Origin of the sequence: Desulfacinum infernum DSM 9756, assembly GCF_900129305.1 — a bacterium.
In the GTDB taxonomy this organism is placed as follows: domain Bacteria; phylum Desulfobacterota; class Syntrophobacteria; order Syntrophobacterales; family DSM-9756; genus Desulfacinum; species Desulfacinum infernum.
This window is the reverse complement of the sequence record NZ_FQVB01000008.1, coordinates 1-115,343: the sequence shown is the minus strand read 5'-3', so window position 1 is coordinate 115,343 and position 115,343 is coordinate 1. Positions and strand designations below refer to the sequence as shown.

At 62.1% G+C, this 115,343-nt stretch carries 99 protein-coding genes (1 of these 99 running past the window's edge); 32 read left to right on the top strand and 67 right to left on the bottom strand.

All coding sequences use genetic code 11. The annotated features are described in order from the left end of the window. The 10 genes from trpB to BUB04_RS05030 all read right to left on the bottom strand — a co-directional run. Positions 1-303, bottom strand: the start of a protein-coding gene (trpB, locus tag BUB04_RS05075) for a tryptophan synthase subunit beta (RefSeq protein WP_245795128.1). It extends 897 nt beyond the left edge of the window; the window shows 303 of its 1,200 coding nt (coding positions 1-303); its start codon is at positions 301-303; the stop codon falls past the left edge of the window. Continuing rightward, positions 300-950 (bottom strand): phosphoribosylanthranilate isomerase, encoded by a 651-nt coding sequence (locus BUB04_RS05070; RefSeq protein ID WP_218588367.1) that lies wholly within the window; start codon positions 948-950, stop codon positions 300-302. Before BUB04_RS05070 ends, trpB begins: the two co-directional genes overlap by 4 nt. 352 nt (positions 951-1,302) lie before the next feature. Continuing rightward, positions 1,303-2,106 carry an indole-3-glycerol phosphate synthase TrpC gene (gene trpC, locus BUB04_RS05065; protein WP_073037578.1) on the bottom strand — a complete coding sequence of 268 codons (804 nt, stop codon included), beginning with the start codon at positions 2,104-2,106 and terminating at the stop codon, positions 1,303-1,305. Between the two features lie 245 nt (positions 2,107-2,351). After that, a complete protein-coding gene (trpD, locus tag BUB04_RS05060; RefSeq protein ID WP_073037576.1) occupies positions 2,352-3,365 on the bottom strand; it encodes an anthranilate phosphoribosyltransferase in 1,014 nt (337 codons plus the stop codon). 195 nt (positions 3,366-3,560) lie between these two features. After that, positions 3,561-4,163, bottom strand: a complete 603-nt coding sequence (locus tag BUB04_RS05055; RefSeq protein WP_073037574.1) for an anthranilate synthase component II — start codon at positions 4,161-4,163, stop codon at positions 3,561-3,563. Then, positions 4,160-5,671, bottom strand: coding sequence for an anthranilate synthase component I family protein (locus BUB04_RS05050; RefSeq protein ID WP_073037573.1), 1,512 nt, complete (start codon positions 5,669-5,671; stop codon positions 4,160-4,162). Before BUB04_RS05050 ends, BUB04_RS05055 begins: the two co-directional genes overlap by 4 nt. A gap of 37 nt (positions 5,672-5,708) precedes the next feature. Then, positions 5,709-6,761: a 3-deoxy-7-phosphoheptulonate synthase gene (gene aroF / locus BUB04_RS05045; protein ID WP_073037571.1), complete on the bottom strand. Its 1,053-nt coding sequence runs from the start codon at positions 6,759-6,761 to the stop codon at positions 5,709-5,711. A 301-nt stretch (positions 6,762-7,062) separates the two neighbouring features. Next, positions 7,063-7,392 carry a type II toxin-antitoxin system RelE/ParE family toxin gene (locus tag BUB04_RS05040; RefSeq protein WP_073037569.1) on the bottom strand — a complete coding sequence of 110 codons (330 nt, stop codon included), beginning with the start codon at positions 7,390-7,392 and terminating at the stop codon, positions 7,063-7,065. Beyond that, positions 7,389-7,613 carry an addiction module protein gene (locus BUB04_RS05035; RefSeq protein WP_073037651.1) on the bottom strand — a complete coding sequence of 75 codons (225 nt, stop codon included), beginning with the start codon at positions 7,611-7,613 and terminating at the stop codon, positions 7,389-7,391. The genes BUB04_RS05040 and BUB04_RS05035 overlap by 4 nt, the downstream gene beginning before the upstream one ends. Positions 7,614-7,701: 88 nt before the next feature. Then, entirely contained in the window at positions 7,702-7,938 is a 237-nt protein-coding gene (locus BUB04_RS05030) for a hypothetical protein (protein ID WP_073037568.1), read from the bottom strand. Between the two features lie 92 nt (positions 7,939-8,030). Here BUB04_RS05030 and recD2 point away from each other — a divergent pair, with 92 nt between their 5' ends. The 3 genes from recD2 (at position 8,031) to BUB04_RS05015 (ending at position 12,830) form a co-directional block, all read left to right on the top strand. Then, on the top strand, positions 8,031-10,232 hold the full coding sequence (gene recD2 / locus BUB04_RS05025; RefSeq protein ID WP_073037566.1) for an SF1B family DNA helicase RecD2: 2,202 nt from the start codon (positions 8,031-8,033) through the stop codon (positions 10,230-10,232). Positions 10,233-10,652: 420 nt separating this feature from the next. Beyond that, entirely contained in the window at positions 10,653-11,051 is a 399-nt protein-coding gene (gene tsaA / locus BUB04_RS05020) for a tRNA (N6-threonylcarbamoyladenosine(37)-N6)-methyltransferase TrmO (RefSeq protein WP_073037564.1), read from the top strand. Positions 11,052-11,321: 270 nt separating this feature from the next. Then, a complete protein-coding gene (locus BUB04_RS05015) occupies positions 11,322-12,830 on the top strand; it encodes a hypothetical protein (protein ID WP_073037562.1) in 1,509 nt (502 codons plus the stop codon). On the opposite strand, the gene BUB04_RS05010 is transcribed toward BUB04_RS05015, so the two are convergent. Genes BUB04_RS05010 through BUB04_RS05000 form a run of 3 tightly spaced genes read right to left on the bottom strand, consistent with a single transcriptional unit; the run spans position 12,790 to position 16,622 of the window. Beyond that, a complete protein-coding gene (locus BUB04_RS05010; RefSeq protein WP_073037561.1) occupies positions 12,790-14,157 on the bottom strand; it encodes a glycosyltransferase family protein in 1,368 nt (455 codons plus the stop codon). The genes BUB04_RS05015 and BUB04_RS05010 overlap by 41 nt on opposite strands. A 33-nt stretch (positions 14,158-14,190) precedes the next feature. Then, on the bottom strand, positions 14,191-15,033 hold the full coding sequence (locus BUB04_RS05005; RefSeq protein WP_073037559.1) for an HAD family hydrolase: 843 nt from the start codon (positions 15,031-15,033) through the stop codon (positions 14,191-14,193). Next, the gene (locus tag BUB04_RS05000; RefSeq protein WP_073037557.1) at positions 15,030-16,622 is read right to left on the bottom strand and encodes a glycosyltransferase family protein; all 1,593 of its coding nucleotides are present in this window, start codon (positions 16,620-16,622) and stop codon (positions 15,030-15,032) included. Before BUB04_RS05000 ends, BUB04_RS05005 begins: the two co-directional genes overlap by 4 nt. Positions 16,623-16,986: 364 nt before the next feature. Here BUB04_RS05000 and BUB04_RS04995 point away from each other — a divergent pair, with 364 nt between their 5' ends. The 7 genes from BUB04_RS04995 (at position 16,987) to BUB04_RS04970 (ending at position 22,377) form a co-directional block, all read left to right on the top strand. Then, positions 16,987-18,249, top strand: coding sequence for a glycosyltransferase family 4 protein (locus tag BUB04_RS04995; RefSeq protein WP_073037555.1), 1,263 nt, complete (start codon positions 16,987-16,989; stop codon positions 18,247-18,249). Further along, positions 18,250-19,008 (top strand): orotidine-5'-phosphate decarboxylase, encoded by a 759-nt coding sequence (pyrF, locus tag BUB04_RS04990; RefSeq protein ID WP_073037554.1) that lies wholly within the window; start codon positions 18,250-18,252, stop codon positions 19,006-19,008. A gap of 54 nt (positions 19,009-19,062) precedes the next feature. Continuing rightward, on the top strand, positions 19,063-19,431 hold the full coding sequence (locus BUB04_RS04985; protein WP_073037552.1) for a four helix bundle protein: 369 nt from the start codon (positions 19,063-19,065) through the stop codon (positions 19,429-19,431). A gap of 116 nt (positions 19,432-19,547) precedes the next feature. Next, positions 19,548-20,027, top strand: coding sequence for a YbaK/EbsC family protein (locus tag BUB04_RS04980; protein ID WP_073037550.1), 480 nt, complete (start codon positions 19,548-19,550; stop codon positions 20,025-20,027). Between the two features lie 287 nt (positions 20,028-20,314). After that, on the top strand, positions 20,315-20,545 hold the full coding sequence (locus BUB04_RS18955) for a hypothetical protein (RefSeq protein ID WP_143156357.1): 231 nt from the start codon (positions 20,315-20,317) through the stop codon (positions 20,543-20,545). Continuing rightward, positions 20,535-21,686, top strand: coding sequence for a sulfite exporter TauE/SafE family protein (locus BUB04_RS04975; protein ID WP_073037649.1), 1,152 nt, complete (start codon positions 20,535-20,537; stop codon positions 21,684-21,686). Before BUB04_RS18955 ends, BUB04_RS04975 begins: the two co-directional genes overlap by 11 nt. Before the next feature lie 175 nt (positions 21,687-21,861). Further along, complete coding sequence (locus tag BUB04_RS04970; RefSeq protein WP_073037548.1) at positions 21,862-22,377, top strand: hypothetical protein; 516 nt, start codon at positions 21,862-21,864, stop codon at positions 22,375-22,377. Positions 22,378-22,600: 223 nt separating this feature from the next. On the opposite strand, the gene BUB04_RS04965 is transcribed toward BUB04_RS04970, so the two are convergent. The 10 genes from BUB04_RS04965 to BUB04_RS04920 form a co-directional block, all read right to left on the bottom strand. Then, the gene (locus BUB04_RS04965; RefSeq protein ID WP_073037647.1) at positions 22,601-24,928 is read right to left on the bottom strand and encodes an FAD-dependent oxidoreductase; all 2,328 of its coding nucleotides are present in this window, start codon (positions 24,926-24,928) and stop codon (positions 22,601-22,603) included. Between the two features lie 38 nt (positions 24,929-24,966). Further along, positions 24,967-26,601 (bottom strand): glutamate synthase-related protein, encoded by a 1,635-nt coding sequence (locus BUB04_RS04960; protein ID WP_073037546.1) that lies wholly within the window; start codon positions 26,599-26,601, stop codon positions 24,967-24,969. Next, positions 26,565-27,695 (bottom strand): class II glutamine amidotransferase domain-containing protein, encoded by a 1,131-nt coding sequence (locus BUB04_RS04955; RefSeq protein ID WP_073037544.1) that lies wholly within the window; start codon positions 27,693-27,695, stop codon positions 26,565-26,567. Before BUB04_RS04955 ends, BUB04_RS04960 begins: the two co-directional genes overlap by 37 nt. A 194-nt stretch (positions 27,696-27,889) precedes the next feature. Then, positions 27,890-30,625, bottom strand: a complete 2,736-nt coding sequence (gene glnE, locus BUB04_RS04950; RefSeq protein ID WP_073037542.1) for a bifunctional [glutamate--ammonia ligase]-adenylyl-L-tyrosine phosphorylase/[glutamate--ammonia-ligase] adenylyltransferase — start codon at positions 30,623-30,625, stop codon at positions 27,890-27,892. Between the two features lie 440 nt (positions 30,626-31,065). Next, positions 31,066-32,478: a type I glutamate--ammonia ligase gene (gene glnA, locus BUB04_RS04945; RefSeq protein WP_073037526.1), complete on the bottom strand. Its 1,413-nt coding sequence runs from the start codon at positions 32,476-32,478 to the stop codon at positions 31,066-31,068. Positions 32,479-32,950: 472 nt separating this feature from the next. Continuing rightward, positions 32,951-35,551, bottom strand: coding sequence for a [protein-PII] uridylyltransferase (gene glnD, locus BUB04_RS04940; RefSeq protein ID WP_073037525.1), 2,601 nt, complete (start codon positions 35,549-35,551; stop codon positions 32,951-32,953). Between the two features lie 256 nt (positions 35,552-35,807). After that, on the bottom strand, positions 35,808-36,146 hold the full coding sequence (locus BUB04_RS04935; RefSeq protein ID WP_073037524.1) for a P-II family nitrogen regulator: 339 nt from the start codon (positions 36,144-36,146) through the stop codon (positions 35,808-35,810). Positions 36,147-36,150: 4 nt separating this feature from the next. Further along, complete coding sequence (locus BUB04_RS04930; RefSeq protein WP_073037523.1) at positions 36,151-37,791, bottom strand: NAD+ synthase; 1,641 nt, start codon at positions 37,789-37,791, stop codon at positions 36,151-36,153. A gap of 13 nt (positions 37,792-37,804) precedes the next feature. Then, on the bottom strand, positions 37,805-39,328 hold the full coding sequence (locus BUB04_RS04925; protein WP_073037522.1) for a sigma-54-dependent Fis family transcriptional regulator: 1,524 nt from the start codon (positions 39,326-39,328) through the stop codon (positions 37,805-37,807). A gap of 26 nt (positions 39,329-39,354) precedes the next feature. Then, positions 39,355-40,929 carry a DUF4301 family protein gene (locus BUB04_RS04920; protein ID WP_073037521.1) on the bottom strand — a complete coding sequence of 525 codons (1,575 nt, stop codon included), beginning with the start codon at positions 40,927-40,929 and terminating at the stop codon, positions 39,355-39,357. Between the two features lie 189 nt (positions 40,930-41,118). Between BUB04_RS04920 and BUB04_RS04915 the strand changes: the two genes are divergently transcribed. Genes BUB04_RS04915 through BUB04_RS04905 form a run of 3 tightly spaced genes read left to right on the top strand, consistent with a single transcriptional unit; the run spans position 41,119 to position 43,124 of the window. After that, positions 41,119-41,889 (top strand): MlaA family lipoprotein, encoded by a 771-nt coding sequence (locus BUB04_RS04915; protein WP_073037520.1) that lies wholly within the window; start codon positions 41,119-41,121, stop codon positions 41,887-41,889. A gap of 22 nt (positions 41,890-41,911) precedes the next feature. Next, positions 41,912-42,880, top strand: coding sequence for a calcium/sodium antiporter (locus tag BUB04_RS04910; protein WP_073037519.1), 969 nt, complete (start codon positions 41,912-41,914; stop codon positions 42,878-42,880). A 25-nt stretch (positions 42,881-42,905) separates the two neighbouring features. After that, positions 42,906-43,124: a PGPGW domain-containing protein gene (locus BUB04_RS04905; RefSeq protein WP_073037517.1), complete on the top strand. Its 219-nt coding sequence runs from the start codon at positions 42,906-42,908 to the stop codon at positions 43,122-43,124. Positions 43,125-43,191: 67 nt separating this feature from the next. Here the strand turns inward: BUB04_RS04905 and BUB04_RS04900 are convergent, their stop codons facing one another. The 8 genes from BUB04_RS04900 to BUB04_RS04865 all read right to left on the bottom strand — a co-directional run bounded on the left by BUB04_RS04900 (position 43,192) and on the right by BUB04_RS04865 (position 51,708). Then, a complete protein-coding gene (locus BUB04_RS04900) occupies positions 43,192-44,469 on the bottom strand; it encodes a glycosyltransferase (protein ID WP_073037515.1) in 1,278 nt (425 codons plus the stop codon). Between the two features lie 491 nt (positions 44,470-44,960). Continuing rightward, positions 44,961-46,478, bottom strand: coding sequence for a uroporphyrinogen-III C-methyltransferase (gene cobA, locus BUB04_RS04895; protein WP_084076209.1), 1,518 nt, complete (start codon positions 46,476-46,478; stop codon positions 44,961-44,963). Positions 46,479-46,491: 13 nt separating this feature from the next. Next, positions 46,492-47,424, bottom strand: coding sequence for a hydroxymethylbilane synthase (hemC, locus tag BUB04_RS04890; RefSeq protein WP_073037512.1), 933 nt, complete (start codon positions 47,422-47,424; stop codon positions 46,492-46,494). 466 nt (positions 47,425-47,890) lie between these two features. After that, positions 47,891-48,124 (bottom strand): FmdB family zinc ribbon protein, encoded by a 234-nt coding sequence (locus tag BUB04_RS04885; protein ID WP_073037511.1) that lies wholly within the window; start codon positions 48,122-48,124, stop codon positions 47,891-47,893. 56 nt (positions 48,125-48,180) lie between these two features. Then, the gene (locus tag BUB04_RS04880) at positions 48,181-48,558 is read right to left on the bottom strand and encodes a cyclophilin-like fold protein (RefSeq protein ID WP_073037509.1); all 378 of its coding nucleotides are present in this window, start codon (positions 48,556-48,558) and stop codon (positions 48,181-48,183) included. Between the two features lie 9 nt (positions 48,559-48,567). After that, positions 48,568-49,563, bottom strand: a complete 996-nt coding sequence (locus BUB04_RS04875) for a GSU2086 family protein (RefSeq protein ID WP_073037507.1) — start codon at positions 49,561-49,563, stop codon at positions 48,568-48,570. Between the two features lie 27 nt (positions 49,564-49,590). After that, positions 49,591-50,223: a D-sedoheptulose-7-phosphate isomerase gene (locus BUB04_RS04870; protein ID WP_073037645.1), complete on the bottom strand. Its 633-nt coding sequence runs from the start codon at positions 50,221-50,223 to the stop codon at positions 49,591-49,593. Between the two features lie 489 nt (positions 50,224-50,712). Next, on the bottom strand, positions 50,713-51,708 hold the full coding sequence (locus BUB04_RS04865) for an aminotransferase class IV (protein ID WP_073037506.1): 996 nt from the start codon (positions 51,706-51,708) through the stop codon (positions 50,713-50,715). Between the two features lie 195 nt (positions 51,709-51,903). On the opposite strand from BUB04_RS04865, the gene BUB04_RS04860 reads away from it, so the two are divergent. Both BUB04_RS04860 and BUB04_RS04855 read left to right on the top strand, forming a co-directional pair. Beyond that, complete coding sequence (locus tag BUB04_RS04860; RefSeq protein WP_073037505.1) at positions 51,904-52,575, top strand: HAD family hydrolase; 672 nt, start codon at positions 51,904-51,906, stop codon at positions 52,573-52,575. A 184-nt stretch (positions 52,576-52,759) separates the two neighbouring features. Continuing rightward, on the top strand, positions 52,760-53,620 hold the full coding sequence (locus BUB04_RS04855) for a PAC2 family protein (protein ID WP_073037504.1): 861 nt from the start codon (positions 52,760-52,762) through the stop codon (positions 53,618-53,620). Between the two features lie 230 nt (positions 53,621-53,850). Here the strand turns inward: BUB04_RS04855 and thiD are convergent, their stop codons facing one another. The 8 genes from thiD to BUB04_RS04815 form a co-directional block, all read right to left on the bottom strand. Then, on the bottom strand, positions 53,851-54,663 hold the full coding sequence (thiD, locus tag BUB04_RS04850) for a bifunctional hydroxymethylpyrimidine kinase/phosphomethylpyrimidine kinase (protein WP_073037503.1): 813 nt from the start codon (positions 54,661-54,663) through the stop codon (positions 53,851-53,853). Positions 54,664-55,154: 491 nt separating this feature from the next. After that, positions 55,155-56,240 carry a thiamine-phosphate kinase gene (thiL, locus tag BUB04_RS04845; protein WP_178371908.1) on the bottom strand — a complete coding sequence of 362 codons (1,086 nt, stop codon included), beginning with the start codon at positions 56,238-56,240 and terminating at the stop codon, positions 55,155-55,157. Continuing rightward, positions 56,237-56,896, bottom strand: coding sequence for a thiamine phosphate synthase (gene thiE, locus BUB04_RS04840; RefSeq protein ID WP_073037501.1), 660 nt, complete (start codon positions 56,894-56,896; stop codon positions 56,237-56,239). Before thiE ends, thiL begins: the two co-directional genes overlap by 4 nt. A 185-nt stretch (positions 56,897-57,081) precedes the next feature. Beyond that, the gene (locus BUB04_RS04835; protein ID WP_073037499.1) at positions 57,082-58,251 is read right to left on the bottom strand and encodes a type IV pilus twitching motility protein PilT; all 1,170 of its coding nucleotides are present in this window, start codon (positions 58,249-58,251) and stop codon (positions 57,082-57,084) included. Positions 58,252-58,449: 198 nt separating this feature from the next. Continuing rightward, complete coding sequence (locus BUB04_RS04830) at positions 58,450-59,532, bottom strand: type IV pilus twitching motility protein PilT (protein WP_073037497.1); 1,083 nt, start codon at positions 59,530-59,532, stop codon at positions 58,450-58,452. Between the two features lie 19 nt (positions 59,533-59,551). Next, on the bottom strand, positions 59,552-60,178 hold the full coding sequence (locus tag BUB04_RS04825) for a metallophosphoesterase family protein (protein ID WP_073037495.1): 627 nt from the start codon (positions 60,176-60,178) through the stop codon (positions 59,552-59,554). Between the two features lie 167 nt (positions 60,179-60,345). Then, on the bottom strand, positions 60,346-61,278 hold the full coding sequence (locus BUB04_RS04820) for a radical SAM protein (protein ID WP_073037493.1): 933 nt from the start codon (positions 61,276-61,278) through the stop codon (positions 60,346-60,348). Between the two features lie 477 nt (positions 61,279-61,755). Next, positions 61,756-62,388, bottom strand: a complete 633-nt coding sequence (locus tag BUB04_RS04815) for an MBL fold metallo-hydrolase (RefSeq protein WP_073037491.1) — start codon at positions 62,386-62,388, stop codon at positions 61,756-61,758. A 173-nt stretch (positions 62,389-62,561) separates the two neighbouring features. Here BUB04_RS04815 and BUB04_RS04810 point away from each other — a divergent pair, with 173 nt between their 5' ends. Together BUB04_RS04810 and BUB04_RS04800 are read left to right on the top strand one after the other, a co-directional pair. Further along, positions 62,562-65,465 carry a DEAD/DEAH box helicase gene (locus BUB04_RS04810; RefSeq protein ID WP_073037486.1) on the top strand — a complete coding sequence of 968 codons (2,904 nt, stop codon included), beginning with the start codon at positions 62,562-62,564 and terminating at the stop codon, positions 65,463-65,465. Positions 65,466-66,112: 647 nt separating this feature from the next. After that, positions 66,113-66,724, top strand: a complete 612-nt coding sequence (locus BUB04_RS04800) for a UpxY family transcription antiterminator (protein ID WP_073037485.1) — start codon at positions 66,113-66,115, stop codon at positions 66,722-66,724. Between the two features lie 53 nt (positions 66,725-66,777). Here the strand turns inward: BUB04_RS04800 and BUB04_RS04795 are convergent, their stop codons facing one another. Continuing rightward, complete coding sequence (locus BUB04_RS04795) at positions 66,778-68,022, bottom strand: molybdopterin molybdotransferase MoeA (protein ID WP_084076195.1); 1,245 nt, start codon at positions 68,020-68,022, stop codon at positions 66,778-66,780. 124 nt (positions 68,023-68,146) lie between these two features. Here BUB04_RS04795 and BUB04_RS04790 point away from each other — a divergent pair, with 124 nt between their 5' ends. Next, positions 68,147-68,530 (top strand): winged helix-turn-helix domain-containing protein, encoded by a 384-nt coding sequence (locus BUB04_RS04790; RefSeq protein ID WP_073037483.1) that lies wholly within the window; start codon positions 68,147-68,149, stop codon positions 68,528-68,530. Between the two features lie 189 nt (positions 68,531-68,719). On the opposite strand, the gene sucD is transcribed toward BUB04_RS04790, so the two are convergent. Together sucD and sucC are read right to left on the bottom strand one after the other, a co-directional pair. Beyond that, on the bottom strand, positions 68,720-69,592 hold the full coding sequence (gene sucD, locus BUB04_RS04785; RefSeq protein ID WP_073037481.1) for a succinate--CoA ligase subunit alpha: 873 nt from the start codon (positions 69,590-69,592) through the stop codon (positions 68,720-68,722). Positions 69,593-69,604: 12 nt separating this feature from the next. Then, positions 69,605-70,768 (bottom strand): ADP-forming succinate--CoA ligase subunit beta, encoded by a 1,164-nt coding sequence (gene sucC / locus BUB04_RS04780; RefSeq protein WP_073037479.1) that lies wholly within the window; start codon positions 70,766-70,768, stop codon positions 69,605-69,607. 312 nt (positions 70,769-71,080) lie between these two features. Between sucC and gatB the strand changes: the two genes are divergently transcribed. Together gatB and mtnA are read left to right on the top strand one after the other, a co-directional pair. Continuing rightward, positions 71,081-72,511, top strand: a complete 1,431-nt coding sequence (gatB, locus tag BUB04_RS04775; protein ID WP_073037639.1) for an Asp-tRNA(Asn)/Glu-tRNA(Gln) amidotransferase subunit GatB — start codon at positions 71,081-71,083, stop codon at positions 72,509-72,511. 42 nt (positions 72,512-72,553) lie between these two features. Next, positions 72,554-73,606, top strand: coding sequence for an S-methyl-5-thioribose-1-phosphate isomerase (mtnA, locus tag BUB04_RS04770; protein WP_073037477.1), 1,053 nt, complete (start codon positions 72,554-72,556; stop codon positions 73,604-73,606). 133 nt (positions 73,607-73,739) lie between these two features. Here mtnA and radA read toward each other — a convergent pair whose 3' ends face one another. Next, positions 73,740-75,101 (bottom strand): DNA repair protein RadA, encoded by a 1,362-nt coding sequence (radA, locus tag BUB04_RS04765; protein ID WP_073037476.1) that lies wholly within the window; start codon positions 75,099-75,101, stop codon positions 73,740-73,742. Positions 75,102-75,397: 296 nt separating this feature from the next. On the opposite strand from radA, the gene trxA reads away from it, so the two are divergent. From trxA to rho, 4 genes are all read left to right on the top strand, one after another. Beyond that, on the top strand, positions 75,398-75,730 hold the full coding sequence (gene trxA, locus BUB04_RS04760; RefSeq protein ID WP_073037473.1) for a thioredoxin: 333 nt from the start codon (positions 75,398-75,400) through the stop codon (positions 75,728-75,730). A 78-nt stretch (positions 75,731-75,808) separates the two neighbouring features. Next, positions 75,809-76,747, top strand: coding sequence for a thioredoxin-disulfide reductase (trxB, locus tag BUB04_RS04755; RefSeq protein WP_073037472.1), 939 nt, complete (start codon positions 75,809-75,811; stop codon positions 76,745-76,747). 40 nt (positions 76,748-76,787) lie between these two features. Continuing rightward, positions 76,788-77,552, top strand: coding sequence for an outer membrane protein assembly factor BamD (locus tag BUB04_RS04750; RefSeq protein WP_073037470.1), 765 nt, complete (start codon positions 76,788-76,790; stop codon positions 77,550-77,552). Positions 77,553-77,885: 333 nt separating this feature from the next. After that, a complete protein-coding gene (rho, locus tag BUB04_RS04745) occupies positions 77,886-79,136 on the top strand; it encodes a transcription termination factor Rho (RefSeq protein WP_084076208.1) in 1,251 nt (416 codons plus the stop codon). 277 nt (positions 79,137-79,413) lie between these two features. Here rho and BUB04_RS04740 read toward each other — a convergent pair whose 3' ends face one another. Further along, entirely contained in the window at positions 79,414-80,262 is an 849-nt protein-coding gene (locus BUB04_RS04740; RefSeq protein ID WP_073037468.1) for an ATP-grasp domain-containing protein, read from the bottom strand. A 66-nt stretch (positions 80,263-80,328) separates the two neighbouring features. Between BUB04_RS04740 and rpmE the strand changes: the two genes are divergently transcribed. From rpmE to BUB04_RS04710, 7 genes are all read left to right on the top strand, one after another. Then, positions 80,329-80,556 carry a 50S ribosomal protein L31 gene (gene rpmE / locus BUB04_RS04735; RefSeq protein ID WP_073037466.1) on the top strand — a complete coding sequence of 76 codons (228 nt, stop codon included), beginning with the start codon at positions 80,329-80,331 and terminating at the stop codon, positions 80,554-80,556. A gap of 161 nt (positions 80,557-80,717) precedes the next feature. Next, complete coding sequence (prfA, locus tag BUB04_RS04730) at positions 80,718-81,785, top strand: peptide chain release factor 1 (RefSeq protein WP_073037465.1); 1,068 nt, start codon at positions 80,718-80,720, stop codon at positions 81,783-81,785. A gap of 173 nt (positions 81,786-81,958) precedes the next feature. After that, positions 81,959-82,828: a peptide chain release factor N(5)-glutamine methyltransferase gene (prmC, locus tag BUB04_RS04725; protein ID WP_073037463.1), complete on the top strand. Its 870-nt coding sequence runs from the start codon at positions 81,959-81,961 to the stop codon at positions 82,826-82,828. Between the two features lie 86 nt (positions 82,829-82,914). After that, positions 82,915-84,171 (top strand): UDP-N-acetylglucosamine 1-carboxyvinyltransferase, encoded by a 1,257-nt coding sequence (murA, locus tag BUB04_RS04720; protein WP_073037462.1) that lies wholly within the window; start codon positions 82,915-82,917, stop codon positions 84,169-84,171. Then, entirely contained in the window at positions 84,110-87,352 is a 3,243-nt protein-coding gene (locus BUB04_RS04715) for a ComEC/Rec2 family competence protein (protein ID WP_084076193.1), read from the top strand. The genes murA and BUB04_RS04715 overlap by 62 nt, the downstream gene beginning before the upstream one ends. 291 nt (positions 87,353-87,643) lie before the next feature. Further along, entirely contained in the window at positions 87,644-88,009 is a 366-nt protein-coding gene (locus BUB04_RS18670; protein WP_084076192.1) for a response regulator, read from the top strand. A gap of 88 nt (positions 88,010-88,097) precedes the next feature. Beyond that, a complete protein-coding gene (locus BUB04_RS04710) occupies positions 88,098-89,129 on the top strand; it encodes a sigma-54 interaction domain-containing protein (protein ID WP_084076191.1) in 1,032 nt (343 codons plus the stop codon). 90 nt (positions 89,130-89,219) lie between these two features. Here the strand turns inward: BUB04_RS04710 and BUB04_RS04705 are convergent, their stop codons facing one another. Next, positions 89,220-90,461 (bottom strand): TIGR03790 family protein, encoded by a 1,242-nt coding sequence (locus tag BUB04_RS04705; RefSeq protein WP_073037460.1) that lies wholly within the window; start codon positions 90,459-90,461, stop codon positions 89,220-89,222. A gap of 132 nt (positions 90,462-90,593) precedes the next feature. Between BUB04_RS04705 and BUB04_RS04700 the strand changes: the two genes are divergently transcribed. Next, positions 90,594-91,028: a hypothetical protein gene (locus tag BUB04_RS04700; protein WP_073037459.1), complete on the top strand. Its 435-nt coding sequence runs from the start codon at positions 90,594-90,596 to the stop codon at positions 91,026-91,028. On the opposite strand, the gene BUB04_RS04695 is transcribed toward BUB04_RS04700, so the two are convergent. The 22 genes from BUB04_RS04695 to BUB04_RS04590 form a co-directional block, all read right to left on the bottom strand. After that, entirely contained in the window at positions 90,976-91,941 is a 966-nt protein-coding gene (locus BUB04_RS04695) for a hypothetical protein (RefSeq protein WP_073037458.1), read from the bottom strand. The two genes, BUB04_RS04700 and BUB04_RS04695, sit on opposite strands and share 53 nt — an antisense overlap. Then, positions 91,938-93,290 (bottom strand): VanZ family protein, encoded by a 1,353-nt coding sequence (locus BUB04_RS04690; protein ID WP_073037456.1) that lies wholly within the window; start codon positions 93,288-93,290, stop codon positions 91,938-91,940. Before BUB04_RS04690 ends, BUB04_RS04695 begins: the two co-directional genes overlap by 4 nt. A gap of 200 nt (positions 93,291-93,490) precedes the next feature. Then, entirely contained in the window at positions 93,491-94,138 is a 648-nt protein-coding gene (locus BUB04_RS04685) for an exosortase C-terminal domain/associated protein EpsI (RefSeq protein WP_073037454.1), read from the bottom strand. Next, positions 94,135-94,962, bottom strand: a complete 828-nt coding sequence (locus BUB04_RS04680) for an exosortase/archaeosortase family protein (protein WP_073037452.1) — start codon at positions 94,960-94,962, stop codon at positions 94,135-94,137. Before BUB04_RS04680 ends, BUB04_RS04685 begins: the two co-directional genes overlap by 4 nt. After that, positions 94,959-95,492 carry a PssE/Cps14G family polysaccharide biosynthesis glycosyltransferase gene (gene pssE, locus BUB04_RS04675; protein ID WP_073037451.1) on the bottom strand — a complete coding sequence of 178 codons (534 nt, stop codon included), beginning with the start codon at positions 95,490-95,492 and terminating at the stop codon, positions 94,959-94,961. Before pssE ends, BUB04_RS04680 begins: the two co-directional genes overlap by 4 nt. Further along, on the bottom strand, positions 95,489-96,001 hold the full coding sequence (locus tag BUB04_RS04670) for a glycosyltransferase family protein (RefSeq protein ID WP_073037449.1): 513 nt from the start codon (positions 95,999-96,001) through the stop codon (positions 95,489-95,491). Before BUB04_RS04670 ends, pssE begins: the two co-directional genes overlap by 4 nt. Beyond that, entirely contained in the window at positions 95,988-97,100 is a 1,113-nt protein-coding gene (locus BUB04_RS04665) for a glycosyltransferase (protein WP_073037448.1), read from the bottom strand. Before BUB04_RS04665 ends, BUB04_RS04670 begins: the two co-directional genes overlap by 14 nt. 40 nt (positions 97,101-97,140) lie before the next feature. After that, positions 97,141-99,141 carry a CRTAC1 family protein gene (locus BUB04_RS04660; RefSeq protein ID WP_178371906.1) on the bottom strand — a complete coding sequence of 667 codons (2,001 nt, stop codon included), beginning with the start codon at positions 99,139-99,141 and terminating at the stop codon, positions 97,141-97,143. Positions 99,142-99,192: 51 nt separating this feature from the next. Further along, positions 99,193-100,188, bottom strand: coding sequence for a glycosyltransferase family 2 protein (locus BUB04_RS04655; RefSeq protein WP_073037445.1), 996 nt, complete (start codon positions 100,186-100,188; stop codon positions 99,193-99,195). 59 nt (positions 100,189-100,247) lie between these two features. Next, a complete protein-coding gene (locus BUB04_RS04650; protein ID WP_084076185.1) occupies positions 100,248-101,105 on the bottom strand; it encodes a carbohydrate deacetylase in 858 nt (285 codons plus the stop codon). Beyond that, the gene (locus tag BUB04_RS04645) at positions 101,059-102,357 is read right to left on the bottom strand and encodes an SDR family NAD(P)-dependent oxidoreductase (protein WP_073037441.1); all 1,299 of its coding nucleotides are present in this window, start codon (positions 102,355-102,357) and stop codon (positions 101,059-101,061) included. The genes BUB04_RS04650 and BUB04_RS04645 overlap by 47 nt, the downstream gene beginning before the upstream one ends. Positions 102,358-102,388: 31 nt before the next feature. Next, on the bottom strand, positions 102,389-103,942 hold the full coding sequence (locus BUB04_RS04640; protein ID WP_178371905.1) for a GMC oxidoreductase: 1,554 nt from the start codon (positions 103,940-103,942) through the stop codon (positions 102,389-102,391). 222 nt (positions 103,943-104,164) lie between these two features. Continuing rightward, the gene (locus BUB04_RS04635; protein ID WP_143156354.1) at positions 104,165-104,566 is read right to left on the bottom strand and encodes a DMT family transporter; all 402 of its coding nucleotides are present in this window, start codon (positions 104,564-104,566) and stop codon (positions 104,165-104,167) included. Beyond that, positions 104,547-106,103 carry a glucosyltransferase domain-containing protein gene (locus BUB04_RS04630; RefSeq protein ID WP_073037436.1) on the bottom strand — a complete coding sequence of 519 codons (1,557 nt, stop codon included), beginning with the start codon at positions 106,101-106,103 and terminating at the stop codon, positions 104,547-104,549. The genes BUB04_RS04635 and BUB04_RS04630 overlap by 20 nt, the downstream gene beginning before the upstream one ends. A 22-nt stretch (positions 106,104-106,125) precedes the next feature. Then, entirely contained in the window at positions 106,126-106,812 is a 687-nt protein-coding gene (locus BUB04_RS04625; protein ID WP_073037435.1) for a sulfotransferase family 2 domain-containing protein, read from the bottom strand. Positions 106,813-106,832: 20 nt separating this feature from the next. Further along, on the bottom strand, positions 106,833-108,908 hold the full coding sequence (asnB, locus tag BUB04_RS04620) for an asparagine synthase (glutamine-hydrolyzing) (protein WP_073037434.1): 2,076 nt from the start codon (positions 108,906-108,908) through the stop codon (positions 106,833-106,835). Further along, on the bottom strand, positions 108,908-110,164 hold the full coding sequence (locus tag BUB04_RS04615; RefSeq protein ID WP_143156353.1) for a glycosyltransferase family 4 protein: 1,257 nt from the start codon (positions 110,162-110,164) through the stop codon (positions 108,908-108,910). Before BUB04_RS04615 ends, asnB begins: the two co-directional genes overlap by 1 nt. After that, entirely contained in the window at positions 110,161-111,378 is a 1,218-nt protein-coding gene (locus BUB04_RS04610; protein ID WP_143156352.1) for a hypothetical protein, read from the bottom strand. The genes BUB04_RS04615 and BUB04_RS04610 overlap by 4 nt, the downstream gene beginning before the upstream one ends. A gap of 128 nt (positions 111,379-111,506) precedes the next feature. Next, entirely contained in the window at positions 111,507-112,421 is a 915-nt protein-coding gene (locus BUB04_RS04605) for a sulfotransferase family protein (RefSeq protein WP_073037431.1), read from the bottom strand. Beyond that, positions 112,418-113,584 (bottom strand): glycosyltransferase family 4 protein, encoded by a 1,167-nt coding sequence (locus BUB04_RS04600; RefSeq protein ID WP_073037429.1) that lies wholly within the window; start codon positions 113,582-113,584, stop codon positions 112,418-112,420. Before BUB04_RS04600 ends, BUB04_RS04605 begins: the two co-directional genes overlap by 4 nt. Before the next feature lie 138 nt (positions 113,585-113,722). Next, positions 113,723-114,517 (bottom strand): class I SAM-dependent methyltransferase, encoded by a 795-nt coding sequence (locus BUB04_RS04595; protein WP_073037428.1) that lies wholly within the window; start codon positions 114,515-114,517, stop codon positions 113,723-113,725. A gap of 586 nt (positions 114,518-115,103) precedes the next feature. Next, a partial coding sequence (locus BUB04_RS04590; protein ID WP_178371904.1) for an ATP-binding protein occupies positions 115,104-115,343 on the bottom strand: 240 nt, incomplete at its 5' end.

Genomic DNA, 115,343 nt, shown 5'->3' with positions numbered 1-115,343 from the left:
CAGGGTGTTGTTGATCTTGTGGGCTCCCGTGTGGGCCAAGTCTTCCCGCTTCAAATAGATCCGGGCCCCGCCGCAGGCCTCGCTCAGACGGCGGGCATGGAAGAGCGGCGTGGGACGGCCGGCGTATTCCGTCAAGAGCGCATGGAATTCCTCCTGGAAAGATTTCTGGGTGCGGGCCTCCCCGTAGGCGGCCTCCAGCTCCAGCAGAGCCGGCATGAGGGTTTCCGCCACGTAGCGGCCGCCGAACGGACCGAAGTGGCCGCGGGGATCGGGCATGGGCTGGCTTGCCGTGTGCATCGTCATGAAAAGATCCTCCCTTCCACCGCCGGCGGACTCAACCGCCGGACCGCGTTCACGAATGCTTCCATTTTTTGGGCATCCTTTTCACCGGGGCGTCTTTCCACCCCGGAACTCACATCCACCGCCGCGGGCTCGGCCGCCCGCACCGCCCGGGCCACGTTGTGGGGATCCAGTCCCCCGGCGAGAATCATGGGGCGGTGCCGCACGCGATCCTTCGCCGAGGCCCAATCCCAGGCCAGAGCGTTTCCGCCGGGAAGGCTCACCCCCGCGCACTCCACCAGGAAGGCCGTGGGGCGGTAACGATCCTGGACATCCAGCCCCGGAGCGCGGTTGACGAAAAGGGCCTTGACGACCCGGAGCCCTTGGGCTTCCAGGGCGGCCACCTCTTCCGGGGTCTCTTGGCCGTGGAGTTGCACATGGGTGAGACCGCAAAAACGGGCGGTTTCCAAAACCCGATCCACGGTCTCGTCCACAAAGACGCCCACCCTGGCCACCGATTCCGGAAGCGCCGCCGCCAGATCCCGGGCCGTTTCCCGACTCACGTGGCGGGGACTTTTGGGATAAAAGACGAATCCCACGGCATCCACGCCAAGGGACGCGGCGATCCGGGCGTCTTCCCGCCGGGTGATGCCGCAGATCTTGATTTCCATGGTCATTCCTTTCGTCCGGGAGCCTGTCCCAGAAGGGGTTCCCATCATCCGCCGTCCAGGGATCCATCTTCTTTCGGAGCCGCGGGGCTTCAGCCCCGCGGAGAGGGGCCGTCATGACCCAATGAAGTGACAGGCAATACCCGACGGCCCCTCCGACGTCCGGAGATTCCTCCGCAGCCCTAAAGGGCTGCGCTACGAGAAAGGCGGGCATCCATAGCCTTTTCAGACAGGCTCCTTGTATCGTCCCGGCTGCGGGTTCCCACCCTCCGGGAAATGACGGTTTGGGGCGGGCTCGAACGAATCCCGACGGGCGGGCATGAAGCCCGCCCCTACTTCCGGATCCCATACACCGTCAGAAACGCGACCCGGCGGCGGTGCCCAGCAGGCTTCGGAGCGCCGTTTCGGGGTCCGGAGCCCGCACCAGGCTTTCCCCCACCAGGAAGTTGAAGATTCCCGCATCCAGCAGCCTTTCCACGTCTTCCCGGCCGCCGATGCCGCTTTCCGCCACCATGGGCATACCGGCAGGGAGCTGTTTTCTCAGGCGGATGGATGTTTCGATATCGGTCCGGAACGTGGTGAGATCCCTGTTGTTGACGCCGATAAGAGGAGCGCCGCGCGCAAGGGCGGTTTCCATCTCCCGCTCGTCATGCACTTCCACCAGGGCTCCCAGGCCGAGCTCCCGGCAAAGCGACAACGCATCTCGGAGAAAATCCGGCGGAACCGCTCGAACGATCAACAGCACGGCATCGGCCCCCACGGCCCGAGCCTCGTAAATCTGGTATTCGTCGATGGTGAAGTCCTTCCGAAGCACAGGGACTTCCACCGCCTCCCGGGCCACCTGCAGATCCCGGAAAGACCCCTGAAAAAAGCGCTCGTCCGTCAGGACGGAAAGGGCCGCGGCCCCCGCCCGCTGGTAGGCCCGGGCGTACGCCCTCGGGTCCAGGCCCGCACGGATCGTCCCCTTGGAAGGCGAAGCCCGCTTGATCTCGGCGATCACATTGACGCCTTCGGGACCCGGCGCGGAAAGGCTTTCCAGGAAGGGCCTCGTGGGCGGAGACTCCTCCGCCCGGCGCCTCACCGCGGAAAGCGGCTCCCGGCGCTTGGCCTCTTCCACCTCCTGAGCTTTGACCTCCAGAATCTTTCTTAGAATGTCCATGGATCTCCAAACGGGAGCTGTCAGCTTTCAGCTCTCAGCTGTCAGCTGTCAGCTCTCAGCTCTCAGTTGTCGGTTTTCAGCTATCGGGCAATCCCCCCCTTTTGAAAAAGGGGGGAGAAAAGTTCCGCCCCGCCGCCCCATCACTCATCACTCATCACTCATCACTCATCACTCATCACTCATCACGATTCACGATTCACGATTCACGATTCACGATTCACGATTCACGATTCACGATTCACGATTCACGATTCCTGGCTGAAGCGGATCAGAGCGTCCAGCTTGGCCTTGGCGGCGCCGCTGTCGATGGCTTCCTCCGCCTTTTTCACCCCTTGCGGAAAGTCTTGGGCCACGCCGGCGGCCACGAGAGCCGCCGCGGCGTTCAGGACCACCACGTCCCGGCGTGGGCTCTTCTCGCCTTCCAGGATCGCCCGAGTGATTCGGGCGTTGTCATCGGCCGATCCTCCCGCCAGGTCGTCGGGATCGGCCGTGCGTCCCAGGATCATCTCGGGGTCCAGGTCGTAGGTGCGGATGAGGCCGTCGTTCAGTTCGGTCACCCGGGTGGGAGCGCACACGGTGATCTCGTCCAGTCCGTCGTGGCCGTGGACCACGAAGGCGCGGCGGGCTCCCAGCAGTTTCAGGGCCTGGGCGAACATCTCCGTGAGCTCGGGCGCGTAGACGCCCAGCACCTGGCAGTTGGCTCCGGCCGGGTTGGTGAGCGGCCCCAGCATGTTGAAGATGGAGCGGATGCCCAGCTCTCTGCGGGGCTTCGCGGCATACTTCATGGCTCCGTGGTAGAGGGGCGCGAAGAGGAACCCGATGCCGATTTCTCCGATGCCCTCTTCCACGATCTCCGGGTCCACGTCCAGGCGCACCCCCAGGGCCTCCAGCACGTCGGCGCTGCCGCATCGGCTGGAAACGGACCGGTTTCCGTGCTTGGCCACGGTCACTCCGCATCCGGCCACCACGAAGGCCGCCGTGGTGGAGATGTTGAAGGTGTGGGCCCCGTCGCCCCCCGTCCCGCAGGTGTCCACGACCGTGGGAGACGACACCTGGATGCGGTGGGCCTTGCGGCGCATGGTCCGGGCGGCTCCGGCCAGTTCCGCGAAGGTTTCGCCCTTGGTGGCCAGGGCGGCCATGAAGGCCCCGATCTGGGCTTCGGTCAATTCGCCCGACATGAGCGCCTCCATGACCACGCTCGTCTCCTCTTCCGCAAGATCCACCCGGGAGGTGAGCTTTTTCAGGCTTTCCTGGAACACGGCGTCTTCCTCCTTTTCTCTTGCCTAAACCAAGCGCATTTTCATCGGCAGTCTCTAGCAGCGCACGGTCAGCGGGCGGGGATAAACCCCGCCCCTACCCAAAGGGTCAATGGGTTTTGGCAGGGATCGGTCTTACGCCCGCCCTCCCCTGACGCCCCCTAAGAAAGAATCGTCCAATGTAGAGTTTCGACTCCTTCAGGCCGCTCCCGATGCGGCCCGGGTCTCGTTCGGAGCGAATCCGTTCACGAAATTTCTGAGCAGCCTTTTCCCCACGGGGGTCATGATGGATTCGGGGTGAAACTGGATACCTTCGCACGGACGGTGCTTGTGGCGGATTCCCATGATTTCTCCGTCGTCGGCCCGAGCGCTCACTTCCAGGCACGACGGAAGGTGGGCCGGATCCACCGCCAGGGAGTGGTAGCGCATGGCCTGGAACGCCCCCTTGACGCCGCGGTAGATCCCGCGGCCGTCCGGGGTCACCATGGAGGTCTTTCCGTGCATGAGAGAGCGAGCGGGCCCCACCCGTCCCCCGAAAGCCACGGCGATGGCCTGGTGTCCCAGGCACACGCCCAGGATGGGCACGGTCGGCCCCGCGGCCCGTATGAGGTCCACCGAGATGCCCGCATCTTCCGGCCTGCCGGGACCCGGGGAGATGACGATCCCGTCGGGCTCCCAGGACAGGACCTCGTCCACCGAGACCGCGTCGTTTCGAACCACCCGCACTTCGGTTCCCAGCATGCGCAGGTACTGAACCAGGTTGTAGGTAAAGGAGTCGTAATTGTCGATCATGACGATCATAGCGTTCCTCCGTTCCGGCCGGCGGCACCGTGGAGCAGCTCCACGGCCCTTTGGAGCGCCTTGGCCTTGTTCACCGTCTCCTGGTATTCCCGCTCCGGCACGGAATCGGCCACGATCCCGGCTCCCGCCTGCACCGTCATCCGTCCGTTTTCCAGGCAGGCCGTGCGGATGGTGATGGCCAGATCCATGTTGCCCGTAAAGGAGACGTAGCCCACCGCGCCCCCGTAGGCGCCGCGGGGCGCCTCTTCCAGTTCGGCGATGATCTCCATGGCCCGGATCTTGGGGGCCCCGGTCAAAGTCCCGGCGGGGAAGGTGGCCCGAAGAAGGTCCCAGGCGTCGGCGTCCCGCACCAGATCGCAGGTGATGTTGGACACCAGGTGCATCACGTGGGAATAGCGTTCCACCACCATGAGGTCGGTCACCTGCACGGTGCCCACTTCCGCCACACGGCCAAGGTCGTTTCGGCCCAGGTCCACGAGCATCAGGTGTTCGGCCCGCTCCTTGGGGTCCTGGAGCAGCTCGTCGGCCAGTTTCCTGTCTTCCTGTTCCGAGGCGCCCCGGGGTCTCGTGCCGGCGATGGGCCTCAAGGTGGCCACGCCGTTTTCGAGCCGCACCATGGTTTCCGGCGAAGATCCCACGAGGATCCGTTCGTCCAGCTCCAGGAAGAACATGTAGGGGGACGGGTTCACGTAGCGCTGGGCGCGGTAGAGGAACCACGGGTCGGGCGCCGGCTCCATGACGAAGGGCTGGGACAACACCGTTTGGATCACGTCCCCGGCCGTGATGTATCGCTTGATCCGCTCCACCTTCTCCAAGAAGGCGGCTTCCGGGATCACGGCCTGAAAAGACCGGGGCACGAGGGCAAAATCCACCGGGGCCCTCCCTTGGGCCGAAGGCGCCTCCAGCAGATCGATCAGGGACTCCAAACGGGATCGGGCCTGGTCGTAGAGGACAGAAGCCTGTGCGGGTCCGTCCGGACAATAGACCGGCACCACGAGGGTCAGGGTGTGGCGGACGTTGTCGAAGATGAGCAGTTCGTCGGTTTCGATCAACTGCACCAGGGGCCTTTCAGGGGAAACGGTGTGGGGGATCTTCTCAAAAAAGGAAACCGTTTCGTAATCGAAAACCCCCACCAGTCCGCCCCAGAAACGGGGAAGCCGGGCGACGGACACGGGACGGTAGCGGGCCATGAAGTCACGAAGGACCCGGAACGGATCCCCGCCGTGGGGAATTCGTTGCAGATCTTCGCCCTTCTCGATCTCCACGTGATCGCGGGTGATGCGGATGCGCCGGCCGGCGGAAGCCCCCAGGAAGCTGTACCGCCCCCAGCGCTCGCCCCCTTCCACGCTTTCCAGGAGGAAGGCCGGGCGGCCGGATTTTCGAATCTTGGCCAGAGCCGACACGGGTGTTTCCGTATCAGCCAGGATTTCACAACAGACGGGGACCAGATTCCCCCGGGTCATCAGGGAGGTGAATTCTTCCTTTTCGGGAAAGTAGTGCAATCGCATGGCGGCTCATTCCTCTCCAAGGCGCTCTCGCCGGATGCTACAGGCGTGACGAACTTCGTTCGGCGGCAAAGGAGCCGTCCGGGGCTCCCGAGTAGAGTCCTATGAGCGGCTCGATTTCGCGGCATAACCGCCGGAACTGTTCCGGGTAAAGGGACTGGGCGCCGTCGCTCAAGGCCTCGTCCGGCTTGTGGTGCACCTCCACCATGAGGCCGTTGGCTCCCACCGCCACAGCGGCGCGGCTCAGCGGGATGACCTGGTTTCTGCGCCCGCAGGCGTGGCTGGGATCCACGATGATGGGCAGATGGCTTTCCTTGCGCACCACCGGCACGGCGGAAAGGTCCAGGGTGTTTCGGCTGTGGTGGGCGAAGGTGCGGATGCCCCGTTCGCAGAGGATCACGTGGGGATTGCCCCCTTCCAGGATGTACTCGGCAGCCATGAGCCACTCATCCAGGGTGGCGGACATGCCGCGCTTGAGCAGCACGGGCTTTCGGGATTGGCCGGCTCGGCGGAGCAGGCTGAAGTTTTGCATGTTGCGGGCGCCGATCTGGACGATGTCCGCGGCTTCCTCCACCAGGTCGTAAACGGTGTGGTCCAGGGCTTCCGTCACCACGGGCATCCCCGTTTCCTGGCGCACCTTCTTGAGAATTCGAAGGGCTTCCTCCCCCAACCCCTGGAAGGAATAGGGGGACGTGCGCGGCTTGAAGGCGCCGCCCCGGAAAAGTTGGGCGCCGGCTTCCTTGACGTGGCGGGCGATGGTGAGCGCCTGCTCCTCGCTTTCGATGGCGCACGGTCCCGCGATGAGCACCAGTCCGCCGTTTCCTATACTCACGTCGCCCACGCGGATCACCGTGTCTTCCGGGTGGAACTCCCGGCTCACCAGCTTGTAAGGGCGCGTCACCGGGATGGCTTCCTTCACGCCCGGAAGACCGAGAACCCAGTTGGGATCCACGGGCCCCCGGTTGTGCAGGATGCCGATGGCCACCCGCTCTCCGCCCGGGATGGGCCGGGCGCCGAGTCCCCGGGCTTCGATGGCCTGCACCACCTTCGCCACCTCTTCCTCTCCGGCTCCCTTGTGCATGACGATCAACATGTCCCTCTCTCCTTTGCTCCCCGATTCTCGAACCCAACAAAAAAGGCCGGGGGATATTTCCCACGGCCTCTGCTGCAATAAAAAAGACCGTGGGCCGGGTGGCCCACGGTCTTGGCATCTCCATCAGGCTGGTGGTCTAGCCCGATACGATCCCGTCGGCACACCCGTCAGGGTCGCACCACCACCAGCACCACCAAAAATTTCGGTTTTCCTGATTAATGTTTTTCATCTCAGTCTTTTCCGGATCTCTGGGCAGCTCCTTTTGATTTCCAGGAACGCTAAACGCAACCATCGATCCTTGTCAAGTGGTTTTTGGATCTCCTCTGACCTCATGGGTCGCCCGTTGCCGCCATCGATCAGGGTCCCGATGTCCATGCAAAACAGCCAAAACCGAGATCAACTCCTCCCGGATCACGTAGAAGATACCGTATGGGAATCTGCGAACAAGAAGACGCCTCACCCCTCGATACACAACAGGGTACATGTGAGGGCTTCTCATTATCTTGGAAAGCCCTTCTTCCACGCAGAGAAGAAAGTCTTCACCGAGGCCTTCCCTCCGCTTTTCGTACCAGAGATAGGCTTCCTGGATATCCCTCTCCGCCTCGGGACGAATCACAAGCCGGATGTTCATTTGGAGGACTTGACCCTCCGGTAGACCTCAGGCCATTCAGAACCTTCGCCTGGAGATGCGTCCCAACTGGATATTCGCTTGTCCAGTTCCGCCTTTTGAGATTCCAAAACAGATACATTGAGAGCATCGCCTGCTATACTATCCCAGAGATCCTGAACAAGCAGGATTTTTTCCGAAAGGCTCAGCTTGCCCATCTCTCCCCGCAAGTCGTCCTTTGTCATGATCGTATCCCCCATATACCTTTCACCCGGCCGACGGGTTTCCGCGGCATGTCGCGACATGGCGGCCGGCAATCCATGGCCCGCCGGATCACGTCCCCGTCCGCCGGTGCGGCGAACGGCCGCCGTGCTTTCTTCCGCGGGGCCGCCGACGCCGGCGGCGGGGCCTCACGAAATCCACGCGGATGAACTCCCGGCGATTGACGAAACTCACGAAGAGAGGGGCGATGTTGAGCTCCTGCTGCACCACGGCTCGCACCCGCTCCAGGTCCGACGTCTTGTTGATTCCGTATTTGCGGTAGTCTTCCGTCTTGATGTAGAGAGACATGTGCGCCCTCCTCTTCTGGAATGCGGCACGTTCCGGTGATATTCTAACAACCTGCCGGGTTTTGTCAAAAAATCGCTAGGGAGCCGCACCGGATGAACGATACGATACAAGGCCAGATCGAACGGGTGACGTTCACCAGCGAAGAAGACGGCTACAGTGTGTTGAAGCTCAAGGTGAAGGGCCGCCGGGACCTGGTGACGGTGGTGGGCTCCTTTGCGTCCGCAACCCCCGGGGAGATCCTCAGGCTTCGAGGATCCTGGGGCATGCATCCCAAGTACGGGGAGCGGTTCAAGGCGGAACACTACGAAACCCTGTCACCCGACACCGTGGAGGGCATCCGAAAATACCTGGGCTCGGGCCTCATCAAGGGGATCGGGCCGGTCATGGCCAAGCGGATCGTCAACGCCTTCGGCAAGGCCACCCTGGAGGTGATCGACCAGGATCCGGAACGCCTGCTGGAGGTGGAAGGGATCGGACCCAAACGCCTCCGGCAGATCCTCAAGGCCTGGGAGGACCAGAAAGAAATCCGGGAGGTGATGATCTTCCTTCGCTCCCACGGGGTGAGCGCGGCCTACGCCACGCGGATCTTCAAGCACTACGGCCGGGAATCCCTCCAGGTGCTCCGTGAAAACCCGTATCGCCTGGCCATGGACGTTCACGGCATCGGGTTCGTCACGGCGGACAAGATCGCCGCGAACCTGGGCTTCGACAAGGACTCGCCCCTTCGGGCCGAGGCCGGTCTCCACTACGTCCTCTTTCGCGCCACGGAAGACGGGCACGTGTGCCTGCCCAGGAACCTGTTGCTGGATCAGGGAAGAGAACTCCTGGAATGTTCCCGGGAGACTTTGGGAGAGGCGCTGGCCCGGCTGGCCGCCGACGGACGGGTCGTGATCCAGCCTTTGACCGGGGAAGCCGCCGAAAGTTTTCACGATTCCCAGGCGGTTTATCTGCGGGGCTACTACAGCGCGGAGACCCAGATCGCCCAGCGCCTGAAACACCTGGCGGCGGTTCCCAAGAGGATCAAGCCGGAAACGGCCCGGCAGGTGCTCACCCAGGTCCGGAGCTCCCTTCCCGTGGAACTGGCACCGCAGCAGGAAGAGGCGGTCCTTCAGGCGCTCACGGGAAAGGTGGTGGTCATCACGGGAGGGCCCGGGACAGGCAAAACCACCCTGGTTCAAGCCATCTGCGCCGCCTACCGAAGCTTGGGTGCAAGGCTGTGCCTGGCGGCTCCCACAGGCCGCGCCGCCAAGCGGCTTTCCGAAGCCACGGGACATCCGGCCGCCACCATTCACCGGCTTCTGGAATTCAGCCCGCAGGCGGGAGGCTTCCAGAGAAACGAACAAAAGCCGCTCAACGCCGACTGCATCATCGTGGATGAAGCCTCCATGCTGGATACCCTTCTCACCCACCACCTGCTCAAGGCCGTGCCGCCCAAGGCCACCCTGGTCCTGGTGGGCGACGTGGACCAGCTGCCTTCGGTGGGAGCCGGAAGTGTTCTGGAGGATCTCATCGGCTGCGGTGCCTTCCCCGTGGTGCGTCTCACGGAGATTTTCCGGCAGGCCAGAAAGAGTCTGATCGTGGTCAACGCCCATCGCATTCGAAGCGGAGAGTTCCCCTATCTTCACAGGGATCCCGATCGCCTGTCCGACTTCTACTTCATCGAAAAGGACGACCCGGAAGCGGTGGTGGAGATCCTGGTGCGCCTGTGCGCCGAAAGGATCCCGTCGCGGTTCCGACTCCATCCCATCGACGACATCCAGGTGCTGAGCCCCATGCACCGGGGTGCCGTGGGCGCCCAGCGCCTCAACCACGCTCTGCAGGAGGCGCTGAACCCCAAGGGCCGGGCCATGGAACGGGGCGGGCGCATCTACCGGGTGGGAGACAAGGTGATGCAGATCCGGAACAACTACGACAAGGAGGTCTTCAACGGAGACTTGGGCAGGATCGCCGCCGTGGACGAGGAAAACCAGGAAATCCGTGTGCGCATGGACGGGCGACTCATCAGCTACGACTTCTCGGAGCTGGACGAGCTGGTGCACGCCTACGTCATCAGCGTCCACAAGTCCCAGGGGAGCGAATATCCGGCCGTGGTGGTCCCGCTGCTCACCCAGCACTTCATGATGCTTCAGCGAAACCTGCTCTATACGGCGGTCACCCGCGGCAAAAGACTCGTCATTCTGGTGGGTTCCAAAAAGGCCTTGGCCATCGCCGTTCGAAACGACAAGACCCAGCAGCGCTACACCCTCCTGCGCCATCGACTCACAGGGGGAACACAGCCCCTCAGCGTGACTTGATTTCCAAACGGGGGGCTGTTTCCATTGTTTTTTGTCACCGCGAGCTTTCCGGGCGGGGATAAACCCCGCCCCTACCCGCTGTGTCAGAGATATCAGGCGAAACATGGCCTTGTGTACCGCCCCTGCTCGGCGAATCGTAGGGGCGAATGATTATTCGCCGGTACATCCCGGTTTTTCCAAGGGGTGTTTCATCTTTGGCTGTCCAGACTTTCGGGATGTTCGTTCATCCGCTTTCGATAGGGGCGGGCTTTACGCTCGCCCGTCAGGGCAGTACCATGAGCAAGGCATCCGGATTGAATGTGGTGGAAAACCGCGAATGAACGGAATAGACGCCAATGTAATATGGGTTTTTTCATCCATGAGGGGTCGAGCCCAGCCGTGATCGTTAGGGATGATCAGTTTGAAGCACGGGGGAGATTCATGGAAAATGACGCCATCGAACTGGAACCCATCGGGATCATACGAAGCCCCCTGAAGGATCCTTCCCAGGCCCCCAAGCAGGGAAGCGAAGGAGCGGTGGAAGGATGGCTGGAGGTGGACGACCATTACCGGGACGCGCTCCTCGGCCTGGAGCCGGGCCGAAAGGTTCTGATCCTCTACTGGTTGGACCGGGCGGATCGAAGCCGCCTGCAGGTGCATCCCAGGGGCGATACGAGTCGGCCTCTCCGGGGCGTTTTCGCCACCCGAAGCCCGCACCGCCCCAACCCCATTGCCGTGGAAACCGTGGAGATCCTCGAAATCCAAGGCACCCGGCTCCGCGTCCGCGGCCTGGACGCCCTGGACGGAACGCCCCTTCTCGATATCAAGATCGCCGCTTAGCCCGGCCCGTTCTACCGAAAACAGTACGAGCTCATTCGAGAATCGCTTTCCTGCTCAAGATGCCGGGGAGTTCCCGTTCCCTTTGTAGCCGCGGGGCTTCAGCCCCGCGGGAGACGGCCATCGCGACCCCATGAAGTGACGGGCAATAGCCGATGGCCCATCCGACGCCCGAAGGCCATCCGCAGCCCTGAAGGGCTGCGCTACGAGACAAGAGGTTATCCCACACGGTCTCAGGCAAGCTTTTAAAAGAACCTCAAGGGAGGAAAAGTCATGTCCATGGAACCGATCAGCGAGGGAATCTTTCGAGGCACCGGATCTCCGTCGGAGGGAGAGCTGGGAGGGGTTCTCGCCCGATTCGCCCCGGATGTCATCGTGGGACACCCCACCTTCCGAAACGCCGACAACATCGGCGAGGAACTCCAACGGGGCTTGGACGCGGCCGTCCAGGTCTACGGCGGTCGGAAGGTGGCTTTCGTCGTCTCCGACGGCACCTGGACCCGGGAAAACCCGGACACCTCCACCATCGACGCAGCCCTGGCGGGCGCCGAGAGGGCCCTGGCCGGGCTGTCTGCCGAAGCCCGTAGCCGGCTCCTCATCGCGGTCACCCCCTACGACGGCTACAAGGGAGACCGCACGCCGGGCAAGGGAAGCGCCCTCAAGCTCATCTTCGACGAGATGGCCCTGTGCCCGTCCGCTCGGAAACTGATCCTTCTGGACGGCGATCTTCGAAATGATTTTCTGCCTTGGTTTCGGGTCTTTTCCCGAGTGGAATCGGACCATGAAGCCAGGCGCCCGGGACGCCATTTCTTCATCACGGCCCGGTACGCCCGGCACTTCGTGGACGCATCGCTGACGCGTTTCATTGTGGGACCGCTCACCACCCTCATGGGCCAGTACGTTCCCGGCGGCATCTCCGGCGATATCGTTCTCTCGGCCGGGGCCGTCCAGCACGAGCGGGATGCCGCCTGGGACGACGCCCGCCGCCGCTACGGCACGGACATCGCCACCACCTTCGACAATATCGCCGACCCGCTTACGGACATCTACGAAGTCTATCTGGGCGCCAAGCTCCACGACATCACCGACGAGGCCAAGCTGTCGGTCATGCCCGGCGAAGTGATCGGGTCGGCTCTGGCGCGACTCCTCCACTACGAGGCTCTGGACGGAAGGGTTTCGCGCCTCCTGGAATCCGATCGACCCCTGGATCGACCCGAGACGTGGGGACCGGACAAGACGGGCATCGCCTTCATCGATCCGGGCTACACGGACGTCTTCGACGTGGACCTGAAGCGGCAAACCCTCCTTTCCAAGTTCGCCGTGTACGAAGAGGCCATGCGGGCCGTGCTTTTTCCCGAGACCTTCGCACGGCTTCGCGGGGAATGGGAGCGTCTCCAGAAGGCGGATACGGGGGACGAGGCGCCGGTGGTCTTCTTGAACCTCACCCGGGAACGATGGATCGGAATGCTTTACGAATGCCTGGCGCATCTTCTCAGCACCCGGGATGTGGACGCCGTCAAAGGCTGTTTGAACTACCTTTACACGGCGGCCTTCCTGGAATTCTGCCGGGAAAAGATCGCGCAATTGGGAGGGGTCACCTACGGGCAGGTTCGGAAGATGCAACAATCGCTGGGGGTGCCGCCCGAACAGGCGGAACCCTTCTACCGCGAACAGGTGGACCGAGTGGTGGAAAGGATGGCTCTCAGGTTCTTCGAAAACCGTCGAACCATCCTGGATCTCATCAGGCGCCGTACTTCTTCTTCTCCGCCTCCACCACGTTGATGATGTCGTAGATGATGTTGGGGACCTTGCGGATCACCCGATCCCAGGAGACCGTCTGGGGCGTTTCGAAGAGCTGGCTTTGGGCCTGCTGGGCGCACCGGTGGATGGTTTGAAGGAGCCCGTCGGCCACATAGGGCTGAAAGGCCTCGTGGCTTCCCACGAACGCGGCGAACCGGTCGGCCAAGCGGTAGGGAGCCAGCAGGATATCCCCCGCATAGAGGATGGCGTTCTTGAAGACCTCGTGCACCATCTCCTCTTCGTGGTTGGGCTCGTAGTCCAGCCCGGCAAAGGCCGCATTGTCCCCGTACATCTTGATGAGGGTGTCGGCCACGTTGAGGTAGGTCAGGGTGAGATCCCGGATGAAATGGTCGGAGATCTCCAGGCCTTCGTCGATGACCAGAGCACTGAGCAGCGTGGTGACGATGTCGATGCCCATCTTGTGCAGGCCCTGGGTGCGGTTGTGCGGGGAGACGGGCTGGTGCTTGTGATCGAAGGGCTCGTGAGAAATTTCCACCTGGGCGATGTTGTTGGCCTTGCGGTAGACCTCGATGAGCGTAAAGATCTCCACGCCCCAGTTCATGGCGAAGTGCATGCGCTTCAAGAGGCTCATGTCGAAGACCACTTCGCCCGAGAGCTGGTAGTTGAAATTGAGCAGAAAGTCCACCAGCCGCAGGACCTTTTCCTCCTTGGTCTCGGTGAACTTGCGCTTGAGGGCGATCAGCAGGGGATCCAGCAGCAGGCGTTTCACGCGGCCGTAGAGTTGACCGTTCTTGAGGCGGGCGTAGAACGCCTTGGAGAATTGATAGTTGAGGACCTGCACCGGATAGACGAGCCGGTCCAACTGCTCGCAGGTGAAGGTGCGGATGTCCGCATCCACCAGGGCCACGGTCTGAGCCCCCAGGGCCAGGGCGATCCCGAAGGAAAGGAACATGTTCCGGCCCTTTCCCCGTACGTCCAACCCGAAGCCCGCCTGGGAAAGCTGGTCGTAGATGGAAGAGAAACCCTTCCCGTCGTTGTGCTGGATGAGGCTGTTGTGGAGCTCGTAGCGCTTCACCAGGTCCCAGAGCAGACGGGCGTCGTCTTCCGTCGCGCCGTCCAAGCCGAAGATGATGTGGGAGATGTAAGGGGCTTTCTTCAGTTCCCTCAGGATGTTTTCGAAAACGGGGCGGTTTTCCGGGTCGGTGAATTCGGTCACCAGCAAGGGAACGACGAGCACCGCCTTCTTCCAGCGGGAATGGTGCAAAAGCTCCTCCTGCATCCGGGGATTGCCCCCCGTGAGGAGGTAGAAGGTGGTGATTTTGGTGTGCTTTTGCGCGAAATTGGACATCTTTCCTTCTCCCCTTTCCACGAAAGTGCGGCCCTATCCGGCCACGGCCTGCCACAGGGTCTGGAAATTGGCCACCCGAGGCACATCCTCGCCGACCTGCTTCACGGCGCCCGGCTCAAAAAGCACGGCCTGCAGGCCATGGGCCCGTGAAGCCGCCACGTCGTTTCCCGGATCGTTTCCCACCACCAGCACCTGCTCCGGCGTGAGACCGCTTCTCAGGGCCCGCGTCTTGGCCAGCCGGAAGAAATGGGGATCCGGCTTGGCAAAACCCAGCTCAAACGAAAAGAAGATCCACTGCGGGTCAAAAAGCTCCTCCAAGGTAACTCCCAGGCACGCCTCCAGCACCGGCACGGTGTAGAACTGGGCGTTGGACGCAAGGCCCAACACCACGCCCGATCGGCGAAGCCAGGTGAGCGCGTCGGCCGCTCCTTCGTAGACCGCCACCGGGTTGGCCTGCAGCTCCCTGTAGAGCGCCACGTCTTTTGGATCATGAACTTCCGGGCGGTAGCCGGGCGTGTCCCGAAGCAGCTTTTCCCACACCTTTTCGATCAGCACCTCTGCACGGAAAATCCCCAGGGCCCGACAGGAAGCGTGTTCCTCGTCGATGATCCGGTAGAAATCTTCGGCCCAGCGAAGCCCCGCCTCGTGGGAAAAGCCGAACTGCCGGGCCGTCGCCGTGAAGCTTTCCCGCCCAGCCCGGTTTCTTACCTGGGCCTCCAGGTCGCCGAGGGCGGGCGCCACCAGAGTTCCATACACATCAAACAAGACCACGGCAGGACGCGGGTCCAAGCTCGGCACCGCCCCCTCCGGGAAGGTGGATACGGGTGATTCGGGCATGGCCTCTCGGATCCAGGTCGTCCACTGCTCTTTGCTCATTCCCACCCTCCCAACAAAGGTCGTTGATAACGGGGATCCAGGAAGGCATCGGCCAGTCGGATTCCCAAAGGGATAGGGGCGGAAGGCTCGTCGAGGGAGCCCATGGGCCGCGGTTTGTCAAAAAGGGAGCCGAAGGCCTGTGCGAGGCGTCGAGCGTGGGCTTCGGGGCCCAGCAATGCATGGAGCGCCGACCTGGCCCGATCATCCAGCCGGCACGGCTTGAGCCTTTCCGCAAAGCTTTCCCCCGCTTTCATGGTCTCCAAGACGCGCTTTTGACCCTCCAGATCCAGCATGCCGAAATCCACGGTTTCTTTCCCGTACAGGTCTTCCAGGGCTGCAAGGAAGCGCTCTTCCGATTCCTCGGAAAGGCCCGGGCAGAGCGTCCGATACCGCCGGGCAAAGACTCGGCCGGCCTCCCGCAGGCGCCGCCTTTCGCCTTGGGCTACGAAGACCTCCAGGCTTTCGTAGAGCACTCCGGCCGGAAATCCCGCCTGTTCGAAATCGGATGTCACATCGGGGAGATTCCTCCCCAGCAAGGGCCGTCCCAGTAGGGGACCTTCCAGGAAGCCGAATCCGAACCCTTCCAGAAGCGACGTTGTGACGATGGCATCGCAGGCTCCCATGAGGTCCTTCAGGGAGAAGGCGGAGCCCACCAGTTCCAGTCCGAAGCCAATGACCACGGGATAACCGTGCCACCGGACCCAATCCTTGACCGCGTCGGCATAGGGCCGCTCCTGGTCCGAATTGGCATCCAGAGTGATCAGCACCTGAGCGGGGGGATCGTGGGCCGCCGCCAGCACCACGGCTTCCAGCACGTTCTTACGGCGGATCAACCGGATGGGAAGCAGCCACCAAGGTCGGTCCCGGTGAAAAGCATAGCCTTCCCGGTCCGCATAGGCCGCCAGGGCGTCCGCGATGCTCCGTCGCACATCCCGGGACGGTCGGAGCGGAGGAGACGGCTCCAGGAGGTTGGGAAGAAAGAAGATGGAATCGGGGGGAACGCCGGCCCGCTCCATCCTCGCCCGGTCGGCCCCGTTCAAGACCCCGTAGGCCGCCGGCAACGACGGATCCGGGTAGGGATCCGTCAGGCCTCCCGTGGTCCAGCAGCGCCGCAAGCGTGCCAGGTTCTCCATTCGGCCGCACTCCGGAAAATCATGGACATGGAACAAGAATCGGCAGGGAAGCCCTTTTCGTTCGGCCTCCTCCACGACGCCCCTCCACGCCGCGGTGACCGCGGCGTTCTTTCCCAGCGTGGGGTTGTGCACCCAGTAGAGGGTTTCGTCCTCGGTCAGATCAAGGATTCGCGACACCAGCGCGCCCACGTCCTGTCGAAAGGAAGATTCATCCGGCCAAGGCTCATCCCGGTAGTCCAGTCCCGAAACCACCTCCACCTGCACGTCTTTCCATCGCCCCTGCAGGGCTTCGCAGAAACTCCGCACGCCGGCATCACGCCCCACCAGGATCTTCAGACGACGGCCGGCGGCCCACCCGGAATCGCCCAGGCACCGCAGGCTGCGCTCCAGGGCCGAGCGCACTCCGCCCCGCAGCAGATGGTAGTGAAAAACCACCAGAGTCTTGGGGATCGGCATGCTCTTGTACCCCTTGATCAGACTTCGTTCTCATGCTGCGGCCCCGAAGGGCGGGCATAAAGCCAGCTCCTACAAAACCGCTTTGATTCCTTGGGTAGCGGCGCGGATTATCCCCACCCTCTAATCGCGCAGCGATAGAAAAGAAGCCCTAAAAAAATCGCTCAGTGTAGGAGACCCTCTTTCCAGCGGTGCCGTTGAACCGGTTCGGCCCGATATTGACGATCGGCACCGGGAATGCCGCCTGAAAAATGGTTCCATGCGCACGGCCGGGCTTTGACCTTGCAATTCTTATAGACTATGGGCACAATTTTCGCAATCCGCGTCGATTTCACTTGCAAAAGGGAAAAAATCGAGAGGAGTCCCCATGGGTGCCAACATAGGTTTCGTGTCCAGCCGTTTCGCCGGAACCGACGGCGTGACCCTGGAAGCCGGCAAGTGGGCGGAGGTCTTCCGTCAGAGCGGGCACGAACGCTACTGGTGGGGCGGTGAGGTGCAAAAGGATCCGGCGCGTTCCATGGTGGTTCCGGAGGCCCACTTCAACCACCCCAACAACGTGTGGATCAACCAGCGGGTCTTCGGCAAGGACAGGAGGACCACCGCCGTCACCGACATGATCCATGCCAGCCGAGCCCTGCTCAAGGGGAAGATCCTGGAATTCCTGGATCGATTCCACATCGACCTGCTGGTGGTGGAAAACGCCCTGGCCACCCCGGCCCACATCCCCCTGGGGCTGGCCCTGGCTGAGGTGATCTCGGAGCGGCAGATCCCCACCATCGCCCATCACCATGAATTCTATTGGGAGCAGTCCCGCTACACCCTGAACGCGGTGGGAGACTTCCTTTCCATGGCCTTCCCGCCCCACCTGCCCACCATCCAGCACGTGGTGATCAACTCCGCCGCCCAGGAAGAGCTGGCCCACCGCAGGGGCATCTCGGCGTTCATCATCCCCAATGTGTTGGACTTCGAACATCCGCCCTCCGTGGACCCGGAAAAGGGGAGGCTGCTGCGGGAAAAGATCGGTCTGGAGCCCGAAGACCGGATCATCCTGCAGCCGTCGCGCGTCATTCGCCGCAAGGGCATCGAACACGCCATCGAGGTGGTCCGGGAGCTGAGGGATCCCCGCTACAAGCTGGTCATCACCCATGAGGCGGGAGAGGAAGACCGGGACTACGCCCGTTGGTTGCAGCTCCAGGCCATGGAACACGGTGTGGACCTGCGGTACCTGGGAACCCACGTGGTGGACCCCTGGGCCGAGGTGGAGCCCCCCAACGACCATTTCAGCCTCTTCGACGTCTACCCCCATGCGGACTTGATCACGTATCCCAGCCTCTACGAAGGCTTCGGAAACGCCTTCCTGGAAGCCGTCTACTTTCGCAAACCCCTGGTAGTGAACCGTTATGCGACCTTCATACGGGATATCGAGCCCCTGGGTTTCGACCTGCTCATCATGGACGGCTATGTGAACCGTCGACTCATGGAAAGGGTCCGGGAAGTGCTTCAGTCGTCCGAAAGGAGGGACCGGATGGTGGAACACAACTACCGGACCGCCCTGCGCCACTTTTCCTACGCGGTGCTCCGTAAGCGGCTGAGCTTCCTCTTGTTGAACTTCTTTGGGATGGAGATTTGAATGGACACGATTCCCCTTTCCGAACGTCTCATCTTCGCCCTGGATCTGCCCTCTCCGGAGGATGCCAAGCGCTGGGTGGAGAGGCTGGAAGACCAGGTCCGCTTCTTCAAGGTGGGTTTTGAGCTTTTCCTGGCGGGCGGCTTTCCCGTGGTGGAATGGATCCAGTCCCGGGGAGCCAAGGTCTTTTTGGACCTCAAGTTCTTCGACGTGCCGGCCACGGTGGAGCGGGCGGTGGCGCAGGTGGCCCGGCGGGGAGTGACCTTCACGACCGTGCATGGGAACGACCGGATCCTGGAAGCCGCCGTCCGGGCCAAGGGGGCGGTGAAGATCCTGGCCGTGACGGCTCTCACCAGCCTGGACGAAGGAGATCTGAAAGATCTGGGCTTCCAGTGCTCGGTGGAGGACTTAGTGCTTTCCCGAGCCAGGAGGGCCATGGCCCTGGGCTGCGACGGCCTTATCTCTTCCGGACTGGAGGTGCCCCGCCTTCGCCGCGAACTGGGCTCGGGTTCCATCCTGGTGGCGCCGGGCATCCGGCCCGTGGCCAACGTGGACGACCAGAAGCGCACCGTGGATCCCCGCCAAGCCTTTGCGGCAGGCGCCGACCACATCGTGGTGGGCCGCCCCATCCGGGACGCCGCCGACCCGCAGGCCGCCGCCCAAAAAATCCTGGCACAGATCGAAGAAGGGCTGAGGGAGAGGCGAAAGGTTAAAGGCGAAAGGTTAAAGGCGAAAGGCGAAAGGTTAAAGGTTAAAGGTTAAAGGTTAAAGGTTAAAGGTTAAAGGAGAGAGGTTAAAGAGGAAGGGGGGGACCGGATGGTTGCACAAGTCTTCGAAGACTTGGATGTTTGGCGCAAGGCTATGGACCTGGCTGCCGAAATCTACGGTATCTGCCGTAAGGCTCCCCTTTCCAGGGATTATGGTTTCCGGGATCAGATACAGAGGGCCGCGGTTTCCATCCCCGCCAACATCGCCGAGGGCTACGAGCGGGATTCCGACAAGGAGTACATCCGTTACGTTTTCATTGCCAAGGGCTCCAGCGGGGAACTCCGATGCCTTCTCCGGTTGGCCCACCGCCTGGGTTACCTGCATCATCAGGAATGTGAAGATCTCGTGGAAAAAGCCCAGGAAATCTCCCGGATGCTCAACGGGCTCATCGCTTCCATCAAGCGACGGTTCCCATAACCCCAACCCACTTCGCCTCTCGCCTTTGCCCTTTAACCTTTCCCCTTTCGCCTTTAGCCTTTAACCTTTAACCTTTCTCCTTTTACCTTTTACCTTTCACCTCCAGAGGAGAACCCATGCCCACCATTGAAGACGTGAAGGCTTTCCTCCAAGAGAAGGGAATCGAGGTCTGGGAATTCGATCAGTGGACCCCCACCTCGGAATTGGCCGCACGGGCGGTGGGATGCTCGGTGGCGGAGATCGCCAAGAGCATCCTCTTCCTCGTGGGCGATCGGCCTGTGGTGGTGGTCACCTGCGGGGATGTGAAGGTCAAGGGATCCCTTTTGAAGAAAGCGGCGGGGCTCACGGGCAAGGTGCGACTGCCCAAGGAAGACGAGGTCCTCCGTCACACGGGATACGCCCCGGGAGGCGTCTGTCCCTTCCTGCTTCCCGATCATGTGACCGTGGTGGTCGACTCGTCCATGCGCCGCTTTCCCAGGGTGTACGCCGCGGCGGGAAACGATCGGTCCGCCGTGCCGGTCACCGTGGACCAGCTGCTGGAGATCACCGGGGGGCTGGAAGCCTCCGTGTGCCAAGACCATAACCATGGCCCCTGAGAGATTCCCGAGATCAAAACATGGATACCCCGATGCGCAACGCTTTCTCGCCGAAGCCAGCCCACAGATTTCCCTTGCTTGGAAAGGGATTTTGTCCAATACTCTAAGGTCCCGTGAGTGGCGATTTTCCGTACAATATTAACCTTTTGAGGGAGGTGATTAACAAATAGCGGATGGGGGCCCGAGGAAACCTCCGAGGGCTTGGTTCGCAAGCCCGAAACGGTTGATGCAGTCACCTTCGCGCCAGTGATTGAGTTACAGGACACCTTGGTACGGAAGCGGACTGCATGCTCAAGGGTGATGTTAGCGCACCATGTTTTGAACAATTCCAGCTCAGGAGGATGCTCAATGTACAAAAATCGATGGAAGGTCAATCTGGTATCACTGATGTTGCTGGCTTTTTTGGCTTTGGCCCCGGCAGCATGGAGTCAGCAGGACACAACCCAAGCGCCGGCGCCCGCAACCCAGGAAACTCCAACCGGCACGGCACCGCAGCAACAGCAAGGCATGAGTTCTGAAGCGCCGGCGCCCTCTGCCCAGCAGGAGGCTCAGGCCCCATCGGAAGAGCCGAAACTGGTCGGCGACACCCTGGGGCTGCCCGGAAAGATCGGACAGGAAGTGGCCAAGGCCCCGCTTGGCACTGAGAAGGGTCAGATCGACCCCAACGCCCCGCGCGGAGTCTTTGGAATCCCAGGAGCACCGAAGGTCAACTACATCATCGCCATATTGTGGTCTGTGTGGGTCGGCTGGATTTTCTCCACGGTGGGCGCCTTCGGCGGCATCATGGCGGGAGTCGGGCACATGACCGTGATGGGCATCGGCCCCTATGCCAAGTCTTTTGCCAAGACGGCCCCGGGCCTCAACAAGACCCTTACGGACAGCGTGCGCACCTCCAACCAATTCCTGGTGGGGCTCTCCGCCCTGATCAGCACCATCAACTACCTGCGCGCCAAGCGCCTGGCTTGGCCTGTGGGTATCGCGCTGGCGGCGGGCTCCATCGCCGGCGCTCTATTCATCCCATGGCTCACGGGAGGCAAGGTGTCTTTCAAGCAATACCAGGGCTGGTTCGGGCTTTTCGTTTTTGTCGTGGGAGCTTTTCTGTTCTATGAAACCACTCCCAAGGGGCAGGAATCGAAGAAGGCAGCGAAACAGGCCGCTCAAGCCTTCGAAAAGGCCATAAAGGAGAAAGGCGACTTGGCCGGCCAGGGCGTGGCTTTCAAATCTTTTTCCCCCACCCACGCCACCTTCACTTTCTTTGGAGCAGAGTTCAAGTTCAATCCCATCTTGGTCTTTTTCGGCGGTATTCTCATTGCGGCTATCTCCTCGTTCTTGGGGGTGGGTGGAGGCTTCCTGTACGTACCGTTCTTGACCACGGTCGTGGGAGCGCCCATGTACGTGGTGGCCGGGACGTCGGCCATGGCGGTCCTGCTCAGCATGATCACCAGCATTGCCGGCTACATCACCGTGGCCAAAGCGGGTATGGATTGGGGGCTCATCGGCGTCGAGCTGATCGGCATCTTCATCGGCTCCATGATCGGCCCGCGTACCCAGAAGTACATTCCCGACATCTGGCTGAAGCGCATCTTCGTCATCCTGGCCTTTTACGTGGGCCTGCGCTACTTCAGTCTCGGATTCTTCGGCAAGTCCTGGGTACCGTGATGATCGGGACAAGTAAAGGGAGCCCGATGACAACGTTCCTTTCGGGTCCCCGAGGGGAGTGGTGTCCCTAGCTTTGGTGCCGGGCCTTCGTGCCCGGCACCGGTTTTTCATTCCTCAACCGCGGCCTTTCGCCCGCGCCGAAGGAAAGCCACCCGGGCAAAGAAAGAACCTGGTCATGACCGACACATTGCCATCGGCATTATCGTACGGCCTTTACGTGTTCCACGCGGCCTCAGCCGCAGCCGTAGCCGTTGTGGTTGGAGAATGTACCCTGGCCCTTGCCTATTGGGTACAGCGCTCCCATCTGCTGAGCCTCAGAAAACAGGTGGCGGAGTTTGAACGTCTGTCCAAGGCCGCCGCCGACCAGGCGGACCCGGCCACCTACCGGGCCGTGAACCGGGAAGGGAACGAGGCCTACGGCAAGCTGTTCTTCTTTAAGGTATCCCTGTCGGCAGCCGCCCTATGGCCCATATTCTTCGCCCTACAATGGCTCCAGAAGCGCTATGCCGGGGTCGACCTGCCGCTGCCCGGCCTCGGATTCGGCCTCAATTATGTGGTCCTCTTCTTGCTCTCCTATATCCCGCTGCGCATCCTGTTCTCCAGGATCACCCCCAAACTCCCCGGCTTCAGGAAGGTCCACGAAATACTCCACCGCGACGCCGACGAGTTGGGCTCGGATCTGGCAAGGTGATGGGGACCGGGTGAGCACGACGTGTAGTTTCACCTTCCATCGGCTCGCCGCCCGGCATTTCCGGCTTGTGCCGAACCGAAGACAAGCGCATCCATTTCTTGCGTGCTCTCTCGGCCCGCGTGGAAGGAAATGGGGGCAATCGGGTTTGAGAAGCCTCGCGCGAGGGAAAGATTACAGAGGGCGGGGCGGCAGCCCCGCCCCGGGATCTCGCCGCATTTGAGGGTCACTCCAGCGGATCGCTTTCCACCAGGGCCCAGATGCCGCAGGGGCACGCCCCGGCGCAGAAACCGCACCCGATGCACCGGTCCGGGTCCACCACCAGCTCGAAGTCACCGTTGTCGCCGCCTACGCGGCGGATGGCCGCCTGGGGACAGATGGCCGCGCAGATGCCGCAGTCGCGGCAGGACCCACACGAAGCGCAGGCCTCGCCGCACTGGTCCAGGCCGTCGAAGGCCATGAGCCGGGGATCGAAATACTCCAGCTTGACCCGGCTCTTGTCGATCATGGTCTTGGCGTCCCCCCGGGGGCGCCTGCCGGAAAGGATGTCGTCGATCACTTGCGCGGCCCGCCTTCCAGCTCCGATGGCATCGGTCAGCAGCCCGGGGCGGACCGCATCGCCGACAGCGAAGATCCGGGGATCGGAGGTCTGGAAGTTCTCGTCCACCTTGATGAAGCCGCGGTCCGTTTCCACCGTTTCAGGCAGGAATTCCAGATCGGGCTGGTCCCCGATGGAGATGACCACCGTATCGGCGGGGATCACTTCCCCGGTGGTGAGTTCCACGCCCTTTTCCGTCACGGCCTTGGTAAAGACCGGCCATCGGAAGATGGCACCGACGGCTTCCGCCGCCCGACGTTCCTTTCCGAAGGAAGCCGGCTCCTGGATATCGATGAGCGTGATCTTTTCCGCGCCCAGCCGGTGGGCTTCCGTGGCCACGTCGCAGCCCACGTTGCCGGCCCCGATGACCACCACCTGCTTGCCCACCTGGATCTCGCCCTTGCGGCTCTTCCGGAGAAAGTCCAGGGCGGGGATGAGGCGCTCTTTCCCCGGAACGGGCAGGATTCGAGGTTTCTGGGCGCCCACGGCCACCACGATGAAGTCGTAGTCGGCCTTGAGGCGCTCCATGTCCTCCCGGGTAAGATCCTGCTGCAGATGGACGTGGGGGAGCGCCTCCCGGATCCGTTCCAGTTCCGCCTGCACCACCTCCTCGGGAATGCGCGTTCGGGGGATCACGTCGGTGATCTTGCCGCCCAGCATGGGGTTACGGTCGTAGATCACCGCCTCGTGGCCCTTTTGGCGCAACTGCCAGGCGATGGAGATGCCGGCGGGCCCCCCGCCGATGACGGCGATCTTTTTTCCGGAAAGGGGGGGCAGCTCCGGCAGTTTGGCCTTGAGGCTGGCCTTTCCCAGCCGGGTCACGTCCACGGGGGGCATCTTGACGCTCTGGCGCGTGCACGATTCCATGCACAGGTTGGGACACAGGTACCCGCAGACGGTGGCGGGGAAGGGCGTATAGGCCAGGGCCATGTCCACGGCCTCGTCCACCCGGCCTTCGCGCACCAGGCGCCAGCGCTCATGGACGGGAATCCCCGTGGGGCAGCCGGCCTCACAGGGAGGCGCGTACTTCTTGTTTTCCCACACGGGTACGTAACGGCGAAGCTCTCCCGTCACGATGAGCGGGATGGGGCTCCGGTCCAGATCGGTCAGGTCCCCGATGAGGCCCCCGCGGCCCAATTCCTTGTCCCACACCTCCGTCCGGAAGGCGCTCATGGACCGGCGGGGCGCCGAGGCCTTTTCCTGGGGGCTTCGAGCCGCCAGGAGCTGCCATTCCTTGCGGTCGGCAAACTGGGAGAAGAGCTGGGGTTTTCCGATCTTTTCCAGGAAGACTTGGAGATTCTTCACCAGCCAGTGCCAGTCGTCGTCGCTCAAGGGCACCAGCTTGGCGTCCGCCTGGCTGAAGCCGCCGTGGGGGCCACGGAAGAAGATCCTTCCGCCCACCATGCCCACGCACGGCCGGTATCCCAGCACGTTTTCCGGGTTCTGGGGTCTGTGGCCGCAGATGACGGCGATGCCGCCCGCCATGAACTCGGCGAAGTAGTCCCCCACTGAGCCCAGCACCCACAGTTCGGGCGGGTCGAACCGGGGGTTATGCTTGGTCATGGTCATGCCGCGGGCGCCGATGTTTCCCGCCACGTAGACCTTGCCTTGGGCCATGGCGTTGGCCACGCCGTTTCCCGCATGGCCGTGGACGATGATTTCGGCACCCGCATTCAGCCAACCCACGTCATCGGAAGCCGGCCCCAGGATCTCCACCGTGGTGTTGGGAAAGCCCATGGAGCCCACGCGCTGTCCCGGAGATCCGTGGACCTTGACCAGAACGCGGTCGTCTCCGGCCTTCCACAGCCGGCCCCCGATCCCGTGCTGGCCGAAGGCCTCCACCTCCAGCACCCGATGCCCCTGGGCCACCGCCCTCTGGATCCGCTCTTCCAGAATGCGGGATTCCAGACGGTGTCCCTGTTCCTTTCCGGATATCCAATAGGATTCTCGTGCCATGGTCTGTTGCATGGACGTGTCCCCTCGTCTGTTGTCCGTTAAACCACGTACTTGATCTGAAGTCGTTCGGCCGCCGCGGCGTCATCGATGCCCAGCGCGTCCGACATGCCGATGGGAAGCGATGTGGACCGTCCCAGTGGAGCCACGATCTTCTTGAGCTCCGTATCGAAGCTCAAAAAGACGTCCACCACCCGCTCGGCCACCTTCTCCGGATCCAGGCGCCGGTAGAGCCGGGGATCCTGGGAGGTGATGCCCTTGGGGCAGACCCCGATGTTGCACACGTTGCAGCGGTCCGATTCGGAGCCCAGGCATCCGGCCGCGGCCTGCATGATGTACTTTCCCGTCTGCACCCCGCTGGCACCCAGCATGATGAGTGCCGCGGCGTTGGCCGCCAGGTTTCCGTTCTTTCCGATACCGCCTCCGGCGAAAAGCGGAAGTTCGTTCTGCCTTCCCAGCTTGACCAGGTTCAGGTAACAGTCCCGGATGTTGGACGCGATGGGATGGCCCATGTGGTCCATGGACACGTTGTAGGCCGCTCCGGTGCCGCCGTCTTCGCCGTCGATGGCGAGCGCCGCCGCATAGGGGTTGCGGGTCAGGTTGTTCAGCACGGCCAGGGCCGTGGAGGTTCCCGATATCTTGGGATAGACCGGCACGCGGAATCCCCAGGCCATGTACATGGACTGGATCATCTTGGCCACGGCCTCTTCGATGGAATACTTGGTCTGGTGGGTGGGCGGGCTGGGAAGACTCACTCCGGGCGGCACGCCGCGGATGGCCGCGATGAGCTTGTTCACCTTGTACCACATGAGCAGCCCGCCGTCGCCGGGCTTGGCCCCCTGCCCGTACTTGATCTCCACGGCGCACGGATCTTCCTTCATGTCGGGAATGGCGTGGATGATCTCGTCCCAGCCGAAGTAGCCGCTGGCGATCTGGAGGATGACGTACTTGAGGAAGCGGGATCGCAGAAGGCGCGGCGGACAGCCGCCCTCGCCCGTGCACATGCGGACCGGCATGCCCAGCTCCTCGTTGAGGTAGGCCACGCCCATCTGGAGCCCTTCCCACATGTTGGGGGAAAGGGCCCCGAAGGACATGCCTCCGATGATGAGCGGATAGATTTCGCGAACCGGCGGGATCCAGCCCTGTTCTTTCAGAAGCCGCAGGTTTTCTTCCGGCGGGAGCACCCGGCCCAGGAGCGTTCGCAGCTCGAACTCATGGCGCCCGGCGTCCAGGGCCGGGTCGGTGAGCATGGAGATGCGGATGAACTTGATCCGGTCCAGGATGCCGCCCGGAGCGTTCCTTCTGCCGCCGCGACGCCGGGGCTGCCCCCCCCGGTTGATGTGAAACCGCAGCTTGTCCGCCTCATCAGTCCGGTAGGGCATGATGGCCCCGTTGGGGCAGACCAGGTTGCACATGCCGCAGCCGATGCAGGCGTAGGCCGGATCCGTCTTCTGGCGGATGCCGTAAAAGACCTTGAAGACGTTTCCGGGCTGGTTGACCAACCCCACAGGGGCCTCCACCATGCGCTTTCGAAAGACACCCAGCTCGATGGCGTGCACGGGGCAGACCGTGGTGCAACGCCCGCACAGGGTGCATTTGTCCAGACTCCAATGGATCTGCCAGGGCAGATCCCGCACGCTCAGCGAAGTGGGGGTAACGTATCCTTCTGAGAACATATCTGAACCTCCTGGCGATCCGGACCGATGATCACCGTATCCAGGTGCATGGGTTGAAAATCCGTGGTCTTGTCCCGATCGGGAATGATGGCATCCAGGCCGCAGATCTCGGAAGACAGCGCGAACAGGCCGGGTTTCCCGCCCACCACGCCCGGGCGAAGCTTCTTGCGGTCCTGGACCATGAAGACCCGCTTGTCGGGAAGGCATCCGATGACGCAGTTGGGCCCGTCGATGATGAGGCGCCGGCAGCTGTGTTTCAGGTGTTTCAGGAACTCCCCGTTGGGATGCCGTTCCAGGTCCTCATCCTGCAGCGGCGTGATGATGTGCTTGTAGTAGGGCACGTCCAGCCCCAGCATGTGGAGGGTGTAATGCATGATGTGTGTGAAGACCTCCGAGTCGGACTGATATCCCATGTAGCCGGGAAATCCCCTGGAGGACAGGAACTCGCGGATGGGCACGAACGCCGTGTTCTCCCCGTTGGTCATGGTGGCCACGCCCTGGATGAAGAACGGATGGCAGGCGTAGAGATTGATGGCGTAATTGGTGTTCTGACGCCCCTGGGCCAGAATGATGCGCGCCCGCAGCTCCTTCCGGTCCAGACGGAGGTACTCGGCCACGGTCATGGGATCGCCGATCTCCTTGATCATGATGCAGTCCGGCCAGAAGCTGAAGACGATCATGTCCTCGTTTTCCTGGCCCATCTGACGCAGCTGCAGCCGGATCTTCATGAGCCGAAAATCGATCTCCTCCCGGCTCAGGCTCTCCCACTCCTCCGGCAGTTCGTAGGCGCGGATCAGATAGATGTCGCGCTTGGGCACCCCCGGCGGAGGACTCTTGGGAACCTTGATGGACAGCTTGTACTTGGTCATGAAGCCGATATCCATCATGAACCGGTCCAGCCTCTTGAGACCTTCGTTGGAGAAGATGCCCGAAAGAATGGGCGCCCCTTCCAGTTCCTCCCACGGCCCGCCCAAGTCGCTCAGAAACAGGCCCACGCCGGAGCCGTCATGGCCTTCGCGCATGACGTCCAGCGCCTCGATGGCCGTCATGGGCGACTGGGGTTCCGTGCTCGTCAAAGCAAATAGGCGGCACATGATTGAGAACACTCCTCTTTTTGACGTCACCAAACCATTTTTGGCGATTCAAGGGAATCTGAGGGCAAAAAAGGCCCACCACCTGCCGTGATGGGCCTTTTCGAACGACATTGTTCGAGTTGGGGATCCAAACGCCGTTGTTTGGAGGGATTCTTTTTGTGACAGAAATGTGAAGGTCTGTCAAACACAAAGTCTCATTTTTGGCACACCGCCTCCCATTGGCGGCGGACGAAGCGCCTGAGAGCCAGAAGGTCCTCCCAGGTTTCCACCCTCAGGGGGAGCTGGGGCGGAGGCCACAACCCCAGTCGGACCAGGTTCTGAAACTGGATGCGGCTGATTCGCCCGCCTCCCAGGTGGGTCATGAGGTGCAGCCGGTGCTCCAGGGCCCGGAGCACGTGGAAAGCGGCCGTGAGTTTTTGCACCGCCTCCTCGTTTTCCAGAACCCGCCGAGCCGCCTCGGGAAGCGCCAATCGCACATTGCCGCAGCGCAGTTCTTCCCTCTCGTGACCGTAGAGCAACTGCACCCCTTGGACCAGGAACTCCACGTCCGCCATCCCGCCCGGACCCAGCTTGAGATCCACCGCATCATTCCTTTCCGAGGCCCTTTCCTCTTCCATGCGCCCCCGCAATTCCGCCAGGCGCGGCCAAACGGACTCCGCGCCTCGAGGCCGGTAGCAGAGCGCCGCGGCCCGCTCCATCATCTCCCTTTGGAGGCGCCCGGGCCCCGCCACGGCCCGAAGGCGCAGGAGCGCCTGGATTTCCCAGATATCCGAGCGGTTGGCGTAGTAGTCCTCCCAATTGGCCCGGGTGACCGCCAAGGGGCCGTAATTCCCCGTGGGCCGGAGGCGCGCGTCCACTTCGTAGCCCGGCCCCTCCTGGAGCGGGGTGCTGAGCATGCGCATGAACCGGTGCATGAGCCTCACCACGGGCATGGGGATCTGGTCCGGGGCCTCCCCTTCCAAAGGCTCGTAGACGAACATCAGGTCCAGGTCCGAAAGGTAGTCCATCTCCCGGCTGCCCAGCTTTCCCAGGGCCAGGACCACCAGGGGTGTCTGGTCGGAAAGCTCCACGGCGGCGCAAACGGTCTTGAGGGTCTCCTGGATCACGAAGTCGGCCAGATCCGACAGGGCCGCCTCCACCTGCGGGTGGGACCAGACTCCGGTCAGGTCGCCCAGAGCCGCCAAGAGAAGCCTTTCATTCTTGAAACGCCGAAGCCACTCGAAGGTTTCATCATAGGCGGTGGTGCGCACCAGGATGGAACGGGCGGAAGACTGCCAGTCCGAATGGGAGACGGCCGGATCGTCCCAGTGGGCCAAGGCCTCCACCAGGCCGGGCTGCCGTTCCAGCATGTCCGCCACCAGCTTGCAGCGGGCCACGGCCCCCATGATCACGGGAACCCAATCGGTCTGGGAGGCGAGAAACGTCCGGAGGCCCGGACGGCGGCAGACCTGGGCCAGGTATCGGTCCACCCGGGCCGCCATGGCCTGACGCAACTCGTCGTCCACGGCCTCCAGGTATGGCAGAACTCCATCCTCCACCCGGCGGACGAATGATCGGGGAAAGGCGGCCAGCGACGGCGCTCGCTGATCTAACCAAGAGGAAAGGTCGAGGGAGGCCGCCGCCTCGGACGACGGTTTCGCCGGCGAGGGGACCTCGGCTTGGGAGTCCGCCCGATCCGGCCCGGAAAAAAGAGCGCTGAAATGTTCGTGCACCACGCGGCAGTGAGAATGAAGGGTTTTCAGGAATCTTTCCCAGTTCCCTTCGAATCCCAAAGTCGTGGCCAGACGCCGCCGGGCCTCGGTCGATGCGGGAAGCTGCTGGGTCTGTCGGTTCTGGTCCAGCTGAACCCAGTGTTCCACCCGGCGAAGAAAAACGTAGGCGGCCTGAAGCTCCAGGGCCGCCTCGGACGGCAGCAGATCCAGCTCCTGCAACCTCCGCAGGGCCTTCAGAGTGTTGGGCTCCTCCAGTTGCGGGTGGCGCCCTCCGTAGATGAGCTGGAAGGACTGGACCAGGAACTCCACCTCCCGGATTCCTCCGGCGCCCAGCTTCACATCGAACTGTCTCTTGGACGTTCGGGTGGTGCTCTCAAAGAGGATCCTGTCCCGCATGGCCTTCAGTTCGTCCAGGGCCTGGAAGTCCAGGAAGCGCCGGAAGACGAATGGGCGGATTTCCTTGAGAAAGGATGCTCCCAGTCCCCGATCCCCCGCCACGGGGCGCGCCTTGAGGAGCATCTGTCGTTCCCATGCCCTTCCGGTAAGGAGGTAGTGATAAGCGGCCCCGCCGGCCGTGGGAACCAGCTCTCCGTCCTTTCCCTGGGGCCGCAGGCGAAGATCCACGTGGAAAACCCGGTCCCCTTCCACGGAATCGGCCAGCAGCCGAACGAGTTTCTGGCAGAGGAGCGCTGTGTATCGGTGCTGCTCGGGGGATTCCCCTTCATGGGAAGAAGAATCCTGGCGAAGGAAGAGCAGGTCCACATCGGAAACGTAATTGAGTTCCCGGCCCCCCAGCTTTCCCAGCCCGAGCACCACCACCGGCACCCGGCCCAGACAGGCCGCGACCTCATCACGTTCCGCCTCGGGCACCCAGGCCTCCGGATGAGCCTTGAGCCATTCCAGCCCCACCTGAAGGCAGACCTGGGCCAGGTCGGCCAATTGCCCTGTGGTCTCCTCCAAGTCCGCCCAGCCCAGGAGGTCCCGGCCTCCAATGCGAAGGAAATGCCTCTGCTTGAAGAAGCGAAAGCACCGCAACGCTTCCTGAAAGGAAGACACCCGAGCCGATTCCTGGGAGAGATCCCGGAAAAGTTCCGTCACACCGTACCGGCGCCACAGGTTCTTCCGGTCCCACAGCCATTCCCCGTAGTCTTCCCGGCGGCGAAGGAGGGTTGCGAGGTAGGACGAGGCCTGTTGAATCCGTTCCAGTTCTTTTTCCATAGGAGCCTATCCGAAAACGGGTTTCCTTCATCAACCGACAAGGGCCCCATCTTCTTTCGCAGCCGCGGGGTTTCCGCCCTGCGGAAAAGGGGCGATTCCAACTTTCATGGTTCCCTTGCGCCGCTCCCACACACCCGTCATTTCCATTTGCGCCCATATGCGTTCATCCGCGGTTCTCTTTCACAGTGACCCCCATCACGGGACGGCCCAAGCGCACTTTGGGGAAGCAGGCTCCTGTAGGGGCGAATGATGATTCGCCCCTACAGGCCGTGGGCGCGGGCCAAGGTTCCGTTCCACGAGAAAGGCGGCGGTGGCCGCGGCCTTGGGGCCTTTCAGCATACTCGGATGCCGGCCGGGTGGGAAAGGATTTCGGAGGGGCTCTGTGCCGTCGGAAGGAGGGTTGGCAGGGGCGGCACGGGCGGCCGCCCCTCGCTGGGTGGTTAAATGTCGTAGTAAAGCATGAACTCGTAGGGATGGGGCCGCAGGCGCACGGGATCCACTTCCCGGGAGCGCTTGTACTCGATCCAGGTCTCGATGACATCCTGGGTGAACACATCGCCCTTGAGCAGGAACTCGTGGTCCGCTTCCAGGGCCTTGAGGGCCTCTTCGAGGGATCCCGGCGTGGACGGCACATCGGCCAGCTCCTCGGGGGACAGCGAGTAGATGTCCTTGTCCAGAGGCTCCCCGGGGTCGATGCGGTTTTCGATCCCGTCAAGGGCCGCCATGAGCAAGGCGCTGAAGGCCAGGTATCCGTTGCAGGACGGATCCGGGAAGCGCACCTCGATCCGCTTGGCCTTGGGAGACGCAGAATACATGGGGATCCGGATGGAGGCGCTCCGGTTGCGGCTGGAATAGGCCAGGTTGACGGGTGCTTCGTAGCCGGGCACCAACCGCTTGTAGGAGTTGGTGGTGGGGTTGGTGATGGCGCACAAGGCCGCGGCGTGCTTCAGGATGCCGCCCACCGCATAGAGGGCCGTGTCGCTCAGGCCCGCGTACTTGTCGCCGGCAAAGAGCGGCTGGCCGTCCTTCCAGATGCTCAGGTGCGTGTGCATACCCGAACCGTTGTCCCCGTAGATGGGCTTGGGCATGAAGGTGACCGTTTTGCCGTGGTTTCGGGCCACATTCTTGATGATGTACTTGAACCACATGAGCTGGTCGCCCATCTTGACCAAGGGGGCGAAGCGCATGTCGATTTCCGCCTGGCCCGCCGTGGCCACCTCGTGGTGCTGGCACTCCACGGCAATGCCCACCTTCTGCATCATGAGCACCATCTCGGTACGCAGGTCCTGCTGGGAATCGGTGGGCGGAACCGGGAAGTAACCTTCCTTGTGGCGCGGCTTGTAGCCCAGGTTCGGATTTTCCTCGCGGCCCGTGTTCCAGATGCCCTCCACGGAGTCCACGAAGTAGTACCCGAAGTGGGCGGAACTGTCGTAGCGGATGTCGTCGAAGATGAAGAACTCGGCTTCCGGGCCGATGTAGGCCGTATCCCCGATCCCGGTGAACTTGAGATACTCCTCGGCCTTCTGGGCGATGTGGCGGGGATCGCGGCTGTACTTTTCCTTGGTCACGGGATCCACGATGTTGCAGATCACCGTGAGGGTGGGCACCTTGAAGAAGGGGTCCATGACAGCCGTTGTCGGATCGGGAACCACCAGCATGTCGCTGGCATTGATGGGGGCCCAGCCGCGAATGCTGGACCCGTCGAAACCGTAACCGTCCTCAAAGCTGCTTTCATCGAACTCGCTAATGGGTACGGTGAAATGCTGCCAGATGCCGGGAAAGTCCAGGAACCGAAAGTCCACCATCTGGGCGCCGTTTTCTTTTGCGTAGGCAAGTACTTCCTTCGGGGTCATGAAGCGTCCTCCTTGGTCGTTGTTGGATACCTCTCAATGCACACAAAAGCCTTCACGAGCAATTTCCCTGCCAACCGGTGGAGAATTTTCGATCATGGGAAAGGACTTGGTCCCATCCGCACGCTCGGCATGGAGGGGCGAACCATCCTTCGCCCCTGCAATTCCTTGCTCCTGAAAGCCGCCTCCCCTTCTTCCGTGCCTGGGATTTGCGAAGAGTGAGTGAACGGGAGGAAGGGCAGCCGTCTGAACGCCGGGATCGTTGGATCGGGAAAGCCGGGGATGCCCCCCGGAGCTGCGGGGGTCGGGAAAACAAAATTGTTCCCCTCTCCGGGGCTGCTTCCATTCTTGGAACAATTTTGTTTCTTTCCGGCAAGCCCCGCGGAACCTCCCGCGGCTGTTCCCATCTCCCCCACTCGTCGCCGACCCGTTGGACCGCAACGGTCGGAGCCGCCCTGAAAACGACAATTTTGTATCATCCGCCCTGCCACCGCTGGAGGCATTCCAGAAGGCGGGTTTCGATCTCCGTGTGGTGCTCGGGGCTCTGGATCTTCTCCCCGTCCAGGTTGGTCACATAGAAGACGTCCACCACCTGGGCGCCGGGGGTGGAGATCTTGGCCAGCTGAATGGTGAGACCCAGCTCGAAAAGGGTCTGTGTGACGGCGTGGAGAACGCCCGGCCGGTCCCAGGTATAGACTTCGATGACCGTGTAAAAGTCCGAAGCGCTCTCGTCCAGGATCACCCGGTCCTTCTTGCGAGGCACCGCGGCTTTTTTCCTGGAGATGACGGGCTGGTACCGGCGAATCAGAGACTTCAGGTGATCCGCATCCTTCAGGCATTGCGCCAGGTCCCTGGACACCCGTTCCCAGACCTCCTGGGGATGCAGGGGATCCGGGATGTTTTCCACGGTGAGCACATCCAGGGCGATGCCCCTTTCCCGGGTGAAGATATCCGCCGAGAGAATGTTGCAGCCGTGGAGCCACAGAACCCCCGTGATGGTGGCGAAGAGACCGGGGCGGTCCGGACACGTCACGGTCACCTGCCAGAGCTCCTCTTCCAGGGGACGGGCCTCCAGGACGAGGGGCTCCCGCGGCACCCGCATTTCCATGTGGAAGTGGCGAAGGATGTCCTCCGGATCCTGGGAAAGAAGGTATCTCAGGGAGAGGCTCTCGAGCCACTGTTCCACCCGGGGTCTGTGGGCCTCTTCGCAGAGTTCCAGAACCAACCGCTGCACGGCCTCCGCGCGGGACTGAGCATCTTCCGGCCTCCAGTCCCCCCTCTCCAGGATGCGATCCACCTTGATGAAGAGCTCATGGAGAAGCGACGCGCGCCACGTGTTCCATGCTCCGGGGCCCGTGGCTCTGGAGTCGGCCACCGTGAGGAGGTAGAGCAGGCGCAGGCGCTCCCGGTCCACCACGCGCATGGCGCACCGGAGGATGGGCTTTTCGTCGCTCAAGTCCCTCTTGAGGGCCGTCTCGGCCAGCAGGAGGTGGTTGCGCACGAGAAACTCCAACAGTTCCCGCTCTTCGGGATCCAGGCCCAACCGCACGGCCAGATCCCGGGACATGTCGGCACCGCGCACCGAATGATTCTTGCCCGCCCCCTTGCCGATGTCATGGATCAGGCCAGCCAGGTAGAGCACCCGTTTGTGGTGGATCTCGGAAAAGAGGGACGCCAGCTGGACCTGAGGCGCCAGGGAATCCTCGCCGGCCTCCAGCCGGTGAAGTTCCAGGACGGTTCTCAGCAGGTGCTCATCCACCGTGTACAGGTGGTAGACATCGTGTTGGACCCGGTAGCGCACCGGGGCCAGCTCCGGCAGAAAGGTCTGCAGGAACCCCGTTTCCATCATGATCTTGAGGATCGGAAAGGCCTTTTGGGGGTGGAGCAGGATGAAGAAGAAGCGCTCCACGGTCAGGGGATCCGTTCGGACCGCATCGTTCACGTGATTCAGGTTCTCCCGGACGATCTGGCCGGTGCGATGGTGAAAATGGGCCCCTTTGCAGGCCGCTTCCCAAAAGAGCGTCATGATGATGGAGGGATCCTCGGGGATCCGTTCCGGCTCCACGAAAAACAGGTGGTCTCCTTCCAGCAGGAGAGGTCCCGGGAGGATCACCTTGCGCCGACGCCGGCTTCGACGGTCCTTGTCGTGTTCCAGGCGGTCCACCAGAAACGCGGCAATGCGGCGCACGCGGGCGGTATGCCGGTAGTAGAGCCGCATGAAAGCCTCCACGGCGGATCCCTCGGTCCCGTCCAGAAAGCCCAGTCGATGGGCCAGGTTTTCCTGGTCCGTGAGCAGAAGCTGGTCCTGGCGCCGCCGGTTCGCGCGGTGGAGCTGCAGGCGTACGCGCCACAGAAAGTCTTCGGCCTTCTCCAGCCACAGGGCTTCTTCCGGAGACAGCCACCCTTCAGCCACCATCCGATCCCGGGACGAATCGCCCAGGAAGACCGTGCCGATCCAGCGGATACTGTGCAGATCCCTCAAGCCCCCCAAGCCTTCCTTGATATGGGGCTCCAAGAGGTAAGTGCTCTCCCCGTATTGCCGCGCCCGCTGGGATCGGAATTCCTTGAGCCGTTCCAGGAACCGAAAGCGCTTGCGCACCCCGAAGGACCGCACCAGGTCCTCTCTCCAGGATCGGAAAAACGCTTCGTCCCCGGCGATGAAGTGCGCCTCCAGGTTCGTGGTCTGGGCGCTGAAATCGTCGGCCATGAGCTTTTTCAATCCGGCCTGGGACAGGGTGGAATGTCCCACCTCGAATTCGGAATCCCACAGGCCGTAGATGACGTCGCGCACCAGCGCTTCCATGCGTTGAGGCAGGCGGCGCTTGTAGAGGAAAAGAAGATCCAGGTCGGAGACGAAGCTCAGTTCCCCGCGCCCGAAGCCGCCCACCGCCGCCAGGAACCAGCCTCCGGAAGACTCGATCCGCGGCCCCACGGCCTCCTTCAGGGCCTCCAGAACCCCGCGGGCGTAGGTTCGGGCGGCCGTAACGCCGGGCACATCCCGGGCGCACAGTTCGGCGAATTCCTCTCGCAGCGATCTGAGACCGGTAAAGACAGCGGCGGATGCATTCAAGTTCATGGAAGTTCCCCGTTTCGGGACTGAGCCGTTGTGAAGGTCGAACGGTTTCGACGGGCGGGCGAAAAGCCCGCCTTTACGAAGGTTTTGGTAGGGGTGGTCCGCGAAACGCCCCTACAGAAAACCCTCACCGCCGGCAATCTGGGTAGGGGCGGGGTTTATCCCCGCCCGCCAATCCCGCAGGGCTGAAGCCCCGCGGCTACGAAAAGTGCCCAAATTCCACGGTACCTGGAGCCGGAACGATCTTGTCGGACTCCGCTTAGACCGCCTGTTCCCCCCGCTCTCCGGTGCGGATCCGGATGCACTCTTCCACCGGAAGCACGAAGACCTTGCCGTCGCCGATCTTGCCCGTGCGGGCCGCCTCGCAAATGGCTTCCACCACCTCGCCCACCCGGTCGTCTCCCACCACGACCTCCACCTTGATCTTGGGCAGGAAGTCCACCACGTACTCCGCCCCCCGGTAGATCTCCGTGTGGCCCTTCTGACGGCCGAATCCGCGGACCTCCGTCACCGTCATGCCCTTGATGCCCAGGTCCGTCAGCCGCTCCTTCACGTCGTCCAGCTTGAAAGGCTTGATGATCGCTTCCACCTTCTTCATGATCTCATTCCTCTCGGTATCGATGGGCTATGGGGCATCGCCTCCCGGATCCGAACGCCTTGGTGGTCACCCTCAGCACCGGGGGGGCCTGCCATCGTTTGTATTCGTTGCCATCCACCCGTCGAAGCACCCAGCGCACCACCTCCGGGTCGTAGCCGTCGGCACAGATCTCCTCGAAAGACCGCCGCTCCTCCACGTAGGCGGCCAGGATGGCATCCAGCAACGGATAGGGCGGAAGGCTGTCCTGGTCCCTCTGGTCCGGTCTCAGTTCGGCCGACGGAGGGCGGGTGACGATCCGTTCCGGGATCCAGCCGTAGCGCCGGTTGACGTGGTCCGCCAGCCGGTAGACCAGGGTTTTGGGCACATCGCCCAGAACCGACATGCCCCCGTTCATGTCGCCGTAGAGGGTGCAATACCCCACGGCCAGTTCCGACTTGTTGCCGGTGTTGAGCACCAGGCTCCCGAACTTGTTGGAAAGGGCCATGAGCAGCAGGCCCCGCAGCCGTGCCTGGATGTTTTCCTCGGTCACATCCGGCTCCCGATCGGCGAAGACCGGCTGCAGGGTCTCCCGGGCGGCCCGGAACAGGTCATGGATGGGCACCACTGCGAAGCGAACGCCAAGGTTGGCCGCCAGGGCCCGGGCATCTTCCAGACTTTCCGGCGCGTTGTAGGGCCCCGGAAGGGCCACGGCCAGGACGTGCTCCGGCCCCAAGGCCAGCCGGGCGATGCAGGCGGTCACCGCGGAATCGATCCCTCCGCTCAGTCCCAGGACCACATCGCGAAATCCGCACTTTTGCGCATAGTCCCTCAGGCCCAGCACGAGAGCTTCCAACACTTCGGCCGCGGCCTCCACAGGCGGCGTTTCGGGCATCGGCCGGGGTCTTTCCAGATCCAGCAGGATCAGGTCTTCTCGAAAGTCGGCCCCGCAGGCCAGCAGCGCTCCATCCGCACCCCACGCCATGCTGTGGCCCTGGAAGATGAGTTCGTCGTTTCCGCCCACCTGGTTGACATAGATCACGGGCACGGCGCATCGGAGCGCGTGATCCCGGAGCAGGTCGCCCACCCACCGGGCCTTGCCCACGTGGTAGGGGGACGCGGCGATGTTGATGAGCACCTCCATGCCCGCCGAACGCAGATCCGCCACCGGATCCACGCGGTACAGGGGCCTCGGCAGGTAATCGGGCCGGGTCCACACGTCTTCGCAGATGGAAACGCCGATTCGCCTTCCGAGGCAAGTTACCACGCCGGGCTCCCGGCCCGGTTCGAAGTAGCGTTCCTCGTCGAAGACATCGTAAGACGGCAGCAGGCGCTTTCGGATCACTTGCCGCAGGGATCCGTCCTCAAACCAGAGCGCCACATTGTGTAAGGGCTTTCCATAGGGCTCCGGGTTGTGGGCCACGGCTCCGCAGAGAACCGCCGTCCCCCGGCTCGCCCGGGCGATCTCCTCCCAATGGCGCCGGCTCCGATCCACAAAGCCGTGTCGATCCAGCAAGTCCCGGGGCGGATAGCCCACCAGGGCCATCTCTGGAAAGACCACCAGATCCGCCCCCTGTGATCGGGCCTGTTCCACTCCCCTTCGAATCTTGGCCGCATTGCCGGCGAAGTCCCCGATGGTGGGGTTCATCTGAACCAGAGCGATCTTCATGGCTCTTTTTGCCTCACACGGACCGGTCCCGGAAGCGCTTGGGATCGATGCCGTACTTTTGCACCTTGTACTGGATGATCCGCTTGGTGGTACCCAGCAGCCGTGCCGCCTGGGACTGGTTGCCCTGGGCATCTTTGAGCGCCTCCACGATGAGATCCCGCTCGTAGGCCCCCACCAGTGCCTCCAGCTTCCCCCGGGACCGGGAGCGAAGCTCCGCGGGCTTCATCTGCAGGGTCGGCGGCAGGTGACGGGCCTCGATGGCATCGCCGGAAGCGAGTACCACCGCTCTTTCCATGCAATTTTCGAGCTCACGGACGTTGCCCGGCCAGTGGTAGGCCATGAGCAGGTCGATGGCGGGAGTGGAAATGCGCTTGACCGATTTGCCGAACTGCTCCGCATACTTCACCACGAAGTAATCGGCCAGCAGCAGAATGTCGGGACCGCGGTCCCGAAGGGGAGGCAGGAAGATGGGGAAGACGTTCAGGCGGTAGTAAAGGTCCGAGCGGAACCGCCCCTTGGCCACTTCTTGTTCCAGGTCCCGGTTGGTGGCCGCCACCACCCGCACGTCCACCTTCACGGTGCGGGACGAACCCAGAGGCTGGAACTCCCGTTCCTGGAGCACGCGAAGGAGCTTGGCCTGGGCCACGGGGGAAAGCTCTCCCACCTCGTCCAGGAAAATGGTGCCTCCCTGGGCCTCCTCGAACCGTCCCCGCCTCCGGGTGACCGCCCCGGTGAAGGCCCCCTTTTCATGCCCGAACAGTTCGCTTTCCAGCAGCGTGTCGGGCATGGCGGCGCAGTTGACCCGGACCAGCGGCCCCTTGCTGCGGCGGCTGTTGTCATGAATGGCCTGGGCCACCAGCTCCTTGCCCGTACCGGTTTCCCCGTGGATGAGCACGGTGGTGTTGGTGTCCGCTACCTGGTCGATCAATCGCAGGACGTCCCGAATCACCTTGGACCGCCCGAGGATCTGGGTCTTGGGGCGACGGGCTTCGGCCAGCAGGCTCCGGAGCCTTCTGTTTTCCTCCTCCACGGCACGGAAATGGACCCCCTTGCCCAGCAGCTCCGCCACGGCGCTCAGCAGCGCCACCTCCCGGCCCAGGTCCGCCACGTTCCGGCTCAGCTTGTCCGCGGAAAGAACCCCCACCACCCGTCCCTGGTGGAAGATGGGCACGCACAGGAAGGCCAGCTCCTTTCGGTCCAGTTTCTTGCGGGCGCCCGTCCGGTCCAGAAAGTGGGTTTCCTCGCCCAGGTTGGCAATGGCCAGCGGGCGGCCGGTCTGAGCCACCTTGCCCGTAATGCCTTCCCCGGGCCGGTAGATGACGCTTCCCGCTCGCACGTCCACACCCCGGGCTACGTCCAGCCAGGCTTCGCCCGTACGGGCATCCAGGATGGAGATCATGCCCCGTTCCATGCCCAGCCGATCGCTCAAAATCTCCAGCACGCCTCGCAACTGCTCCTTGATGTCGTCGGGTCTTGCCAGAGTCCGGGCGATCTCGTGGAGCGCCTCCAGTTCTTCCAGCGTATATTTCTCTTTCATGGGCCTTTTCGAATGGAGTCCTTCCTTTAAGGGCGGGCGGGCGGCTGGTGTTCCGGCCGCAAGAGATCCAGCACCGTCTTGACCGGGTTGAAGGTGATGGTCGGCACCTCCACCATCAGGGTGTTCCAAAAGGCCATGGAACCGTTCCACAAGCCTGGGCGCTCCAACGCCTTCAGGGGCCTTCCGTCCAGGGACTTCCGGGTGATGATCACCGCGCTGGGATCCACGTACCTTTTCAGGTCGTAGGGCTTGCCGTCCGGGTCGCGAAGGGCGCAGACCAGATCCACGGGGTTGAAGTGGGTGGAGCGGCTCCAGATGGCCCGCTGCTTGGGATCGGCCATGTTCACCTGCGCTTTTTCCACGATTTGGACCAGGATACGCCCCTTGCCGTTGCGCACCCAGAAGGGACCTCCGCCCGGCTCCCCCACGTTTCGCACCATGCCGCACACCCGCACGGGGCGGTCCAAGGCATCCAGGAGCAGATCCCTCTGGGCCGAAAGGGACCCGCCGATGGAACAGGGCACCCCCCAGAAGGTTTCCTGGACGAACCGGCGGGCATCCTCCACGGCGCTTCGGGACGCGCCAGCCCGCAGCCGCTTGATGTGCCCATGCACGCGTCTCTGAATCAGAACCGCAAGCCCCCCCAGGATCCGCTTCCAGCGGATGGTCTCCCCTTTCAGGTGATCGGGCACCACGTTGTCGATGTTCTTGATGTAGACCAGGTCCCCGTTCAAGCTCGCAAGGTTTTGAAGGAGCGCGCCGTGCCCCGCCGGTCGGAACACCAGGCGGCCTCGGGAATCCCGAAAGGGCCTGTTATGATCGTCCACGGCGATGGTGTTGGTGGACGGACTCTGGTGGGAAAGGCCGATGACGTATCCCGTATCCAGACGGCGCTCGTGGAGGAACCGCACCTTCTCCACGTGATCCCGGAAGAGATCCTCGTGTTCCGGGCTGACCGTGAAATGGATCCGGCAGACCCCGTCGGCATCCCGAACGTATTCGGCCGCCTCCGCCAGGTGTTCTTCCAGAGCCGTACGCACGTGGTCGCCATAGCGGTGAAAGGGAATGAGGGCCTTGGGAAGGCGTCCCAGCCCCATGCCTTCTTCCGTGAGCAGGGTCCGGAGAGGGCGCTCCAGATCCCCGGCCCTCAAGGACTCCTCCAGGCGCCAGCCCTGACGCTCCGCACAAGCCTTCCAGGCGTCGTAAAAAGCAAACCGATCCGCCTGGTCCACGAAACGCACGACTCCTTGCGCATCCTCGTCCCCTCCGGCCGCCCGCTCCCGGAGCTGCTCCAGGGAAGGAACGGGATCTTCATTCAGGACGGCGAACAGGGCCTTGAACATGCGGGTGGCGGCACCGGAAGCCGGCACGAATTTCAGGTAGCGGCCGCTTCTGGCCGCCCTCTGGTATGCCTCCAGGCACGCCCTTTCCAGGGCGCCGTCCACCGTGATGACGCCGTCTCCCAGGGTGCAGGGCCGGTGAAGATCCACAAAGACGTCCTGTCTCGAAAAGAGCTCCAGTTGCCGCTGCACCTCCTCCACCGAAATCCCCAGTTCCGAAAGCTGCTTGAGGTCGTCCCGGGAAAAAAGCGTTTGGTCCATTCTGTCGGGCCTCCGTCGTTTCCGCTGTGAAGCGCGTTCCTGTCGCGGCCGGGTCTTCGTGGGGTCCACACATATCACAAACGGGCCCGGGGTAGAAAGACCGGGTGCGTTATCCTGTTGACAAACCTGCGGCGGGGCGCGTTAGATGAGGCTTTCCGTTCACGACCCGGCCCGAGATGGAGGAAGACAATGCACAAGGACAGACGCGGCGGAAAGGTCAAGGGTACGGCCATCTGGTTGGCCGTTGCGGTTTTGTTGGTTCTTGGCGGATCCTTTTCGGCTCCCTGTGGCGGGACGGCTGCGGCGTGGGCGGCCGGCGACGAATTCCAGGATCCCTTCGCCGAGGAGACGGTGACGGTGGCGGATCCCCTGGAGCCCATGAACCGCTTTTTCTTCCAGGTGAACGACAAGCTCTATTTTTGGCTTCTCAAGCCCACGGCCAAGGTGTACGGGACCTTCCTGCCGCCGGGGGTGCGCATCGCCATTCGAAACGCCTATGACAACATCCTGGCGCCCGTGCGCATCGTGAACAATCTGTTGCAGGGCAAGCTGAATCGGTGCGGTGTGGAGATCGCCCGCTTCGCCCTCAACTCCACCCTGGGGGCCGGAGGGCTGTTCGACCCGGCGGAACAGGAATTCGGCCTCAAGGCCCATGAGGAAGACTTCGGGCAAACCCTGGCCGTCTACGGCATGGGCAACGGCCTCTACATCAACTGGCCGCTCTTCGGCCCGTCCACGCTCCGCGACACCCTGGGATTCGGTGCGGACACCTTCCTGGATCCCACGTCCTATCTCTATCCGCCCGCCGGCCTCTATGCGGGGGTGAAGGCCGTCAAGGTAATCAACAAGACGTCACTCCGCCTGGGCGAATACGAAGACTTCAAGGCGTCCGCCCTGGATCCCTACATCGCGCTCCGCGATGCATACGTCAGCTACCGGCACAAGCAGGTGAAGGAATAGACCGAAGGAGGAGACTGGCTTGATGATCCTGTACGCTGCGGCCGTGGCGGCCGGCATTCTGGCGCTCATGTGGGGCGCGGACCGATTCGTGGAGGGGGCCGCCCGACTGGCGCGCCGCCTGGGGATTTCTCCAATCATCGTGGGACTCACCGTGGTTTCGTTCGGCACGTCGCTCCCGGAGCTGCTCATCACCGTGACGGCCGCCTTCATGGGACATCCGGACGTGGCGGTGGGAAACGTGGTGGGAAGCAACATCGCCAACATCGGGCTCATCCTGGGCACCGCTTCCCTCTTTCGCCCCCTCATGATCCACTCCGCCTTGCTTCATCGTGAATACCCGGCGCTGGTGGTGGTTTCGGTTCTGGCCTGGCTCATGGCCAAGGATGCGGTCTTCAGCCGTTTCGAAGGCCTTCTGCTGCTGGGAGGCATGGCCCTTTTCCTGTGGTGGATGGCAAAGTCCGCTCAGCAGGGGCATGTGGACGCCCTGTTGGAGGAAGCGGCTGAAAAGCCGGTATCTTCGGAAAAGGAAGGCGTTCGCAAGCCTCTGATTTATCTGGTGATGGGCCTGGTGTGTCTCACCCTGGGAAGCCGGCTGCTGGTCTGGGGCGGTGTGGGTATGGCGCGGGCCTTCGGCGTGAGCGAACTGGTGATCGGGCTCACCCTGGTGGCTCTGGGGACGAGTCTTCCGGAACTGGCCACCTCCGTGGCGGGAGCCATCAAAAAGGAAGACGACATCGCGGTGGGCAACGTGGTGGGATCCAACATTTTCAACATCCTGGCCATCCTGGGCGTTCCGGCCACCATCATGCCGCTTCAAGTTTCTCCGGAAGCCTTTCGCCGGGATTTTCCGGTCATGCTGCTGGCCACCTTTCTCTTGTGGCCCGTGTGTCGGTCCTGGAAGGCCGGAAGACAGGGCAGGGTCAATCGTGTGGAAGGAGGCGCCCTGGTGGTGGGCTACCTGGGCTATATGACGTATCTCTTCGTGCACTGAGCCGCCGCCGGGAGCTCCTCGGGCCATGAAAAGAACGGTTCGGATCGTCGCCGGAACTCTCTTGCTGGTGCTGGGCGTGGCGGGGCTTTTCCTGCCGGTCCTGCAGGGGGCCCTCTTCATCGCTTTGGGCCTGGTGGTGCTGGGAAGAGAAATCCCCTGGGTGGCCCGCCTTCTGGACCGTTTAGCTCAACGCTATCCGGCCCTCGATCGCTGGCTCCAGAAGAGTAGGCAACGGCGCGACTGAAGGCGGTCACCATGCGATAGGGCGATTGATCATTCGCCCCCCGTCTCACGGCTTGCACATCCCATTGTCACAGCTGATGCAGCAACTTCTCGACAGCCTGCACCGCGTTTTCAACGCCTCTCTCCCGGCGGATCTTTTCGCCCAGTTCCTGCGCCCTCCTGAGAAAGCCGGGATCGTCCAGGACTTCCCGAATCGCAGCCGCCAGTCCGGCCGCCGTGAGTCTTTTCCTAGGTATGGGTCTGGCCGCCGCGCCGAGGGCGTGGACACGCTTCCCCCAGAAGGGCTGGTCTCCGAAAAAGGGAACCACCACGGAAGGCACTCCGGCCCTGAGGGTCGCCGCGACGGTTCCCGCCCCTCCGTGATGCACGGCGGCCGCCACGCGGGGAAGGATCCAGTCGTGGGGCACCTGATCGATCACCATCACGGAGGAGGACGGCCGTTCCAGACGCACTCCCCCCCAGCCCGTGGCCACCACCCCTCGGACTCCCGCCTTTGCGAGCGCTTCCATCACGATCCGCCCCATCCTCGCGGGAGAGCGTCCCGCCATGGAACCGAAGCCCACATAGACCGGAGGGGGGCCTGAGTCGAGGAAGCGCTTGAGCTCAGCAGGCGGTCGCCATCGGTCCGCCTGATCCAGGAACCAGTATCCTGTCATCATCGCTTGGTCGGGCCAGTCGGGAGGGCGAGGCACAACGTGCCTGCTCACCGCATGGAGAACCGGCAGGGGCCGGCCGTGCGGGGTCTTCAGGATACTGCAATGGTCATGGGGCACGAGCCCCTGCTCGGTTCGCCAACGGCGGACGTGGCCCCGGATGGACCATTCCATCACCTTTTCCGTCAGGACATAGGTCGCCCGATTGTATCGGCCGCCCAAGTTCAGATCGGGAAAGCCCATGCTGGGACGGGCGGCGGTGGGAACGAACAAGGGGATGGGGAGAGCCAGGACGGCTGGAACACCGAGTTTCTCAGCGTAGTGCGGGCCACCGAAGACTTTGGGATGAAAGACGATGAGATCCGGGGCCGCGCTCTTTGCGACCACCCAGCCATCGCGCACGAGAGTCCGCTGGAGGGGACCGACCTGCCGGGCCATGCCCACGAGGCGCCGGGCAACCTGGAAAAGGTTGTCCGTAGTTTCCATGAGCGTGCGCCCCAGATCCGTATCGATGATCGCCAGGAGTTTGTCGCTCAAAAAACCATACGGAAGCCCGTGGGCGACCACAAAGTCCCGGAAACGCTCGCTCGTGGCCACAATCACTTCATGGCCCGCCGCCTGCAGTCCTTTTCCCAGGGCCACGTAGGGCTGCACGTCCCCGCGGGATCCGTATGTGGCGACAAGAACCTTCATTGCCCCTCCCCCGTTCGTTGCATCCTTACAGCGCTAGGAGGCTGTCCGACAACGGGTAGTCTGCGCCCTTCAACGCCCCTTCGTCATCCCCGCGAAAGCGGGGATCCATGATTTTCGGCAACTTATGGACACACGCTTGCGCGGGGGGGACAGATGGACGATGAAGGAGGCAACCCAGCCATTTTCAGACAAGCTCCTAGAGCCGGCGCCCAACAACGAAGGCTTCGTTTTCGGGACCGGAACGACTTTGTCTCAGGCCCGCTCCTTGAAAGCTTGTCCGAAAACGCCGGGGATGTCCGCTTTTCCCCTAACGCAGCCCTATGGAACTGCAGAGCCCCCGGACGTCGCATAAGCCATCGGGTACGGCCTGCCGCTTCATGGGGCTAGGATGGCACTCTCCCGGGGGTTGAAGCCTTGCGGCTACCAACAGAACGGAAATACCCGGCCTCTTGAGGCGAGGGGGCATCCTCGTGCGAGCTCCCCGGCGGGTCTCAGCAGGCCAGGTAATCGCACAGGGCCTGGACCAGGCCGGGGATGGTGTATTCCTCGGCCACCACGTGCACGGGAACTCCCCGGCCGCGGGCCGTGTCGGCCGTAATGGGGCCGATACAGGCCACGGTCGTCTTTTCCAGAAGCTTCAACGGGTCGTGGGCCTCGAAGACATGGAGGAAGTTGGTCACCGTGGAGGAGGAGGTGAAGGTGACCACGTCCACGCGGCCTTCCCGGAGCATTTCCGCCACTCGGTCGGCCCCTTCCGTAGGCAGCACCGTCTCGTAGGCGGGCACCACGTCCACGAGGGCGCCCCACTTTCGGAGCGTTTCGGGGAGCACATCCCGGGCCACCTTGGCGCGGGGAAGAAGAATGCGGGCCCCTTGGACCGAATCCGCCCCCATGGCCTGCAGGATGCCTTCGGCGCGGTATTCGCCGGGAACCACGTCCAGTCTCAGGCCCCTTGCCTCCAAGGCCTCGGCCGTCTTGGGGCCGATGGCGGCCAGCTTCACGCCGGCCAGGGCGCGAACGTCCTTCCCCGCCTCGAAAAGCCTTTCCATGAAGAAGCGCACGCCGTTCACACTGGTGAAAATGACCCAGTCATAGGTCTGGAGTTCCGACAAGGCCCGGTCCAGCGGCTCCCAGCTCTCCGGGGGGGCGATCCGGATGGTGGGAAACTCCACGCACCGGGCTCCTTTCTCCTCCAGAAGCCTTTTGAAGTCGCTGGCCTGCTGTCGGGCCCGCGTCACCAAAACAGTGCGCCCGAACAGCGGGCGCCGTTCGAACCAGTTGAGCTGATCCCGAAGCCGAACCACTTCACCCACCACGATGAGCGCCGGCGGCTTCAGGCCCGCTTCCCGCACCCGGTCCACCACGTCGCCCAAGGTTCCCGTCACCGTCCGCTGCTCGGGCGTGGTGCCCCAACGGATCACCGCCACGGGCGTTTCCGGGGACCGGCCGTGCTCCATGAGGCGCGCCGTGATGTCCGGAAGGTTCTTCACACCCATGAAAAAGACGAGGGTTCCCACGGCCGTGGCCAGCTTGGACCAGTCGATCTTGGACTCCCGGGAATCGGCCCGTTCGTGCCCGGTGATGAAGGCCATGGACGCCGTAAAGTCCCGATGGGACAGGGGAATGCCGGCATAGGCGGGGACTGCCACGGCGGCGGTAACTCCGGGAACCACCTCGAAGTCGATGCCGGCCGCCACCAGTTCCTGGGCTTCCTCACCGCCCCGGCCGAACACGAAGGGATCTCCCCCTTTGAGCCGAACCACCACGTGGTGCCGGCCCTTTTCCACCAGGAGCCGGTTGATCCCGTCCTGGCTCAAGGTGTGGTCCCCGCCCTTTTTTCCCACATAGATTCTGTCGGCATGGGGCGGAGCAAAAGAGAGCAGCTCTTCGTTGGCCAAAAAGTCATAGATGACCACCTCGGCCCGCCGAAGGACTTCCAAGCCCCGCAACGTAAAAAGACCCGGATCCCCGGGTCCCGCACCCACCAGATAGACCTTTCCCTTTTTCACATCGTCCTCGCGATCAGCAGGAAGCATTGTAGACCGATTCCAGGATCTTGCGGGCCCCCGCATCCAGGAGCCGGCGGGCCAGATCGCGCCCCGCGGCTTCTTCTTCTCCCGGCGGCGCCGAGGCCGTCTGCCGATAGACGGTCCGCCCGTCCAGGGAAGCCACCAGGCCCGTCAGCAGCACGCCGTTTTGGGACGCTGTCGCATGGCCTGCAATGGGCACCTGACAGCCGCCTTCCAGGGTGTGCAGAAAGGCCCGTTCCGCCGCCACGGCCCGGGCGGTGGACTCATCATGCAGGGGAGCGAGAAGGCGGCGCACGTCATCATCGTCTTTTCGAATCTCCAGCCCCAGGGCCCCCTGGCCGATGGCCGGCACGAAAAGATCCGGGTCCAGGTAACTGGCAACGCGGTCCCGCCAGCCCATGCGATGGAGGCCCGCCGCCGCCAGCACGACGGCATCGTAGAGGCCTTCCCGGACCTTGCGAAGGCGCGTGTCCAGGTTTCCCCGAAGGTTCTCGATCCGCAGATCCGGCCGCAGGGCCAGAAGCTGCGCCGCACGGCGCAGACTGCTGGTCCCCACCACGGCCCCTCGGGGAAGATCCTCCAGGCTCGGAAACCGCTCGGAGACCAGCACGTCCCGTGGATCTTCCCTGGCTGGCACCACGGCCAGCTCCAAGGGACCGGGCAGTTCGGACGGCACGTCTTTCATGCTGTGGACGGCCAGGTCCACCCGACCGTCCAGGAGGGCCTCTTCGATCTCCTTGACGAAAAGCCCTTTGCCGCCCACTTTGGCCAGGGGCACGTCCAGGATTTTGTCCCCGGTGGTCTTGATGATCTCCAGACTCACCCGAAGGTCGGGCCAGCGAGCCTCCAGGAGGTCCTTGATCATCTCACTTTGCCGGAGAGCCAACAAGCTCCCGCGCGTTCCAATGACGAGGGTGTTCCGCACGAATCCCCTTTCTTAAATGGCGAGGCTCATCAGGAGCCTCGGGCGCCGACTTTCGCTTTCATCCCCGGCCGAGTGACGGGATTTGGCCCTTTGGATCTTCCCCCGGATGGACTTTCCGTCATCCCCGCAAGGGCGAAGACCTAAAGAGGCTGTCCGAAAACGTCGCGGATGATCTCGTTTCTCGTAGCGCAGCCCTTTAGGGCTGCGGGTGAACCCCCGAACGTTGGATGGGCCATCGAGCATTTCTTTTCGTTTCAATGAGTTACGAATGCCCTTTTCCGCGGCGCTAAAGCCCTGCGACTACGAAAAGAGGGGCCATCGCCCGGGCTCTCGTCTCGGAGAGCCATTGTCGGACAAGCTCCTAGAGATGGTGGACGTTGGCGGTAGGGGCGGTTTGCGAACCGCCCCTCCAGAAATCGCGGCACCTCATCCATCCATTCCCAAAAGAACGGCCTTGCACAGGATCCTAATGGCAGGTGGCGCAACTGCCGCCGGCGCAGCCGGAACAGGAAGAGGCCCCGGAGCCCATGCGGCTGCTGGCCGCGCCCTTGTCACCCCCGCTCTTGAAGCCGAAGACGGACATGACCCGTTGGGCCTCCTGGGAGCCGCAAGACGGGCAGGAAACCCTCTCATCGCTTCGAAAGACGAGACACTCGAATTTTTCCGCACATTTGGAACATTCGAACTCGTAGATGGGCATGATCGTTTCACCTCGCTGCAACGAATTGTGCCGCCCCCATGGGGCGCGGTCCTATCTTAAGACGCCGCCACGATCCGAACAAGATCCCCGTCCCGCACGGACTTGAAGACCCCGGGGTCTCCGCACACCCGCCCGACGACGTTCACGGCGCTGGCCGGGCGAATCTCGTCCCCGCGGCTCATGGGCGTGGGACCGAAAAAGATGCAGAAGGCCTTCCCGGTGGGCCAGTAGCCCAGGTCTCCCCGTTCCACCACTTCCCGCGCGTCTTCCGAGAGCGGTTCGGAAACGGGAATGGCGAAGTAGATCTCCTCCCCCCAGGTGTTGGCCTCCGCCTCCAGGGGCAAGGCCTCGGCAATGCGACGGGCCGTGGGGGAATCGTTCAACAGGGCGTCCATCATGATCCCGGGCGCTTCGATGCGAATCTTGGTGGGCATGGCGTCCTCCTATGTCCCTTCCCCAAGGGAACCGTCTGGAATTGCGGTGGAAGCGGAGCCCCCTTGGGCCGCCACCGCCTCCTTTACGGCCGCACAAAAGAGGGGGAAGAGGATTTCATGATGGCCCACGAAACTGTATCCCCTTCCCCTTCCCGCCGTGGGCCGCTCCACCACGTTCACGTGTGGCCGGTAGTGGCGCATGAAGTCCATGTTGATGGTGGTGATCCCGGAAAGATCGTGTCCCAGATTGGCGGCCACGCTCACGGCCTTGAGAAAGACTTCTGGCAGCACCACCGCCGATCCCAGGTTGATGTAGACCCCCTTCCGGAGCGTGGTCACCAGTCGGCAGAAGACCCGGAAGTCGTAGTGGCTGGCCGCCCCTGCCGCCGCGCCGTCCATGGACGGGTGCATGTGGATGATGTCCGTGCCCATAGCCACGTGCACGGTCACCGGAATTCCCAAACGGGCCGCCGCTGCCAGGATGCTGAACCGCGCATGGGGCGGGTCGGCCTTCAACAAGGCCCGACCCACGGCCTCACCGAACCCCGCGTGACCGTCGGCCGCCCTCTCCTTCACCGCCCCGTTGATGAACTCCGCCGTCTCCCGCGCCATACCGAAACGGCCCAGGGACAGATGGGAACCCACGTCTTCCGACGTCTTGCCCGCCAGGGCCATCTCCACGTCGTGGATCACCCCGGCTCCGTTCAGGGCCAGCCCCTTGAGGATTCCCGTCTCCATGGCGTCGATGATCACCGGAGCGAGCCCCACCTTGATGGGATGGGCTCCCATGCCCAGAAGGACGGTCCGGCCTCCCAGGACGGCTGCGGCCACGGCTCCCACGGCCTCCCGCAGATCCCGTGCCGCCAGTTGAGTCGGCAGAAAGGCCAGGAAATCCGCCAGGCTCCCCCCGGGAATCCACGGCCTTCCCAGGTCTTGGGCCGCCACCTTGCTGGGCCGATCAAAAAGGCTGGTGGTTTGAATGCCTTCCAAGGATATGGGCTTCATTGGTTGGGTCCGTCCCCCTTTCGTCCATCAACAGGCGGCCGGGGCGGGTTCTTCCGCCTTCGGTTCGTCGGGCCGAAAGACGAGCACCTCGATAAGCTCGCACAGAACGTGGCCCGCCGCGATGTGCCCTTCCTGAACCCGCGCGGTCACAGGGGACGGCACATGGAGAATCCGGTCGCAGTAGATGTCCATGTCCGTCTTGTCCCGGCCTGCGAAGCCCAATGTATGAAGTCCGTGTTCCCGGGCCCAGCGAAGGGCGCGAAGGACGTTCTCCGAGCGCCCGCTCGTGCTGAGCCCCAGCGCCACGTCCCCGGCCTCCCCCAGCGCCTGGATCTGCTTGAGAAAGACGTCTTTGAAATCGTAGTCGTTGGCGATGCTCGTGAGAACGGACGTGTCCACCGTCAGGGCCACGGCCGGCAGAGGGGCCCGTTCCATCTGGAACCGGTTGATGCATTCCGCCGCCAGGTGCTGCGCATCGGCGGCGCTCCCGCCGTTGCCGAAAATGTAAAGGCGCCGGTGGGCCTTGAAGGCAGCGGCCACCACCTGCGCCATCTCCACGATCACCGCCCCCTGGGATCGCCACAGGCCCTCCACCGCTTCCAGCGACTGGCTGAAGGCCCGATCCACCCGGTCCAGAAGGTTTTTGTCGCTACGGCTCATGCTCATCATCCCGCTGTGTGGAGCGGCGTGCGCCGCTCCTTCAGATCCTTCCAAAACGTTCTCATCAACCGGCGGGAATCCTCGGTTCGTCCTCACCCTATACCGAGCGATTCTTTCCCATGGTGCGACCCTGAAGGGCGGGCCTAAAGCCCGCCCCTACGTTCAGCTTCAGTTCCCATTGACCCCATCACGGACGGCCCGTGACAACGAAGGATGAAACCCACCGAAAGCAGAGCCCTGTAGGGGCGAATGATCATTCGCCCCTACAGGCCGTGCGCACGAACGGAACGAGGTCCCTTTTCATATACCCAAACTGAGCGATTTTTTCTTCGGGTATCTCTTACACCGCGTGATTAGCGGGCGGGGATAAACCCCGCCCCTACCAATGGGTCCGTGCGTTTTTGAAGGGGCGGGCTTTACGCCCGCCCTTGAGGACCTGTCCATGTGAAAGAATCGTCCAATTCAGGATATAGACACTTGGGGTCCGACTTAAGCCGCCGGCTCGTCCCAGACGGGAGTGCGCACGCCTTGGCCGGATCGAATATCCCGGAGCAGCATTTCCCGAAAACGGCGGAACCAGGGACCCGGCACGCCGTCCCCGATGGGATGCCCGTCATACTGGACGATGGGAAGCACATCGAAGGTGGTTCCGAAGGTCATCATCTCCGCGGCCCGGTAGGCATCTTCGGGCCGGATGTCCGCCTCGCCCACTTGGGCCAGCTCCCCTCTCTCCACCAATTCCCGGGCCAGCTCCAACATGCGCGTCACGGTGGTGCCCCGCAGAATGCGATCGAACCGGGGCACCAGAAATCGGTTGTCCCGAGTCACGATGCCCACGTTCTCCGTGGCGCCTTCGCCCAGGAAGCCGTTCTCGTCGATGGACACGGTGAAGTCCACGCCCGCATCCCGGGCTTCCTTGGTCATGAGCACGTTGGGGAGGTAGTTGCAGCTCTTGACGCTGGCGAAATAGGACTTCTTGATGGGAATGTGGCTGCTCTTGAGGGTGACGCCCTTGGTGAGCTTCTCTTCCGGTGCCTGTTTGAGGCGCGTGATGACGATATAAAGCTGGCTGGCCGGGCATTCGTAGGGATCCGTGGTGAATCCCCCGGGACCGCGCGACAGGAAGAGCCGCACCAGGCATTCCCGCGCTCCCGACGCCCGAACGGTCTGCTTAATGAGGTCCTCCAGGCGGCTTCGGTCCACCGGCCAGGTGAGCTGCGCGATGGCAGTGGATCGTTCCAGTCGGTCCAAATGCCGGTCCAGCAGATAGAGGAAGCCGTCCACGCACTTGAAGGCCTCGAAAATACCGTCTCCCCGGTGTACCAGGTGGTCGTCCACGGGAACCACCATCAAGCGGGGGTCGGTTAGGATCCCGCCCAACCAGGAAGAATACATGGCCAGATAGTTGGCGTGATAGGATTCCTTCTTTTGAAGCAACCGATCGACGGCGGCATCGAAACTGAGAAGCGGCACCTGCCCGCCCATTCCATCCTCCCTCTTCGCAGCACCAGAAACATCGAACCCGCCCTTGTCCGAAAGAACGCCTAAAAATAGACAAGCGGCCTGCGATGTGCAAGCCGTCATTGGGATTTTGTCCTTGGGATTTTGTCCTTGGGAGACCGCGGCGGGCGATGTTAAGAAGACGCAAACGGTGCGAAGACAGGAAAGGAAACGCACGGCATGATCCATGCCCTGATTTTTGACTTCGACGGCACGTTGGCGGAACTGCACCTGGATTTTTCCATCATGAAGGAGCGGATCGCCGCCTTGGCCGAAACGTACCTGAACCGGCGGCCGGGTCCCTCGCCCATGCCCGCCCTGGAATGGATCGAACATCTGGCCCGGCGGATACCCGGGGCCGACGGCACGGTGGAGGATTTCCGGAGAGCCGCCCACGGCTTGGTGGTGGACATGGAACTGGAGGCTGCCCGGCGGGGTAAGCTCTTTCCCTACACCCGTACCATCCTCAGGGACTTGCAGGCCTGCGGCGTGCCGACGGCCGTCATCACCCGCAATTGCAGCTCGGCCGTCCGGCAGGTCTTTCCGGACATCGACCGGCTGTGTTCCTGCTTCCTGGCGCGGGATCACGTGAAAAACGTGAAGCCCCATCCGGAGCACCTGGAAAGGGCGCTTGCCCTGCTGGGTGTGGAAAAGGAGCGGGCCCTCATGGTGGGGGATCATCCGCTGGACGTCGAAACGGGCCGCCGGGTGGGAACCTTCACCGCGGCAGTCGCCTCCGGCCGGGTGGGCATGGACGCCCTTCGGGCCGCCGGACCCCACTGGGTCTTCCGGGACTGCAATGTGCTCCTGAGAGAATTGCGGCGCCTGAATCTGATTCCGCTTCCGGCGTGAAGCGACCGGCGTGGGGACAAAGATCGCCCCGTGAGGGTTTACTGGTGGTGAGCGGTGGGTGTAGGGGTGGTTCGCGAACCGCCCCTACGAAGGTATCGGTTAAAGGGAGTCCACAACGGGCCGGGCATGCAGGGCCCCGGCTTTCACCGGCAGGCGGGGGGCGAGAAGGAAGGACAGGTCGGCCATGGAGATGACGCCTTTGGTGCCCGAGTTACGCGCCGAGAGGGCGGTTGTAAGCTTTACGGGATGGCCCGATGCAGGCGGGCTCTGCTCACGGATCCTGGAAGAGGTCAACCGCCTGGAGCCATGCCTGCAGGTGGCCGTGTGGGACTTGGAAGGCTACTGGCACACCTCCGAACTGCGCCCCCACGTGGTCATCCGCCACGGGCGCGTTCAACACCTGGAATGGCCGGAGTTCCGGACCTTCATGCCCACCGACGGTTCCAGGCTCCCGTTCTTCCTGGGGGTCGGCACGGAGCCCTCCCTGGGCTGGCGCCGGTTCAGCGTCCAGCTCCTCAAGACGCTGAAGGAATGGGGGTGCCGGGAAATTCTGCTTCTGGGCAGCCTTTACGACCAGATCTTCTACGATGAAATCCGCATCTCCGGGCTGGCCCACGATCCGGAAGGCTACAACCGGCTGCAGGCCTGGGGCTGTCTGCCCGCCGAATACGAGGGCCCCAGCGCGATTCATGCGTCCATCCTGGAAGCCGCACCGCACCTGGAAATTCGGGCTCTGAACCTGTGGGCCCATGTACCCTTCTACCTGAAGGAGCCCCATGGGCTTCTCCTGCACCGCCTGATGGAGATTCTGGGTGACTTTCTGGAACGCCGCTGGGACCTGACGCACCTGGAGACCGCCTGGCGGGACCAGGAAAAGGAGATCGAGGAGATGCTCTCCCAGGATTCCTCCCTGGCCGAGCAAATCAAGGCGTTGCAAAAGGAAGACCCGGTGCGGCCCACCGGGGATGCCCCCGATGGCGGCGCCCGGGTGATCCGCCTGGACCGCTTCAAGAAAAAGGACCCTCCCAAAGGCAAAGGCCGCTGACATCATCCGGCGGTTCCGGCCGATCGGGCCCCTTCCGCTGCACGGATTCGGGAACCCAAGATCCGGGAAGGCCCTCTCCCGGATCGGGTGCTTTGTTCCCATTGCCCGGTCCTAACGGGCGGGCATAAAGCCCGCCCCTACAACATCAGACCGAGATCTTGAACAGCAGCCGGCTTCATCCCCACCCCCCTTTCGCGTTCATCCGTTTTCATCCGCGGTTTCCTTCGACATTACCCGAAGGACCACCCGGCCAGATCGTAAAGCCGGTAGAAATGGTGGACCGGGCCGTGGCCCCGGCCGATGGCCAGCCCCCGCTCAATGGCTCCCGTGATGTAATCTTTCGCCTGGGCGACGGCGTCGGGAACCGAAAGGCCCTTGGCCAGGCCGGCGGCCACCGCCGAAGCGAACGTGCACCCGGTTCCGTGGGTGTGGGGTGTGTCGAAGCGCTTGTTCTGGAATGCGACGAATTCCCTGCCGTCATAAAGAAGGTCCATGGGCTCCCCTTCCAGGTGCCCCCCCTTGACCACCACGTATCCCGGCCCGAAGGCCTTGATGGCCCTGGCCGCAGCCTCCATGGACTGGCGATCCCTCACCGGGAACCCCACCAGAACGGACGCCTCGTGCAGGTTGGGTGTCACCACCAGCGCCAACGGCAGGAGCTCACGGATGAGGGTGTCCCGGGCGTCGGGCTGGAGAAGAGGGTCCCCGCTCTTGGCCACCATGACGGGATCCACCACCAGCTTTTCCAGGCCCAGTTCGCGCACGTCCCGGGCCACGCGCCGGATGATCCGGGCGCTGGAAAGCATTCCCGTCTTCACGGCGTCCACGCCGATGTCCTCCACCACGGCTCGAATCTGGGCGGAAACGAATTCGGGTTCCAGTTCCACCACACCCTGCACTCCCACGGTGTTCTGGGCCGTGATGGCCGTCAGGGCGCTCATGCCGAACACGCCCAACGCGGAAAAGGTCTTGAGGTCCGCCTGGATGCCGGCGCCGCCGCCGGAATCCGACCCCGCAATGGTCAGCGCTCTCGGAATGGCCATGGCTCTACCTCGTGTTCAGGTGAAAGGAGAAAGGGACAAGGTTCAGGGGGAAAGGGTACAGGGAACGGACGGATGGAGCAAGGCGGAGCCGCCGGTGGTTTTTCCCTGGCAGCGTGTCCGAAAATAGGCTTCCGTCTGGAACCGGCAAAGGATCCGACATCTTCCGTAGCCGCGGGGCTTCAGCCCCGCGGAAAGCGTCATCGTAACTCCATGAATTTACACGAAATACACGGTGGCCTATCCGACGGCCGGGGATTCTTCCGCAGCCCTAAAGGGCTGCGCTACAAGAAAAGAGTTCGTCCGCGGCGTTCTCAGAAAATCTTCTAGGAGCCTGCCCGAAAACAGCTAGTTTGCGCCCTTCAACGCCCATTCGTCATCCCCGCGAAGCTTGTCCCCGGCTTGAACGGGGGGGCGGGGATCCTGGATTTCCGGCAACTTATGGACTCACGCTTGCACGGGAGTGACGGTTGGGAAAGTTCTCGGACAAGGTCCTAAGGCCGCGGACCGAAATGGTCCCAGCCGCCTTCGGAGGCCGCATTCCGCCTGGATCCGTCGGGATAGACCACCTGGATCCCCTCTTTCTCCGAAACGATCCGGCCGATGACCGAACACGGCACATCCGATACGCCCCGGAGGGTCCGGATCACGTGCTCCACGCCGTCGGGATCCACGGCGAAAAGGAGCTCGTAGTCTTCACCGCCCCTCAAGGCCCAATCCAGGGGATCCCTTCCCTTGGCCCGCGCCGTTTCCCGGCAGCAGGGATCCACCGGAACCGCCGCCGCTTCCACCACGGCTCCCACGCGGCCGGCCCGACACAAATGAGCCAGATCTCCCAAGAGCCCGTCGCTCACGTCCAGCATGGCCCGCACCCGCCCCGTGGCGGCCAAGGCTTTGCCTTCGGCCACGCGGGCCCTGGGAGTCCGATGTCGGCGCACGGCCCGGTCCCGAACCGCCTCGTCGGCCGAAGGGACCTTGGAAAGGATCCATTCCAGGCCGGCGCGGGACCCGCCCAGGGTTCCGGTGACCATGAGCACGTCGCCGGGGCGGGCTCCGTCCCGTGTGATGAGTCGATCGGGGGCTGCACGGCCCAGAAGGGTGACGTCCACCACCAGGCGATCCGGATGGCGGGCCGTGTTCCCGCCCACCACGAAGGCCCCCCACTCGCCCAAGGCATCCCCCATGCCCCGGTAGAGATCCTCCACGTAGTCCACGGGCAGATCGCCGGGCAGCATGAGCGACACCACGGCCCACAGGGGGTCGCCCCCCATGGCCGCCATGTCGCTTAGATTGATGGCGGCGGCGCGCCGTCCCAGGTCCCGGGGCAAGATGTGATGCCGAAGAAAGTGGACGCCTTCGATCTGGCAGTCGCACGTGGCCAGGAGGAGGTCTCCCGGGGGCATGCGCAGCACGGCCACGTCGTCCCCGATGCCCCGAACCACGTCCGAAGGAGGCTCGGGGAAAAGGCTCCGGATCCGCTCTATGAGCCCGAATTCGCCCGCCTGGGAAACGGCCGTCCCGCGAACCGGGGCGCCCCGAGAGCCCGCAGATCCTGAGTTCTCCCGGCCGCTCTTCGTCACCCCATACGCGCCGCCCTCGCCTCCTCCACGCGCCTTCGCAGCTCCCGCGCGGCGGTTTCCGGGTCGGGAGCCGCCATGACGGCGGACACCACACACACGCCGTCCACACCCGCCCGGATCACATCGGCCGCGTTTTCCAGTGTGATGCCGGCGATGGCCACCACGGGCCGTTCGCACAAGCCCGCCAGCTTCCTCAGCCCTTGGATGCCCAAGGGGGTCTGGTGGTCCGGCTTGGTGGACGTGGCGAAGACGGGCGCGATGGATAGCACGTCCGCGCCTTGGGCCTGCGCCCTTCGGATCTCTTCGGCGTTGTGGACGGTCACGCCGATGATCCGTTCCGGGCCCAGCAGCCGCCGCGCCATGGGAACCGGCATATCGTCCTGGCCCAGGTGGACGCCGTGAGCGTCCACCGCCAAAGCCACGTCGATGCGGTCGTTCACAAAAAAAGAGGCCCCGTAGGCCTCGCAGAGCTCCCTCAGAGCCTCCGCCTCCCGGACCATGGTCCGGGTTGCGGCCTGTTTCTCGCGATACTGCACCACGCCGATCCCGCCGCGCAACGCCGCCTCCACCACCTGGAGGAGCGGCCGTCCTTCGCCACAGCGCGAATCGGTCACCAGGTAGACGGACCAGTCCACCGCTTCCACTCTTCGGGTCATGCCGTCCTCGCCAGTGGGACTCAAATCGAGCTCTCCTCTTATCGCGTTCTTTATCACCTTGGGATCCGCGGGCGGGGATGAACCCCGCCCCTACCCCGAGGGTCGATGCGTTCCTGTGGGGGGCCGGCCTACGCGCTCCCTTCCGAACCGCACGATCACGGAGAATCGCCCCAGGTGGGTTCGAATCAACTGATCTTGCGCGAATACTCCTGGTCGATCCGGAGTCCCTCGATATCCGTCGTCTTTTCCCCACGTTGGGACTTTATACGATCGATACCCCGTTTGACCACCGCCTTGTTGGAGGCATAGCCCAGGGCCGTCTCTTCGGTGACGAACCCCCGCTCGTAGAGATCCAGGATGGAGTCGTCGAAGGTGGTCCATCCGAACGGGCGGGCCTGCTGCATCATTTCGTAAAAGGTCTTGCCCTCGCTCTCCCCGTGCAGCACCGCTTCCCGCACCCGCAGGTTGTTTCCCATGATTTCGAAGGCTGCCACCCGTCCGCCCCCCACCTTGGGCAGCAGCCGCTGGCTCACCGCCCAGCGCATGGCGTCGGCCAATCGGATGCGAATGAGGCGCTCTTCTTCCAGTTCGAACATGCCCACGATGCGGTTGATGGTGTGAGACGCATCGATGGTGTGCAGGGTGGTGAGCACCAAATGGCCCGTTTCCGCTGCGCTCAAACCGATCTCTACCGTCTCCCGGTCGCGCATTTCCCCCACCAGGATCACCTTGGGGGCCTGCCGCAGGGCCGCCCGCAGCCCGCTGGCGTAGGTGTCGAAGTCCTGGCCCAGTTCCCGCTGGTTGAAGGTGGCCTTAAGCTGCGGATGGACGAACTCCACGGGATCCTCCAACGTAACCACGTGGACGGGCTTGGTGCGGTTGATCTCGTTGAGCATGGCGGCCAGGCTGGTGGATTTACCGCTTCCCGTGGCACCCGTGACGAAGACGATGCCGTTCTTTTCCTCCGCAATCTGCTTGAACACGGGCGGCAAATCCAGTTCCTCGATGGTGGGCACCCGGGACGGGAGCATACGCATGACCACCGAATAATGCCCGCGCTGGCTGAAGACATTCACGCGAAACCGCGCGCGCCCGTCCAGGGCATAGGACAGGTCGCAGGAACCGGTATCCAGAAGATCGCGGATGAGGCGCTTGTCGGGACCAATGAGCGCCAAGGCGATGTGTTCGGTGTGGAACGGAGTCAGTGTTCCCAGGGCCAGCTCGGCGCACGACGGCCGAAGCACCCCGTCCACTTCCGCCTGGACGGGCTTTCCCACCGTGAAATTGATGTCCGAGAGGTTTGGGTGCTCGTCCAGAAGCCGATGCAGGATGGTGTTCAGATCCTTTCTTTTCATGGAACCCTCGTTTTCCCTTTGGGAACCCCTCCGGAAGGACGTCCGGGAATGTTTTTTCCCGCTGAAACAACCGCTTAGTTTCTACCTGGGCGCGGGGTCCACCCCGCCACTGAATGGCCGGCCATCCGCCGGGCGGCTTTGGCCGCTCCCACACCCGTTATTTCTATCGGCGTCTATTTGCGTTCATTTGCCGGGGGCCTACACGTCTGTAAAATCCACCGGAGGTTCGGTGAGGAACGGCTTGAATTTCTCCTTGTCCACGCACTTCATGTAGGCCTCGCTGCGACTGATGCGGCCGGCGCGCAGATGTTCCATGATCCCGTCGTCCAGGGTCTGCATGCCGTACTTCTTTCCCGTCTGGATGGCCGAAGGGATCTGGTGGGTCTTTCCTTCCCGGATGAGGGCCCGCACGGCATGGGTGGCGATGAGGATCTCCAGGACGGCCACCCGCCCCTTCACGTCCACGCGTTTGAACAGGGCCTGGGACACCACGGCCCGGAGCCCGTCGGCCAGGGTGGAGCGGATCTGGGCCTGTTCCCCCGTGGGAAAGACTTCGATGATACGGTCCACGGTCTTGGCCGCGCTGGTGGTATGGAGGGTGGAAAAGACCAGGTGGCCCGTGGCGGCCGCTTCGATGGCCAGCCGGATGGTTTCCAGGTCGCGCATTTCACCGACCAGGATGATGTCCGGGTCTTCACGGAGGGCGGCCCGGAGCGCGCTGGAGAAGGTCTTGGTATGGGTGCCCACTTCCCGGTGGTTCACCACGCAGTTCTTGCTCTTGTGCACGAATTCGATGGGGTCTTCGATGGTGAGGATGTGGTCTTTGCGCTTTCGGTTGGCCTCGTCGATGATGGCCGCCAGCGTGGTGGACTTACCACTTCCGGTGGGGCCCGTCACCAGGACCAGCCCCCGGGGGAGCATGGCCAGCTTGGCGATCACGGGGGGCAGTCCCAGCTGCTGCACGGACAGGATCTCGTCGGGAATTTCGCGGAAGACCGCCCCGATGCCGTTTTTCTGCATGAAAAAATTGGCGCGGTACCGGCCCAGGCCCGGAATTTCGTAGGAAAAGTCCAGGTCCCCCGTCTCTTCGAAGGTCTTGATCTTGTCCTCGGGCGTGATCTCGTAGAGCATGGAACGCAGCTCGTCGTCGTCCAGGACCTTGTACTTGACCCGTTCCAAGTCGCCCCGGATGCGAAGCACCGGCTGCTGACCGGAGATGAGGTGCAAGTCGGATGCCTTCTGGTCGTGCATGAGTTTGAAGAAGGCGTCGATTTTCGCCATCGGAACTCCTCCCTGAAGATCAGACGCTGTAGAATACCTCGTCGGGCAGACAGACGCAGGTCAGTTTGTTGCCGTAGACCGCCCCCGTGTCGATCCCGATCTTTCTTGCGTCCACGTAGGGCTCCCGGAAGGGCGTGTGCCCGAAGACCACCTTCCTGCCGAAATCATGGTCCGAAAGGATGAAATCGTTTCGGATCCAGTAGATGTCCTCATCCAGCTGATCCTCCAGTGGAACCCCCGGGCGAAAGCCGGCATGGACAAAAAGATAGTCGTCCGTTTCGTGAAATCTCTTGAGTATTCGAAGAAATTCCACGTGCCGGTCGGGCACCCGGCACCGCCCGTTGTTTCCCACCTTGTAGCTGTGGACGGTGGTGGCGCCGCCGTTGAGCAGAAAGAAGTTCACGTCCCGGCCTTCCAGGTATTCGGCCATCATGAGTTCGTGGTTTCCGCGAAGGCACACCACCTTGATTCCCTGATCCATCAGGTTCAGGACCCGGTCCACCACCGCCCGGGAATCCGGCCCCCGATCCACGTAATCCCCCAGGAAGACGAGCAGGTCCTCATCCGGCCGGAAGGGAATCCGGTCCAGGAGGCGTTCCAGCTTGAAGTGCATGCCGTGGATGTCTCCGATGGCGTAAATTTTCATTCCGTAATCCGTGAGGCGTCGGGAGCGAGGAGTAAGGAGTAAGGAGTAAGGAGTAAGGGGAACGCGATCATTCTCACCACCTGCCCCTTACCCCATTATCCCATACCCCGTACCCCTCCACCTTCCCCCTTTAATCCTTCAATCCTCTAATCCTTTAATCCTTCCAGTCAGTTGGGCCAGAGCAGGAACCGCGGCCGTCTCCGGTCCAGTCGGCGCAGGCTCGCCCGCCGGGCGCTCTCCAGAGCTTCCTCGTATTCGCGGGCCGTGATGGACCGCCGCAAGGCGGGCACTTCCCGCGCCCGGCCGCACGGCCGGTACTGGTTCATGATGTTCACATAGGTATTCGGCGAAATCCTTTCGGAAATAAAGCGACAAATGGCATCCGTACCCGCCAGGCCTTCCGGCATGACCAGGTGGCGTACCAGCAGACCCCGCCGGGCGATGCCCGAAGGATCCAGCTTGAGATCCCCCACCTGACGGTGCATCTCCAACAGGGCCTCCCGGGCCCTTTCGGGATAATCCTCCGCATCGCAAAGTTCCTTGGCCACCGACGGATCCCAGAATTTGAAGTCGGGCATGTAGATATCCACGATGCCTTCCAGGAGTCGAAGGGTGGGCACCCGTTCATAGCCTCCGCAGTTGTAGACCAGGGGCACGCGAAGCCCTCTTTCTACGGCCGCCGGCAAGGCTTCCAGGATCTGGGGCACCACGTGGGTGGGCGTGACGAAGTTGATGTTGTGGCACCCCCGCTGCTGCAATTCCACCATGACGGCGGCCAGGTGCTCCGGGCGCACCGGAACGCCGTGGCCCTGGTGACTGATGTCGAAATTCTGGCAAAAGAGGCACAGCAGGTTGCAGTGGGCGAAAAAGATCGTTCCCGAGCCGCTGCGGCCCACCAGCGGGTCCTCCTCTCCGAAGTGGGGCCCGTAGCTGGCCAGAACGGCGTAACGGCCTGTGCGGCACACTCCCCGTTCGTCCTTCAGGCGATCTACACAGCAGAGCCGGGGGCACAGGGCGCATTTTTTGAGCCACCCCAGCGCCCTTTCGATCCTTTTCTGCAGCCGCCCGGATCGGTACGCATCCAGGTAAAGCGGTTCCATGAGGCTCGCCCCTTTCACGGCCCTAAGTATGCTCCTGGAAGCGACTCAGTCCGCCGCCCCCCTGCCTTTCCCCTAACAGTCATGGCTCCCCTCGCGCCGCCCCGCATGGATGAAAGAGCGGGCCGGAGCAAGGGCATTTGTCGGAACGCCGCGATATGCCATTCTCTATGAGTCGCTGCGCGCCCCTTGCATTGCCGGGCATCCTCATTGCAGCCTTCGCAGTTTCTACAACTAAGAAGATTTGCGTCTATTCGCGTTCATTCGCGGTTCTCTTTCATATTAGCTGAGCGATTTTTTCTTCGGGTGTCCCTCCGCGTGATTAGCGGGCGGGGATAAACCCCGCCCCCACCCAAGGGATCCGTGCGTTTTTGTCGGGGCGGGCTTTACGCCCGCCCTTCACGACCTGTCCATTGAGAAAGAATCTTCCAATTCAGGTTTCTCCTTTTACCTTGTGCCTTTCACCTTTCCCCTTGTCCCTTACTCCTTCTCCAGAATCACCACCTCCACTTCACCTTCCAGGGCCTTGCGGAATCGTTCAGCGTCCTCCCGGGACCCCACGATGGCGCCGTAGTGCATGGGGACGGCCACCTTGGGGCGGATGGCTCTGGCGGCCTGGACGGCCTCGTCGGCATCCATCACGTACTTTCCCGACACGGGCAGGAAGGCCACGTCCACGCCCAGGCCCTCCATTTCGGGGATGAAGTCGGTATCGCCCGCATGGTAGTAGCGCACTCCGTCCAGCGTCACCACGAAGGCCAGCATGCCCGCTTCCTTGGGATGGAATTTCTTGTGGGTGTTGTAGGCGGGAAGCACCTGGATTTCCACGCCGTTTACGTTCAGCCGATCGCCCGGCCGTACCACCCGGACGTCCCCGGAAAGCTTCTTGGCCGAGGCGCCGTCGGTCACGATCACCGTGTCCGCCTTGCGGATCTTGTCCACGTCCGGGGGCGAACAGTGGTCGAAATGCTCGTGGCTGATGCAGATGATGTCCGCCGGCGCAGCGGCTCCGGCGATTTCGTAGGGATCGAAGTAGACAACTTTACTTCCCTCGATGCGAAAGCTATCATGCCCGAGCCAGTGAATCTTGGGGATCACTTCCTGCACGTTCATGGCACCCTCCTTGCGGTCCGAAGCCGGAAAAGGCCTCGGCCCGAAGATATGAAGAACGTGAAAACCCTTTGACTGTAGACACCTAACCGGCTCCCTTCGGCCCTGTCAACGTCCGCGACCCGTCGTCGGCCGAAGGGAAGCCGGAATCTTCGGAAAGCCCCGATTCGACATCCATGAACCGATTCCTCCACGCCCTTCTCACTCGAGACTGGAAGACCGCCCGGGTCGCCCACCACGCCGTCATTCCCGCGCATCCCCCCCGTTACGGCCGGCTCCAACGCCCGCTTCAGCGCGCCTTGACCCAGGCGCTCAAGTCGCTCGGCGTGTCCCGCCTCTACAGCCACCAGGCGCAGGCACTGGAAAAAATCCGGGACGGCCGGGACGTGGTGGTGGCCACCCCCACGGCCAGCGGTAAGTCTCTCATCTACAACCTGGCCGTGGCGGAATCGCTCCTGGAAGATCCCGACGGCCACGCCCTTTACCTTTTCCCCATCAAGGCGCTCAGCCGCGACCAGCTGGAATCCCTCCACCAGTTCTTTCGGGCGATTCCCGGTCCCAAACCCTTTTCGGCGGACGTCTACGACGGGGACACCTCGTCCTACAAGCGGGCCAAGATCCGCAAGGACCCGCCCCACGTGCTGGTCACCAACCCGGACATGCTCCACTACGCCCTGCTGGCCTACCACGACAAGTGGCAGTCCTTCTGGAGCACCCTGCGGTACGTGGTGGTGGATGAGATGCACACCTACCGTGGGATCTTCGGAAGCCACGTGGCCCAGGTCCTCCGGCGCCTGCAGCGCATCTGCCGCCATTACGGTTCGGCGCCCCGGTTCGTCTTCCTTTCGGCCACCATCGCCAACCCGGCGGAACTGGCCGAACGCCTCATCGAACGGCCGGTTCAGGTGGTGAACGAAGCCGGAGCGCCCCAGTCCAAACGTCATTTCGTCTTCATGGAATCGGAGTCGTCCCTTTCGGGGCTGGCGGCGCGCATCGCCGTCCTGGCGATTCGCGGAGGCCTCAAGACCATCGTCTTCACCCAGTCCCGGCGCATGACGGAACTGGTCCACATGGCCATCAGCCGCTCGGCCCCGGATCTGCCCCCCCGCGTGAGCTCCTATCGGGCCGGGTTCCTGCCCAGCGAGCGGCGCCACATCGAGCAGGCTCTGGCGAACGGCCGCATGGCCGGGGTGGTGTCCACCAGCGCCCTGGAGATGGGAATCGACATCGGCGGCCTGGACGTGTGCATCCTGGTGGGCTATCCGGGAACCGTCATGACCACGTGGCAGCGGGGGGGACGTGTGGGCCGAAGCGGCCGGGAGAGCGCCATCGTGCTCATTCCCCAGCCCGACGCCCTGGACCAGTACATCGTCCACCATCCGGACGCCTTCCTGGAGAGCCGTTTTGAGACGGCGGTGGTGGACCCGGAAAACGAGGCCATCGTGAAGGCGCACCTGCCCTGCGCCGCGGCGGAAATCCCCCTGACCCGGGAGGAAGCGGCCGGATGGACGGAAGCGAGACGTCTCGCCCTGGAGGATCTCACGCGCCGGGGAGGGCTCCTGCAGTCCGAAGACGGCACCCGCTGGTTTTCTCCGTCCGCACGGCCCCACCGGAACGTGGACATCCGCAGCGTGGGCCCCTCCTACACCATCCTTGCGCCCCATCCTTCCAAGAAAGGGGCGTGGATTCCCATCGGCACCAACGAGGGGATCCGGGCCCTCAAGGAATGCCACCCGGGAGCCGTCTACTTCCACAGGGGCCAAACCTACGTGGTCCGGTCCCTGGACCTGGAAAAGCGGGTGGTCCACGCCCTTCCCAAGGACGCCGACTACTTCACGTGGGTGAAGAGCGAAAAGGAGACGGAAATCCTGGAGGTGCTGGCGTCCAGGCCGTGCGCCAACTTCGTGGCCCGGTTGGGCCGGGTCCGCGTGCGGGAACAGATCACCGGCTATGAAAAGAAGCGACTCTTCACCCAGGAAGTGCTGGATTTCACTCCCCTGGAACTGCCGGAGCAGGTCTTTGAGACCGTGGGCTTCTGGGTGGAAATCGAAGAAGCCGTCGCGGACAAGATCCGCCGGGCGGGCCTTCATTTCATGGGCGGCATCCACGCCATGGAGCACGCCGCCATCAGCATGTTTCCTCTGTTCGCCCTGTGCGACCGGAACGACATCGGCGGCATCTCCATCCCCTTTCATCCGCAGCTCCAAAAGAGCGCCGTCTTCATCTACGACGGCCACCCGGGAGGCATCGGCCTGGCCGCCCGGGGCTACCAGATCGTGGAGCCGCTCCTGGAAAAGACCCTGGAGCTGGTGGAAGGGTGTTCCTGCGAAGAAGGATGCCCCGCGTGCATCCATTCCCCCAAATGCGGTGCCGGAAACACCCCGCTGGACAAGACCGCGTGCTCCCTCGTCCTGCAATATCTTCTGGGGCGCCGCCCCCTGTTTGAAGAGGCCGCTTCCCTGACGGTGGAGGATCCCTGGGATGCGGTTCCCCTGGAAGACGAACCGGCCCCGGAGCCCCGAAAACCGGCCATCGGGTTTCTGGATTTGGAAACCCAGCGGCTGGCCCAGGAAGTGGGGGGCTGGCAGAACAAGCACCTGATGCGGGTTTCCGTAGCCGTTCTCTACGACTCCCGGACCGAGGACTTTCACGTGTATCGGGAAGACGAGATCCCGGACCTCATCGGACGGCTCCGGGAGCTCGACCTGGTGGTGGGGTTCAACATCAAGCGATTCGATTACGCGGTGCTTCAGGCCTACACGCCTTTTCCTCTCAACAGCCTTCCCACCTTCGACATCCTGGAAGCCGTGCACGCCCAGCTGGGCTTTCGCCTGAGCCTCGACCATCTGGGGGAAAAGACCCTGGAACGCCAAAAGACGGCCGACGGCCTCCAGGCCGTTCGCTGGTTCCGGGAAGGCGCCTGGGAGCCGCTCATCCGCTACTGCACGGAAGACGTGGCCCTCACGCGGGATCTCTTCCAATTCGCCCTGGAAAAGGGCTTCCTGGTCTACGAAGACCGGTCCGGAAACCGGCTCCGGATTCCCACCCCGTGGAACCTGGAGAAGATGCTTGGGAAGTGATGGGTGACGAGTGATGGGTGATGAGGAAGGCGAAAGGGAGCTGCCGTCGCATGGGGCATTCCCGCAGGCATGAATGACCCATTCGCCGTTCCCACCGGCATCGACCAGGGTCCAGTAGCCGCGGGGCTTCAGCCCCGCGGAAAGACCTCCGAGGTCCACAATCTGTTCCCGGATTTCTTGGGTCGCGACCTTCCTTCCACGCCGGGGATCCATGGTGTACGGCCGATGAGGACTCCGCCCGGAAGTGGAGGAGAACGTCTTGACGCCCCCATCCCGAACCATCAGAATGAAAACAAACGGCCGGAAACACCCTGGGACGCCGCGGCATAGCCCCCCAACGGAGGGAAAGGCACATGCGCAATGAATTCACTGCCGTCATTGAAAAAGATCAAGATTGGTATATCGCCTAGTGTTTGGAGATCCCCGGTGCCAACGGAATGGGGAAGACCAAGGAAGAATGCTTGGAAAACCTCGCCGAAGCCATCAAGCTCATCTTGGAGGATCGGAGGGAAGATGGCCTGAGGGGGTTACCCTCCGACGCCGACTCGGAAATTGTAGCGGTGGAATGAAAAGATCGGCCCTGATCAGACACCTCGCGTTATCCATACCCGACATTCAGGCATCGACGGGGAGGAGATCGGAGTAGGATGCAAGCCACGGATACGAAAGGCACCGAACGGAGGGAAGAGAGGCTCATTGAGGTTCCTGAAGGTCCTGGACTTTTTCGGGAAGACGTGCCCGCCTGGTACGCCCTGTACGTTCAGGTGAACCACGAAAAGAAGGTGGCCGACATCCTTGCCAGGAAGGAGATCACCTGCTTTCTGCCTCTGGTGGAAAAGTGGAGCAAGCGGCGGGATCGGCGTCTGCGCATCCAGGTCCCCATCTTTCCCGGCTACCTTTTCGTCAACGCGGCCCTGGACAACCACACGCACGTGGAAATCCTCAAGGTCCCCGGGAGCGTCTACATCCTGAAAAACCAGGACGGGCCCATGCCCATCCCCACCTATCAGGTGGAGTCCCTCCGCACCATGCTCGGGGCCGCCAAGGATCTCACCGTCCATCCCTACCTGAAGGAAGGCGACTGGGTGCAGGTGGTTCGAGGGCCCCTGGTGGGATGCGTGGGCATCCTGGTGCGGCTCAACCCTAAACGGGGCAAGCTGGTAATCAACGTGGACGTGATCCAAAAGGCGGCCAGCGTCGAGCTCGACATGGAGGACGTGATTCGGATCGACCCACCACGGGGAGGATTGAAGGATTAAGGATTGAAGGGGTAAGGGCTATGGGATACGGGGTGTGAGGTTGAACGGGGCGATCAGGGGGAGGAGAAGAGGTGGACGGTGACGAGGGTTCCGGCTTCCAGGCCCTCCACGTGTTCCGGCACGATCACATAGCCGTCCGCCTTGGACAAGGTGCTGATCATGGCCGACTTTCCGAAGACGGGATCCGCGGTGAGTCGGCCTTTGTCGTTTGAAAGGCTCACCCGCACGTAATCGGCCCGGCCGTGGACCGATGGGATGTTCCGGGCCAGTTCCGCTTGCCGCACGTTGGTTTCCAGATTCCCGGCGTTTTCCACGCCCTGAAGCCTGAGCAGGCAGGGGCGCACGAAGGCGGTGAAGACGATCATGGCCGAAGCCGGCTGCCCCGGCAGTCCCCAAAGGATCTTTTCCCCCAGTCGGGCCAGGATCGTCGGCTTTCCGGGGCGGATGGCCACCCCGTGAGCCAGCAGCTCCGAGCCGGGAAACCGTTCCAGCACCTGGATGGTGAAATCACGGATGCCCACGGAACTGCCGCCCGAGAGAACCACCACGTCGTGGGCGGCAAGGGCCTCCCGGCACACCGCTTCCAGCTCGTCCAGATCGTCGGCCACCACCTGAATCGTTCCCACACGACCGCCCGCTTCCCGCACCTGGGAAGCCACCACGTAGGTGTTGATGTCCCGGATCTTTCCCGGGGGAAGGTCGCGGGTCTCGGGCGGGACGATTTCATCCCCGGTGGAGATGATCGCCACGCGCGGACGCCGAAAGACCCGCACTTCCTCCATCCCGATGGCCGCCAGAAGCCCCACGTCCTGGGGGCGGAGTTTCCGTCCGCGTTCCAGCACCTTTTCGCCCAGCGCCACATCGTCCCCCACCTGCAGGACGTTGTCGCCGGGCGCCACCGGCCGGGTCACTTCAATGGCATGGGCATCCAGGGGCTGGGTGTATTCCACCATGACCACGGCGTCGGCCCCATCCGGAAGCATCCCTCCCGTGGGAATGGCCGCGGCCGTCCCGGGACGAACCGCCGTTTCGGCCGGCCGCCCCATGGCCACCTCTCCGATCACCTCCAGAAGCGCCGGAAGGGATTCTCCTGCGCCGAAGGTGTCCCGAGCCCGAACGGCATAGCCGTCCATGGTGGCCCGGGCGAAGTGGGGAACGGGCTCCGGTGCCGTCACGTCCTCGGCCAAGACCCGCCCGGAAGCCTCCTGTACGGAAACGATTTCCGCCTCCAAAGGCGCAAAGGATCGGACCATCTCCACAATTTCTTCCGCGGTCTTGACCTTGAGGAATTCCGGCACGGGCTCGTCTCCTTCAGAAAGCAGCTGCATTGACCCGCCGTCGGCGGCTGTGAGAAGATGGGTTTTACCGGGCTGTCCGGCAAAAGGCAAGGGGAACGGCTCCAGGGCGGATTCAGGAGGAGGCATGGAACCCACGGGCAGGCTTTCCGTCCGGTCCAAGATCTGGATCGAGGATGAGCAGGGCAAGGTGGTTTTCGGGGCGGGGCGGCTTCGCATCCTGGAAGCTGTCGAACGCACCGGGTCGATCCTGGCCGCCTCCAGGGAACTGCAGATGAGCTACCGGGCCGTGTGGGGAAAGATCCGGGCCACGGAACAGCGTCTGGGCCGCCCGCTGCTCACCAAGAAGATCGGCGGAACCAAGGGCGGTGGCTCCGAACTGACCGGCTTCGCCAAGGCCCTGTTGCAAAGGTACCGCACCCTTCAGGCCCTCACCGAAAGCGCCGCCGACCGCCTCTTCGAAGACGTCTTCACACCGGATATCCCCGAAAACCCGGCGTCCGGGAGCTAGGGGGAGGGATCGCTACCGGATTGTTCGCAGAAGAAAACCGCCAAGGAGACGGAGACGACTGCAGGGGCGAATGATCATTCGCCCCTACAGTCCACCGCCTCTGGAAGGGACATGGGAAGACTCGCTGTTACGCCCCATATCCCATATCCCATATCCCTTATCCCAAATCTATCCCTTGCCCCTTTGGCCTCACAATCCGAACGTTTCCTTGCAGATCCGGCCCAGCTCGCCCAGGTTCTCCACCACCGTGATCCCGGCCTTCTTCATGGCCTCGATCTTGCCCTGGGCCGTTCCGCTGGAACCGCTGATGATGGCGCCGGCATGGCCCATGCGCCGTCCCGGAGGCGCCGTGAGGCCGGCCACGAAGCCCACCACGGGCTTGGTCACCCGCTCCGAAATGAACCGGGCGGCTTCTTCTTCGGCCGATCCCCCGATTTCCCCCACCATGACGATGGCCTGGGTCTGGGGGTCGTCCTGGAAGGCCTTCAGGCAGTCGATGAAATTGGTTCCGTTCACCGGGTCTCCGCCGATCCCCACGCAGGTGCTCTGGCCGATGCCCTGCAGGGTGAGCTGGTGAACCACCTCGTAGGTGAGCGTGCCGGAGCGGGACACGACGCCCACGGGGCCGGGCTTGTGGATGGGGCCGGGCATGATGCCCACCTTGCACTGACCCGGCGTGATGATGCCCGGGCAGTTGGGCCCGATGAGGCGGGATCCCGAACCTTTGAGGTAGTTCTTGACCTTGAGCATGTCCTGCACCGGGATGCCTTCCGTGATGGCCACGATGAGCGCCACGCCGGCATCCACCGCTTCCAGGATGGCGTCCGCGGCAAACGGGGGCGGGACGAAGATCATGGAGCAGTTGGCGCCCGTTTCCTTCACGGCCTGTTCCACCGTGTTGAAGACGGGAATGCCGTCCACGTCCTGGCCGCCCTTGCCCGGCGTCACGCCCGCCACGACCTTCGTTCCGTAGGCCACGCACTGCCTGGTATGAAACTGGCCTTCCCGGCCGGTGATTCCCTGCACGAGGACTCGTGTCGATGCATCCACCCAGATACTCATGGTGCCCCCCTTCTACGCCTTGGCGATGGCCGCTATCTTTTCCGCCGCATCCGAAAGATCTTTCGCCACAATGAGATTCAGCCCCGACTTTTCCAGGATTTCCCGTCCCTGCTCCACATTGGTCCCTTCCATGCGGATGACCACGGGCACCTTCACGTCCACCTTCTTGGTGGCTTCCACCACGCCCTGGGCCAGCACGTCACAGCGCAGAATGCCGCCGAAGATGTTGATGAGCACCCCTTTCACATTGGGATCGCTCAGGATGATCCGGAATCCGTTTTCCACCATCTCGGCGCTGGCTCCTCCGCCCACGTCCAGGAAGTTGGCCGGCTCGGCCCCCGCCAGCTTGATGATGTCCATGGTGGCCATGGCGAGGCCGGCTCCGTTGACCATGTTGCCGATATTGCCGTCCATCTTGATGTAATTGAGGTTGTACTTGGACGCCTCCACCTCCAGCGGATCTTCCTCGTCCAGATCCCGGTAGGCCAGGATGTCCTTGTGTCGAAACAGGGCGTTGTCGTCGAAGTTCACCTTGGCGTCCAGGGCCAGGATGCGCCGGTCCTTGGTGATGACCAGCGGATTGATCTCCAGCAGGGAGCAGTCGTAGTCCGTGCACAGCCGGTAGAGGGCGTTGACCATGGGGATGAAGAGCTTCACCAGGTCGGCGTCCAGATGGAGGCCGTAGGCGAGTTTTCGGGCCATGAAGGGCTGCAGGCCCAGGAGCGGATCCACGTGGACCTTCACGATCTTTTCCGGCGTGGTGGCCGCCACCTCCTCGATGTCCATGCCCCCCGCTTCACTGGCCATAAGAACGATGGTGGCCGTGGCGCGATCGGGAAGCAGGCTCAGGTACAGCTCCTTTTCGATCTCCAGGCCTTCCTCCACAAGAACCTTGCGCACCAAGCGCCCTTCCGGGCCCGTCTGATGGGTCACCAGTGTCATGCCCAGGATGCTCCCGGCCACGGAAGCCACTTCCTGGGCCGTGCGTGCCAGCTTCACGCCGCCGCCCTTGCCCCGGCCTCCCGCATGGATCTGGGCCTTGATCACCACGGGCAGCGTTCCCAGTTCCGCAGCCGCCGCCTCGGCTTCTTCCACGGTAAAGGCCACCTTCCCGCGCGGAATCGGCACCCCGTACTTCTGGAACAGCTCCTTCGCCTGGTACTCGTGGATCTTCATGGTCAACCTCTCTTTTTGGAAAACAGTGGAAACGTGCCGCCACTAGACAATGAGACGTGTACCCGCATGGAATCACCGCACATCCCGGTGCCCCTATCTGGCCACCTTTTCTAAAAGAAAAGATTCCTAAAGTCAAAACACCTTTGACCTCTCAGTTTTCAGCTCTCAGCTCTCCCCTTTCGCCTTTTCCCTTTCCCCTTTTCCCTTTCCCCTTTACCCCATACCCCTTCACGCCGGGGGCATTCGATGCTAAAAGGATCTGTTGTTGCGAAACCGCGTCCCAGAAACCCCTTGACCGACGAGGCGATGCCCATGCAGTTCGAAACCGTCATCGGCCTGGAAGTCCACGCGCAGCTCCTCACCAAGACGAAGATCTTCTGCAGCTGCTCAACGGAATTCGGCGCCCCGCCCAACACCCACACCTGCCCGGTCTGCCTGGGCATGCCGGGCGTGCTTCCCGTTCTGAACCGGACCGTGGTGGAATACGCCATGAAGATGGCTCTCGCCACCCACTGCCGGATTCTGCCTCGCTGCCGGTTCGCTCGGAAGAACTACTTTTATCCGGATCTTCCCAAGGGCTACCAGATCTCCCAGTACGAACTGCCCCTGGGGGTGGACGGCTGGCTGGAGATCGAAACGGAGGAGGGGACCCGGCGCATCGGGATCACGCGGATCCACATGGAAGAGGACGCGGGGAAGCTGGTGCACGACGAGACGCAGCCGGTGAGCTACGTGGACTTCAACCGCACGGGCGTGCCGCTCATCGAGATCGTGAGCGAACCGGACATGCGGAGCCCCGAAGAGGCCGCCGCCTACCTGAGAACCCTCCGGGACATTCTCCGGTACCTGGAGATCTGCGACGGGAACATGGAGGAAGGAAGCTTCCGGTGCGACGCCAACATCAGCCTGCGCCCGGTGGGGTCCAGCGAATTCGGCACCAAGACGGAGCTGAAGAACATGAATTCCTTCCGAAACGTTCAGAGGGCCCTGGAGTTCGAGGTGCGCCGGCAGAGAGCGCTGCTGGAAAAGGGGCAGGCCATCGTGCAGGAAACCCGACTCTGGGATGCGGGACGCGGAGTCACGGTGAGCATGCGCGGCAAGGAAGAGGCTCACGACTACCGGTACTTTCCCGACCCTGACCTGGTGCCCGTGGAGATCGACGAGGCCTGGGTGGAGCAAGTGCGATCGAGCCTCCCGGAACTTCCCGACGCCAAGCGGGAACGGTTCGTGCGCCAATACGACCTGCCCGCCTACGATGCCCGGGTGCTGACGGCTTCCAAGGATCTGGCCGACTACTTCGAAGCGGCGGTGGCCGCCTTTCCCCAGCCCAAAACGGTGAGCAACTGGATCATGAGCGAGCTGATGCGGGAACTGAAACGGGACGAGCGGGAGATCGAGGACTGTCCCGTGCCGCCCGCCCATCTGGCCGAACTGCTCCAGCTCATGGACCGGAACGTGATCAGCGGGAAGATCGCCAAGTCGGTCTTCAAGGAGATGTACGAAACGGGCGCCTCGGCCAAGGCCATCGTGGAAGCCAAGGGGCTGGAGCAGGTGACGGACGAGGGGGCCATCGAGGCGGTGGTCCGGGAGGTCCTGGCCGAAAACCCCAAGGAAGTGGAAAGCTTCCGGCAGGGAAAGGAGAAGCTTCTCGGCTTTTTCGTGGGCCAGGTGATGAAAAAGACGCGTGGAAAGGCCAACCCGAAGCTCGTCAACGAGATGCTCTTGAAGGCACTGAAGGGATAGCGCGGCGCCCTTTGGGCGCCCGAGCATTGGAGAGGAGAATTCATGGCACGAAAATCCTTGCAACCCATCTACTGGGACGGCGACGCCGTCATGATCGTGGACCAGAGGGTTCTACCCCATCAGGACAAGGTGCTTCGGTGCACCACGCCCCAACAGGTGATCCAGGCCATCAAGAAGATGGCCATCCGCGGTGCGCCCGCCGTGGGCATCGCCGGCGCCATGGCCCTGGCCCTGGGCGCGCAATCCATCACCGCCGCCGATCCCAAGACCTTTCGCCGCAAATTCGTGGGGCTCTGTGACCGGGTGCGGGCCGCACGCCCCACGGGGAACAACCTGGGCTGGGCCGTGGAGGCCGTCTACGCCGTGGTGGTGGAAAACCCGGACGCCGACGTGCCCACCTTGCAACGGCTGATCCGGGAAAAGTCCCAGCAGATCCTGGAAGAAGACATCCAGATCAACAAGGCCATCGGCCGCTGGGGCAGGCAGGTGATTCCCAAGGGCGCCCGCATCCTCACCTACTGCAACGCGGGGGCGCTGGCCACCGGAGACTACGGGACCGCGCTGGGCGTCATTCGGGCCGCCTTCGAAGCCGATCCCACCCTCCACGTGACCTGCTGCGAAACACGGCCTTTCCTGCAGGGAAGCCGCCTCACCGCCTATGAACTGCTCTACGAAGGCATCCCCAGCACGCTCGTCACCGACAATGCGGCGGGGAGCCTCATGCAGCAGGGAAAGATCGACGTGGTGGTGGTGGGAGCCGACCGCATCGCGGCCAATGGGGACACGGCCAACAAGATCGGCACGTATATGCTGGCCGTCCTGGCCCGGACCAACGGCATTCCGTTCTACGTGGCCGCCCCGCGGTCCACCATCGATCCCACGATCCCCCACGGTTCGGCCATTCCCATCGAGGAGCGGGACCCCAAGGAAGTCACCCACTTCCACGGCCGCCCGGTGGCCCCCGAGGACATGCAGGCCTACAATCCGGCCTTCGATGTCACGCCCAGCAAGTTCATCTCGGGCATCATCACGGAAGTGGGCGTTCTCACCCGACCGTTCAAGAAGAACATCCGGCAAGCGATGGAGAAGGGATAGAGGGGTATGGGGGATCCCCCCGGCCCCCCTTTGGAAAAGGGGGGAGAGCAGCCGCGGAGCCTCCCCGCCCCCACGCCTGACGCCTGACGCCTGACGCCTGACGCCTGACGCCTCACGACTCACGACTCACGACTCACGAAAAAAACTCATCCAGGACTTCCCGCAGGGACCGGACGGCCCGGCAGGAAACCCCCTTGGCCCCGTTGAGCTGCTCCTGGTTCGACCGCGGACACATGATGGTTCCAAAGCCCAGGGACAGGGCTTCGGACAATCTCCTGGAGGCGTGCCCCACGCCCCGCACCTCCCCCGCCAGGCCCACTTCCCCCCAGGCCACCAGGTCGTCGGGCAGGGACACGTCCAGGGCGCTGCTGAGAACGGCCAGCACGACGGCCAGATCCGCAGCCGTTTCCGCAAGGCGCACGCCTCCCGCCACGTTGACGAAAACATCCTGCTGCGCAAAGCCCACCCCCAGCTTCTTTTCCAGCACCGCCAGAAGGAGCGACAGACGATTGCCATCCACCCCCATACTGGCCCGCCGGGGCTGGGCCCACCCCGTGGGGGAGACCAGCGCCTGCACTTCCACGAGAAGCGGCCTCGTTCCTTCCATGGCGCAGGTGACCACCGAGCCGGGCACTCCGGCCGGCCGTTCGGCCAGCAGGAACCGGGACGGGTTCGGGACCTGCTCCAGGCCCGTTTCCTTCATCTCGAAGACGCCGATCTCGTTGGTGGATCCGAACCGGTTCTTGACCGCTCGAAGGAGCCGGAAGGCGTGCGTGCGGTCACCTTCCAGATAGAGCACCGCGTCCACCAGGTGTTCCAGCACCCGGGGACCCGCCACCACTCCTTCCTTGGTCACGTGCCCCACCAGGAGGATCCCCGTGTCCTTTTCCTTGGCAACCCGCTGCAGCCACGCCGTCGATTCCCGCACCTGGGAAACGGACCCCGGCGCGCTTTCCAGGAGGTCCAGGCGCATGGTCTGGATGGAATCCACGGCTACCGCCAGGAACTTCGTGGATTCCAGCAGGGGCACGACGGCGTCCACGGACGTTTCGGCACACACCAAAACATGGTCCGAAAGGCCCAGGCCGAGACGTTCGGCCCGCAGCCGGATCTGACTCAGGCTTTCTTCCCCGGAAACGTACAGAACGGGCCCGGACCGGGCCAGCCGTGCCAGGGCCTGCAGGAGCAGCGTGGACTTGCCGATGCCGGGATCCCCCGCCAGGAGCACTACGGAACCGGGGACGAGTCCGCCGCCCAGTACTCGGTCCCATTCCTGCATCCCGCTTTGAAGCCGACGGTCCGCGCTGGTCGGCACGGCCCCGAGAGGCAGGGCTTGGGCCGCCTGACCCTTGGCCGCCCGCCTGCCCGGGCCGGCCACCGCCGGGGCCTCCTCCACGAAGCTGTTCCAGGCCTGGCAGCCTGGGCATCGGCCCAGCCACTTAGGGCTTTCGTAGCCGCACTCCTGACAACGGTACAGGGCCTTTTCGCGGGCCACGGGAAATCACCTCCATCATCACATCAACCACTGCGGCCGGGCTTGCCGCCTCCCCAGGGTTCCACCTCTACCACTATAGCCAAACGCCCGGGGGTTTGTGAACGAAATGCGGCGGCGGCTGATTTTCGGGTGGACAACACCGATGGGAGCGTTTAGGTTCTTTTCGGTAGACCGGGCGCGATTGACAAGGAAAATCGGGCTGGTTTATATTCCGCCCATCGTGGCTTGAAAAGGCATGGGGATCTCCCAACGTCCCCCGCACGCCCGTCGCACAGTTTCCATGGAGGCATTGACCAATGGCTGGAAAGAACGTGATTGAAATCAGTGACAGCAGTTTCGAGCAGGAAGTGCTCAAATCCGATCTGCCCGTTCTCGTGGATTTCTGGGCTCCCTGGTGCGGACCGTGCCGGGCCATCGCTCCTGTGATCGATGAGCTTTCCAACGAGTACGCGGGCAAGCTGAAGGTGGCCAAGTGCAACGTGGATGAAAACCCCAACACCCCTGCGCGGTTCGGGATTCGGGCCATCCCGACGCTGATCCTCTTCAAGGACGGCAACGTGACAGAGCAGATCACGGGCGCCGTGGCCAAGAGTCAGATCGCCGCGGCGGTGGAGAAGGTGGTTTCCTAGCCATCGGACGTTCGATACGGCCTCACGGGAACGCACGGCGCGCGGGTGGGGCCTTTTTTGCGCGAGAGACCCCGCGATATGACCCGAAGTGACCTCTACGACATCGTCATCATCGGCGGCGGCCCGGCGGGACTGGCCGCCAGCCTTTACGCCAACCGGGCGCGGTACAAAACCCTGGTGCTTGAAAAGGTGGGCCTGGGCGGTCAGCTTCTCAGTTACGAGAAGGTGGACAACTACCCCGGATTTCCCGAAGGCATCAGCACCTTCGAACTGGTGGAGCTTTTCAAGGCTCAGGCCGAAAAGTTCGGTTTGGAACACCGGAACGCCGACGTGACCGGCATGGAGACGGAAGGCTCCATCCAGGTGATCCACACCAGCGAAGGGGATATCCGCTCCAAAGCCGTCATCGTGGCTTCGGGCTGTTCCCCCCAGAAGCTGGGCGTCAAGGGGGAAGTGGAATATACTGGCCGGGGCGTGTCCTATTGTGCCATCTGCGACGGTCCTTTCTACCGCAACGAAGAGGTGGCCGTTGTGGGCGGAGGGGACACGGCGGTGGAAGAGGCCATCTATCTCACCAAGTTCGCCTCCCGTGTCCATCTGATCCACCGCCGGGACGAATTGCGCGCCGTGAAAATCATTCAGGAAGAAGCCTTCGAGAACGAGAAGATCACCATCCACTGGAACACGGTGGTGGAAGAAGTCATCGGCGGCAACCAAGGCGTTTCCGAACTGAGCCTTCGCGACTTAGCCACCGGAAAGACCTCTTCCCTGCAGGTGCCGGGGGTCTTCATCTTCGTGGGCCTGATCCCCAACGCGGATTTCGTGCCGGCCGGAGTGAAACGGGACCCGCAGGGATTTATTATCACCGACGATACCATGGCCACGGCGGTGCCCGGCCTCTACGCCGCCGGAGATGTGCGTTCCAAGAGCCTCCGGCAGATCGTCACGGCCGTGGGGGATGGGGCGACCGCGGCCTTCAATGCCGGCCGCTACGCCGAATCCCTGGCCCATGCCTGACCACACCCCCGCCCCCACCCCGGTTTTCAGGAGTTGCCCAATGCACCGTTCTTTCATCCATGCACTGCATCGACGCTTGACGACCGGTGTCCTGCTCCTGGTGCTCAGCACCCTTCTTTCCGGGTGCGGCACCAATCTTTTGAGCTACTACTTCGACGACCTTTTCCAGTCGGGCGACGCCATTGAGCGCACCCCGGAGCAGCTGGCCTGGGACGGCGTGCAGGCCATGCAGGAGAAGGACTATGACGAGGCCCTGGACGCCTTCCAGAAGCTCAAGGAGCGCTACCCTTACAGCAAGTACGCCATCCTGGCGGAGCTGAAGGTGGGAGACGCGTATTTTCACAAGAAGAAATACGCCGACGCGGCCCTGGCCTACGAGGAATTCATCCGGCTGCATCCCCGCAACGAGGTGGTGCCCTACGTTCTTTATCAGCTGGGCATGTGCCACTTTTTGAGCTTCAAGTCCACGGACCGGGATATGGAAGAGACCCGGCTGGCCATGGATGCTTTCCAGCGTCTGATCCAGGCCTTTCCCACGTCCGAGTACGCCCCCAAGGCGGAGAAGCAGATTTACGAGTGCCGAAAGCGCCTGGCGGAGCACGAATTTCAGGTGGGGCGCCTCTATTACCGCATGGAGAAGTACAAGGCTGCGCAACTTCGGCTCACCCGTCTTCTCATGGAGCACCCCCAGGCGGTGAAGGATCTGGGCTACGAAGAGGAGATTCAGGCGATCCTGGCCGATTGCCGCGCCTGTCTCAACCGGGGCGACGACGGCAAGAGCCTGTGGACCAAGCTCGGCTTCTGAAACGAATCGAAATCGCTTGACATTCCTTCCGTGAATCCCTTATGAGACAGGGGCACGCCGACGCACGAGACCGGACCCTTCCCTAGGATGTTTACCCTGTCTCCAGCCCCCATATCTTAAAGGCGAGAGCAAGAGACCGACCCACGGCGACAGATATCCGATTGATTCTCATGGGTATTGCACATTCACACAACGGTTCGATGGCTTTTTTCGTCGCATTCTTGCGTGCCGTGTGACCCGGCAAAGAAAAGGAAAGGAGTTATGGCTGAAAACAACATGAACAACGACACTCTCAGTGCTTCGGCACGAAAGGAACTCTTGTCCCACCAGGACATGAACCTGGTGGAGCTCAAGAAGCGCAACATCAAGGAGCTCCTGGGCCTGGCCCGCCAGCTCCAGATCGAGGGCGCAAGCTCCATGCGCAAGCAGGACCTCATCTTCGCCATCCTGCAGGCCCAGGCGGAAATGAGCGGCCTGATCTACGGGGAGGGCGTCCTGGAGATCCTGCCGGACGGCTTCGGCTTCCTGCGCACCCAGGACTATAATTACCTGCCCGGCCCGGACGACATCTACGTGAGCCCGTCCCAGATCCGCCGGTTCAACCTGCGGACCGGCGACACGGTCTCCGGTCAGATCCGGCCCCCGAAGGACAACGAGCGCTACTTCGCCCTGCTCAAGGTGGAAGCCATCAACTACGAGGAACCCGAGGCGGCCCGGGACAAGATCCTGTTCGACAACCTGACGCCCATCTACCCCGATCGGCGCATCAATCTGGAGACCACCTCCGACAACTATTCCACCCGGGTCATGAACCTGCTCACCCCCATCGGGTTCGGCCAGCGCGGTCTGATCGTCGCTCCTCCCCGCACCGGCAAGACCATGCTGCTCCAGAACATCGCCAACGCGGTGGCCAAGAACCACCGGGAAGCCTACCTGATCGTGCTGCTCATCGACGAGCGCCCGGAAGAAGTGACCGACATGCAGCGCAATGTGCGGGCCGCCGAGGTGGTGAGTTCCACCTTCGACGAGCCGGCCCAGCGCCACGTGCAGGTGGCCGAGATGGTGATCGAAAAGGCCAAGCGCCTGGTGGAACACCGACGGGATGTGGTGATCCTGCTGGACAGCATCACCCGACTCGCCCGGGCCTACAACACGGTGGTACCCCCCAGCGGCAAGATCCTTTCGGGCGGCTTGGACTCCAACGCCCTTCACCGGCCCAAGCGCTTTTTCGGCGCCGCGCGAAACATCGAGCAGGGCGGAAGTCTCACCATCATCGCCACGGCCCTCATCGAGACCGGCAGCCGCATGGATGAGGTGATCTTCGAGGAATTCAAGGGCACCGGCAACATGGAGATCCACCTGGATCGCAAGCTGGCGGATCGACGCATCTTCCCGGCCATCGACATCAACCGGTCCGGCACGCGGAAGGAAGAGCTGCTGCTGCCGCCGGAGGATCTCAACCGGATCTGGATCCTCAGGAAACTCCTGTCGCCTCTGAACCCGGTGGACGCCATGGAATTCTTGCTGGACAAGATGCAGGGAACCAAGGACAACGCGGATTTTCTGGCGTCCATGAACCGGTGATTGAAAAACTCACCGCAGAGACGCCGAGGGCACAGAGGGGCCCTTTACTTTCCCTTTTCGCCGAGAGGGACCATCACGGCCCGCGCTGGGCGATTTCATCCACGACACGAAAAAGGCAGGGGCGAAAACCTTTTCGCCCCTACAGTCCGTCACCCAAACAACCCTGCTCGCCTTCATCGGCGGTTCCCCCTTTACACCATCCCCCCGGCGGATCACGAATTCCCCCCTACCCCCCTTCCCCATACCCCCTACCCCCTACCCCTTACCCCTCTAATCCTTAATCCTTAATCCTTGATCCTTGCTCCCCGCTCCTGGCCTCCCGGCACCACATGTCCACCGCCCGGCGGAGGTATTCCCGGTGCCCGGGAGCGCCCCCCAGGCCCTTGCGGCCGAAGTTGAAGTTGATTTCCACGAAGACGGGCGGGCCTGCGTCGGGAAACATGAGGTCGAAGGCGGCGAGATCGATCCCCAGCCGGTGGCTGAGCTCCAGACAGGCCCGGACGCCGCGTTCCTGCTCTTCCGGGGCCACTTCGTGGTCGATGGCCGCCCCCTTGGAGACGTTGTTGTAGAAGCCGCCGCCCCCCACCCGAAAGTAGCTCACGGCCATGGTCCCGTACACCACGACCCTGAGATCCCGCCCGCCGTGGTCGATCAGGCGTTGCAGCAGAACGGGCTCGTGGGTCGGGAGCCGGTCCAGCTTCATCCGCAGCTCGGCTTGGTCGCGGACGGGAAAGACGGCGCTGCCCCCTCCGCCCGAGTCCCCCTTGAGCACCGCCGGGTACCCCCAGGGGCTCCCCCACGTGCGCAGAGCGCTCCAGGCGTGCTCGCGGTTCCGAAAGATCCAGGTGTCCGGATGGCGCACCCCCAGCCGCCGAAAGGTCAGGATCTGGCGGGCTTTTCCCGTGAGGGATCGTGTCCCTTCCAGGCGGGGAAACCAACGGCGGGCGAGCCGCGTCACGGCGGCGTAGCGCCACGGGGAAACGTATCCGGGCAGGACCACCCCGCAGGCCGCGCGCAACAACCCCCGCACCTCGGGGTCGTCCAGGGGCGCAAACAGCGACAGATTGTGATCCAGCGAGATGTAGGGATTCAGGGACACAAAAAAGGAATCACGGGCAAAATTCACTTGAAAGACAACCTTTCGACGTTATAATTGGGAGCTCTTGAAAGAAGAACCCATACGGAGGCGAACATGAAAAAGGACATTCATCCTGCATACCACCAGACCGTGATCCGCTGCGCCTGCGGCAACGAAATCGAAACCGGATCCACCAAGACGGACATCCGCGTGGAAATCTGTTCCAAGTGCCACCCGTTCTTCACCGGCAAGCAGAAGCTGGTGGACACCGGCGGCCGCATCGAGCGGTTCATGAAAAAGTACGAGAAATTCCAGAAAAAGCAAGAAGAACAGAACAACTAGCTTCCACCCGGACTGCCTGCCGGCCGACGCAGAGGTCCGGGTTTTTTGTGCCCCGCGTCCGATGGGGGGCGGCAGGCGCTTGATGTGAGGGGTTAGGCGGTTTCCGTCCCACGGATTCCGGATCACGGATTAGGAATTACGGATTACGGACCCTTGGCGCTATGTTCGATCGTTTGGCCGCCTTGGAAGAGCGGCATCAAGAATTGGAATCCCTGCTGAGCCGGCAGGACATCCTGGGCAATCCCGACAAGTACCGCAAGGTTGCCAAGGAGCACGCCGAGCTGTCCCCCATTGTGGACGCCCTCAGGCGATACCGCAAGGCGGAGGAACAGCTGCGGGAAAACCAGGAACTGCTCCGGCGTGAAGACGACCCCGAGATGCGGGAACTCATCCGGGAGGACACGGTGCGGCTGAAGGAGGAGCTGGAAGGGCTCGAGCTGGACCTCAAGAAGATGCTCCTCCCCAAGGATCCCAACGATGAAAAGAACGTGATCCTGGAGATTCGGGCGGGTACCGGCGGCGACGAGGCGGCGCTTTTCGCGGCGGATCTCTTTCGGATGTACACCCGTTACGCGGAAAACCAGGGTTGGAAGGTGGAACTCCTGGACAGCCACCCCACGGGCATCGGCGGATTCAAGGAAGTGATCGCGGCCATCAACGGCAAGGGCGCCTACAGCCGCCTCAAGTTCGAACGGGGCGTGCACCGGGTGCAGCGGGTGCCGGAAACGGAAAGCCAGGGCCGGATCCACACGTCCGCCGTCACGGTGGCGGTGCTGCCCGAAGCCGAGGAAGTGGATGTGGAGATCGATCCCAACGATCTTCGGGTGGACGTCTTCCGCTCCTCCGGGCCCGGCGGCCAGAGTGTGAACACCACGGATTCGGCGGTGCGCATCACCCACCTGCCCACCGGCTTGGTGGTCACCTGCCAGGACGAAAAGTCCCAGCACAAGAACAAGGCCAAGGCCATGAAGGTGCTCCGGGCCCGCCTTCTGGACATGATGCGCTCCGAGCAGGAAGCCAAGATCGCCCAGGACCGCAAGAGCCAGGTGGGGTCCGGGGACCGCAGCGAACGGATCCGCACCTACAATTTCCCTCAGAACCGCGTGACCGACCACCGGATCAACCTGACCCTCTACAAGCTGGAAGAGATCATGGAGGGCGCGCTGGACCAGGTGATCGACCCGCTCATCGCCACCGCTCAGGCCGAAGCCCTGCAGGAAGGGACGTAATTGGTCATGGGGTTATTGAGCTGTTGGGTCACGGGGTAGTTCCCCACTAACGTAATTACTCAATTACCCGGTACGTCATCGAGGATGGGATTGGGTGGTGCAGGCACCAGCTCGAGATTGTCTTTCCTTCCGGCGCAGATAGAAGAGCCGGGGGCCCGTTTCGGCTTTGATCCATGGAAGAAACCTGGACCATCCTGAAGGTCCTGCAGTGGACCACCGAATACTTCCGCGGCAAGGGTCTGGAGCAGCCCCGGGCCGATGCGGAGGTGCTGCTGGCCCATGCCCTGGGTCTTCGCCGCATGGATCTGTACCTTCGCTTCGACCAGCCCCTCCACCCCGACGAACTGGCCCGCTACCGGGAACTCATCAAGCGGCGGGCGGCCCGCGAGCCCACCCAGTACATCACGGGCCGCCAGGAATTCTGGTCCCTGGAACTGGAAATCAACCCGGCGGTGCTCATCCCCCGCCCGGAAACGGAACGCCTGGTGGAGTTGGCCCTGGAGGCGTTCGGGCAGGAGCCCATCCGCGTCCTGGACGTGGGAACGGGATCGGGGGCCATCGCCATCGCCTTGGCCACGGAGCGGCCCCGCTGGGTCGTCACGGCGTGCGACATCTCCCGGGACGCCCTGCAGACGGCACGGCGAAACGCCGAGCGCCACGGCGTGGCGGATCGCATCGCCCTTGTGCTTTCGGATCTCAGTTCGGCCTTTCGCCCCGCCCCTCCCCCCTTTCATCTCATCTGCGCCAATCCGCCGTACGTGGGCGATAGGGAATGGGAAAGCCTCGCCCCGGAAGTCACGGGCCACGAACCGGCAAAAGCCCTCCGGGGCGGCGGCCCGGACGGCACCCTCGTTCCGCAAAAACTCCTTCGGGATGCCTTCCCGCTCCTTCGCCCCGGGGGTATGCTTCTCATGGAATTCGGCAAGGGCCAGGACGGGACCCTGTCAGCCGCAGCCCGCAAACTTCCCGGAGTGGACAGCGTGGAGGTGGTAAGGGATTATTCGGATATTCCACGCGTTCTCCGCGTCGCCAAAAGCGTTTGAAGGCGCGGACGAACACCGAAAGAACAGTTCACCTCTGCGTCTCTGTGTCTCTGTGGTGAAATCACCCGGACGGAAGGCTTGAATTCATGGACAAACTGGTCATCGAAGGCGGCATTCCCCTCCGCGGCACCATCCCCATCAGCGGCGCCAAGAATGCGGCCCTGCCGCTCATGGCGGCCTCCCTGCTGGCCCCGGGAGTGCATCGGTTCACCAACGTCCCCCGGCTCCGGGACATCCGCACCATGGAACGGCTCTTGGCCCACATGGGAGCCAAGAGTGAATGGAACCACGGGCTGACCCTGGACACCGCTTCCGTGGGGACTCCCGAAGCGCCCTACGAGCTGGTGAAGACCATGCGGGCGTCCGTGCTGGTTCTGGGGCCGCTGGCCGCCCGGTACGGCCGCGCCAAGGTGTCTCTTCCCGGGGGATGCGCCATCGGGGCCCGCCCCATCAACCTCCATCTTCGGGGCCTGGAAGACATGGGAGCCCGGATCGAACTGGAAGGCGGCTATGTCCTGGTCCGGTGCGGACGGCTTCGGGGAACCACCATCACCTTCGATCAGGTGACGGTCACCGGAACGGAGAATCTCATGATGGCCGCGGCCCTGGCCGAGGGCGAGACGGTATTGGAAAACGCGGCCCGGGAACCGGAGGTGGTGGACCTGGCCGAATACCTCACGGAAATGGGCGCCCGCATCGAAGGGGCCGGAACGGCGGTCATCCGCATCCAGGGGGTGGATCATCTCAAGCCCGGCCGCGCCCACGCGGTCATCCCCGACCGGATCGAGACGGGGACCTACCTGGTGGCGGCGGGAATCACCGGCGGCAGCCTTCAGCTCACCCACTGCCGGCCCGACCATGTGGACGCCGTGATCCGGAAGCTCTTGGCAGCTGGCCTGGTGGTTCAAACCGGCGCCGACACCATCCGGGTGGAGGCTCCCGCGGACGGCATCCGGAGCGTGGACGCCGCCACGTGGCCCTATCCCGGCTTTCCCACGGACATGCAGGCCCAGTTCATGGCCCTCATGACCCTCGGGGACGGGGTGAGCGTCATCAAGGAGCAGATTTTCGAAAACCGCTTCATGCACGTGAGCGAGCTGAAGCGGCTGGGAGCCGACATCCGCCTGGACGGGCGGAGCGCCGTGGTGCGCGGCGTGCCGCATCTTTCCGGAGCCCCGGTGATGGCCACGGACCTTCGCGCGTCCGCGTCGCTCGTGCTGGCGGGACTGGCGGCCCGGGGCCGCACAGACGTGAGCCGCATCTACCACCTGGAACGCGGCTATGAAGCTCTGGATGAAAAATTGCGGGCCGTGGGCGCCCGCATCTGGAGGGAGCGGGAGTAGCGCCCCGCCGGGGTCGCGGCCGCTGGTGCCCGTGGCCGTGGCGTTCGCCGGCGGCATCACCGCAAGGCACCTGGCAGGCGGGATCCCCGGGGCACTCCGGACGACGCTCCTCTCCACCCTGATCGCCCTCTTCGCCCTTTCACTCTTGGCCCTGATCCTTCGAAAGCGCCACAACCCGCCCGCCTTTCCGGGCAAACGCGTCTTCACCGCCGTCCTTTGGCTGGGCGTTTCCTTCGCAACCGGATGTTTTCTCCAGCACCGTGCCGAAGTGAAGAGCCGCTTTCCGGAGTGGCTCGCCCCGCACCTGGACGGCCCGGAAGAGACGGTGACGGCCGTCGTATCGGGTTTTCCGGATTTTTATCCGGAAAAGACGGTCCTTCCGGTGACGCTCCTCCATATGGGCAACCCCCTGAGTCATCCCTCGTCATCTGTCATTCCCGCCAGTCCGCGGATTACGGATCACAGATCGCGGATCACGGACAATCCCCCCCGGCCCTCCTTTGGAAAAGGGGGGAGAAGGTCGACACTTCTTAGAAAATCACCCGGCAACGCCGAAGATACTTTCGGAACCGATCTTTCCCCCCGTTACTCGTCCCCCATGACTCATCACCCGTCACGCCTCACTGCTCACTCGTCACTCTTCACTCATCACTCTTCACCCGTCACTCATCACTCGCGAAGCGAGGTCCTTGTGCGGCTGGTGGTGAGGGACCTGGAAGGCGACTGGCGGGTGGGCGATGTCTTTGCAGCCCGGCTCAAGCTTCGGTCCTTTCGAAACTTCGAAAACCCGGGCCGGTTCGACTACGTGGCGTTCCAGGCCCGGCAGGGCATCTTCGCCCGGGCCTTTCTCAAGACGGACCGGGCCATGGAGCGCCTCCCCGGCCTTTTCCGGTTGTCACCGCAAACAGAACCCTCCCCCATAGGGAAGTTCGAGGAGATCCCGGCCTGGCTTTCCGGAAACATCCATAGATGGGTGGACGGGATGCGCCAGCGAAGCCGCCGGGCGATCCTGCAGGCACTGGAAGGCGGCACGGCGGCGGTGAACTGCGCCCTGCTCCTGGGCTACCGCCATATGATTCCCCCGGAGCGGATCACTCGGTTCCGGGAGGCCGGGGTCATGCACCTGCTGGCCATCTCCGGCCTTCACGTGGGGATCGTGGCCTGGGTGGCCTTCTGGGCGGTGCGCCTCCTCCTGCGCCTTCTCTTTCCGAGACTCCTGGAAACCGTCCCCGACGTGCAGGCGGGATGGGCCGCCGCCCTGGCCGCCGCTGCCCTCTATGCCCTCTTGGCCGGCCTCGCCCTTCCCACCCAGCGGGCCCTTTGCATGCTGGGCCTTGCCGTGGCGGCCGTCTGGTCGTTTCGGCGCCCGGATCCCCTGTCGCTCACGGCCGCGGCGGCCCTGGCGGTTCTGGCCTCCGATCCCTGGAACCTCTTTCGGGCGTCCTTTCAGCTTTCCTTCGCCGCCTTTTTGGGCATCGCGCTCCTCTATCCGCGGATGTCCCGCCGGGTGGAGCGCCGGTGGCCGGGGTTCCGGTCGGGAAAAACCTTTTGGCTCCGCCCGTTCGTGGACGCGTTTCTTCTTTCGGCTGCGGCCACCGTGGCCGTCACTCCCCTTTCGGCCTACCACTTCCACGGACTGAGCCTGGTGGGGCTGGCGGCCAACACCCTGGTGGTTCCGGTGATGGGCTTGGCCGTGCTGCCGTCGGGGCTTGCGGGCCTTGCCTTCCATCCGGTGCTCCCAGGCACCGGATCCCTGCTGCTCAAACTTTCCGGCGGCGTGCTCCACGGGGCCCTCAAGGCCGTGGACGCCTTCGCCGATCTTCCCTTCGCCCACACCTACGTGGGGCGGATTTCCGTCGGAGGCCTCATCGCCTGCTACGGCAGCGCCTGGTTGCTGCTTTCGTCGCTGCCCGTCAAGAAAAAGGCCGCCTTGGCGGCGGCCTTGGGAATCACGGCGGGAGCGGTCTGGCTGCTGGACCGGATTCCGGATGCTTCCCCGCCGTCTCCCCTGCGGGTGACGGTCCTGCACGTGGGCCAGGGGAGCAGCACCCTGGTCCGGTGCGGGCGAGACGGCGCGCTCCTGGTGGACGGCGGAGGCTTCTACGACGATTCCTTCGACGTGGGCCGGGCCGTGGTGGCTCCCGCGCTTTGGGCCCTGGGCGTCCGAAGGCTCGACTGGGTGGTCCTGAGCCACGACCAGGCGGACCACCGAAACGGCCTGAAATTCATCCTGAAGCACTTTCCCGTGGGCCGCTACCTGGAAAGCGGGCTCACGGACGATGCCTCGGGAGAGACGCCGACGGCCGCCATCGCCGGAAAAAGGGGGATTCCCGTGCTGTCACTCATGGACCTTCGGGAGGAGAACCGGCAAACGAACGCAAAGCCCCTGGGCCCGTTTCCCTCCACCCCGCTGCCAGCGGGCTCCTTCGCCCCGCCCCGCCACGAACCGCCTGTCGCCGCTTTCCCCCTGGGCGACTGCCGCGCATGGGTCCTCCACCCCAGCCGGGACTACGTGGAAAGGGTGTGGGACGGTGTGGACCTGAACGAGGTGTCCGTGGTCCTGGCCGTGACTTACGGAAAGACGGGCGTCCTGATTCCGGGCGACATCAGCACGGAAGTGGAAGCGCACGCGCTGGCCAGGCTCCCCAAAGGCGGACTCCGCTGGATCCTCGTGGCGCCCCACCACGGAAGCGCCCACTCCACCGGCCCCGCCCTTCTGGATGCGCTCCGGCCTCAGGCGGTCTTGGTCTCCTGCGGCCATCTCAACCCCTTTCGCTTTCCGGCCTCGGCCTTCCTGGAGCGGTGCCGGACCCGGGACATCCCCGTCCTCCGAACGGACCGGCACGGAGCCCTCTTCGCCGAAAGCGACGGGCTCCATTGGAAGCTGCGAACGTTCAGCGGCGGACGCCCTGACCTGACCGAAGCCCGTTGCGGAAGCTTTTCCGGAAGCACCGGAATGTCCTTTCTTCCTGCGGCGCAGCCCTTCCGGGCCGCTAGGCGCCTGTCTGACAATGGGTTCTTTGCCTCGTTTTGTCCCCATCCGTCATCCCCGCGAAAGCGGGGATCCAGGATTCCCGGGAACCTATGGACTCCCGCTTGCGCGGGAGTGACGGGTGGCGGAGTTTTCGGACAGCCTCCTAGCCCCTCGCACAACAGGAAGACTTTCGACCATTTCCCGTAAGCCTGAGGAATTGCGAGGCCCCCTTTTCCGCGGGGCTGAAGCCCAGCGGCGACCAAGGGGCCCTGAATTCGTCGCCACCCGGGACGGGGGAGTCGCTGTCGGACCAGCGCCTCCGGGACTCTTGGGAACCGCTCCCGAAAGTGCAAACCTTTTCACACCCCCCGGGGTTTTCCATTGACTTTTTGAACCCGGGTGAATAACCTTTGTGCAAATAATTTCCATTTCTTCCCATCCGCAGGGCGGCTCGGGAAGCGGGTGCCGTAACCCCCAGGATCCTTCGACAGGTGGCCCATGAAGCGTATCTTGATCATTGAAGACGATGAAGGATTGCGTGACCTTCTTGAGAACTTTCTGGAGGAAACCGGCTACCAAGTCGTCAAGGCGGCGGATGGCTTGGAGGGGATGGATGCCATTGAAAGGGAGCAATTCGACCTGATTGTGGTGGACGTGATGCTCCCCTACGTGAGTGGTATCGGACTGCTCAAGATCGTGAAAAAGCGCAATCCCCAACTTCCCATTATCTGCATCACCGGCTACGGGAACTCCCCTGAAGAGCTGGCGGAAAGAGAGCACGCGGACCGCGTCCTGCCCAAACCATTCGACTTGACCGACCTTCTGGCGGCGGTCCAGGAGCTTCTTCCCGAACAGGCCCGCTGATTCCGGCGTGATGGACCGGGTAGAAGGCCGGAAATCGGGACAATGAGTGGTTTGGGGGATTCCTTCACCCCCCGGATCGGATGGAGCCATGCCTGACGGTGGACCTGTCATTGTAGGAATCAGTCGCAGTACGGAAAAGATCCGCGAGATCGTCCGGAAGGTGGCGGACGTGGATCTGAACGTGCTCATCTCCGGCGAGAGCGGGGTGGGCAAGGAGCTGGTTGCTCGCTCCCTGCACTACTTTTCGTCCAGGAAGAAGAGGCCCTTCATCAAGGTCAACTGCGCCGCACTTCCCGGTGAGCTCATCGAAACGGAGCTCTTCGGGTACGAGAAGGGCGCGTTCACGGGGGCGGACAAGCAGAAGATGGGCAAGTTCGAGGCCGCGGCGGACGGTTCCATCTTCCTGGACGAGATCGGGGAGATCCCTATGTCCATGCAGGCCAAACTGTTGCAGGTGCTGCAGGACCAGAAGTTTCCCCGGATCGGAGGTCACAAGGAGATCGACGCAAGGGCCCGGGTCATAGCGGCCACCAACAGGAATCTGGAGGCGGAGATCCTGTCCGGGAATTTTCGGGAGGATCTCTACTTTCGCATCAACACCATCAGCATCGTGGTCCCCCCCCTGCGGGAACGGCCTGAAGACGTGGAGCCCTTGGTCTATTATTTCCTGGATCGCCTTTCCAAGGAGCACCGTCTTCCCAAGCCGGACATATCGCCCCGGCTTATGAAGCTTCTCAAGGGCTACCACTGGCCGGGAAACGTTCGGGAGCTGGAAAACTACCTGAAAAGGCTGCTGGTGCTGGGGGAATCGAAAGAGCTGGAAGCCGAACTGGAAGCCGCCGGCGACGGGTGGAATTCCGAGACGGACACCGCCTCTTCCCAGGAGGCGGTGATCGAGGAAGCCGCCAAGGAGGTTCTTCCCAACAAGAACAGCCGGGAAAAGCAGTTCCCGTCGCTCAAGGAGGTGCGGGATAAAGCCGTCTACCGCGTGGAGCGGGCCCTCATCAAGCAGGTGTTGGAGGAAACCAACTGGAACAGGAGGGAAGCGGCGAAGATCCTTAAGATCAGCTATCGCGCCCTGCTCTACAAGCTCAAAGACATGAACCTCACGCCCCACTGACGATCGCGGCGCCTCCGCGACCTCCAAACCCGTCACCGAGTCCCCCACGGGATCGGCTTCTTCCCGTCGCCTTCCGAATACTCACCCGGATCATTTGCCAAACGGCCTGTAAAGGGGGTCTCCCACCAGGATCATCTGCCACGACAGGTAGGGCAGGCTCCCCAGGTAGGCCTCGCCCACGGTGAGCCCTTCCTGCACCAGGAGGCCAAAGAAGACATGGGGCATGGGAAAGGCCTGAAGGTAGGGTTCCCGCAGGGGGCCTAGTGTGACGGCCACCCCCTCGGCTTGGAGGTTCTTCATCCACGTGCGGGTGCTTTCGATGTGGTAGCCCACCGCCCCCGGAACCCAATCGAACGCGTCCACGTATTTTCCCACACTGTACCAGCCGCAGTAGAGAGCCGCGGACAGACACTGCCCGGACTGGAAGACGGTTTCGCCATCGTCCACCACCACCGGAAGACGACCGCTATTCCGGACGATTTCGGCCGCCTTGTGGATCGATTGGTCGTAAAGGGCATAGGCCGACCGGGATCCTTTCGGTGCGGGCCGGGATGCGGGCCATCGGGCGTCGAAGTAGGCGATGCCCTTCAGGCCTTCCCGTTCGGCTTGGAGCGTACGATCGATGAGCTTTTTCAGGGCCTCGGGCGGCACCCCGCCCAGGCGCGCCACCACCAGGATCCTTTCCGGAGAAGTCCATCGGCCTTTGGTTCCCGCACCCACATAGGCGGGATTCGGAACCCAGCCGCCCAACGGATAGGAAGGTATGAGCGCCAGGGCCAGTTCGGACTCCAGGGCGGCCGATTCCACGGGCCGGCGCATCCTGCGAAGGGCCTCTTGGATCTCCCTGAGCCTTCCTTCGAGATCTTTGCGAAGGGGGGACGCCTCCTCTTTTTGCAGCTCCTTGAGGCGTCTTCGCACTTCGGCCTCTTCCTTCTTGAGCAGCCTACGCCTTTGCTGCTCTTCGGCCGGCCTGGGCGGCGCATCCACCTGGACGGGCAGCCCGTCCATGAGCACCAAACACCGGATGGACGGAGAGCCCGCGGACGCAATGGCAGAAAGGACCGGTCCCAGGATCTTTTCCCGGTAGTCCTCACGGCTGATCCGATGCCCTCTCCCCGCATCCACCCGCACCAGGTGCGTTCGGGGGATCTTCCTTCGGGCCATGTAGTAGGAGGCCAGGTCCATACTGGTTGGAAGACCCCCGTTGGCGACCACCAGGGTCTGTCGGGGCGTGAGCGCGGCGTGGCCGGGCCGGCAGGAAACGGGCCAGGGAAGGCACCACAGGCTAAGCAGACACGCGCCGAGCTTCAGCAACCCCCTGAGGCTGGCCATCGGTTTCCTCCCCTTCCCCAACTCCATATTGGCCTTTGACAAGGCCCCTCCAATATGATTCATGTAGTGGAAACAGACGCTTCAAGGTAGGTTGGAATCCCCCCATCCGAGAAAAGCGAGGAGATGACGACGATGAGAGCAGCCCGACGGACCCTCTGGCTTCTTCTTCTGATCACCCTGGCCTACCAGACAGGCTGCAACACCTTGAAGAGCGCCATGGATGCCCGCCGCACCATGGATCTTTCGGCCAACATCGAGGCGCCCGTCCATGCGGTGTGGAACGCGGCCAACGAGACCCTGAGGCACCTGGGCGTGACGGTGCGCGGGAGCTCCTTCGACGGCCAACAGGGCTCGATCAGCGGGTCCACCCGTCAACTGGGGTATATCCGCGTCTACGTGTTCCGCGCCGGCCCCGATTCGGCCACGGTGGGAGTCCAGGCCCGCACCACGGCCCATCCCACCAGCACGCCGGACTACATCGATACGCAATTCGCCCAGAAGATCATCGACGGCATCAACGAGCGCCTCGGTACCGGTCCCGCCCCGGCCGGGGGGAGCCCCGCCTGAAAAGGCCCCGGCAGGCCCCCACGGAAGACTGGCATAGGACGCCCATGGCGAGGATGCCCCCATGAACCACGGCGTATCGCATGAAAAGATGCATCCCTGAAGCCAGTCTTTCCCGATCGGCGCTCAACAGGAACTGAAGAGCGGAAAAGGTCCGGCCGTACTTGACCACGTGCCCCTCCGTACCCAGGACGGCGAGTCCCCAACCCACCGGAACGCTCGCCGCCGCCACCGCGAAAAAGGCCAAGGGCAGGATCCGGGCCCTGCCGTCCGCCAAGACGGTCGGAAGGGACATGCCGAGGCCCAAGAGCAGCACCCAAAGGAAAAGGGCGAGGAGCCGGGCGTTTCGTCCATGGTTCGGAAGGAGCTCCGTGATGTTGTCGGTGTTGGCCCCGTGGACCACCACCACGTACCAAAGCACCACGGCGAAGGCGACGGTTCCCAGGACGTCCCACCGCAGCAATCGGCGAATACCTCCCACGGCCGCCAGGGCCGCACCGTCCAGAACGGCCAAGGGCGCCCCGAAAAGCCCGGCCAATCGGCACCCGAGCTCCATGGAATCCGGCCAGCCCAGCGTGGGGGATCCCACCAGGTCGTGAAGCGACTCGGCGGGCGCCCCGTAAACCACCAGAACAGACACAAGCAAGGACTGGACGGCCCAGAGGACCGAAATCGATCCCGCCGAAAACGGGTTCCCCGCTCCGGAACCGGGCCACGCAAGGCGGCATGCCAACAGCATCGGACTTCCCAGGACCAGGTAGAGGATCACCGCCAGAAAGAGCCCGCCCCGGACCCAACCTCCGTGTCCGAAGATTTCCTTCACGTTATAGGGGATCCCGGGGAGGTGAAGCGCCGCCCAGACCGCCAGGCAGCAAAGAACCGAAACACCCGCGAACCAAGGGATGAAACGTCTCACGGCCTGCTCCCGGTTCGACTTCCTAAAATTATTGGAAAGATCCGCGCGCCCCCCAGGGAGCCCATCACGGCCCCCACGGTCCCCAGGACGGCATCGCTCACATCGGCCACTTTCCCCGGCAGGGCCACCTGGCCCAGTTCCACGCCGAAGGCCGCGACCGCCAGAAGGGGGACAACCAGCGCCCACTTGAGCCACGCGTTCCCCCATCGATCCAGGGGCGACAGCATGCCCAACGCGAAGAACCCCAGGGGTGCGAACCACAGGAGGCGCCTCAGGATCTCGGTGAGTCCCATGAGCTCACTCCGGTAAAAATAGGTGATCAAGGGAACCCTGAGGAAGTCATGGAGGCGGGCGGAGATCTCCACCGCATTGCGCGTGAAGTTGAAAGGATACCAGAAGATCCACACGACCACGAGGCTCCAGGCGAGGAATCCCACCAGACACACCGGCCACAGGAAGGAGGCCCCGGGCCGTTTTTCGGGCGCGATGGCCGATCGGTGCCGCCACACGGCGGCGACGATGACGGCCCCAACGCCGGCGGCCACGATATCGGTCGTATCCGTCGTGCGGGAGAAGACGAGCAGCTGCATCCCTTCCAGCAGGGTCGACAGGGCGACCGTCCACCCTACGGCCGCCGCTCTGGACATGCGCGATCCCAGCAGAAACAGCGCACACACGGGAGCCCACAACACCACATCGGTTGCGAATTGATAAACGGCTTCCGCGGCGGATTCATAGGCGAACGTCCACGGTATCAGATGAACGCGGCCGTCCCTCCACTTCCGGAACAGGTCCGCCGGGCTGAGCGTCAGGTCGAGAGGCATCAATTGATACAGGAAATAAGCCCACATGTAGGCCACAAGCATGGACCTGGCAACCCGCTCCAACCGCGACTCGGAGCGAAAGGCCGAAACCCACTCATCCAGGCGGGCTCCCATGCTCCGGTGGAGGAGGATTCCGCACACGGCCCCCAGCACCTGCGCCGACAGGTCCGATGAGGAGGGCACCCTCGGCGGGAAGAAGAACTGCAGGAATTCGACGAGCGAAGAAAGGACGGCGCACGCGAGCAGGGCGGCAAGGGCGGCCCCGACATCTTTCAGGAATCCCAGCCGGGTCCGAAAGAACCCAAGGGCGAAGAAGGCCGTGGGAACAAGGATCAGGAAGTTGGCCGCCCAGTCGCTTTTGGACCGAATCCCAAAATCCCAAAAAGATGGCGAAGTGACTCTGGAAACGGCTTCCTCCAGGCCCATGGGCCGGAAATGCAGGGGAACGAGGCTTCCATAGGCCACGAAGAGGACGGAGGCGAGGAAGAGCCATCCATAGGGCCGGAGGTTTTTCCTGTTTTCCATGGGGGCCTCCATCTTCCGGTGCGCATGGCTCGGGCGCCGGAACCGGGCCGGTCACCCGCCCGGAGTTGCGCAACGAGAACCACGGGGCACTCCGGGCTGGGGAGGAGAGGACAAAAAAACGAGCCGCATCGTGGCCGGCTCGTCCGAAAAACGTTGAAATCCGCGGCTGATTGGGAAGCGCGCGATGCGCTCGCCCTCCGTCAGCCGGGCAGAACCGCGTCCAGGTGCGGCAGGAGGAGGTGCAGGAAGTCCTCCAGGCGTGCCCGGGCCTCTTCCGTGCCCAAACCGTCCCCCGACGTGGAAAGGCGGATGAAGGCCACGTCCGTCCGGTGGCGTGCGAGGCCGTCCACCACCATCCAGAGCTTCTGGAGGTATTCGTTGGCCACCGTTCGCCGGCCCGTCTGGAACCAGTAGAAGAAGACTTTCCGTTCCCCGGAGCGTTCGTAGACGGAGCGCACCACCTGGACCACCCGGCCGTCCCCGACGGGCACCTCCTCCCGCACTACTTCCTCGGCGAACCAGCCGGAACCGGGCATGCACAGCTTGGGGGAGTGGGGATGGAACTCGCTGGTCTGCTTCCCGTGGTAGGTCATGAAAAGGCCCACGGTGGCTCCGGACCCGTCGGTGTAGGTGCGAAAGAGCATGTCCGTGGGTTCCAGCACCTTCTGCACGTACGGATCCACCACCACGTCACGGCCGGAATAGGGGCCGATGGTCTTCGGGATGGAGCTCAACGGCTTGAGGGGCTTCAGTTCGGGAATGTGCTCGAAATCCTTCGTGGCCGCCCACGCGGCGGACAGAAGAAGAGCCACCACCACGGCGGGAATCCATCCTCGCGCTCCCATCATTCGTCTCCCTTCCTTTCCCATCGCCCCAGAACAAAGCTCGCCGTGAAAAGAAGCGCCAGGGCCACCCCGAAGATCACCAGGCCGGCGAATTCGTGGAAGAATCCCTGGGCCGTCTCCGGTCCGAAATGGTGGGCCAGGATCCCCGTGGCGATGATCCGCACCACGTTCACTCCGACGGCGATCGGGACCCCCAATGCCAGCAAGACCACACGATACCCCGCCTTCTTGTGAAAGAACCAGCCGATGGCTCCCGCCAGGGCCAGCACGGAAATGAGGGAGCGCATGCCGCTGCAGGCGTCGGCCACCTCCAGAGTGAGTCCCGGCAGATGCAGCACGTTGCCTTCCCGAAGGAGCGTGTAGTTCATGGCATGGAGGGCGGCGGCGGAAACCCTGGCGGCGAAGAGCTTCATGGGAACGGCGATCTCGTTGTAGAGAAAGTAGGGAAGCGGAATCATGAAGAGCAGATAGAAGATGGGAAAGCGCAGCTTCCCGAACCATTCCCGCCCTCCCAGCAGCAGGGCGATTCCCGAAAGAACCCCCAGAAGGGACAGGCGCACCGTGAACATCTCATCGCCCATCCGCCCCAGGATGTAGAGGCCCAGGGACCCGACCACCAGGAGATAGCCCAGGGGATGGGCCCCGGTCATCGGCGTTTCCTTGAGAGTCTCCCGTTTTTCCCACAGGTAGTAGGCCGACACCAGGGGCACGAGAAAGCCGTGGGAATAGTTGGGATCCTGAGACCATTGATGGACCAGACTCCGCAGGGGTTCATAATAGAGCAGCCCGAGAGGGACGGCCACCAGGATCCATTGCAGTGTTCTCATGCGCTTCTCCCCTTCCCGTTCCGGGACATGAACCGATTCGTAAGAACCCTCCCCAGCGGTTCCCCCGCCCTTCCGTCTCCGTCCTTTTCGATCCGCTCCATCAGGTGAAGGGCCAGGGAGTGGAACGGAAGCCCCCGGGCCCGGTAGCTCCGGGCTTCCCGGATGTAGGCGGGCAGATCCCTCAGATCCCGGCACCACAGCACGCTGTCCACTGACTGCAACTTGTTGAGAAACTGCACCTGGTGGTCGTCCACCGCCAGCGGATTGGCCACGGCCACGAAGGGCTTCTGCATGCGGAGGAGCTCCAGAACGGTCCCCGTTCCTCCGTGGGCCACCACGACGGAAGCCTGCCGGTACCAGGGATCCAGGCTGGGTTGGAAGGCGAAGAACCGGCAATGCCTGGGCCGGTACGTCCCCGTTCCGATCTGGCACACCACCGGGTCCCGGAGGGCGCCGCTTTCCACCAGGTGATCCACATGACGGATCAGATCGTCGAAAGGAAGGGTCGTGCCGACGGTGACGAAGATCATAGAATGTTTCCTTCGAATTGAGCTCTTTTGTAGAGTGCCCTGCTTTCGGGCCACTGGACGTAGAGGCCGTCGCACAGCTTGAGATGATCCAGGATTCTGCCCGTGAGAGACGGCACCGTGACTCGGGTGATGCTCTCCACGAAGAGCGCCCTCCTGCCGAGAACCCGCGCCCATACGCACAGCGGGATGGCCAGCGAGGTGCCCACGGCGATCACCACGTCGGGATCCACCCGCCGCACCACGCGACCCACTTCCCAGAGGGATCGCAGCAAGTCCGCCCCCACGTGGCGTTTCCGGGGTCGTCCCAGCTGGGTCAGGCTGCTTACCCGGTGCTCGGTTCCCTGGGGAACGCCCAAGGCGCGAAGCGTTTCCGGCAGAGGGCGCGTGGTGAGGTAATGATAACAGAAGCGATCGTCGAAACGGGAAAGAAGCGCCACCGTCTCCCAAAAGAAACCGCCTCCCGGCAACGTGACGAGCAGTCGCTTTTTTTGTCCGTTAGTTCGAGGCAAGGACTCCTCCCTTTTCCAGCATGGATCGATACAGGGCGTCGTAGGCGGCCGTCATGGCCTCCAGGCTGAAGCGCTCCAGGACGGTCCGACGTCCGCGCCGGCCCTGCTCCCGCCCCTTTTCCGGCTGCCGCAGATAGCTTTCCACGGCGCGCGCCAGCAGCTCGGGGTCGCCATCCTCCAGCAGGCAACCCGTAACGCCGTCTTCGATGATCTCCGGATTCCCCCCCACCCTGAGCGCCGCCACCGGGACCCCACAAGCCATGGCTTCCAGGATGGTCATGGAGATGCCCTCCATCAGGGACGGCAGGACGAAAAGATCCAGGTTTCTCAGGATGTCGGGAACGTCCTTTCTTTCGCCCAGGAAATGAATACCGTCCCCGGCCTGCGCCCTGAGGGCCTCCATCATGGGGCCGTCGCCCACCACCACGAGATGGACGTCGGGGTGCCTGCGACGAAGAAGCGACACCGCCCGGAAAAGGCTCACATGGTTCTTGATGGGGTCCAGCCGGGCCACGATGCCCAGCAGGAAGGAGTCGTCCGGGAGGCCCAGCTCCCGACGCAGCACTCCGGGACCGTCTCCGGGGCGAAAGAGCTCCGTATCCACCCCGTTGTAGATCTGAACCACGGGGCACCGAACGCGCACGGTCCGGGAAAGCCAGTGCTCCATCTGCTTCGACACGCACACGACGGCATCCATGCCGGAAGACAGCAGGCGGCGCACCACCAGCCGCTTTTTGTTTCGCCCGTCCAGATCGTCCATCACCCAGCCGTGCTCGTTGTGGAGCACGGGGCCGACGCCTCCCAGGCGGGCGGCCGCCACGGCATCCATGCCCGCCCAGTTGTACGTGCACAGAAGATCCGGGCGCCACCGGCGAAGTTCCGCAGCCAGGCGAACGAGGAAAAGGGGGGGATTGCCGGGAGGTTTTCCCAGTTCCACCACCGGCGTCCCCGGAGGCAGAAGGTTTGCGGCGGCCCCCGCCCGGCTCATGCACACCAGCGCGTGTTCGTAGCCTCTCAACCGCCCCACAAGGGACGCCACCACCTGTTCCATCCCTCCGGTGTGGAACGAGGACAGCACGTGCACGATACGCGGCTTCATGACTCTCACGAGAACTGGACGTAATAGTCAATTAAGTGTGTTAGGACCCATGTGAAAAATCTGAATCTCTATCCACAACGAGTATCGTATCAACGGGAACATCGTGCATCACTTGTTTCCATCCGTCCGGCCATCGAATTTCAATCCGATCCGCCTTGGGGTGTTCACCCAGACCAAAGTAGAGTCTATAGTGCCCCTGGGAAAAGAACGACCCTTCGTTCGTTCCCACCTGCTGCATCTGAGAGCCTCCAGGGGTGAAAATCGTGACCACCGCGCCAATGCCATGTCTATTTCCGTGGTCTTGTGAAAGATCAATCTGAAGCCAATGATTATTGGCACTCAGGTTCTTATACAGCAGGAGTTTCCATTGCTCAGGATGTATTCTCTTGGACGATAAAATCCACCAGGGTCTGTAATCGGGGTTTTCGTGAAGCGCCAGCAACACGTCTCTCCGCCCATCATTGTCCATGTCGAACCAGTTCACCAAGGCGGCCATGTATTTTTCATTTTCCGCGAACGCAAGGATTCCCGTTTTATGAAAAGAACCACTGGCATCCTGTTGGAAGAGCCCTTGGGGGAAAACATAGAGGTCCATCCTGCCGTCGTTGTCATAATCGACCCAGTTTGCCGCCATGCTCGTTCTCGGGAGCCCGACTCCAGCAACGTCGACTATAGCGAAATTGCCTTTCTCGTTGCGCAGGAACACATTTCCGCGACGGGATGCTGAAAAGATATCCAGGTCCCCGTCTGCATCGAAGTCCGCGGCCGTCATCTTTCCGTCGAAAAACCAACGATTGCTCGTACTGGCACCGATTCTCTCCGCCGACCCCAAGGGCCTTTTCAGTATCCATTCCGCTACATATTTACCATTGCGGTTCCGATATAGGCAGATCCCTTCGTCCTGAAAGGCGACCAGGTCAGCGTCGCCATCGTCTTCCGCATCGATCCAGACGTAGCTTCCGATCTGTTTTTCTGGAAGGCCAAGCCCTATTTCTTCGGCGACGTCGTGGAAATAACCATCCTTATCCTGGACATAAAGTTGTTTGGGGAATTCCCCTTCCACATGGTCTCGATCATAGCAGTTGACAAACAAGTCCAATCGATTATCTCCGTTGACATCTACCCAGTTGGCATGTCTTCCGGAACACCCTTTTTTCTCGAAGCCGACAATCGAAGCCACATCTTCATATGTACCCTCGGGTCGACTAACCAAGAACTCATCCTTTATCTTTTTCCTTATAGGTTCCGGGCATGCTACGAGGGTTCCGCTCAAAGCCCCGCGGTTGATGTAGATATCCATTCTGCCATCGCCGTTGATATCCGCCCATGCCATCGCGTGACGGTCTTGCATACTCAAGGAAAAATGAGTGGTCGGGGGAGAGACCTTGCCTTGTCCTACATAAAGCTGATCGGCTGTGATGCCTCCGGAAAAGGAAAAATGGAGGGGGAGACCTTGTCCTCCGGGCCTCAAGACCATTTTCCCATCGCCGTTTGGGGAAAATTCGACAATATTCTCAGCACAGTAGGATGAGTTCCCTTTTATGGCGACTTGAAATCCTTTGTTGCCTACGATCTTTACAGGGTCGTAGAGAACCAGCCGCCCATGCCACCGCCCCACGTCCTTTCCTTGTTTATGGACGATGACGATTTGTGTGCCATACCAGTAAACGTAAACCCCGCTCTTATCAAATTCAGGCTTCCGATAGGCCAGTTCGGCCAGAGGAAAGTTTCTGTCCTGGTCGAGACCCCATTCCGAAACCACGTCCCTGTAGAATCCCCTACCGTCCGAGATCCAGAGCACTTGCCTGAAGTGATGGTTTGATGTGTAGATGTCAAGGAACTGGTCACCATTGGCGTCCACGACGCCTATGTCAAAAAGGCGTTGGGTCACCTGTGCCGGCAGAGGGCATTCGCTAAAGTTTCCTTCTGCAGAGATCCTGTTTTGGTAGAGGAGTAAGGAAGAAAACGCAAGCAAGAGCAATGCGAGCGTTATATATACAAAGCCTTTCGTTGGTAGTCTTCCAAGCGCTTCTAAATTCATCCCGCTGCCTCGCACTCCCATTCGGCTCCTCGCACGAAAACGCCTTTCCCTTTAATTGGCACCGGCATTTCTCGGTTGTGCGGGCACAAAGTCTTCAGACTTGCCCGGACTGAAACCGACACTGTCTTCCACTAAATAGTAAGGTCGCGCCTTGATCTCATCATAAATCTTGGCGATATATTCTCCGATTATTCCAAGACTGATCATAATAAAGCTTCCCAATATGAGCAGCGTCGAGATGGTGGTGGTAAAGCCGGAAACGGCCCTGCCACGGAACCAGCCAATCAGGGCCTCAGTCCCTACACTGAAACCGAAGACGAGGGTCAACAATCCGAGCAGGGTGACAATCCTGAGGGGAGCGCTGGTAAAAGAGACGGTCGCCGTGGTGGCCAATTCAATCAGCTTCAGCAAGGACCATTTCCCCACTCCCTGCGCGCGGGGTTCCACATCGAAAGGAATGCTTGCGTGGGAATATCCCACCCAATCGGCCAGTCCTCTATAGAACCTTCGCCTTTCGGGCACCTGATTCGCAAGGGCATCGACAACGACTCGATCCAGCAGTTTGAAGTCCGATGAATCATGGATATTGATACCCCCCATCTTGGACAGCACCGCGTTGAAGGCCTTGGCTCGAAGTCTCGCAGCTATTCCGTCCCCGGCCCGATTCTTCTTGACGCCATCCACAACACGAGAGCCCTCCCGCCACGCCTCCAGCATGAGGGGAATCAATCGGGGAGGATGCTGGAGATCTGCATCCATGGTAATGACCGCCTGACCCCGGGCAACGCGCAAACCGGCTAGTATTGCGGACTCTTTACCGAAGTTCCTGCTGAAGCGAAGCGCCTTGATGCGGCCTTCCCTCGCGGCCAGGTCCCGAACCCGATCAAACGTCCCGTCCCGGCTTCCGTCATCCACCACAATGATTTCCCACTTCACCCCGCAGCTTGCGAGAACACGTGCAATCTCCTTCAGGGTACCCACAATCCCCTCGGCTTCATTATGGGCCGGCACCACCACACTCACGAAATCGGTCCGTTCCAGGTCCATTGAGTTCTCCCCCATGCCCGGAGAAAGATTGGCAAAGGTCGTCCATAGGCTGTGCAAATTCAACTCTTCAGGGCATCCAAGTGTCGATAGCCGACGATCTCAATATTCCTGCGCTGCAACCGCTCTCGTGTTTTACGGCACGTCAGAAGACGCAATTCGCCTTCCCAGTCGTGATAACGCCGAAGCACGCCGCAACGGATTTCCGAAGCATTGAAAAAGCCTGGATGGCACATGAGTTCGTAGATTCCATATGGTTGCAGATGGGAAGTGAGTCTTTCCAGGCAACTCGGTCCCAGCTTGCCACTTGATGACAGTCCCAGCATTTGCGGCGTAGCCTTGCACATGAATTTTCGATTAAGCCGATTGCAGATGTCCAAGGCAACAGAGCGAGCAAGAACTGAACCGGAGGACAAAACAAACTTGTCAGAAGCAACAAAACGAACATGACTTATTTGATACTCATTGGCCAACGCCACAACTCGTTGGTACAGTGGAGGAAACATGTGGATATGCTCATGAGAATTTATGAAACGGAGGGGCATCCCCAGCAAGAGGCACTTCTCTATCTGGGCGCGCCACTCTTTCTCTATCTCCTCTTTCTTGATCCTCCCAATGAGCAGCGACTGGACAATATGTCGTTTTCCCGGAAACCTTCCGTTCCGGCAGAGCAACTTCTTTTTCATATCCAACGTCAAGGGGCTCCCCCATGTCAGGTTCAGGTGTATTCCGATGTCCACATCGGCGGATTCCCGGAGCCATGCCCACTGTTGGCTCAGTCGGGGAGAGGTGGCCATCACACCCGTTGCCGTGACCATACCTTGAGTCGCCGCGTAGATGATTCCCCGGCTGACGCAATCAAAATAGCCGTAGTCATCGGCATTGATGATCAGATAGGCTGGTTTCGCAGCGGCCGACATCGTCTCCTCTTCCCCGGACCGCCTTCCGGAAAAAACGACAGCGCAGGCTTCTTCCCCCAAGGCAGATGGCCCAAGTCAGCAAGGCAAACCATAGCGGCGGTCTTATGATTCGTTTTCCCTTTGCGAGGGCCTGAAGGATGTGCCTGGCCACACGATCACTGGAAATGGACAAGAGGCGGCCCAGGCCGCGCACGGGCATCCGTGATTCAAAGATCCCCGGCTCGACGATGAGAACTTCCAAGGGAGAACCGTCCGTTCCCGCCAATTCCTGCTCGAGACTTTCGGACCAGATGCTCAACCCCGCCTTGGAAGCATTGTATCCACCGGTCCAGGGCATACCGTGCCACCGCCCCATGCTCGAGACCAGCACCAACCTTTTACGGGGCCGAAAACGGTCTGCGGGAGACGAATTTATACCTTGCGTGGGCACCGTTGGAGCAATCCGCTGGGTATCAGCAAGAAACCAGCCCGCAAATTCGACTGCGGAGAAGAGATTGACCTGAAAGGTTTCTCTCAGCTTACCCATATCGAGAACCGATGTTTCATCGTACTTGGTCCCCGCGCACAGTATGGCCACATCAAGAGCATCAGGGAGGATCCCTGCTCTCTCGAGAGCGGAAACCAGCGCGTCGGCCCTAGCCAAGTCGGCAAGCAGCAGTGTGACGGAAGCGGACACAGGGAGGCATCGTTCAAGTTCCTGCCGGGACGCCTCGGTTCTCAAGGTTCCGATGACATGGGCTCCCTGTCGCAGGCAGTGAAAGAGGAGCTCTTTTCCGAGCCCTCCGTTGACGCCTGTAATGAGAACCCTCTTACCTCTAAGAGTATCCTTGGACTGCCATGCCTTTTCGAGCTTGTAGACCGAATAGTGCCATGCAGACCAAGGGATAGTGATCAACAGGGAAAGAAGGAATCTTCCTCCCTCTCGAACGAGTGTCAGGATTGGGAACCATCCGGGCCCCGCGGCGGCCATTTGCCGGTATCCGAGATCATTACATTCATGCAAGGCGATCACAGCGTTCAGGATCCGGCGCAGCGGGTGATCCGGAAAAATGAATCGGGTGAGTAGATCCAATGGCACCAGTCGGGATCTTGACAGGCGCAGATCACTTAAATAAGCTGAGAAACCCCGTTGCTCCCGTTCCACATTACATCGGTCCGCCACATACCGCACCAGCTTTCGGTAGAGATCGGGATTGGGCGTGACTCCCAGATAAGCGCAAATCTCCTCGTAGTCCTTCTCTCGCACCCACATGGGGATGGTTCCTCCATGTTCCATGGACGACTTAAAGATCTGCCTTCATGGCCACACGAGTGGCATGGGCCGCAAGGGACAGCGTCATGGACTTGCTCGGCAGGGACGGAAAGGCCGCTCCATCGGCGATATAGACGTTGGAAAACAAGTTGGAACGACCTTGCGAATCACAACACTTGGGGCCTTCCCCCATGGGGACGGTACCTGCGTAATGAATGCCCGCGCCCGGGCGAGACCGAAAGACACCGCGGGGGATACATCCCAACCGCCGCAGAGCAGAATGAACCCGAGAAACCACTCGATTCACGAGATGCTCCTTGGCGCTGATATCCTCGTATGCCGGTAAAACCTTCCCCATGGGCTCGGAGGTTTCGGCAAGAACCAGACGGTTCCCTCTTTCTATCCTATCCGGGAAGAAGAGCGTCACCACTCCCAACGCCGCCTTTATGGAGAAAAAAATATTTTTGGATGTTCGGCTCCCGAAAGGCATTCTTTCAATAAGTGGGTGATACAGGAGACTGGTCAGGTGAAGCACCTCCCCATGCATATAGGTGGGCCATCCCTCCACCCGATTCTCAAGACCCATGATCAGACGATTGAACTGAAAGGATCGAGCGTCTGCCGCAGCTCCGATGTTTCTTATCAAGACGTAGGGGAGCTTGACGACCGCTGTGTCCAGTAGGCCGACCGTTTCCGGGCCGAGATCGGGGCGTGTTCGATTCAAGGTTCTAAGGAAGATGGATCCTGTACCCAAAGCACCTGCGGCCAGAAACACAATGTGGCAGGTCTCCCGCAAGATTTGTCCCGTCCGGGTATCCATATACCGGATGGAGGTCGCCCTGTTGTCATCCGTCTCGAGGGAAAGGACAAACCGGTTGGGAAGATATCGAAAGCCGGAGTGTTTCCTACAATCCGCCAGGGTGGTCACGGCCGGATTGTATATTGCCTTCTTCGGGCACCCCCAGAGGCACCGGTCACAATAATCACAGGCGTTCTCGAATCTTTGGTCGGTCACAACGGCAAGCCGCGCCCTGCCCAGTCTGATTCCCCGTCGAAGAAATTGCTTTCTTATTCGCGCGTAGGCGACCATGAGTTTTTGATCGGCGGTGGACAATTTGACAGGCGGCTGGGAAGGGGAGACCCCGCGACAATAAGGTGACAGGTCGTCCTCATTCGGGCCCGACACCGGAATCCTTTTGGACGCCTTACGATAGGCGGGCTCCAGATCCGCAAATGAAATAGGCCAGCAACTCAGGTCATCGTCGTCGAAGGCCATTACGTTGGCCCCCCATCCATTGGCAAGCCCACCCTTGGCATAGGAAACATAGGGCACGAAGTTCGTGTCTAGAAAGCACCACAAGGGATCGGACCGAGAGACCAGAAAATCGCGGGATGGGGGGTAGCGCAAAAGCTCCGGAGCGTTGGGTTCAATAATCCCCTCCAGACATTCACCAAGAAAGTAGGAAACAGGATCCTCCACGATGTCCTTGAGTTCATGAAAGGTGACGCCGTCTTGGGGGAAAGGAGGTTCCTCCCGTCCCACATCCCACAACTCAACGTTGCATCCTCTCTCCAGCAAGGTCAACGCGGCATGCGCTCCGCTGACCCCCGATCCCACAACGATGCATTTCATCGGATCCTGGTCCCGCTCTCTTCGATCCAGATTAACCCCATCACGGGCGGCCCGTGACGATGAAAGATGAAACGCACCTTTGGCAAGCAGACCCTTGATAGGGGCGAATGATTATTCGCCCCCATAGGCCGCGCACACGGACGGAACGAGGTCGCGTGTCAGATAAACAGACTATCAGGAAAGAATGAGGTAGATGGCAACCATCCCGCACGCTAGCCCGAGTACATGCCTGCCGCCCATGGCTTCACCGATGAGAAGCCCCACCAACGAAACGATCATGATCTGAGCGATCGTCATCACGGGATAAATTTTATTGAGAGCAAAATATTTTAGTATTCTAGAATAAAGAATAAAAGAAAAGCAATACACTGCGCCACTGGCCCCCATGTATACAAACCATGTGAAGCTTCTTACTTCATAGTATGAAGACTTCTTTAGTAGCACTTGAGCCAGTGCCGTAGCGACAATGGCGATAGGGACAAGAACCTTTGGCGACGGAACGAACATTTTTTTATATTCCCGGCCTAAAGTCGAATGTTCACGATAAGATTCCCGTTCAATCTTTTGAAAAGACAACCACCCCCATGCCGTTGACAACGCCCACACTCCCCGGCTTCGGCCACGGCGGGTGACTGGAGGCATAGGATAGGACCTGGGGCATGGAAGAATCCGCCTGAATGAATACAGCCTCATCACGCATCAAGGAAGCCAATTGCCTCATGTGCCTCGCGTCCATGAACTCCGTGGCAACACCCGTGGCCGGCTTGAATGGGAACGTTGAAGGCATATTGTAACTTCCCACCACGGCCACTGTCTTGCCGTCCCATTGGGTGTCGGGCAGGGATCTCAGGCGAGCCAGGACCTGTGTCAAGGTGGAATAATGGGAAAGGGTGTTCAGATAATTGACGGTCGAGATCCAATTGCATTGCGCAGCATAGCCCAAGACAAGGATTATTGAAAGAAGGACTGCCACGTTCCGAGCCAGAGGTCGCCGCCAGGAACAACTCACGATCCAAAAGGCCCCCGCCACGACCAAGGCGTATGCCGTGAGCGTCAGAACATGGTAATTGGCCCGGGGGTGAAGTATCTGCAACGTTCTCGGAGTGAAGCAGGCCGTGAAGAACAAGGCCAGTGCCAAGGCCTTTTCCGGCCGCTTAACAACCAATCGGCCGCATCCATATACCGCCAACAGAATAAGGAGTAGCTGGATTCTCTTGACAACGTTGGGAAAGTAATTTTCCGGCCACATGAAGAAGGCCCGGGTTCCTTGGAAAACGCTCTTCATTGCTGCCAGCATCTCCTCAGGATGCTGGAGGCGATAGGTGAGGCTGAAAGCCCTATCCGCTCCCTGCGATGCGTCGAATGGAATATTCATGAAAAATATAATCAGAGCGTAAAGGCTTCCTCCCACCAACAGAGACAGAATGGCGGTGACACACGGCCGGACGAGATCACATAGGAATGTCCTGCGGTCTCCATCGAAGAAAAGAACCTTGATTACAATCCAAAGCAAAAATATCGTCACGGCGTTGGCTAGTACCGATTGATAAATGGAAAATGCAAGAATATACAAGAAGGCGGCAGCCGGCACCGACAATACCGGCTTTCTCACGGAAAGAATGACGGCCAGAGCGCTCAGAAGATGAGCCAATGGGTAGGCGATCATGACCGAATTGTATTGATACACATGGGCCATGTAAGGGAATACACTCAGAATACAACCGATAAGCGCAAGGTCCAGGGTTTTGCGCGCTCCCCAAAAATGCCCGACCACTAAACCATACAACCCCATGAGGGACGTGCCCACCACCGTGTCGAGAAGGGGCACGAAACGGCCTCCTTGGACGTAGTAAAAGAGCCAGGCATGACCGAATCGGCCCAAGTAGTAGCCCACAAGTGGTTTCTGCACCATCAGATGATTGAGATCATCGTGATGAAGGGTCAAGTTGAATAGTTCAAACCCAAAAGCTAGAACGCTGCAACAAAAAATCGCTGCAAAGGCTTTCTTGTAGGCAGGATCGATCGCATCCCACCATGGTGTCAAGCGCCGCTCGATGGGCGTGTCGCCTAATCCGCCCAATGATGTCAGCCCGACGGGAAGTTTTCCAGCCATTCTCTTCAACCTAGCCCCTGATTCAGCTCTCATCGAACACGTAACCAAAGAACTTGATGTCGTTTGCGTGGCGGTCGGCCACTATCTTCTTGCTCTTTTCGGTGTAATACTCAGAATAATGATGTTTATCCGGCCGAAATCCTTTTTTCAGTGAGGGCAATTCCAGTGGAGGCAACCCGATGATTTGGCACACCTTGTTCAAATCATCCGATAGATTTTCGTAGCGAACCGCAAAATCTACACATAGATCTCCGTCAATAAGATAGAATTTATCATTAGTCTCCCATTCTCCTTCGACAAATTTATCAAATACCTTGCGGATTTCTCGAAGTTCGTTGAATGGCCAGCCCAATTTGTGATAAATTTTTCTTTGTGGTTTAAATTCCGGTTTGTTTCTGGAGTGCCAGAAATAGAGCGAGACAACTCTATCCCAAGGGTTTCTCACTATCGTAAACTTAAAATATTCTTTCCAGACTGAATCTCCGACTTTCTTTCTGATTGAGACGGCATGGTCATGTTGCCAGAAACCTTCCGCATTCATAGACTTATGGATCCAGCGCCCCTGCTCATCGCGATTGAATTTATAGTCGCCCAAAGGAGTCACGACGTCCGGGTCTTGGCAGTGTTGAGAGAGAGCAGCCTCCACGCTGGTACCCGCAGTCTTAAGGGACTTTATAAAAATGAATTTATGCGTGTGTGAAATGATCATCGCATCCTCTCCATGATGTTCTATGTCGGCGATGCCAGAAACCGATTCGCCCAGGCGTTGAGCATCAGGATGGTCCAGAGTTCCATGCTGCGATCTCTTCGGTTTTCCTGGTGCTCGTCCCACATGGCGGCCGCGACCCCTGAATCCAGGAACCGCCGGGTCCCCTCCCCTTCCACCACCAGGCTCCGGGCATGTTCCTTCAGTTCCCCCCGGAACCACGCCCCCACGGGCACGGCAAAGCCCTTCTTCTTCCGATCCAGCACCTCGGGCGGCACGCAACGCCGAAGAGCCTTCCGGAAGATGTGCTTTCCCTGCAAGCCGTTGAGCTTGAGGCGCCAAGGAAGTCCCGCCGCGAATTCCACAAACACATGATCCAAGATGGGACACCGGACTTCCAGCGACACGGCCATGCTCGCCCGGTCCACCTTGGTCAGGATGTCTTCGCACAGGTAGGTCTTGAAGTCGATGTACTGAAGCCGGGAGAGATGGTCCCGAGCCGGGGCCTTCCGGTAGAGATCCCGAAAGAGGTCCACCGTTCGGTAGCCGTTCAGCGCCTTGCGGCAGTCGCCGTTCAGAAGCCGGTTCTTGTCTTCTTCCGGCATCCCGGACATGGAGGCGAAATAGGCGTCCGCCGGATCCCTGGCCACGTTGGCAAGCACCGTCCCGGCCCGAAGGAAGCGCGGCACATCGGGCCTTCTGGGAAACAGGCCGGCCAGGGGCTCCAGGATCCCCCGGCGTAGGATCCGGGGAACGAAGCGCCGGGCTCGGTCCTCCGCCACATCGAATCGATAGCGGCTGTATCCGGCGAAGTTCTCGTCTCCCCCGTCGCCGGAAAGGGCCACCGTCACCACCCGACGCGCCATCTTGGACACATAGTAGGTGGGGACCGCCGACGGGTCGGCAAAGGGTTCGTCGTAGTGCCAGGCCAGGGTGTCGATGACGGGCAGGCATTCCGGGGTCACCCGGAATTCATGGTGATCGGTGCGGAAAAGCCGGGCGACCCGGCGCGCGAAGGGAGCCTCATCGTAGTCGTCCACATCGAAGGCGATGGTGTTGGTGGTGACAGGCTCCGAGGACGCGGCCGCCATGAGCGCCACTACGGCCGAAGAGTCCACTCCGCCGGAAAGAAAGGCCCCCAGGGGCACATCGCTGATGAGGCGCAGGCGGACCGCTTCCTGCAAGAGGCCGTAGAGGGCGTCTGCCAGATCCTCTTGGCTGCGCGCCTGAACGGTCGGTTCGAACGAGAGGTCCCAGTAGGACCGAACGGTCAGGCCCGAAGCGGACACCACCGCCTCGTGGCCCGGGGGCAGTTTCCGTATGTCCCGGTAGATGGTCTTGGGCGCCGGAATGTACTGGAGCGACAGATAGTCGCAAAGGGCCGTCTCGTCCACCTCGGGGGTCGTCCCCAGCGCCGCCAAGATCGCCTTGATTTCCGACGCGAAGTAGAGCCTTCCGCCCAGGTCCGCATAGTAGAGAGGCTTCTTGCCCAGCCGGTCCCGCACCAGCCACAGGCGGCTTTTCCGGCCGTCCCAGAGGGCGATGGCGAACATGCCCCGAAAACGCTGCACCGCGCCCGTTCCCCATTCCTCGTAGGCATGAACGATCACCTCGGTGTCCGTGCGGGTTCGGAACACATGGCCCCGCCCCATGAGTTCAGCGCGCAGCTCCTGGAAGTTGTAGATCTCGCCGTTGAAGACGACCCAGACCGTGCCGTCCTCGTTGGTGAGAGGCTGGCGGCCTGCATGGAGATCGATGATGGAAAGACGGCGGTGGCCCAGGGCGATGGGGGGGAGTGGGGAGTGGGGAGTGGAGAGTAGGGAGTGGGGAGTGGGGAGTGGGGAATCGTGAAATCGTGAAGTCGTGAAGTCGTGAAGTCGTGAGGCTGGGGGGGCGTCATCGGCGGGGGGGAGAGGCGCGGGACCTTGCGTTTCGGCTAGGGAGGCATGGCGGCCGGGTTCGGGACTCCAGAGACGCCCGTGGACGTAGTAGCCCTCGTCGTCGGGACCGCGATGGGTCAGCGTGCGTGTCATGCGGACCAGTCGATCCGGGTCCGGGGGAGATCCGTCGCGATGCAAAATGCCGGCGATACCGCACATCAGCCCATCGATCCTTTCCTTGTCCCCGGGGTTTCGTTCGCGTGCAGAATCTTTCGGAAGATCCGGATCACCTCGTCGGCCACCTGCGACCAGTCGCGGCGGGCCGCATGGGCGGCGATGGCCGTTCGGTCCCATGGGCGGGAAAGGCCCGACAGCAGGGCCTCCTCAAGCGCCCCCGGGTCCCCGGCCGGTATGAGGATCCCCAGGGTGTCCCGGCACATCACCTCGCGGTTTCCCCCCACGTCGGTGGTGACGACAGGGGTGCCGCAGGCCAGGCTTTCCACAAGCACGTTGGCCCATCCTTCGTTGGTGGTGGGAAGAACGAAGAGATCCGCCGCCGAATAGTAGGCAGGAAGCATTTCAGGGGGCCGGGGCCCCTCCATCCGGACGCGGTCCCCCAGGTTCCTTTCCCGGATCATTTTGATGAGTTCCGCGCTCATGTCCCCTTCCACGGAGCCTCCGCCCACCACCACGTAGACCAGATCGGGATGGCGGCGACAAAGGCGAGGCATGACCTCCAGCACCCGGTGGATGCCCTTCCTCCTCACCAGCGCCCCCACGGTGAGGATCACCGGCGCCCCTGCGGGAAGCCCCAACGCCCGGCGGGCTTCTCCTCTTTGCATGGGACGGAACCGGCGCGTGTCCACGCCGTTGGGGATCACATGGACCTTGGCCGGGTGCGCCCCCAGCTCCACGGCCAGCTCCCCCAGGGAGCGGCTCACGGCGATGAGGGCGTCCGCCCGCCGAAAGGCGCGCATCATCTGAGTCTTCTTGGATCCTTCCCGCGCATGGGGCACCTCGGTTCCCCGAAGGGTGATGGTGAAGGGAACCCGAAAGCGGCGGGCCAGTAAGCTCGCGGCCACCCCGTCCGGGTAGGTGAAGTGGGCGTCGATGAGCTGGAAGGGAAACCGGCGGCGGAGCTTGTGCAAAACAGGCAGAAGCGACAGGGCGTACAGGCAGCCGTCCAGGCCTTTCAGCACCCCCGGGGGGCAAAGGAAAGGGGGGTGGAGCACGGCACCGTTTTCCGGGCTCACGCGGCCGGGGATCGCCGGGCGATAGCCCCTCCTGACGGACCGGATGAGGGGATCCGCCGGAAAGTAGGGAACGGGGGCCACGACTCTCACGTCTTCCCCCCGCTCTGAGACGCGGCGCATCCGCTCGCGGACGAACAGGCCCAGGGAGGGCTGCGCAGGGTTGGGATAGACGGAAGACAGCGTGAGTATCCTCATCTCTTTCGCCTTCAGCGGACTCTTCACGCGGCCTCCCCGAGACGGATCATGGAAACGAAGGTTCCGCCGGGCTGGTGGAGGGGCACGTCACGGCTCCGCCATCCCGGAGGAGGCGGCTCTTGGCGCGGAAAGCCGGGAGGGGCTCGGTGTCCGGGTTCGTCGGCGTTGCTTCCGGGGTTGATAAGGCATGCTTCATCCCCACTCATCGGCTCATGGGGATCCCAGAAAATAAGGGTGGTCATGAGGGTGTCCCGCCTTGCGGAAAAGTTTTTCCCGGAAAAGGAAATTTTCTTCGCGCCCGTTCGCATGCCGGGATGCATCCGGTGCACCACGTAGCCTTTCCAGCTTTCGCCCGCACGAACGGAAATTTCCTTGTATCCCACCGGGCGCAGGAAGGCGTCATGGAGACGTACGGCACCGACTCCCCCGCCGGCTTTCACGGCTCTTTGGGCCAGCCGGGCGGGCACCAGGCTGTCGGTCCTCCACACCATCTGGTAAAGGGTCTCCCGGTCGGCCCCCAGGGCGCTGGATATGAAATAGCGGTAGGAGCGGTCCCTTGAAGTGGGGTTGGTGATCCGGACGGGCACGCGGATTTCGCCGCCCGGCGGCGCCACGGCCCGGTGGAAGGATGGGTCCACCTCCACCAGCCGCGGTCGGCGCTCCAGGCCCAGGCAGTCCAGCTCCCAATCCGCCCGTTCCGCATCCCCATCTCCCAGACTGACGAACTGAACCTGGCGTAGGGTGGCCCAGAAGTCGTAGGGAGCGGTCACGCCCGAGGCGGCGTACCAGTGGTAGTAATCGCGCTGCTTCTGGAAGGCCTTCTCGGAAAGTTGAACCCGGATCCATCGCCCGGAGCACTCCGGCCGGAAGGAAAATTCCGCATAACCGTGCATCATGGAATCGGTGGCCAGCCCCCGATTGCTCGGTCCCCCCACGTGCTCATCGCCCGGCTTCCAGTGGTAGGTCCACACTCCGAACGTTCTCTCCCCGGTTTTTGAAAGAAGGGGGGAACCGGAAGGAATCCGAACCCAAAACCGAAGTACGTCGGCGCCCCCGGGAACGTAACGCCCGGACCCGCTCAAAAGATAAAGCCTTCGAATCCCCGCCTGGAAGAAGACGGAGCGGTGCTCGGGCGTGAGCTCCACAACGGCCCGTCCCGTTCCGTCCACATCGTCTCCGGCCGCCCAGCGCATCACCCTGGCGTCCACCGGCCGGAATCCCAGGCGGCTTTCGCGGGCCACGGGGATTCCCCTCTCGAAGCACGTGAGACGGCCCGCCGCGACATTTTTCCCCCCGGCCCCAGCGCTACGGGAGAGCGCCAACACACAGCCGATCATCAGGAAGAGACGGATTTCCCGGCGCATTCTTTTCATGGCACGGGATATCCCAGCTGTTCCAGAACCGGAGCCGCGATCCGAGTCGCTTCCGAGATCTCCTCCCGGTCCCAATGCCGGTAGGTCTTCGTCTTGGGCTTGAACCCGCGCGCTGTTTCAATCTTGTGATCCTGCAGGCCGAAGTCATGGGGCCTTTTGTGATAGGCCAGCACGCCAGGTTCCCAAGCCTCGCCCAGGAACTCAAAGACGGGCGGAAGGTATCGGTCGGGGTCTTCCGCGTAGTCCTCGTATCGAATCCGGTGGCAGCGATCCGGATGACGCCGCTCAAAGTCGATCATCTTCCCGCATTGATCCTTCCAATAGTGAGTGAAGGCCAGGCGGGGCGAACGGGTGAACTCTTCCGCATAGCGCCTGGCCGGTCCCCCCAGGCCGTCGTTGGCGTGAACGGCCGCCATGGATTGAGCCACGTCCAGGCCGTGGCGGTAGAGCATGATGTAGCGGCATTGGGCCCCGAAGAGCAGGTCGATGAAATCGAGGATGTCCACATACGAGGGGGTCTTGTCCACCCAGCGGGCCTTGCCCTTGGCCAGAGCGTAGTCATCGTAGATGGTCCAGGCGAAGTCGCGAAGACGCTCCAACAGGCCCTCCTCATCCACGCCCACGCCACGGAGTCCCTTGCGCATCCAGTCGGAACCCCACATTTCGGCCAGACTGTTGAGGAAATTGGTCTCGGGCGGCACGGCGATCCGACTGTGGCTGTCCAGAACATAACGAAGGAGGGTGGTCCCTGAGCGGTAGACCCCGATCAAGAAGCTCGGCGGGCAACGCTTTCGTGCGGAAGGATCCACGACCTTCACCACGGTCTTTTCCCGGACCGGCGGGCCTTCGATGAGGCGGCGTACTTTGTTGATTACCCGCATCCACAGCGGGGGGCCGACCTGTGCGCTCATGTCTTTTTCCCCTTGCCCAGAATGTCCGCCGTCCTTTGTGCCGAAACATCCCAGGAGAATTCCCGATGTGCCCTTTCATAGCCTTGTTCGGCCAGCTGCCGGTTCAACTCGGTGTCGGTGAGCAGCCGATGGAGCGCTTCCGCAACGGCCGAAACGGAGGAACCGTCCACCCGAAACCCCGTCACCTCGTGGATCACGGCATCACCCGTTCCTCCGGTCAGGCCCGCGATGGGGGGCGTCTTGCACGCCGACGCCTCCACGTAAACCTTGCCGAAGCCTTCCGTGTCGTTTCCCACATCATAGTTGGGCATGGCGAAGACGTCCGCCGCCTGGTACCAGAAAAGGAGTTCCTCGTCGGGCACGGGCCCCAACAAGCGAACCCGGTCGGCTACGCCGCACCGAACCGCCGTCTCACGAAGGAACGCCTCGTCCGGACCGATTCCTGCCACCACATGAGTTGCGTTCACACCGAGATCCTTGAGAATCGGTAGGGCCTGGATCACCTGATGAAATCCCTTCCTTCGGGTGAGGCGCCCCACGGAAAGGATGATCGCCTGTCCGTTGTCAATCCCCATCCCTTGTCGGACCTTCGCCTTGTCGGCGCAGGGACGAAAAAAGTCCAGGTCCACTCCGGGATAGACCACATGAATCTTATGTTTGTCGACTCCCAGGTCTTGAAGAAGGCGAGCCGTGAACCGGCTATTTGCCAAGAGGGCATCCGCCTTGCGGAAGACAAACCGCATGAGCCGGTATTTGGCGGGGGTGCGCCAAGTGGTGATCTCTTCCCCGTGGGCATAGATCAGGAGAGGGAGGCGCCGCATCCGCGAGACGATCCATCCCACAAACCCCTCAGAAAGCACCCGGCCACAGTGGACCTCGTCAAAGATGTGAGTCCACGCAAGTGACAGGGACTTTCGGAGCAACCTCGCATAAATCAGTAGGGACTCAGGCCGAAGCCACGGCACCCTTTCCAAGGGTAGCCGATGCACCGTATTGGGGCTTTTCTTATCAAAGTCCGCGGCCCCGGGTTGGTCGGTCGTCACAATGTGGGTTCCCTTGTCGCCGATCCTTTTATAGACTTCTTCGAAAGTGGTGTTGGATCCACCCTTTCGGGGAGGGAATTTTTCCGTAATGACAAGGTAACGCTTTCTTTTATTTTCCAATGAGGCTTGATCCTTATATGGCCCTTTGGGAATTGTCAATTTCTCAATCTAACTTCTAACGCACGGACTACTCTAATCCCTGGAGGCCGATTTATATCTTACTTAATATGGTTTCAGGCTCCACATCTATCATCCAACCTAGCTCTCCTCAGGAAAAAATTCCAGCAGATCGGGGTCAGGCGATCTGTACATTTCGTCATGCCGACGAACAGCCTCAGCGATCATGACTATCCTATCCACCCGCCTGTCATATTTACCCATAATACGCTTCATCATATCTTTGATACGCATCACGAAACTGTTATTTATCTCAGGCACCCACTCTTTCCTGATGTCAAAGAACGAAGATTCCACCCACTCTCTCAAGCACCGATGAGACGGGACCCACCAGTTGCTTTTGTCATGATTCAGAATATTTTTATAATGGTAGGTGGCGTAACAATCTTTATCGTCAGAGTATATAGACCCTTCGACAATAATCATGCCCCCCGTCTTCATTACTTTCCTTAGCTTCGACAAGGCCAGCAAGGGATTTTTCAAGTGATAATACACTCCGCAGAATATTACGACATCAAAGTCATTGATGCCAAGTTGCTCGACGTCATATACATTGAGGTCAGGATAATATTGAGCCCTGGACCCCAGGACTTTATGGGCAAACTTGAACGCCGGGCTGCACCAATAATTCACGTGGGTCAAATAATCGATGGAATAGACATCCGCCGCACCTCTTTTCTCCGCCTCAAAGGACCAAAGCCCATTGCATGTTCCCACGTCCAGAACCTTCTTCCCTGAAAAATCTATTTCTTGGAATGCTTTCAGGATTCGCTGGTTTACGGGCCATTTCCCGGGCGTTACGACGCCATTTCCCAAGTCGATGGTATGCATCCAATTATAGGTATGCATTTCCTGGACGAGTCGATCCCTATCCATATGATGATATCCTCCAAGTCTGATTGTCCGCCTCGACTGCCTGCAGGAAAGACACAGAGATCCTGCCCCTTTTTATAGGGCATGCGAATATCACCGGGCAGTACCATTTGTCTTGCGTTTCACCCCAGCCACAGCAATTTTCCGGGGTCATGTCACAGCCTCATGATGCTCCCCTCATCGCCTTCCAGGCCCCCGCGGGAACTTCCATTGCCGTCAGCCCGTGCAGATAATCATCGACAATACCCTGGGAACGGCTGGTGATCACGGCCTTACCCATGGACATGGATCCCAAGAGGCGGATCCCGTCGGCTACGCCGCATCGAACCGCCTTCTCGCGAAGGGAGGCCTCGTCCGGCCCCGCTTCCCACCATCACATGCATTACGTTTACACCAAGCCCGTCGAGAAACGGCACCCTTTCCAAGGGTAGCCGATCCTTTTATGGACTTCTTCGAAAGTGGTGTTGGATCCACCCTTTCGGGGAGGGAATTTTCCCGTAATGAGCAGGTAGCGGTTTTTTTGTTGTCAATGGCCAGTTATTTTGACCCTTTTTTGGACAACAATTTTGACCCACTTGGGACAAAAAAATCAGCCTTGTCGTTTCTGTCTCAGTCGATAGCTTTCCCCTCCCATGATGAAGATGTGTGAATGGTGAATGAGGCGGTCCACGATGGGCACAACGACGTTGTCGTCATGGAAGAACTCGCCCCAGGCGGTAAACTCCTTGTTGGTGGTGATGATCACGGAACGGTATTCGTAAAGGGCGTTGACCAGCTGAAAGAGGTTGTAGCGTGCCTGCCGGCTCATGGGCAGATATCCCAGTTCGTC

What these genes read in the sequence shown, in the direction of transcription:
- BUB04_RS05070 (WP_218588367.1), bottom strand. Translation starts at nt 950, where the DNA reads ATGGAAATCAAGATCTGCGGCATCACCCGGCGGGAAGACGCCCGGATC.
- trpC (WP_073037578.1), bottom strand. Translation starts at nt 2,106, where the DNA reads ATGGACATTCTAAGAAAGATTCTGGAGGTCAAAGCTCAGGAGGTGGAA.
- BUB04_RS05055 (WP_073037574.1), bottom strand. Translation starts at nt 4,163, where the DNA reads ATGATCGTCATGATCGACAATTACGACTCCTTTACCTACAACCTGGTT.
- BUB04_RS05050 (WP_073037573.1), bottom strand. Translation starts at nt 5,671, where the DNA reads ATGCGATTGCACTACTTTCCCGAAAAGGAAGAATTCACCTCCCTGATG.
- aroF (WP_073037571.1), bottom strand. Translation starts at nt 6,761, where the DNA reads ATGTTGATCGTCATGCACAAGGGAGCCGGAGAGGAAGAGGTGGCGAAG.
- BUB04_RS05040 (WP_073037569.1), bottom strand. Translation starts at nt 7,392, where the DNA reads ATGAACATCCGGCTTGTGATTCGTCCCGAGGCGGAGAGGGATATCCAG.
- BUB04_RS05035 (WP_073037651.1), bottom strand. Translation starts at nt 7,613, where the DNA reads ATGACAAAGGACGACTTGCGGGGAGAGATGGGCAAGCTGAGCCTTTCG.
- BUB04_RS05030 (WP_073037568.1), bottom strand. Translation starts at nt 7,938, where the DNA reads ATGTCTCTCTACATCAAGACGGAAGACTACCGCAAATACGGAATCAAC.
- recD2 (WP_073037566.1), top strand. Translation starts at nt 8,031, where the DNA reads ATGAACGATACGATACAAGGCCAGATCGAACGGGTGACGTTCACCAGC.
- tsaA (WP_073037564.1), top strand. Translation starts at nt 10,653, where the DNA reads ATGGAAAATGACGCCATCGAACTGGAACCCATCGGGATCATACGAAGC.
- BUB04_RS05015 (WP_073037562.1), top strand. Translation starts at nt 11,322, where the DNA reads ATGTCCATGGAACCGATCAGCGAGGGAATCTTTCGAGGCACCGGATCT.
- BUB04_RS05010 (WP_073037561.1), bottom strand. Translation starts at nt 14,157, where the DNA reads ATGTCCAATTTCGCGCAAAAGCACACCAAAATCACCACCTTCTACCTC.
- BUB04_RS05005 (WP_073037559.1), bottom strand. Translation starts at nt 15,033, where the DNA reads ATGAGCAAAGAGCAGTGGACGACCTGGATCCGAGAGGCCATGCCCGAA.
- BUB04_RS05000 (WP_073037557.1), bottom strand. Translation starts at nt 16,622, where the DNA reads ATGCCGATCCCCAAGACTCTGGTGGTTTTTCACTACCATCTGCTGCGG.
- BUB04_RS04995 (WP_073037555.1), top strand. Translation starts at nt 16,987, where the DNA reads ATGGGTGCCAACATAGGTTTCGTGTCCAGCCGTTTCGCCGGAACCGAC.
- pyrF (WP_073037554.1), top strand. Translation starts at nt 18,250, where the DNA reads ATGGACACGATTCCCCTTTCCGAACGTCTCATCTTCGCCCTGGATCTG.
- BUB04_RS04985 (WP_073037552.1), top strand. Translation starts at nt 19,063, where the DNA reads ATGGTTGCACAAGTCTTCGAAGACTTGGATGTTTGGCGCAAGGCTATG.
- BUB04_RS04980 (WP_073037550.1), top strand. Translation starts at nt 19,548, where the DNA reads ATGCCCACCATTGAAGACGTGAAGGCTTTCCTCCAAGAGAAGGGAATC.
- BUB04_RS18955 (WP_143156357.1), top strand. Translation starts at nt 20,315, where the DNA reads ATGCTCAAGGGTGATGTTAGCGCACCATGTTTTGAACAATTCCAGCTC.
- BUB04_RS04975 (WP_073037649.1), top strand. Translation starts at nt 20,535, where the DNA reads ATGAGTTCTGAAGCGCCGGCGCCCTCTGCCCAGCAGGAGGCTCAGGCC.
- BUB04_RS04970 (WP_073037548.1), top strand. Translation starts at nt 21,862, where the DNA reads ATGACCGACACATTGCCATCGGCATTATCGTACGGCCTTTACGTGTTC.
- BUB04_RS04965 (WP_073037647.1), bottom strand. Translation starts at nt 24,928, where the DNA reads ATGGCACGAGAATCCTATTGGATATCCGGAAAGGAACAGGGACACCGT.
- BUB04_RS04960 (WP_073037546.1), bottom strand. Translation starts at nt 26,601, where the DNA reads ATGTTCTCAGAAGGATACGTTACCCCCACTTCGCTGAGCGTGCGGGAT.
- BUB04_RS04955 (WP_073037544.1), bottom strand. Translation starts at nt 27,695, where the DNA reads ATGTGCCGCCTATTTGCTTTGACGAGCACGGAACCCCAGTCGCCCATG.
- glnE (WP_073037542.1), bottom strand. Translation starts at nt 30,625, where the DNA reads ATGGAAAAAGAACTGGAACGGATTCAACAGGCCTCGTCCTACCTCGCA.
- glnA (WP_073037526.1), bottom strand. Translation starts at nt 32,478, where the DNA reads ATGACCCCGAAGGAAGTACTTGCCTACGCAAAAGAAAACGGCGCCCAG.
- glnD (WP_073037525.1), bottom strand. Translation starts at nt 35,551, where the DNA reads ATGAACTTGAATGCATCCGCCGCTGTCTTTACCGGTCTCAGATCGCTG.
- BUB04_RS04935 (WP_073037524.1), bottom strand. Translation starts at nt 36,146, where the DNA reads ATGAAGAAGGTGGAAGCGATCATCAAGCCTTTCAAGCTGGACGACGTG.
- BUB04_RS04930 (WP_073037523.1), bottom strand. Translation starts at nt 37,791, where the DNA reads ATGAAGATCGCTCTGGTTCAGATGAACCCCACCATCGGGGACTTCGCC.
- BUB04_RS04925 (WP_073037522.1), bottom strand. Translation starts at nt 39,328, where the DNA reads ATGAAAGAGAAATATACGCTGGAAGAACTGGAGGCGCTCCACGAGATC.
- BUB04_RS04920 (WP_073037521.1), bottom strand. Translation starts at nt 40,929, where the DNA reads ATGGACCAAACGCTTTTTTCCCGGGACGACCTCAAGCAGCTTTCGGAA.
- BUB04_RS04915 (WP_073037520.1), top strand. Translation starts at nt 41,119, where the DNA reads ATGCACAAGGACAGACGCGGCGGAAAGGTCAAGGGTACGGCCATCTGG.
- BUB04_RS04910 (WP_073037519.1), top strand. Translation starts at nt 41,912, where the DNA reads ATGATCCTGTACGCTGCGGCCGTGGCGGCCGGCATTCTGGCGCTCATG.
- BUB04_RS04905 (WP_073037517.1), top strand. Translation starts at nt 42,906, where the DNA reads ATGAAAAGAACGGTTCGGATCGTCGCCGGAACTCTCTTGCTGGTGCTG.
- BUB04_RS04900 (WP_073037515.1), bottom strand. Translation starts at nt 44,469, where the DNA reads ATGAAGGTTCTTGTCGCCACATACGGATCCCGCGGGGACGTGCAGCCC.
- BUB04_RS04885 (WP_073037511.1), bottom strand. Translation starts at nt 48,124, where the DNA reads ATGCCCATCTACGAGTTCGAATGTTCCAAATGTGCGGAAAAATTCGAG.
- BUB04_RS04880 (WP_073037509.1), bottom strand. Translation starts at nt 48,558, where the DNA reads ATGCCCACCAAGATTCGCATCGAAGCGCCCGGGATCATGATGGACGCC.
- BUB04_RS04875 (WP_073037507.1), bottom strand. Translation starts at nt 49,563, where the DNA reads ATGAAGCCCATATCCTTGGAAGGCATTCAAACCACCAGCCTTTTTGAT.
- BUB04_RS04870 (WP_073037645.1), bottom strand. Translation starts at nt 50,223, where the DNA reads ATGAGCCGTAGCGACAAAAACCTTCTGGACCGGGTGGATCGGGCCTTC.
- BUB04_RS04865 (WP_073037506.1), bottom strand. Translation starts at nt 51,708, where the DNA reads ATGGGCGGGCAGGTGCCGCTTCTCAGTTTCGATGCCGCCGTCGATCGG.
- BUB04_RS04860 (WP_073037505.1), top strand. Translation starts at nt 51,904, where the DNA reads ATGATCCATGCCCTGATTTTTGACTTCGACGGCACGTTGGCGGAACTG.
- BUB04_RS04855 (WP_073037504.1), top strand. Translation starts at nt 52,760, where the DNA reads ATGGAGATGACGCCTTTGGTGCCCGAGTTACGCGCCGAGAGGGCGGTT.
- thiD (WP_073037503.1), bottom strand. Translation starts at nt 54,663, where the DNA reads ATGGCCATTCCGAGAGCGCTGACCATTGCGGGGTCGGATTCCGGCGGC.
- thiE (WP_073037501.1), bottom strand. Translation starts at nt 56,896, where the DNA reads ATGACCCGAAGAGTGGAAGCGGTGGACTGGTCCGTCTACCTGGTGACC.
- BUB04_RS04835 (WP_073037499.1), bottom strand. Translation starts at nt 58,251, where the DNA reads ATGAAAAGAAAGGATCTGAACACCATCCTGCATCGGCTTCTGGACGAG.
- BUB04_RS04830 (WP_073037497.1), bottom strand. Translation starts at nt 59,532, where the DNA reads ATGGCGAAAATCGACGCCTTCTTCAAACTCATGCACGACCAGAAGGCA.
- BUB04_RS04825 (WP_073037495.1), bottom strand. Translation starts at nt 60,178, where the DNA reads ATGAAAATTTACGCCATCGGAGACATCCACGGCATGCACTTCAAGCTG.
- BUB04_RS04820 (WP_073037493.1), bottom strand. Translation starts at nt 61,278, where the DNA reads ATGGAACCGCTTTACCTGGATGCGTACCGATCCGGGCGGCTGCAGAAA.
- BUB04_RS04815 (WP_073037491.1), bottom strand. Translation starts at nt 62,388, where the DNA reads ATGAACGTGCAGGAAGTGATCCCCAAGATTCACTGGCTCGGGCATGAT.
- BUB04_RS04810 (WP_073037486.1), top strand. Translation starts at nt 62,562, where the DNA reads ATGAACCGATTCCTCCACGCCCTTCTCACTCGAGACTGGAAGACCGCC.
- BUB04_RS04800 (WP_073037485.1), top strand. Translation starts at nt 66,113, where the DNA reads ATGCAAGCCACGGATACGAAAGGCACCGAACGGAGGGAAGAGAGGCTC.
- BUB04_RS04790 (WP_073037483.1), top strand. Translation starts at nt 68,147, where the DNA reads ATGGAACCCACGGGCAGGCTTTCCGTCCGGTCCAAGATCTGGATCGAG.
- sucD (WP_073037481.1), bottom strand. Translation starts at nt 69,592, where the DNA reads ATGAGTATCTGGGTGGATGCATCGACACGAGTCCTCGTGCAGGGAATC.
- sucC (WP_073037479.1), bottom strand. Translation starts at nt 70,768, where the DNA reads ATGAAGATCCACGAGTACCAGGCGAAGGAGCTGTTCCAGAAGTACGGG.
- gatB (WP_073037639.1), top strand. Translation starts at nt 71,081, where the DNA reads ATGCAGTTCGAAACCGTCATCGGCCTGGAAGTCCACGCGCAGCTCCTC.
- mtnA (WP_073037477.1), top strand. Translation starts at nt 72,554, where the DNA reads ATGGCACGAAAATCCTTGCAACCCATCTACTGGGACGGCGACGCCGTC.
- trxA (WP_073037473.1), top strand. Translation starts at nt 75,398, where the DNA reads ATGGCTGGAAAGAACGTGATTGAAATCAGTGACAGCAGTTTCGAGCAG.
- trxB (WP_073037472.1), top strand. Translation starts at nt 75,809, where the DNA reads ATGACCCGAAGTGACCTCTACGACATCGTCATCATCGGCGGCGGCCCG.
- BUB04_RS04750 (WP_073037470.1), top strand. Translation starts at nt 76,788, where the DNA reads ATGCACCGTTCTTTCATCCATGCACTGCATCGACGCTTGACGACCGGT.
- rho (WP_084076208.1), top strand. Translation starts at nt 77,886, where the DNA reads ATGAACCTGGTGGAGCTCAAGAAGCGCAACATCAAGGAGCTCCTGGGC.
- rpmE (WP_073037466.1), top strand. Translation starts at nt 80,329, where the DNA reads ATGAAAAAGGACATTCATCCTGCATACCACCAGACCGTGATCCGCTGC.
- prfA (WP_073037465.1), top strand. Translation starts at nt 80,718, where the DNA reads ATGTTCGATCGTTTGGCCGCCTTGGAAGAGCGGCATCAAGAATTGGAA.
- prmC (WP_073037463.1), top strand. Translation starts at nt 81,959, where the DNA reads ATGGAAGAAACCTGGACCATCCTGAAGGTCCTGCAGTGGACCACCGAA.
- murA (WP_073037462.1), top strand. Translation starts at nt 82,915, where the DNA reads ATGGACAAACTGGTCATCGAAGGCGGCATTCCCCTCCGCGGCACCATC.
- BUB04_RS04715 (WP_084076193.1), top strand. Translation starts at nt 84,110, where the DNA reads ATGAAGCTCTGGATGAAAAATTGCGGGCCGTGGGCGCCCGCATCTGGA.
- BUB04_RS18670 (WP_084076192.1), top strand. Translation starts at nt 87,644, where the DNA reads ATGAAGCGTATCTTGATCATTGAAGACGATGAAGGATTGCGTGACCTT.
- BUB04_RS04710 (WP_084076191.1), top strand. Translation starts at nt 88,098, where the DNA reads ATGCCTGACGGTGGACCTGTCATTGTAGGAATCAGTCGCAGTACGGAA.
- BUB04_RS04705 (WP_073037460.1), bottom strand. Translation starts at nt 90,461, where the DNA reads ATGGCCAGCCTCAGGGGGTTGCTGAAGCTCGGCGCGTGTCTGCTTAGC.
- BUB04_RS04700 (WP_073037459.1), top strand. Translation starts at nt 90,594, where the DNA reads ATGAGAGCAGCCCGACGGACCCTCTGGCTTCTTCTTCTGATCACCCTG.
- BUB04_RS04690 (WP_073037456.1), bottom strand. Translation starts at nt 93,290, where the DNA reads ATGGAAAACAGGAAAAACCTCCGGCCCTATGGATGGCTCTTCCTCGCC.
- BUB04_RS04685 (WP_073037454.1), bottom strand. Translation starts at nt 94,138, where the DNA reads ATGATGGGAGCGCGAGGATGGATTCCCGCCGTGGTGGTGGCTCTTCTT.
- BUB04_RS04680 (WP_073037452.1), bottom strand. Translation starts at nt 94,962, where the DNA reads ATGAGAACACTGCAATGGATCCTGGTGGCCGTCCCTCTCGGGCTGCTC.
- pssE (WP_073037451.1), bottom strand. Translation starts at nt 95,492, where the DNA reads ATGATCTTCGTCACCGTCGGCACGACCCTTCCTTTCGACGATCTGATC.
- BUB04_RS04665 (WP_073037448.1), bottom strand. Translation starts at nt 97,100, where the DNA reads ATGAAGCCGCGTATCGTGCACGTGCTGTCCTCGTTCCACACCGGAGGG.
- BUB04_RS04660 (WP_178371906.1), bottom strand. Translation starts at nt 99,141, where the DNA reads ATGAATTTAGAAGCGCTTGGAAGACTACCAACGAAAGGCTTTGTATAT.
- BUB04_RS04655 (WP_073037445.1), bottom strand. Translation starts at nt 100,188, where the DNA reads ATGGACCTGGAACGGACCGATTTCGTGAGTGTGGTGGTGCCGGCCCAT.
- BUB04_RS04650 (WP_084076185.1), bottom strand. Translation starts at nt 101,105, where the DNA reads ATGTCGGCCGCTGCGAAACCAGCCTATCTGATCATCAATGCCGATGAC.
- BUB04_RS04645 (WP_073037441.1), bottom strand. Translation starts at nt 102,357, where the DNA reads ATGTGGGTGCGAGAGAAGGACTACGAGGAGATTTGCGCTTATCTGGGA.
- BUB04_RS04630 (WP_073037436.1), bottom strand. Translation starts at nt 106,103, where the DNA reads ATGGCTGGAAAACTTCCCGTCGGGCTGACATCATTGGGCGGATTAGGC.
- BUB04_RS04625 (WP_073037435.1), bottom strand. Translation starts at nt 106,812, where the DNA reads ATGATCATTTCACACACGCATAAATTCATTTTTATAAAGTCCCTTAAG.
- asnB (WP_073037434.1), bottom strand. Translation starts at nt 108,908, where the DNA reads ATGTGCGGTATCGCCGGCATTTTGCATCGCGACGGATCTCCCCCGGAC.
- BUB04_RS04605 (WP_073037431.1), bottom strand. Translation starts at nt 112,421, where the DNA reads ATGAGCGCACAGGTCGGCCCCCCGCTGTGGATGCGGGTAATCAACAAA.
- BUB04_RS04595 (WP_073037428.1), bottom strand. Translation starts at nt 114,517, where the DNA reads ATGGATAGGGATCGACTCGTCCAGGAAATGCATACCTATAATTGGATG.